Origin of the sequence: Mesorhizobium sp. M0598 (assembly GCF_040320865.1) — a bacterium.
Lineage (GTDB): Bacteria > Pseudomonadota > Alphaproteobacteria > Rhizobiales > Rhizobiaceae > Mesorhizobium.
This window is the reverse complement of sequence record NZ_JAMYQL010000008.1, coordinates 1-112,037: the sequence shown is the minus strand read 5'-3', so window position 1 is coordinate 112,037 and position 112,037 is coordinate 1. Positions and strand designations below refer to the sequence as shown.

The 112,037-nt window shown below is 63.0% G+C and carries 112 protein-coding genes, 3 pseudogenes and 1 riboswitch (1 of these 116 running past the window's edge); of the genes and pseudogenes, 63 read left to right on the top strand and 52 right to left on the bottom strand.

The window, feature by feature from the left end:
- From NKI59_RS13240 to dhaL, 8 genes are all read left to right on the top strand, one after another.
- Window positions 1–99, top strand: the 3' end of a protein-coding gene (locus NKI59_RS13240; RefSeq protein ID WP_031211585.1) for a helix-turn-helix domain-containing protein. It extends 786 nt beyond the left edge of the window; the window shows 99 of its 885 coding nt (coding positions 787–885); the start codon falls outside the window, past its left edge; it ends in the stop codon at window positions 97–99.
- A 130-nt stretch (window positions 100–229) separates the two neighbouring features.
- Window positions 230–889, top strand: a complete 660-nt coding sequence (locus NKI59_RS13235) for a 2Fe-2S iron-sulfur cluster-binding protein (protein WP_352704660.1) — start codon at window positions 230–232, stop codon at window positions 887–889.
- A gap of 3 nt (window positions 890–892) precedes the next feature.
- Window positions 893–1,879 (top strand): FAD binding domain-containing protein, encoded by a 987-nt coding sequence (locus NKI59_RS13230; protein WP_352704659.1) that lies wholly within the window; start codon window positions 893–895, stop codon window positions 1,877–1,879.
- Window positions 1,880–1,950: 71 nt separating this feature from the next.
- Window positions 1,951–2,421, top strand: a complete 471-nt coding sequence (locus NKI59_RS13225; protein ID WP_023676010.1) for a nuclear transport factor 2 family protein — start codon at window positions 1,951–1,953, stop codon at window positions 2,419–2,421.
- Between the two features lie 146 nt (window positions 2,422–2,567).
- On the top strand, window positions 2,568–4,829 hold the full coding sequence (locus tag NKI59_RS13220; RefSeq protein ID WP_352704725.1) for a xanthine dehydrogenase family protein molybdopterin-binding subunit: 2,262 nt from the start codon (window positions 2,568–2,570) through the stop codon (window positions 4,827–4,829).
- A 116-nt stretch (window positions 4,830–4,945) separates the two neighbouring features.
- Window positions 4,946–5,092: riboswitch (FMN riboswitch) on the top strand.
- 77 nt (window positions 5,093–5,169) lie between these two features.
- On the top strand, window positions 5,170–5,643 hold the full coding sequence (locus NKI59_RS13215; protein WP_352621099.1) for a 6,7-dimethyl-8-ribityllumazine synthase: 474 nt from the start codon (window positions 5,170–5,172) through the stop codon (window positions 5,641–5,643).
- Between the two features lie 66 nt (window positions 5,644–5,709).
- Window positions 5,710–6,717, top strand: a complete 1,008-nt coding sequence (locus tag NKI59_RS13210; protein ID WP_352704657.1) for a dihydroxyacetone kinase subunit DhaK — start codon at window positions 5,710–5,712, stop codon at window positions 6,715–6,717.
- Window positions 6,718–6,726: 9 nt separating this feature from the next.
- Window positions 6,727–7,365: a dihydroxyacetone kinase subunit DhaL gene (gene dhaL, locus NKI59_RS13205; protein ID WP_352704655.1), complete on the top strand. Its 639-nt coding sequence runs from the start codon at window positions 6,727–6,729 to the stop codon at window positions 7,363–7,365.
- Here dhaL and derI read toward each other — a convergent pair.
- Genes derI through NKI59_RS13190 form a run of 3 tightly spaced genes read right to left on the bottom strand, consistent with a single transcriptional unit; the run spans window position 7,362 to window position 9,365 of the window.
- The gene (gene derI, locus NKI59_RS13200; RefSeq protein ID WP_352704653.1) at window positions 7,362–7,805 is read right to left on the bottom strand and encodes a D-erythrulose-4-phosphate isomerase; all 444 of its coding nucleotides are present in this window, start codon (window positions 7,803–7,805) and stop codon (window positions 7,362–7,364) included. The genes dhaL and derI overlap by 4 nt on opposite strands.
- Before the next feature lie 26 nt (window positions 7,806–7,831).
- Entirely contained in the window at window positions 7,832–8,590 is a 759-nt protein-coding gene (locus tag NKI59_RS13195; RefSeq protein WP_023676016.1) for a triose-phosphate isomerase, read from the bottom strand.
- A 10-nt stretch (window positions 8,591–8,600) separates the two neighbouring features.
- On the bottom strand, window positions 8,601–9,365 hold the full coding sequence (locus NKI59_RS13190) for a DeoR/GlpR family DNA-binding transcription regulator (protein WP_023676017.1): 765 nt from the start codon (window positions 9,363–9,365) through the stop codon (window positions 8,601–8,603).
- Window positions 9,366–9,621: 256 nt separating this feature from the next.
- On the opposite strand from NKI59_RS13190, the gene fba reads away from it, so the two are divergent.
- The gene (gene fba / locus NKI59_RS13185) at window positions 9,622–10,686 is read left to right on the top strand and encodes a class II fructose-bisphosphate aldolase (RefSeq protein WP_023676018.1); all 1,065 of its coding nucleotides are present in this window, start codon (window positions 9,622–9,624) and stop codon (window positions 10,684–10,686) included.
- Window positions 10,687–10,733: 47 nt separating this feature from the next.
- Here the strand turns inward: fba and NKI59_RS13180 are convergent, their stop codons facing one another.
- The 10 genes from NKI59_RS13180 to NKI59_RS13135 all read right to left on the bottom strand — a co-directional run bounded on the left by NKI59_RS13180 (window position 10,734) and on the right by NKI59_RS13135 (window position 22,470).
- Window positions 10,734–11,672 carry a sugar phosphate isomerase/epimerase family protein gene (locus tag NKI59_RS13180; protein ID WP_023676019.1) on the bottom strand — a complete coding sequence of 313 codons (939 nt, stop codon included), beginning with the start codon at window positions 11,670–11,672 and terminating at the stop codon, window positions 10,734–10,736.
- Window positions 11,672–13,189: a glycerol-3-phosphate dehydrogenase gene (locus tag NKI59_RS13175; RefSeq protein WP_023676020.1), complete on the bottom strand. Its 1,518-nt coding sequence runs from the start codon at window positions 13,187–13,189 to the stop codon at window positions 11,672–11,674. Before NKI59_RS13175 ends, NKI59_RS13180 begins: the two co-directional genes overlap by 1 nt.
- Window positions 13,190–13,208: 19 nt before the next feature.
- Window positions 13,209–14,249, bottom strand: a complete 1,041-nt coding sequence (locus tag NKI59_RS13170; RefSeq protein WP_352704651.1) for a 2-hydroxyacid dehydrogenase — start codon at window positions 14,247–14,249, stop codon at window positions 13,209–13,211.
- Window positions 14,250–14,256: 7 nt separating this feature from the next.
- Window positions 14,257–15,819 (bottom strand): FGGY-family carbohydrate kinase, encoded by a 1,563-nt coding sequence (locus NKI59_RS13165; protein WP_352704649.1) that lies wholly within the window; start codon window positions 15,817–15,819, stop codon window positions 14,257–14,259.
- Complete coding sequence (locus NKI59_RS13160; protein ID WP_352455240.1) at window positions 15,819–16,943, bottom strand: ABC transporter ATP-binding protein; 1,125 nt, start codon at window positions 16,941–16,943, stop codon at window positions 15,819–15,821. Before NKI59_RS13160 ends, NKI59_RS13165 begins: the two co-directional genes overlap by 1 nt.
- Complete coding sequence (locus tag NKI59_RS13155; protein ID WP_023676024.1) at window positions 16,940–18,058, bottom strand: ABC transporter ATP-binding protein; 1,119 nt, start codon at window positions 18,056–18,058, stop codon at window positions 16,940–16,942. The genes NKI59_RS13160 and NKI59_RS13155 overlap by 4 nt, the downstream gene beginning before the upstream one ends.
- A 4-nt stretch (window positions 18,059–18,062) precedes the next feature.
- Window positions 18,063–18,920: a carbohydrate ABC transporter permease gene (locus NKI59_RS13150; RefSeq protein WP_023676025.1), complete on the bottom strand. Its 858-nt coding sequence runs from the start codon at window positions 18,918–18,920 to the stop codon at window positions 18,063–18,065.
- 9 nt (window positions 18,921–18,929) lie between these two features.
- Window positions 18,930–19,853, bottom strand: coding sequence for a carbohydrate ABC transporter permease (locus NKI59_RS13145; protein WP_352452414.1), 924 nt, complete (start codon window positions 19,851–19,853; stop codon window positions 18,930–18,932).
- 152 nt (window positions 19,854–20,005) lie between these two features.
- Window positions 20,006–21,451 (bottom strand): ABC transporter substrate-binding protein, encoded by a 1,446-nt coding sequence (locus NKI59_RS13140; protein WP_023676027.1) that lies wholly within the window; start codon window positions 21,449–21,451, stop codon window positions 20,006–20,008.
- A gap of 44 nt (window positions 21,452–21,495) precedes the next feature.
- Window positions 21,496–22,470, bottom strand: coding sequence for a sugar-binding transcriptional regulator (locus tag NKI59_RS13135; protein WP_352455242.1), 975 nt, complete (start codon window positions 22,468–22,470; stop codon window positions 21,496–21,498).
- A gap of 226 nt (window positions 22,471–22,696) precedes the next feature.
- Between NKI59_RS13135 and NKI59_RS13130 the strand changes: the two genes are divergently transcribed.
- The 12 genes from NKI59_RS13130 to NKI59_RS13075 all read left to right on the top strand — a co-directional run bounded on the left by NKI59_RS13130 (window position 22,697) and on the right by NKI59_RS13075 (window position 38,401).
- On the top strand, window positions 22,697–23,740 hold the full coding sequence (locus tag NKI59_RS13130) for a LacI family DNA-binding transcriptional regulator (protein ID WP_352569335.1): 1,044 nt from the start codon (window positions 22,697–22,699) through the stop codon (window positions 23,738–23,740).
- Between the two features lie 36 nt (window positions 23,741–23,776).
- Window positions 23,777–25,045 carry an ABC transporter substrate-binding protein gene (locus tag NKI59_RS13125; protein ID WP_352704647.1) on the top strand — a complete coding sequence of 423 codons (1,269 nt, stop codon included), beginning with the start codon at window positions 23,777–23,779 and terminating at the stop codon, window positions 25,043–25,045.
- A 77-nt stretch (window positions 25,046–25,122) separates the two neighbouring features.
- Entirely contained in the window at window positions 25,123–25,968 is an 846-nt protein-coding gene (locus NKI59_RS13120) for a carbohydrate ABC transporter permease (RefSeq protein ID WP_352704645.1), read from the top strand.
- Window positions 25,965–26,807, top strand: coding sequence for a carbohydrate ABC transporter permease (locus NKI59_RS13115; protein WP_023676032.1), 843 nt, complete (start codon window positions 25,965–25,967; stop codon window positions 26,805–26,807). Before NKI59_RS13120 ends, NKI59_RS13115 begins: the two co-directional genes overlap by 4 nt.
- Window positions 26,808–26,828: 21 nt before the next feature.
- Complete coding sequence (locus NKI59_RS13110) at window positions 26,829–27,869, top strand: ABC transporter ATP-binding protein (RefSeq protein WP_023676033.1); 1,041 nt, start codon at window positions 26,829–26,831, stop codon at window positions 27,867–27,869.
- A 32-nt stretch (window positions 27,870–27,901) separates the two neighbouring features.
- Window positions 27,902–29,182 (top strand): amylo-alpha-1,6-glucosidase, encoded by a 1,281-nt coding sequence (locus tag NKI59_RS13105; RefSeq protein WP_023676034.1) that lies wholly within the window; start codon window positions 27,902–27,904, stop codon window positions 29,180–29,182.
- Between the two features lie 192 nt (window positions 29,183–29,374).
- The gene (locus tag NKI59_RS13100) at window positions 29,375–30,775 is read left to right on the top strand and encodes an SWIM zinc finger family protein (RefSeq protein ID WP_023676035.1); all 1,401 of its coding nucleotides are present in this window, start codon (window positions 29,375–29,377) and stop codon (window positions 30,773–30,775) included.
- Window positions 30,776–31,080: 305 nt separating this feature from the next.
- Window positions 31,081–32,205, top strand: coding sequence for a DUF5691 domain-containing protein (locus NKI59_RS13095; RefSeq protein ID WP_352590284.1), 1,125 nt, complete (start codon window positions 31,081–31,083; stop codon window positions 32,203–32,205).
- A 20-nt stretch (window positions 32,206–32,225) separates the two neighbouring features.
- Window positions 32,226–33,305, top strand: a complete 1,080-nt coding sequence (locus tag NKI59_RS13090) for an ATP-binding protein (RefSeq protein WP_023676037.1) — start codon at window positions 32,226–32,228, stop codon at window positions 33,303–33,305.
- Window positions 33,306–33,309: 4 nt separating this feature from the next.
- Window positions 33,310–35,568, top strand: coding sequence for a DUF5682 family protein (locus NKI59_RS13085; RefSeq protein WP_352704643.1), 2,259 nt, complete (start codon window positions 33,310–33,312; stop codon window positions 35,566–35,568).
- The gene (locus NKI59_RS13080) at window positions 35,561–36,817 is read left to right on the top strand and encodes a VWA domain-containing protein (RefSeq protein ID WP_352704641.1); all 1,257 of its coding nucleotides are present in this window, start codon (window positions 35,561–35,563) and stop codon (window positions 36,815–36,817) included. The genes NKI59_RS13085 and NKI59_RS13080 overlap by 8 nt, the downstream gene beginning before the upstream one ends.
- 183 nt (window positions 36,818–37,000) lie before the next feature.
- A complete protein-coding gene (locus NKI59_RS13075) occupies window positions 37,001–38,401 on the top strand; it encodes an FAD-binding oxidoreductase (RefSeq protein ID WP_023676040.1) in 1,401 nt (466 codons plus the stop codon).
- A 35-nt stretch (window positions 38,402–38,436) separates the two neighbouring features.
- On the opposite strand, the gene NKI59_RS13070 is transcribed toward NKI59_RS13075, so the two are convergent.
- The 3 genes from NKI59_RS13070 to NKI59_RS13060 form a co-directional block, all read right to left on the bottom strand.
- Window positions 38,437–39,366 carry a pseudouridine-5'-phosphate glycosidase gene (locus NKI59_RS13070; protein ID WP_023676041.1) on the bottom strand — a complete coding sequence of 310 codons (930 nt, stop codon included), beginning with the start codon at window positions 39,364–39,366 and terminating at the stop codon, window positions 38,437–38,439.
- A gap of 12 nt (window positions 39,367–39,378) precedes the next feature.
- The gene (locus NKI59_RS13065; protein ID WP_023676042.1) at window positions 39,379–40,488 is read right to left on the bottom strand and encodes a carbohydrate kinase; all 1,110 of its coding nucleotides are present in this window, start codon (window positions 40,486–40,488) and stop codon (window positions 39,379–39,381) included.
- A 242-nt stretch (window positions 40,489–40,730) separates the two neighbouring features.
- Complete coding sequence (locus NKI59_RS13060; RefSeq protein WP_023676043.1) at window positions 40,731–41,579, bottom strand: MurR/RpiR family transcriptional regulator; 849 nt, start codon at window positions 41,577–41,579, stop codon at window positions 40,731–40,733.
- A 186-nt stretch (window positions 41,580–41,765) separates the two neighbouring features.
- On the opposite strand from NKI59_RS13060, the gene murA reads away from it, so the two are divergent.
- The 9 genes from murA to NKI59_RS13015 all read left to right on the top strand — a co-directional run bounded on the left by murA (window position 41,766) and on the right by NKI59_RS13015 (window position 52,423).
- Window positions 41,766–43,022, top strand: coding sequence for a UDP-N-acetylglucosamine 1-carboxyvinyltransferase (gene murA, locus NKI59_RS13055; RefSeq protein WP_352575540.1), 1,257 nt, complete (start codon window positions 41,766–41,768; stop codon window positions 43,020–43,022).
- Window positions 43,019–43,909: a glucosamine kinase nucleotide-binding domain-containing protein gene (locus NKI59_RS13050; protein WP_023676045.1), complete on the top strand. Its 891-nt coding sequence runs from the start codon at window positions 43,019–43,021 to the stop codon at window positions 43,907–43,909. Before murA ends, NKI59_RS13050 begins: the two co-directional genes overlap by 4 nt.
- 185 nt (window positions 43,910–44,094) lie before the next feature.
- The gene (murQ, locus tag NKI59_RS13045) at window positions 44,095–45,018 is read left to right on the top strand and encodes an N-acetylmuramic acid 6-phosphate etherase (protein ID WP_023676046.1); all 924 of its coding nucleotides are present in this window, start codon (window positions 44,095–44,097) and stop codon (window positions 45,016–45,018) included.
- Between the two features lie 99 nt (window positions 45,019–45,117).
- The gene (locus tag NKI59_RS13040; RefSeq protein WP_352704639.1) at window positions 45,118–46,638 is read left to right on the top strand and encodes an ABC transporter substrate-binding protein; all 1,521 of its coding nucleotides are present in this window, start codon (window positions 45,118–45,120) and stop codon (window positions 46,636–46,638) included.
- A 34-nt stretch (window positions 46,639–46,672) separates the two neighbouring features.
- A complete protein-coding gene (locus NKI59_RS13035) occupies window positions 46,673–47,632 on the top strand; it encodes an ABC transporter permease (protein WP_023676048.1) in 960 nt (319 codons plus the stop codon).
- Window positions 47,632–48,471, top strand: coding sequence for an ABC transporter permease (locus tag NKI59_RS13030; protein ID WP_352704637.1), 840 nt, complete (start codon window positions 47,632–47,634; stop codon window positions 48,469–48,471). The genes NKI59_RS13035 and NKI59_RS13030 overlap by 1 nt, the downstream gene beginning before the upstream one ends.
- Entirely contained in the window at window positions 48,468–50,216 is a 1,749-nt protein-coding gene (locus NKI59_RS13025) for an ABC transporter ATP-binding protein (protein WP_023676050.1), read from the top strand. Before NKI59_RS13030 ends, NKI59_RS13025 begins: the two co-directional genes overlap by 4 nt.
- A 69-nt stretch (window positions 50,217–50,285) precedes the next feature.
- A complete protein-coding gene (locus NKI59_RS13020; RefSeq protein WP_023676051.1) occupies window positions 50,286–51,287 on the top strand; it encodes a serine hydrolase domain-containing protein in 1,002 nt (333 codons plus the stop codon).
- 5 nt (window positions 51,288–51,292) lie between these two features.
- The gene (locus NKI59_RS13015) at window positions 51,293–52,423 is read left to right on the top strand and encodes an anhydro-N-acetylmuramic acid kinase (protein ID WP_031211590.1); all 1,131 of its coding nucleotides are present in this window, start codon (window positions 51,293–51,295) and stop codon (window positions 52,421–52,423) included.
- Here the strand turns inward: NKI59_RS13015 and NKI59_RS13010 are convergent, their stop codons facing one another.
- Both NKI59_RS13010 and NKI59_RS13005 read right to left on the bottom strand, forming a co-directional pair.
- Entirely contained in the window at window positions 52,424–52,852 is a 429-nt protein-coding gene (locus tag NKI59_RS13010; protein ID WP_023676053.1) for a GNAT family N-acetyltransferase, read from the bottom strand.
- A gap of 49 nt (window positions 52,853–52,901) precedes the next feature.
- Window positions 52,902–54,083, bottom strand: coding sequence for an MFS transporter (locus NKI59_RS13005; RefSeq protein ID WP_023676054.1), 1,182 nt, complete (start codon window positions 54,081–54,083; stop codon window positions 52,902–52,904).
- A gap of 48 nt (window positions 54,084–54,131) precedes the next feature.
- Between NKI59_RS13005 and NKI59_RS13000 the strand changes: the two genes are divergently transcribed.
- The 3 genes from NKI59_RS13000 (at window position 54,132) to NKI59_RS12990 (ending at window position 56,277) form a co-directional block, all read left to right on the top strand.
- The gene (locus NKI59_RS13000) at window positions 54,132–54,671 is read left to right on the top strand and encodes an Lrp/AsnC family transcriptional regulator (protein ID WP_023676055.1); all 540 of its coding nucleotides are present in this window, start codon (window positions 54,132–54,134) and stop codon (window positions 54,669–54,671) included.
- A gap of 201 nt (window positions 54,672–54,872) precedes the next feature.
- Window positions 54,873–55,349, top strand: a complete 477-nt coding sequence (locus tag NKI59_RS12995; RefSeq protein ID WP_352704635.1) for a dihydrofolate reductase family protein — start codon at window positions 54,873–54,875, stop codon at window positions 55,347–55,349.
- Window positions 55,350–55,359: 10 nt separating this feature from the next.
- Entirely contained in the window at window positions 55,360–56,277 is a 918-nt protein-coding gene (locus tag NKI59_RS12990) for a sigma-70 family RNA polymerase sigma factor (RefSeq protein ID WP_352704633.1), read from the top strand.
- A 75-nt stretch (window positions 56,278–56,352) separates the two neighbouring features.
- Here the strand turns inward: NKI59_RS12990 and NKI59_RS12985 are convergent, their stop codons facing one another.
- The 6 genes from NKI59_RS12985 to NKI59_RS12960 are packed head-to-tail and all read right to left on the bottom strand — an operon-like array spanning window position 56,353 to window position 60,732.
- Window positions 56,353–57,612, bottom strand: coding sequence for an ABC transporter substrate-binding protein (locus tag NKI59_RS12985; protein WP_352590317.1), 1,260 nt, complete (start codon window positions 57,610–57,612; stop codon window positions 56,353–56,355).
- Window positions 57,613–57,660: 48 nt separating this feature from the next.
- Window positions 57,661–58,089 (bottom strand): DUF4440 domain-containing protein, encoded by a 429-nt coding sequence (locus tag NKI59_RS12980; protein ID WP_023676059.1) that lies wholly within the window; start codon window positions 58,087–58,089, stop codon window positions 57,661–57,663.
- An 8-nt stretch (window positions 58,090–58,097) separates the two neighbouring features.
- Window positions 58,098–59,153: an aldo/keto reductase gene (locus NKI59_RS12975; RefSeq protein WP_352704631.1), complete on the bottom strand. Its 1,056-nt coding sequence runs from the start codon at window positions 59,151–59,153 to the stop codon at window positions 58,098–58,100.
- Window positions 59,150–59,509 carry a TIGR04076 family protein gene (locus tag NKI59_RS12970; RefSeq protein ID WP_352472221.1) on the bottom strand — a complete coding sequence of 120 codons (360 nt, stop codon included), beginning with the start codon at window positions 59,507–59,509 and terminating at the stop codon, window positions 59,150–59,152. The genes NKI59_RS12975 and NKI59_RS12970 overlap by 4 nt, the downstream gene beginning before the upstream one ends.
- Window positions 59,510–59,998, bottom strand: coding sequence for a DUF3830 family protein (locus NKI59_RS12965; protein ID WP_031211593.1), 489 nt, complete (start codon window positions 59,996–59,998; stop codon window positions 59,510–59,512).
- On the bottom strand, window positions 59,995–60,732 hold the full coding sequence (locus tag NKI59_RS12960) for a GntR family transcriptional regulator (RefSeq protein WP_352505374.1): 738 nt from the start codon (window positions 60,730–60,732) through the stop codon (window positions 59,995–59,997). The genes NKI59_RS12965 and NKI59_RS12960 overlap by 4 nt, the downstream gene beginning before the upstream one ends.
- A 125-nt stretch (window positions 60,733–60,857) precedes the next feature.
- On the opposite strand from NKI59_RS12960, the gene NKI59_RS12955 reads away from it, so the two are divergent.
- From NKI59_RS12955 to NKI59_RS12930, 6 genes are all read left to right on the top strand, one after another.
- A complete protein-coding gene (locus tag NKI59_RS12955) occupies window positions 60,858–61,655 on the top strand; it encodes an ABC transporter ATP-binding protein (RefSeq protein WP_352704629.1) in 798 nt (265 codons plus the stop codon).
- Window positions 61,652–62,401 (top strand): ABC transporter ATP-binding protein, encoded by a 750-nt coding sequence (locus tag NKI59_RS12950; protein WP_352452381.1) that lies wholly within the window; start codon window positions 61,652–61,654, stop codon window positions 62,399–62,401. Before NKI59_RS12955 ends, NKI59_RS12950 begins: the two co-directional genes overlap by 4 nt.
- Window positions 62,398–63,306, top strand: a complete 909-nt coding sequence (locus tag NKI59_RS12945; RefSeq protein ID WP_352704627.1) for a branched-chain amino acid ABC transporter permease — start codon at window positions 62,398–62,400, stop codon at window positions 63,304–63,306. Before NKI59_RS12950 ends, NKI59_RS12945 begins: the two co-directional genes overlap by 4 nt.
- Complete coding sequence (locus tag NKI59_RS12940; RefSeq protein WP_352569443.1) at window positions 63,303–64,280, top strand: branched-chain amino acid ABC transporter permease; 978 nt, start codon at window positions 63,303–63,305, stop codon at window positions 64,278–64,280. Before NKI59_RS12945 ends, NKI59_RS12940 begins: the two co-directional genes overlap by 4 nt.
- Entirely contained in the window at window positions 64,277–65,569 is a 1,293-nt protein-coding gene (locus NKI59_RS12935; RefSeq protein ID WP_352704625.1) for an NAD(P)/FAD-dependent oxidoreductase, read from the top strand. The genes NKI59_RS12940 and NKI59_RS12935 overlap by 4 nt, the downstream gene beginning before the upstream one ends.
- 76 nt (window positions 65,570–65,645) lie before the next feature.
- Window positions 65,646–65,792: a hypothetical protein gene (locus NKI59_RS12930; RefSeq protein WP_352452379.1), complete on the top strand. Its 147-nt coding sequence runs from the start codon at window positions 65,646–65,648 to the stop codon at window positions 65,790–65,792.
- Window positions 65,793–65,843: 51 nt separating this feature from the next.
- Here NKI59_RS12930 and NKI59_RS12925 read toward each other — a convergent pair whose 3' ends face one another.
- The 6 genes from NKI59_RS12925 to NKI59_RS12900 form a co-directional block, all read right to left on the bottom strand.
- Window positions 65,844–66,680 (bottom strand): GNAT family N-acetyltransferase, encoded by an 837-nt coding sequence (locus tag NKI59_RS12925; RefSeq protein ID WP_352691196.1) that lies wholly within the window; start codon window positions 66,678–66,680, stop codon window positions 65,844–65,846.
- Between the two features lie 5 nt (window positions 66,681–66,685).
- A complete protein-coding gene (locus NKI59_RS12920) occupies window positions 66,686–67,426 on the bottom strand; it encodes an aspartate/glutamate racemase family protein (RefSeq protein WP_352455278.1) in 741 nt (246 codons plus the stop codon).
- Between the two features lie 2 nt (window positions 67,427–67,428).
- Window positions 67,429–68,247: an ABC transporter permease gene (locus tag NKI59_RS12915; protein WP_352451583.1), complete on the bottom strand. Its 819-nt coding sequence runs from the start codon at window positions 68,245–68,247 to the stop codon at window positions 67,429–67,431.
- Window positions 68,248–68,251: 4 nt separating this feature from the next.
- The gene (locus NKI59_RS12910; protein WP_352612193.1) at window positions 68,252–69,163 is read right to left on the bottom strand and encodes an ABC transporter permease; all 912 of its coding nucleotides are present in this window, start codon (window positions 69,161–69,163) and stop codon (window positions 68,252–68,254) included.
- Between the two features lie 197 nt (window positions 69,164–69,360).
- Complete coding sequence (locus NKI59_RS12905) at window positions 69,361–70,650, bottom strand: ABC transporter substrate-binding protein (protein WP_352451581.1); 1,290 nt, start codon at window positions 70,648–70,650, stop codon at window positions 69,361–69,363.
- Window positions 70,651–70,686: 36 nt separating this feature from the next.
- On the bottom strand, window positions 70,687–71,775 hold the full coding sequence (locus tag NKI59_RS12900) for an ABC transporter ATP-binding protein (RefSeq protein WP_352704623.1): 1,089 nt from the start codon (window positions 71,773–71,775) through the stop codon (window positions 70,687–70,689).
- Window positions 71,776–72,033: 258 nt separating this feature from the next.
- On the opposite strand from NKI59_RS12900, the gene NKI59_RS12895 reads away from it, so the two are divergent.
- The gene (locus NKI59_RS12895; protein WP_023676076.1) at window positions 72,034–72,747 is read left to right on the top strand and encodes a GntR family transcriptional regulator; all 714 of its coding nucleotides are present in this window, start codon (window positions 72,034–72,036) and stop codon (window positions 72,745–72,747) included.
- Window positions 72,748–72,754: 7 nt separating this feature from the next.
- On the opposite strand, the gene NKI59_RS12890 is transcribed toward NKI59_RS12895, so the two are convergent.
- On the bottom strand, window positions 72,755–73,852 hold the full coding sequence (locus NKI59_RS12890; protein WP_352704621.1) for a lactonase family protein: 1,098 nt from the start codon (window positions 73,850–73,852) through the stop codon (window positions 72,755–72,757).
- Window positions 73,853–74,042: 190 nt separating this feature from the next.
- Between NKI59_RS12890 and NKI59_RS12885 the strand changes: the two genes are divergently transcribed.
- Genes NKI59_RS12885 through NKI59_RS12850 form a run of 8 tightly spaced genes read left to right on the top strand, consistent with a single transcriptional unit; the run spans window position 74,043 to window position 81,579 of the window.
- A complete protein-coding gene (locus NKI59_RS12885) occupies window positions 74,043–74,594 on the top strand; it encodes a MaoC family dehydratase (RefSeq protein ID WP_352455282.1) in 552 nt (183 codons plus the stop codon).
- Window positions 74,595–74,597: 3 nt separating this feature from the next.
- The gene (locus NKI59_RS12880) at window positions 74,598–75,758 is read left to right on the top strand and encodes a CaiB/BaiF CoA transferase family protein (protein ID WP_352621020.1); all 1,161 of its coding nucleotides are present in this window, start codon (window positions 74,598–74,600) and stop codon (window positions 75,756–75,758) included.
- Window positions 75,759–75,778: 20 nt separating this feature from the next.
- The gene (locus NKI59_RS12875; protein ID WP_352704723.1) at window positions 75,779–76,921 is read left to right on the top strand and encodes an extracellular solute-binding protein; all 1,143 of its coding nucleotides are present in this window, start codon (window positions 75,779–75,781) and stop codon (window positions 76,919–76,921) included.
- 21 nt (window positions 76,922–76,942) lie between these two features.
- Window positions 76,943–78,130, top strand: coding sequence for an ABC transporter substrate-binding protein (locus NKI59_RS12870; RefSeq protein WP_352621018.1), 1,188 nt, complete (start codon window positions 76,943–76,945; stop codon window positions 78,128–78,130).
- 57 nt (window positions 78,131–78,187) lie between these two features.
- Complete coding sequence (locus NKI59_RS12865) at window positions 78,188–78,925, top strand: ATP-binding cassette domain-containing protein (RefSeq protein ID WP_352621016.1); 738 nt, start codon at window positions 78,188–78,190, stop codon at window positions 78,923–78,925.
- Entirely contained in the window at window positions 78,918–79,661 is a 744-nt protein-coding gene (locus NKI59_RS12860) for an ATP-binding cassette domain-containing protein (RefSeq protein WP_352621014.1), read from the top strand. Before NKI59_RS12865 ends, NKI59_RS12860 begins: the two co-directional genes overlap by 8 nt.
- Window positions 79,658–80,608: an ABC transporter permease gene (locus tag NKI59_RS12855; protein WP_352621012.1), complete on the top strand. Its 951-nt coding sequence runs from the start codon at window positions 79,658–79,660 to the stop codon at window positions 80,606–80,608. Before NKI59_RS12860 ends, NKI59_RS12855 begins: the two co-directional genes overlap by 4 nt.
- A 5-nt stretch (window positions 80,609–80,613) precedes the next feature.
- Window positions 80,614–81,579 carry an ABC transporter permease gene (locus NKI59_RS12850; RefSeq protein ID WP_352621010.1) on the top strand — a complete coding sequence of 322 codons (966 nt, stop codon included), beginning with the start codon at window positions 80,614–80,616 and terminating at the stop codon, window positions 81,577–81,579.
- 62 nt (window positions 81,580–81,641) lie between these two features.
- Here NKI59_RS12850 and NKI59_RS12845 read toward each other — a convergent pair whose 3' ends face one another.
- Window positions 81,642–82,478, bottom strand: a complete 837-nt coding sequence (locus tag NKI59_RS12845) for an amidohydrolase family protein (protein WP_352621008.1) — start codon at window positions 82,476–82,478, stop codon at window positions 81,642–81,644.
- 67 nt (window positions 82,479–82,545) lie between these two features.
- A complete protein-coding gene (locus tag NKI59_RS12840; protein ID WP_352621006.1) occupies window positions 82,546–83,334 on the bottom strand; it encodes an IclR family transcriptional regulator in 789 nt (262 codons plus the stop codon).
- Window positions 83,335–83,492: 158 nt separating this feature from the next.
- On the opposite strand from NKI59_RS12840, the gene NKI59_RS12835 reads away from it, so the two are divergent.
- From NKI59_RS12835 to NKI59_RS12800, 8 genes are all read left to right on the top strand, one after another.
- Window positions 83,493–84,809: a type 2 periplasmic-binding domain-containing protein gene (locus tag NKI59_RS12835; protein WP_352590374.1), complete on the top strand. Its 1,317-nt coding sequence runs from the start codon at window positions 83,493–83,495 to the stop codon at window positions 84,807–84,809.
- 142 nt (window positions 84,810–84,951) lie between these two features.
- Complete coding sequence (locus NKI59_RS12830; RefSeq protein WP_023676089.1) at window positions 84,952–85,848, top strand: carbohydrate ABC transporter permease; 897 nt, start codon at window positions 84,952–84,954, stop codon at window positions 85,846–85,848.
- A 2-nt stretch (window positions 85,849–85,850) separates the two neighbouring features.
- Window positions 85,851–86,717 carry a carbohydrate ABC transporter permease gene (locus NKI59_RS12825; RefSeq protein ID WP_352451567.1) on the top strand — a complete coding sequence of 289 codons (867 nt, stop codon included), beginning with the start codon at window positions 85,851–85,853 and terminating at the stop codon, window positions 86,715–86,717.
- 1 nt (window position 86,718) lies between these two features.
- Window positions 86,719–87,816, top strand: coding sequence for an ABC transporter ATP-binding protein (locus NKI59_RS12820; RefSeq protein WP_352704619.1), 1,098 nt, complete (start codon window positions 86,719–86,721; stop codon window positions 87,814–87,816).
- Between the two features lie 4 nt (window positions 87,817–87,820).
- On the top strand, window positions 87,821–88,933 hold the full coding sequence (locus tag NKI59_RS12815) for a mandelate racemase/muconate lactonizing enzyme family protein (RefSeq protein ID WP_352704617.1): 1,113 nt from the start codon (window positions 87,821–87,823) through the stop codon (window positions 88,931–88,933).
- Window positions 88,934–88,942: 9 nt separating this feature from the next.
- On the top strand, window positions 88,943–89,272 hold the full coding sequence (locus tag NKI59_RS12810) for an L-rhamnose mutarotase (protein WP_023676093.1): 330 nt from the start codon (window positions 88,943–88,945) through the stop codon (window positions 89,270–89,272).
- Window positions 89,265–90,341 (top strand): Gfo/Idh/MocA family protein, encoded by a 1,077-nt coding sequence (locus NKI59_RS12805; RefSeq protein ID WP_352704615.1) that lies wholly within the window; start codon window positions 89,265–89,267, stop codon window positions 90,339–90,341. Before NKI59_RS12810 ends, NKI59_RS12805 begins: the two co-directional genes overlap by 8 nt.
- A 1-nt stretch (window position 90,342) precedes the next feature.
- On the top strand, window positions 90,343–90,795 hold the full coding sequence (locus NKI59_RS12800) for a MaoC/PaaZ C-terminal domain-containing protein (protein ID WP_352569274.1): 453 nt from the start codon (window positions 90,343–90,345) through the stop codon (window positions 90,793–90,795).
- Window positions 90,796–91,034: 239 nt separating this feature from the next.
- Here NKI59_RS12800 and NKI59_RS12795 read toward each other — a convergent pair whose 3' ends face one another.
- The 9 genes from NKI59_RS12795 to NKI59_RS12755 form a co-directional block, all read right to left on the bottom strand.
- Entirely contained in the window at window positions 91,035–91,991 is a 957-nt protein-coding gene (locus NKI59_RS12795) for a C-terminal binding protein (RefSeq protein ID WP_352704613.1), read from the bottom strand.
- 12 nt (window positions 91,992–92,003) lie between these two features.
- The gene (locus NKI59_RS12790; RefSeq protein WP_352590388.1) at window positions 92,004–92,762 is read right to left on the bottom strand and encodes an HpcH/HpaI aldolase family protein; all 759 of its coding nucleotides are present in this window, start codon (window positions 92,760–92,762) and stop codon (window positions 92,004–92,006) included.
- Window positions 92,763–92,804: 42 nt separating this feature from the next.
- Window positions 92,805–93,518 (bottom strand): hypothetical protein, encoded by a 714-nt coding sequence (locus NKI59_RS12785; RefSeq protein ID WP_352621000.1) that lies wholly within the window; start codon window positions 93,516–93,518, stop codon window positions 92,805–92,807.
- A 26-nt stretch (window positions 93,519–93,544) separates the two neighbouring features.
- The gene (locus tag NKI59_RS12780) at window positions 93,545–94,855 is read right to left on the bottom strand and encodes a TRAP transporter large permease (RefSeq protein ID WP_352620999.1); all 1,311 of its coding nucleotides are present in this window, start codon (window positions 94,853–94,855) and stop codon (window positions 93,545–93,547) included.
- 3 nt (window positions 94,856–94,858) lie between these two features.
- Window positions 94,859–95,371, bottom strand: a complete 513-nt coding sequence (locus tag NKI59_RS12775; protein ID WP_352620997.1) for a TRAP transporter small permease — start codon at window positions 95,369–95,371, stop codon at window positions 94,859–94,861.
- A gap of 57 nt (window positions 95,372–95,428) precedes the next feature.
- Window positions 95,429–96,406: a TRAP transporter substrate-binding protein DctP gene (gene dctP / locus NKI59_RS12770; RefSeq protein ID WP_352590397.1), complete on the bottom strand. Its 978-nt coding sequence runs from the start codon at window positions 96,404–96,406 to the stop codon at window positions 95,429–95,431.
- 91 nt (window positions 96,407–96,497) lie between these two features.
- Window positions 96,498–97,043, bottom strand: coding sequence for a flavin reductase family protein (locus tag NKI59_RS12765; protein ID WP_352590400.1), 546 nt, complete (start codon window positions 97,041–97,043; stop codon window positions 96,498–96,500).
- Window positions 97,043–98,137: an LLM class flavin-dependent oxidoreductase gene (locus NKI59_RS12760; protein WP_352451596.1), complete on the bottom strand. Its 1,095-nt coding sequence runs from the start codon at window positions 98,135–98,137 to the stop codon at window positions 97,043–97,045. Before NKI59_RS12760 ends, NKI59_RS12765 begins: the two co-directional genes overlap by 1 nt.
- Window positions 98,137–98,853 (bottom strand): GntR family transcriptional regulator, encoded by a 717-nt coding sequence (locus tag NKI59_RS12755; protein ID WP_352590403.1) that lies wholly within the window; start codon window positions 98,851–98,853, stop codon window positions 98,137–98,139. The genes NKI59_RS12760 and NKI59_RS12755 overlap by 1 nt, the downstream gene beginning before the upstream one ends.
- 447 nt (window positions 98,854–99,300) lie before the next feature.
- Here NKI59_RS12755 and NKI59_RS12750 point away from each other — a divergent pair, with 447 nt between their 5' ends.
- A complete protein-coding gene (locus NKI59_RS12750) occupies window positions 99,301–99,567 on the top strand; it encodes a hypothetical protein (RefSeq protein ID WP_352620994.1) in 267 nt (88 codons plus the stop codon).
- Between the two features lie 43 nt (window positions 99,568–99,610).
- Here the strand turns inward: NKI59_RS12750 and NKI59_RS12745 are convergent, their stop codons facing one another.
- The 5 genes from NKI59_RS12745 to NKI59_RS12725 all read right to left on the bottom strand — a co-directional run bounded on the left by NKI59_RS12745 (window position 99,611) and on the right by NKI59_RS12725 (window position 101,136).
- Window positions 99,611–99,829 carry a hypothetical protein gene (locus tag NKI59_RS12745; RefSeq protein ID WP_352704611.1) on the bottom strand — a complete coding sequence of 73 codons (219 nt, stop codon included), beginning with the start codon at window positions 99,827–99,829 and terminating at the stop codon, window positions 99,611–99,613.
- 3 nt (window positions 99,830–99,832) lie between these two features.
- Window positions 99,833–100,012 carry a hypothetical protein gene (locus NKI59_RS12740; RefSeq protein WP_031193315.1) on the bottom strand — a complete coding sequence of 60 codons (180 nt, stop codon included), beginning with the start codon at window positions 100,010–100,012 and terminating at the stop codon, window positions 99,833–99,835.
- Window positions 100,013–100,139: 127 nt separating this feature from the next.
- A complete protein-coding gene (locus NKI59_RS12735) occupies window positions 100,140–100,298 on the bottom strand; it encodes a hypothetical protein (protein WP_023676108.1) in 159 nt (52 codons plus the stop codon).
- A gap of 147 nt (window positions 100,299–100,445) precedes the next feature.
- Complete coding sequence (locus tag NKI59_RS12730; RefSeq protein ID WP_502897406.1) at window positions 100,446–100,904, bottom strand: GFA family protein; 459 nt, start codon at window positions 100,902–100,904, stop codon at window positions 100,446–100,448.
- 13 nt (window positions 100,905–100,917) lie between these two features.
- A complete protein-coding gene (locus tag NKI59_RS12725; protein WP_254818791.1) occupies window positions 100,918–101,136 on the bottom strand; it encodes a hypothetical protein in 219 nt (72 codons plus the stop codon).
- A 147-nt stretch (window positions 101,137–101,283) separates the two neighbouring features.
- Here NKI59_RS12725 and NKI59_RS12720 point away from each other — a divergent pair.
- Window positions 101,284–103,585: pseudogene (locus tag NKI59_RS12720) on the top strand (FdhF/YdeP family oxidoreductase).
- Window positions 103,586–103,652: 67 nt separating this feature from the next.
- On the opposite strand, the gene NKI59_RS12715 reads toward NKI59_RS12720, so the two are convergent.
- A complete protein-coding gene (locus tag NKI59_RS12715) occupies window positions 103,653–103,994 on the bottom strand; it encodes a response regulator (protein WP_352620992.1) in 342 nt (113 codons plus the stop codon).
- Between the two features lie 14 nt (window positions 103,995–104,008).
- Complete coding sequence (locus NKI59_RS12710) at window positions 104,009–105,787, bottom strand: chemotaxis protein CheB (protein WP_352704609.1); 1,779 nt, start codon at window positions 105,785–105,787, stop codon at window positions 104,009–104,011.
- A 251-nt stretch (window positions 105,788–106,038) separates the two neighbouring features.
- Between NKI59_RS12710 and NKI59_RS12705 the strand changes: the two genes are divergently transcribed.
- From NKI59_RS12705 to NKI59_RS12690, 4 genes and pseudogenes are all read left to right on the top strand, one after another.
- The gene (locus NKI59_RS12705; protein WP_156937318.1) at window positions 106,039–106,236 is read left to right on the top strand and encodes a hypothetical protein; all 198 of its coding nucleotides are present in this window, start codon (window positions 106,039–106,041) and stop codon (window positions 106,234–106,236) included.
- Between the two features lies 1 nt (window position 106,237).
- Window positions 106,238–106,834 (top strand): response regulator, encoded by a 597-nt coding sequence (locus tag NKI59_RS12700; protein WP_036238319.1) that lies wholly within the window; start codon window positions 106,238–106,240, stop codon window positions 106,832–106,834.
- A 134-nt stretch (window positions 106,835–106,968) separates the two neighbouring features.
- Window positions 106,969–107,573 (top strand): annotated as a pseudogene (locus NKI59_RS12695) (IS66 family transposase).
- Window positions 107,516–107,656, top strand: coding sequence for a transposase domain-containing protein (locus NKI59_RS12690; protein WP_352704721.1), 141 nt, complete (start codon window positions 107,516–107,518; stop codon window positions 107,654–107,656). Before NKI59_RS12695 ends, NKI59_RS12690 begins: the two are co-directional and overlap by 58 nt.
- 117 nt (window positions 107,657–107,773) lie before the next feature.
- On the opposite strand, the pseudogene NKI59_RS12685 reads toward NKI59_RS12690, so the two are convergent.
- The 3 genes and pseudogenes from NKI59_RS12685 to NKI59_RS12675 form a co-directional block, all read right to left on the bottom strand.
- Window positions 107,774–108,608: pseudogene (locus tag NKI59_RS12685) on the bottom strand (SDR family NAD(P)-dependent oxidoreductase).
- A 68-nt stretch (window positions 108,609–108,676) separates the two neighbouring features.
- Window positions 108,677–109,399, bottom strand: a complete 723-nt coding sequence (locus tag NKI59_RS12680) for an SDR family oxidoreductase (protein ID WP_352590419.1) — start codon at window positions 109,397–109,399, stop codon at window positions 108,677–108,679.
- A 142-nt stretch (window positions 109,400–109,541) separates the two neighbouring features.
- A complete protein-coding gene (locus NKI59_RS12675; protein WP_352704719.1) occupies window positions 109,542–110,567 on the bottom strand; it encodes an aldo/keto reductase in 1,026 nt (341 codons plus the stop codon).
- Window positions 110,568–110,895: 328 nt separating this feature from the next.
- Here NKI59_RS12675 and NKI59_RS12670 point away from each other — a divergent pair, with 328 nt between their 5' ends.
- Window positions 110,896–111,792, top strand: coding sequence for a LysR family transcriptional regulator (locus NKI59_RS12670; RefSeq protein ID WP_352704607.1), 897 nt, complete (start codon window positions 110,896–110,898; stop codon window positions 111,790–111,792).
- Window positions 111,793–112,037 lie beyond the last annotated feature (245 nt).

Below are 112,037 nucleotides of genomic sequence, written 5' to 3'. Positions count from 1 at the left end.
CTCGGCTTCTCAAGCCAGAGCCACTTCACCACGACCTTCCGACGTCTGAGGGGCATGACGCCTCGTGCCTATCGGGTGAATTCTTCTCCAGAATCCTGATAGTGCCGCCGGTTTCTTGAAAGAAAGCCGCCGCCCGCACTCCCACCTCCAGTGTCGTTGGGTGACAGAACCCGAGGGTTCGCTCGGGTCAAGTTGCCGTCTGCGCTTCATTGCGACTGGGAGATCATGCATGGCCAAAACGGACAACAGGAGCGGACCGACGCGTCGAATGGTATTGGAAGGCGGTGTTGCGACCGGGGTGCTCCTGGCTACCGGACTACCGGTTGACGCCGAGCCGGCCGAGATCGTCACGGCGGCTGCGTCGTCCTCACCACTACCGACGATGACGATGTCGTTACGGATCAACGCGAAGGATCTTGCCATCGAGCTCGACCCGCGGACGACGCTGCTCGACGCCCTGCGCAACCATCTCGGCCTCACCGGCTCGAAGAAGGGCTGCGACCACGGCCAGTGCGGCGCATGCACGGTGCTCGTCGATGGGCGCCGGATCAATTCCTGCCTGACGCTTGCCGCAATGCATCAAGGCGACGAGATCACCACGGTCGAGGGCCTTGCCGAGGGTGACCGGCTGCATCCGGTCCAGGCCGCCTTCGTCGCCCGCGACGGTTTCCAGTGCGGCTACTGTACGCCAGGCCAGATCTGCTCGGCGGTTGGCATGCTGGGCGAGGCGCGGGCCGGCTGGCCAAGCCATGCGAGCGCCGACGTGGCAGCGGCTTCCGTCGCTCTCACCGATGCCGAGATCCGCGAGCGGATGAGCGGCAACATCTGCCGTTGCGCCGCCTATCCGAACATTGTCGCTGCAATCCGCGACGCGGCAGAGGAGGCATGAGCAATGCAGTCCTTCACTTATGAACGTGCGACGAGTGCTGAGCAGGCGGCGGCCGCGGTTGCGGCCCGGCCGGACGCCAAGTTCATCAGCGGCGGTACCAACCTGCTCGACCTGATGAAGCTCGAGATCGAGCGCCCAGCGCATCTCGTCGACATCAGCCGGCTGCCGCTTGATCGGATCGAGGAGACGGCGGAAGGCGGGCTTCGGGTCGGCGCCCAGGTCCGCAATAGCAATCTCGCCGCCGACCCGCGGGTAAGGTCGCGCTACCCGATGCTCACGCAAGCGCTGCTGGCGGGAGCGTCCGGCCAGATACGCAACAAGGCCTCGACCAGCGGCAATCTCCTGCAGCGCACGCGCTGCCCCTATTTCTACGACCGCAACATGCCCTGCAACAAGCGCCAGCCGGGTTCGGGCTGCGCGGCACTTCAGGGCTTCAACCGCATGCACGCCGTACTCGGCGCGAGCGAAGCCTGCATCGCGGTCCATCCTTCTGACATGGCGGTCGCCATGTCCGGGCTCGACGCCAGGATCGAGACCGTCTCGCCCGGCGGCGAGACCCGTACGACCCCGATCGGCGATGTCCATCGATTGCCCGAGACGATGCCCCAGGTGGAGACCGTGCTCGGCCACGGCGAAATGGTCGTCGCGGTTGTCCTGCCGCCGCCGCCACCCGGCCGGCAGCTTTACCGCAAGGTGCGCGACCGTGCTTCCTACGCCTTCGCGCTGGTGTCCGTGGCAGCAATCGTCGAGAAAGGCGGCGACCGTATTCGAAGTGCTCGGATCGCCATGGGCGGCGTGGCAGCCAAGCCCTGGCGCGCGACGGAGGCGGAGCGCACGCTCGCAGGAGCGTCGGCGTCCGACGGTGCCTTTATCGACGCGGCCGAAGCCGCGCTCGCCGGAGCTGTCGGGCATGGCGCCAATGATTTCAAGATCCCGCTGGCGAAACGGACGATGCGGCACACGCTCGCTGCTGCCGTCGAGAGTGCGTGAGGTGACACGATGACAGACACGACGACCCCGAACAGCGGTTCCCAGATGCAGGCGACGAGCAGGAGATCGATATGAAACTCACGCGACGCGCCGTTGCCGCCGCGGGTGGCGGCCTTTTTGTTTCTGCCGCAGCAGCTTGGGGCGCCACATCCGACCCGGGAGCTCGTCACGGGCTCGAGGCCGCCGTCGACGCCTTCTTTGCCGGCTGGGCCTCTGGCGACTGGACGGCATTCCTTGATTGTTGCGATGAGACGATGACCTTCCAATTCCCTGTCGGCGAGCAACGAGGCCGACACGGACCACCGGAAGGCAAGCGGGCACTCGCAGCCTGGACCGCCGCGCATCAGGCGCAGGGAAACAGGATCACGAAATCGACCGTCGATCTCAAGCTCTTCGCCGCCGACTGGGTCATCGTCTGCGACCGCGGGAGCGGGACAATCGGTGGCGCGCCCTACACTGGCCTGCATGCGATCCTCATCCGGGCCGGCCCGACAGGGAGGCTGGTCGAATTTCGCGAGTATTTCGGCGAGATCGCCGCGTGAGCTCCGGCCGCCGCGCGACGAACATAAAGGTGCGAGGAAGCGGCGTCGTCGCGGCCTCGATGCTTCCGAACTCCAGATGAAAAATCTTTAGGTGACTTATGAACGAGACCATACCCGGACTGCCCGGCTCCGCCACCCATTCAAGGATGAAACCTCGTCCCGATGCTGGCATCATCGGGAGGCCGATCGACCGCATCGACGGTCCGCTCAAAGTGACGGGCGGCGCCACATACGCTTACGAGAATGAGCTGGATGGTACAGCCTATGGCTACATTCTCGGCGCCTCCGTCGCCAAGGGCCGCATCGCCGAGATCGACACGACCGAAGCCGAACGGGCGCCGGCAGTGCTGCTCGTCATCACGCACCGCAATGCGCCGGCCCAGCCGGATTTCGGCCCAACGGTCACGCCAACGGTGCCGGAGGTCTTCACGCGCCCCCGGCCCGCGCTCAACAGCGATCGAGTGCGGTATTACGACGAGCCGGTCGCGCTGGTCGTTGCGGAGACGTTCGAGGCGGCACGCGCTGCTGCGGGCCTCATCAGAGTACGCTATGACGAGGAGCCGGGCCTCTACGATCTACCGGGACATATCGCCGACGCCTACGCGCCAAAGCGGACCAATGCCGGCTTCGAGACCGACAGCGTGGTCGGCGACTTCGAGCGCGCCTTTGCGACGGCGCCGATCAAGATCGATTCCACCTACGGGACCCCCTTCGAACATCACAATCCGATGGAGCCGCATGCGACGCTTGCTGCCTGGTCAGGCAACGAGCTGACGATCCGTACATCGGCGCAGACCCTCGCGAACTTCCGGGCCGGGGTCGCCAGCACGCTTCGCATCCCGCTCGAGCGAGTGCGCATCGTCAGCCCCTTCATCGGCGGAGGCTTCGGTTCCAAGCTGATTGCCCATGCCGACACGATCCTGGCCGCACTTGCAGCGCAGGTGCTGCAGCGCCCCGTGAAGATCGCGCTGACGCGACAACAGATGTTCGCCAATGCCGGTCATCGCGCAGAGATGGTCCAACAGGTACGTCTCGGCGCGGACACTGACGGGCGGCTCACCGGGATCGCGCACGATGTCTGGTCCGCAACGTCCAGCTTCGAGGAGTACTGCGAACAAACGGCAGTTTTTGCGCGCTCGCTCTACGCCGCGCCGAACCGTCTCACCCGCCATCGCCTGGTTCCGCTGGACATCAACCGCGGCGAATGGATGCGCTCGCCCGGCGGAGCGCCCGGCATGCTGGCTTTCGAATGCGCCATGGATGAGCTCGCCGAGCGCGCCGGTCTGGACCCGATCGAACTCAGGATCCGCAACGAACCGGCACAGGATCCCGAGCGCGGCGTGCCGTTCTCCACCCGCAATCTCGTCGCCTGCATGGAGGAAGGCGCCCGCCGTTTCGGCTGGGAGCGGAGAAACCCGACACCGGGCCGAACTCGGGAGGGCCGCAAGCTTATCGGCCACGGCATGGCGGCGGCGATCCGTCCGAACTATATCGGCGCGGCGACGGCGCGGGTTGCGATCGACCGGGACTGTCGGGTGACGGCGCGGCTCGACATGACCGATATTGGGACCGGCACCTATACGATCCTGACCCAGATTGCCGCCGAGAGCCTCGGCCTGCCGATCTCGTCCGTCAAGGTGGAGCTCGGCGACAGCCGCTTCCCGCGTACCGCCGGCTCCGGCGGGTCCTGGGGCGCAGCAAGTGCGGGTTCGGCCTTGTATAATGCGTGCAACGTCCTCAAGGAACGGATCCTGGAGGCGGCGCAGTCGAACGAAGCCTCGCCGTTGCGCGGCGCGAACGCCACCGAGGCAAGCTTTGCCGACGGCGAGGTCAGGGTCGGCCAGCGATCGGCGAGCCTGGCCGATCTTATCCGAGGGATCTCTCCCGACAGGCTCGAAGCCGAAGGCTCCGTAGCCGCGGGCGCCACCACCCAGTCATACAAGACCTATTCGCAGCATTCCTATGGCGCGCATTTCGCAGAGGTCGCTGTCGATTGCGATACCGGTGAAATCCGGATGCGCCGGATGCTGGCTGTGATCGGCGCGGGCCGTATCCTCAACGCCAAGACCGCGCGCTCGCAAATCATCGGCGGCATGACCTGGGGGATCGGTGCAGCGCTGATGGAGCAGACGGTGCTCGACCCGCGCTACGGCCACTTCGTCAATCACGATCTTGCCGAGTATCATGTGCCGGTCAATGGCGATGTCCCCGATATGGAGGTCGCCTTCCTCGAGGAAGACGACGACAAGGCCAACCCGCTTGGCGCAAAGGGTCTCGGCGAGCTCGGCGTGTGCGGTGCGGGGGCTGCTGTCGCCAACGCCGTTTACAACGCGGCCGGCGTGCGAGTGCGTGAATTTCCCATCACCTTGGACAAGGTGCTGCCTGCCTTACCGGTGATCGCCATTTGACGCTCTCCTCCCTCGCCCTCAACGGTGACCAGGTCGAAACGAATCGCTATTTCTGCGCCATCGACGACGACGCCGGTGGTTGACAGCGCTTTCCGGCCCTTCCATACAAACGCCGTCAATGTTCTCAGGGCGGGGTGAAAGTCCCCACCGGCGGTAAGGGTCTCGGCCCAAGCCCGCGAGCGCTTTCCGGTTAGCCGGAGGGGTCAGCAGATCCGGTGTGATTCCGGAGCCGACGGTCACAGTCCGGATGGAAGAGAACGAAATGGAAGACGGTCCGCTTTCGCGGTTCGGACTCCGTATCGTGCGTCCTGATTCTGGTTCGAAACGGAAGGATGGACCCATGAATCAGCATTCCCACAACGACTATGAAACGATCCGCGTTGCCGTCATTCGCGCGCGTTGGCATGCCGATATCGTCGACCAATGCGTTGAAGCATTCGAGGCGGAACTGGCGGTTCTCGGAGAGAAACGCTTTGCCGTCGATGTCTTCGATGTGCCTGGCGCTTATGAGATTCCCCTGCATGCAAAGACGCTTGCCGTGACCGGCCGCTATGCCGCTATCCTCGGCGCCGCGTTCGTCGTCAATGGCGGCATCTACCGGCACGAGTTTGTTGCAAGCGCGGTCATCGACGGCATGATGAATGTGCAATTGTCGACTGGCGTGCCGGTGCTTTCGGCGGTGCTGACGCCGCACAACTACCATGACAGCGCGGACCATCACCGCTTCTTCTTCGAGCATTTCAAGGTCAAGGGCAAAGAGGCGGCCAGTGCCTGCATGCAACTGCTGGCAGCACGCGAACACATCGCGGCGTGAAACCTCCACCGCCGGGTGGAAATCCCGGTAAGGCGCTGTAGTATCTCACGAAGCAGGAGGATGCCGGTGCAGACCAAGAAGATCATCAATGACGGCAATCGCTCCGTCGACGAGATGCTGGAGGGCATCCTGGCTGCGCATCCGCGCCATCTCAAAAGCGCGGAGGGAAGTCCGCGCTCGATCATCGCCCGCGACGGGCCTCGCCAGGGCAAGGTCGGCCTCGTCATCGGCGGTGGCTCCGGCCACGAGCCGACATTCCTCGGCTTCGTCGGCAAGGGGCTGGTCGACGCGGCCGCGATCGGCAATGTCTTCGCCTCGCCGCCGCCGGACCCGATCCTCGAATGCGCCAAGGCGGCCAGCGGCGGCGCCGGCGTGCTGTTCATGTACGGCAATTATGCCGGCGACGTGATGAATTTCGACATGGCCGCCGAAATGGCGGCAATGGACGACATCGAGGTGCGTACCGTGCTGACCACCGACGATGTCGCCTCGGCGCCACGCGACCAGAGGCAGAAGCGACGCGGCGTCGCCGGCAATTTCTTCATCTTCAAGGCCGCCGGTGCCGCCTGCGACCGAATGCTCTCTTTCGACGAGTGCGAGCGCATCGCCAGGAAGGCCAACGATCACACCTTCACCATGGGCGTGGCGCTGTCGCCCTGCTCGTTGCCGCAGACCCGCCGGCCCAATTTCGAGATCGGACCGGACGAGATGGAGATCGGCATGGGCATCCATGGCGAGCCAGGCATCGCGCGCGGAAAATTGAAAACCGCCGACGAGATCACCGACGAGATGCTGGACAATATCCTCGACGAGATGGCGCCGGCGCGCGGCGACAAGGTCGCGGTGCTGGTCGATTCGCTCGGCTCGACGCCGCTGATGGAACTCTACATCATGAATCGGCGGGTCAAGCAGAGGCTCGACGACATCGGCGTTTCCGTCCACGCGACCTGGGTCGGCAATTACTGCACCTCTCTCGAAATGGCCGGCGCCTCGGTGACGCTGATGCATCTCGACGGCGAGTTGCAGGCGATGCTCGACCATCCTTGCGACTGCGCCATGTTCCGCGCCGGCTGAGAAAGCATCATGACCTCGATCGATTCAGTCGGCTTGAAAAGAATGTTCGATGAGATCGCGGCGGCGATCGATGCCGACAAGGACCGGCTCTGCCAACTCGACGGCGTCATCGGCGACGCCGACCATGGCATCGCCATGGCACTAGGCTTCACTGCTGCGCGCGATGCACTAGCGCAACTCGACCTCGCGGCGACCGAGCCGACGGCGCTGCTCAACACTGCGGCGAAATCCTTCCTCAACGCGGTCGGCGCCTCGTCAGGCCCGCTCTATGCGACCGCCTTCATGCGCGGTGCCGCCGCCGTCAAAGGCAAGGCAATTCTGGAGGACGCTGACATCATCGCCATGCTCCGGGCGATGGCGCAAGGCATCCAGGATCGCGGCAAGGCCGAGCTCGGCGAAAAGACCATGGTCGACGCCTGGCTGCCGGCGGCGCAAGCAGCGGGTGCCGCGCAGCAAGCCGGCAAGAGCCTGTGCGAGAGCCTGGAAGCCGCACTCGCCGCAGCCGAACAAGGCGCCGAGACGACCAAGGGCATGATCGCCGCCAAGGGCCGCTCATCGCGGCTCGGCGAGCGCTCGCTCGGGCATATGGACCCCGGCGCCGCGTCGGCCGTGACGATCATCAGGGCGATGCGGAACAGTCTGGCTTAGCCCCGCTTCGCCGCGTCGAGCCTTTCGATGGCCTGGACATTGCCGGCCGATGGTCCCTTCTCATCGAATTCCGATGCGAGCCAGGCGTCGACGATCGACTTGGCCAGTTCCGGGCCGATGACGCGCGCGCCCATGGTGATGATCTGGGCGTTGTTGGATTTCGCGGCGCGCTCTGCCGAATAGGTGTCGTGGGTGAGTGCGGCGCGAATGCCGGGCACCTTGTTGGCGGATATGGATACGCCGATGCCGGTGCCGCAAAACAGGATGCCGCGATCGTTTTCGCCGTCCAGGATGGTCTGCGCGAGCTTCTGTGACAGGTCGGCATAGTAGCCCGACTGGCTGAGGTCGCTAACCGTGAGGCCGGGCTTGGTAGCGAGGTGAGCGGCAATGACGTCGAGCAGCGGCTTGCCGGCGCTATCAGCTCCAATGGCAATTTTCATGTTCCGTTTCCTTCCTGTTTGATGATTCAGATCGCCGCCGAGGCGCGCTTGAGGATGTCGACATAGCCGTCCGCCTGCCAGGCCGAGCGGCCGATGAACAAGCCGTCGATGTTGGGCTGGCCGACCAGTTCGGCGGCATTTTGCGGATTGACGCTGCCGCCATAAAGCACCGGCGGCACCATCGGCAGCAGGTCGCGTGCGATTTTCTTGATTAGCGCCTGCTGCCTGTCGGCATAGTCCGAACTGGCCGGCACGCCCTTGTCGCCGATCGCCCAGACGGGCTCATAGGCAAACAGGATCGTCGCCGCCTTCGCCGCGCCTTCGAGAAACTGCAGCGCGCCGTGCACCTGCAAGGCCAGCACCGCAGCGGCCTGCCCGCTGTCGCGTTGAGCCAAGGTCTCGCCGACGCAGATGAGTGGCACGAGACCGTGCTTCACCGCCGCCGCAGTCTTCAGCCCGACAGCCTTGTCGGTCTCGCCGAAATGCTCGCGCCGTTCGCTGTGGCCGAGCTCGACCATGTCGAGCCCGCAGTCTTTCAGCATGACCGGCGAGATCTCGCCGGTCCAGGCGCCGGCGTCGGTCCAATGCATGTTCTGCGCGCCGACCTTGATGCGCGTCGGCGACAGCGCTTTCTTGACCTCGCGGATCGCCGTGAAGGGCGGGATGACGAAAGGCTGGATGCGCTCGTCGAAACCGGGGACGAACTCCGCCAGCGCCTCGGCGAAAGCCATCGCCTCGGCGAGCGTCTTGTTCATTTTCCAGCTGGTGCCGACCCAATAAACCATGCGTGCCCTCCTATTCTGCGATCACTGTCAGCGAAACGCCGGCACCATCCAGCGCGGCGCGCATCTGCGGCTGCGGCTCGCGGCCGGTGAAGACCGTGTCAAAGGCCTTGAGATCTGTCAGGAAGTGCAAGGCAGTGCGGCCGAATTTCCCATGATCGACCAGCAGATATTTGCGCGCTGCTGCGGCCATCATCAGCCGTTTGGTCTGGACCACTTCCTGATCCTGGTGAAAGGCAGAGGCACCATGGATGGCCGATGACGACAGGAACGCGACATCGGCGCGCAATGATTTCAGCGTGTCCTCGGCGAGCAGGCCGAAGAAGCCGTGAAACTTCTTGTTGTATTGGCCGCCGAGCGCAATCAGGTTGATGCCGGCAACGCCCGCCAAATCCTGGATGACAGCCAGATTGTTCGAGATCACCGTCAGCGGACGCAGATCGGCAAGATGCCGAGCAACGCCGCCCGCGGTTGAGCCGTCGTCGATGATCACCGTCTGACCCGGTTCGATCATCGTCACGGCAGCGGCGGCGATGCGCTTCTTTTCGTCGCCGGCCAGCCGCTGGCGGTAGCGGAAATCGCTCTCGAAAAGGCTGCTCGGCTGGATCGAGGCGCCGCCGCGCACCTTGCGCAGGAAGCCGCTTTCCTCGAGCTCGTCGAGGTCGCGGTGGACAGTCATCTTTGACACGCCGAAGCGTGAGGCAAGATCGTCGACACTGGCGGTGCCGATGTCCATCAGAAAATCCATGATGCCTTGCCGACGGCCGTCGCTCTTCATTTCCGCGGCTTCCTCGTGCAATCCGGTTCCGAGATATAACAGCAAACGTCGCACAAGCCACCAAATTTTTTGTGATAATGTTATATCTCCATGGGATATCATGACGCTTCTGCTCGCGTCCTGTAACAAGAATTGCTGCCGGCCGAGCGCCCAGCGGTTGCGGTGCCGCGGAAATCCGGCCAGAAGCATCAGGGGCTCGACGACAACCGAACGGCCCGCAAACACTGGCTCGAAACCGGATACGGGAGACTACTGAGTGGCTCGCATCACACTGAGACAATTGCTCGATCATGCCGCCGAATACGGCTACGGCGTGCCTGCCTTCAACATGAACAATATGGAACAGGGCCTCGCCATCATGGAGGCAGCCGAGGAGACCAAATCGCCGGTTATCCTGCAGGCGAGCCGCGGCGCGCGAGCCTACGCCAACGATGTGGTGCTGGCCAAGCTGATCGACGCGCTGGTCGAAATCCATCCCGATATCCCGGTCTGCATGCATCTCGACCATGGCAACAACGAAGCGACCTGCGTCACCGCGATCCAGCACGGCTTCACCTCCGTGATGATGGACGGATCGCTGAGGGAAGACGGCAAGACGCCGGCCGACTACGCCTATAATTCCGGCATCACCCGCCGCGTCGTCGACATGGCGCATTGGGGCGGCGTCTCGGTGGAAGGCGAGATCGGCGTCCTTGGATCGCTTGAGATGGGCGGCGGCGAGCAGGAAGACGGCCATGGCGTCGAGGGCGTCATCAGCCACGACCAGCTGCTGACCGACCCGGTGCAGGCCGAACAATTCGTGCGCGACACCCGTGTCGATGCGCTGGCCGTCGCCATGGGCACCAGCCACGGCGCCTACAAGTTCAGCCGCAAGCCGGACGGCGCTGTGCTGGCCATGAACGTCATCGAGGAAATCCACCGCCGTCTGCCGAGCATGCATCTCGTCATGCACGGCTCGTCCTCGGTGCCAGAGGAGTTGCAGGAGATCATCAACAAATATGGCGGCCAGATGAAGCCGACATGGGGCGTGCCGGTCGAAGAGATCCAGCGCGGCATCAAGCACGGGGTGCGCAAGATCAATATCGATACCGACAACCGCATGGCGCTGACCGGCGCAATCCGCAAGGTGCTGACCGAGAACCCGAGCGAATTCGATCCGCGCAAATATCTGACGCCGGCAATGGCCGCGATGCGGAAGCTGTGCAAGGAGCGCTTCGAGCAGTTCGGCACCGCCGGCAACGCACCGAAGATCAAGCCGCTGCCGCTGTCGGAAATGGCCAAGCGGTACAAGTCCGGAAGCCTCGATCCGAAATTTGGCTGACGTATTCCGGTTCTGAGCAGGAGCTGCCTCAGCTCCTGCTCATCCGATCATGCTCGCGGCAAGAGATCGGCCCTGCCGGTCTCGATAAATGGTGCCCAGTAGTCGACCGACTCGCGGATCATGGCGATGACCTCGTGGTCGACGGGCTCGCGCTCGCGGAACGACAATTCCAGGCAGATCTCGTTGTCGACGCCGCCGCCGCGACGCACTGTCTGAAGGAGCTTTTCCGGCGTGATACGGCCGTCGTTGTTGTAGGTCGCAGTGAACGGCCAATGGCCGCCCTTGTTCATCGACGACTGCTTGACGTGGATGATCGGCGATTGCCTGGGAAAGGCTTCGGCCCAGGCATAAGGGTCGGTGTCCGCCGGATTGCTCGAGGTCACGTCGCCATGGTCGATGTCGACCATCATCTTGAGCGGGACGGCCATGCCGGCCGCTTCGATCTCGCGCTGCAGTGCCCGGCAGCTTTCGATCGTATGGCCGAATTCGCGGCCGACCGACATCGGCTCCCAGAACAGGTAGGTCAAGCCGGCTGCTTTGGCATGCTCGGCGACCTCGCGCCAGCATTCCAGCGCGATGTCGAAAAGCCGCGCGCGACGTTCAGGATTGTCGTAATCCCGGTGGGTGAAGATCGCGAATTGCGTGCCCATGCCCGCGGCGCCGAGCTCGGCCGAAACTTCTGAAAAGGTCTTGAACCAGTCGACGTAGTAGCGCCGCACGTCGGCATCGGGATGGCCGAAATGATTGAGCCGGCCGTAAGGGCCGGTCATCGCGGAGGTCACGCGCACACCGGTGCGGTTGAGCGCGGAGCGGAACAGGCGGACGAATTTGGCGATCGTCGCCGCCGGCCAGCCGGGATTGACGAATTCATGGGTGAGTTGGACGTCCCTGATACCGATCTGATAGGCGATCGCGTCGATCAGGTCGTCCGGCTCCGCAAAGCGGTTGACCAGCGGATTGGTGTTGAGCGAAAGCGTAAAGGCCATCAGCCGGCCTTTGCCAGCCGGCTCGAGCACCAGTCCTCGAAGGCGGTTCTTTCCGCGGCGGACAGATGCAGGCCGTGCTTGGTGCGCCTTTCGAGAATATCGGCGGCGGTCTCGGCCCATTCATGCTCGAACAGGTAATTGGCTTCGCGCTCGAAAAAATCCTTGCCGAAGCGCCGGCCCAGTTCGGCGAGCGAGGTGGCCGCGCCGACCAGATCGCGCGTCCTTGTGCCGTAGAGCCTGCCGTAATGCTTGACCAGCGATGCCGGCATCCAGGGAAATTCATGGCCGAGGTCGCCCAGAAACTGCTCGAAATCGGCATTGGCGATATCGCCGCCCGGCAGGTGCCCTTTCGAGGTCCACGGCTTGCCCATTTTCGGAAAGAACGGGGCGATACGGTCGAGCGCGTGCTCGGCCAATTTGCGGAAGGTGGTGATCTTGCCGCCGAAGACCGAAAGCAGCGGCGCCTGCCCAGCCGGTGCGTCGAGTTCGAATATGTAATCGCGGGTCACCGCGCTCGGATTGTCGGCATTGTCGTCATAGAGCGGCCTGACGCCGGAAAACGAGTAGACGACGTCGCTTCGTGCGAGCTGGCGCTTGAAGTAGCGATTGACTGCCTTGATCAGGTAATCGATCTCGCTCGCATCGGCGGTCACGTCCTCCGGCCGCCCGTCATAGGGAATGTCAGTGGTGCCGATCAGCGCCAGATCGTTCTGATAGGGATTGATGAAGATCACCCGCTTGTCGCTGTTCTGAACGAGATAGGCCTGCCGCCCTTCCCAGAATTTTGGCACGACGATGTGGCTGCCCTTGACCAGGCGCACGTTGCGCCTGGAATTCTGGCCGGCGACGCGGTTGATGACGTCGTCGACCCAGGGTCCGGCGGCGTTGATCAGCGCCCGTGCCCGGACTGTGGTCCTGACGCCGGTTCGACCGTCGCGCATCTCGATCGACCACAGGCCGTTTTCGCGACGGGCGGCTATGCAGGCGGTGCGGGTGAATATCCTGGCTCCGCGCTCAGCGGCGTCGAGCGCGTCGATGACGACCAGGCGAGCGTCATCGACCCAGCAGTCAGAATATTCGAAGCCGCGCTTGAAGGCGTCCTTGATCGGCGCGCCTTCGGGCGCGGTGCGCAGGTCGAGCGTACGCGTGGCCGGCAGCCGCTTGCGGCCGCCAAGATGGTCGTAGAGGAACAGGCCGAGCCGGACCAGCCAGGCCGGCCGGTCATCGGGGCTGTGCGGCAGCACGAAGCGCATCGGCCAGATGATGTGCGGCGCGGATTCGAGCAGCACCTCGCGTTCGATCAGCGCCTCCCGCACCAAGCGGAACTCGTAATATTCGAGATAGCGCAAACCGCCATGAACGAGCTTTCCCGATCGCGAACTGGTGCCCTCGGCGAGATCGTCTTTTTCGCAAAGAATGACCGACAGCCCCCGGCCTGCCGCATCGCGCGCGATACCGGCGCCATTGACGCCGCCGCCGATGACGAAGAGGTCGACGATTTCGGTTTCACCGCTCATCTCGCTCTATGCCCTGTCGTCAGCATGGATTGACCGGAGGCAGACCGGCGATGAAGCGGCGCACTTCCTCGGCCGCCTGCTCGGCCGCGTAGGTCACGGTGCGTACCGACGCGCCGGCGATATGCGGCGTCAGCGTCACGTTCGGCAGTTGCAACAGCGGCCAGTCGGCAGGCACTGGCTCGACGGCGAACGTCTCCAGCATAGCACTGCCGATGTGTCCCGAGACGAGCGCCTCGTAGAGCGCATCGTAGTCGACCAGCGGTCCGCGCGCGGTATTGACGAAGATCACGCCGGGCTTCATCCGGGCGATGGCGTCCTTGCCGATCAGGCCGCGCGTCTCCTCGGTGACCCGGGAATGCAGCGTGACCACATCGGAGCGCGATAGGAGATCGTCCAGCGCAACCAGTTCGACCCCGGCATTGCGGTCCTCGGCGTTCAATTGCACATAGGGATCGCAGACCAGGATGCGGCAGCCGAAGGCGCGCAGCAGCCGTACCAGCCTGGTGCCGATATTGCCGTAGCCGATGACGCCGACGGTCATTTCGTTGAGCTCGCGGCCGGTACGGTCGGCGCGGTAGAGATCGCCGCGCCACTCGCCCTTGCGCAAGGCTTCGTGGCCGACGCGGATCAGCCGCGTTTCGGCGAGAATGGCGCCGATGGTGAACTCGGCTACGGCGCTGGCATTGCGGCCGGGCACATTGACAACGGTAATGCCGTGGGCCTTGGCGGCGGCCATGTCGATGTTGATCGGTCCGCCGCGCGAGACCGCAACCAGCTTGAGCGTGGGCAGGCGCTGCATCATGCTTTCGGAGAGCGGCGCAAGCTGGGTGACGAAGATTTCGGCGTCGCCGATGAAATCCACCACCTCGTCGGGATCGCCGAAATACTCCTTGACTTTGTCCAGACCAAGCGCGGCATTGCCGAATTGCATCGGCTCGTCGGGCCAAGCGGTCTCAATGCTGCGGATGTCGAGGTTGCCGCCGCAGGCCGCCTCGATTTTCTCGCGAAACACTTCCGGAAGCATGAAGCGGTCGCCGATGATCGCAATTTTCTTGAGCATGCTCTTCTCAATTCACGTCGGTTTGCCTGGACGCGGCCATCGAACGCCAGACCGGCCGCAGCGCCTCATGCGCCAATGTGTAGGACGGAGCCATCGCCTCATAGGCACCGGCAAGTTCCCGGTCGCTGGGCTCAGCCGCACGGAGCAAAGGCGTGACCCATTCACTGACGCAATCGTCCATCGATCCGTATTGGCCGACGCAGACAGCAGCAATCATCGCAGCGCCCGCAGCACCGGCCTCCTCGCGCTCGCTGGTGCGAATGTCGGCGCCGACCGCAGCACCCAGGATCTTGCGCAGAGCCGGGCTCCTGGCCGCTCCGCCGGTCAGGCGGATTTCCTTGGGCAGTGGCCCCATGGCGGCGTAGCAATCGCGTGCCGCGAAAGCCAGCCCCTCGAACACCGCGCGGACCATGTCGGCATAGCCGTGCCTGGACGAAATGCCGATGAAGCCGGCCCTGGCATTGGCATCGACGAACGGCCCGCGCTCGCCGGCCTCCGAGACATAGGGCTGGTAGAGCAGCGAGCCTGGCTCGGACGACGATATCCACTGGTCGACCAGCGCGATCATCTCGCCATTGGTCCGCGTAATACCTTGCGAGGCGAGAATCCCGGAGGCGAGGCCAAGGACCCAGTCGATATTGAGCGTTGCCGCCATGTTCGACTGCATCTGCGCAAAGACGCCGGGTGCCGGCATCGTCATCGTGTAGCCGGTTGCAGCCTCGTTGAGCAGAACCTCGTCCGGCGTTTCGGCAAGCCGCATATGCATTCCGGTGGAGCCGATGATCGAGCATCCCGGCTTGCGTTCGCGATCGAACAGGCCGGCGCCGAGCGCCGTGCAGGCGACATCGACATAGGCCAGAACGACCGGTGTGCCGGCGAGCAGGCCGGTCGCATCGGCTGCTGCCACCGACAGCGAGGTGCTTTGCCTGGTGCCATCGACGATGGGCGGCAGTAGATGCCGGAGATCGGTGACGCCGAGTACCTCGAGCACATCATCGCAATAGCCGCGCGTGCGGAAGTCGCCGAAGGTGAAGGTGCCCTCGGACGGGTCGGTGGCGCGGTGGCCGGTCAACTTGAAATAGAGCCAGTCCTTGCAGTGGAACGCCGTCGCTGCATTGGCAAGCATCGCGGGCATGTGGCGCTTCATGAACACGAACTGCGATCCCTGCTGGCAGGCAGCGAGCCCGCTGCCGGTCTTTTCGAAGCGCAGCCGGTCCTCCGGCCGCGCGCGGATCTCCTCGACGACCGCGGCAGCGCGCGCGTCGAGCCACAGCCAGCCCTTGGCAACCGGCTCGCCATCCTTGTCGATCAGCCAGGTACCGTCGCCCTGCCCGGTCACGGCGATGGCAATGGTCCGGCTGGCGAGATCCGGCACCTTGTCGGCAAGCTCGCGCAAGGTCGTCGCGGTATCGGCCCAGGTGCGTGTCAGGTCCTGCTCGGCACCGCCGCCCGGCAGTGTCTCGTATTTATTGGGCAGCGCGGCGGACGCGATCTGCCTGCCCGCCGTGTCAAAGGCGACGGATTTTATGACAGACGTGCCGGCGTCGATGCCGATCAGCACATCCTGCATCAAGCAAGCTCCGTGCCGTGCGAAATGGCGTCGCCGCTCGCCTGATCGAAGACGTGCAGGTTTTTCGGATCGATGCTGATCTTGATCGGTGCGCCGAGCTCCAGGCGCGTCCGGTCATGTTCGACCAGAACCAGCGAACCGCCGGCGAAATCGGCGGCAATATGGGTCTGGTCGCCAAGCCATTGATTGGCCGAAACCATGGCCGGGACGCCATCCTTCGAGCGGCGCACGGCATAGGGCCTGACGCCGATGACGACGCGTTGGCGGTTGAGCAATTCGTCGCGAACCGGGCCGCTGAACGCATCCTTGTCGTAGTCGAGCGAAAGCCCGTCGGGCAGCTTGAGACTGATCTTGCCGGCAGCCGTGCCGACATAGGCCTCGAAGACATTCATCGGCGGCTCGCCGACGAAGGTGCCGGTGAACAGGTTTGCCGGCCGCTCCTTGAGCCTGTCAGGCGTATCGAACTGCTGCAGCACGCCGCCCTCCATAACGGCGATGCGGTCGGCCAGCGCATTGGCCTCGGTCTGGTCGTGGGTGACCAGAATCGCGGTCAGGCCGCGCTCCTTGATGAAGTGCTTGATGCGGCCGCGCAGCACGGCGCGAAGCTGCGGCTCGAGCTGGCCCATCGGCTCGTCCAGCAGATGCAGGTCGGCCTCGCGGATCAGCGCCCGGCCGAGGCTGGCGCGCTGCTGCTGGCCGCCGGAGATCGAGCTCGGATAGCGCTCGAGAATGTCCTCGATCTCGAGCAGCTTGGCGATGTTGGCAACCTTTGCATCGACCGCACTCTTCGCCAGCCTGGCCGCCTTGAGGGCGAAGGCCATGTTCTCGCGCACGGTCAGCGGCGGGTAGAGCGAATAGCCCTCGAAGGCCATTGCGACGTTGCGCCTGACCGGCGGCAACGTGTGCACCTTGCGGCCGGCAACCGCGATGGTGCCGCGCGAGACCTCTTCGAAGCCTGCGATCATGCGCAATGTCGAGGTCTTGCCGCAGCCGGACGAGCCGAGCAGCGCCACGATCTCGCCCTTGGCGATTTCCATCGTCAGGTTCTTGACGGCGTGTACGCCGCGGTCGATCGGACCGTAGAACTTGTCGACGCCCGAAATGGTGATTGCGGTCGGGCTCATGCCGCTTCTCCGCTGCGCAAATTGACGACGTTTTTCGAGCCGATGCGCTCGCCGCTTGTGCGATCGAACAAAAGGGCGCTTTTACTGTCGACGGCAATGTAGACCTTGCCCTCGGATTGGCCCGGTGTCCCGGAAGGACGCGAAACCAGGATTTCACGGCCGCGCACGGTGCGCACCAGCGTGACGATCTTCTCGTTGAGCGGCGTCTCGGCCTCGACCGTCACCGGGATGGCGCCGGGCGTGCGTTCATCGACAAACGCCAGCGCCTCCGGCCGCAAACCGATCACGCAGTCGCGGCCGACCGCCGCCTCATGAGCGCCGGCAAGATGGACCTGGACGTTGGACAGGCCGACATAGATGCCCTTGGCGTCCCGCGCCGGCTTGACGTCCAGAAGGTTGATGGTCGGATCGCCGAACAGCCGGGCGATCTCGACATTGGCCGGCTCGCGATAGATCTGCTCGGGCGTGCCGAGCTGTTTGACGACGCCCTGCGACATCACCGCGATGCGGTCGCCGAGCGCCATCGCTTCCTTGTAGTCCTGGGTGACGTAGATGACGGTCGCGCCACGATCCGCCAGCAGTCTTGGCAATTCCAGCCGCATTTCGAAGCGCAATTTGGCATCGACGTTGCGCAAGGGATCATCGAGCAGCAGCAGCGGCGGCGAGCCGACCAGGGCGCGGGCAAGTGCGGTGCGTTGCTTCTGGCCGTTGGACAGCGCCCGTGGCTTGTGGCTGAGCACATGGCCGATTTTCAACAGCTTGGCGACGCTCTCGACGCCGGTCTTTATCGTGCCTTGCGATGAGTGCTTCGCCTGCAGCGGCGTCGCAATGTTATCGAACGCCGTCATATGCGGGAACAGCGCGAAGTTCTGAAATGCCATGCCGACGCCGCGGAACTCGGCGTCGAGATCGGTCATGTCCTCGCCGCCGATGAGTATCTTTCCCTCGTCGGGGTCGATGACGCCGGCCACCAGCCGCAGCAGCACGGTCTTGCCGGCGCCGGACGGCCCGAACAGGACCAGCGTTTCGCCGTCGGCGACGGTCAGCGACAGATTGTCGAGAACAGTCTGGCTTTTATAGCGCTTGACGATGTTTCGCAGTTCGAGGCTTGCCATCGGACTATCCTTTCACCGCGCCAAGCGACAGGCCTTCGACGAGATAGCGTTGTGCATAGAGCGCGAGCGCCAGCGTTGGCGTGATCGACAGCACGATCGCCGCCGAGATCTGGCCGTACTGGATGCCCGAGGAGGTGATGAAGGCGAGCGCGCCGACCGTCACCGGCTGCTTGTCGGCCGAGGCGAGCACCAGCGCAAAAACGAAATTGTTCCAGGCAAAGATGAAGGCGAGCAGACCGGCAGCGGCAATGCCTGGGCCGGCGAGCGGCAGCGCGATCTTGCGGAAGGTGGCAAACCAGGAATGTCCGGCAATGCGGTAGGCGTATTCGATGTCGGCGGGAATGTCCTCGAAATAGCCGCGCACGATCCACAGGATCAACGGCAGGCAGATCAGCTGATAGACCCAGATCAGCCCGATATAGGTGTTGGCCAGCCCGAGCTTCTGGAAATAGAGGGTGAGCGGCAGGAGCACCAGCAGCGCCGGCGCAAACCGGAACGACAGCAGCGTAAAGGCAATGTCCTCCGAGCCGCGGAATTTGTGCCGCGCAAAGGCGTAGGCCGCCGGAACGCCGAGCAGCAACGCGACGGCAACCGAGGTGACCGACAGGAAGACGGAATTCCAGAGGTTGCGCATGAAGGCGATATCGAGCGTGCCGGCCGCCGTCATCAGCTTGCCGGTGATCAAGGCAGTGTAGTTGGCGAGCGTCGGCTCGAAGACAAGCTGCGGCGGAATCCGCAGGATTGTCTCGTTGGTCTGGAACGACATCATCAGGATCCAGACGATCGGGAACATGAAGAAGATCACGACCAGCGCCAGGGCAATGCCGCGCAGGATGCGTTCGAGAAGCGAGGTGTGTTCCACGCCAGCCTCCTATGCCTGGCCGCGGGCGCGTTCGCGCAGCCGCAGCCAGTTCTTGATGAAAATGTTCGAGAGGAAATAGGTGATCGCCCACAGGATGATCATCAGTGCCGCCGAGCGGCCGACATTGGTCGACTGGAAGAAATTGAGATAGGCCTCGACCTGGAACACGGTCAGCGTGTCGCCCGGACCGCCCTGGGTCATAGCGTAGATGATGTCGAATTGCTGGATCGAATCGAGCAGGCGGAACAAGGTCGCCGTCAAGATGTAGGGGGTCAGCATCGGCAGTGTGATGCGGAAGAAGACGAAGCTGCGTGGCACGCCGTCGAGTGCTGCCGCCTCGAAGGGCTGCGTCGGCAGGCTGCGCAGGCCGGCAAGCAGCAGGATCATGATAAAGGGCGTGTAGACCCAGATGTCGACAAGAACGACGGTGAGCAGTGCCGTCGACGGAGACGAGGCCCAGCGGAAATCCTGCAACCCGATCAGGCTGGCGAGATAGCTGAGCACGCCGAAACCGGGATTGGTCATCAGCTTCCACATCAGCGCGGCGAGCGCCGGCGCCGTCATCAGCGGCATCAGCAGCATGATCGAGATGAAGTTGTTCAGCGTCGAGCGCTTTTGCAGCAGCATGGCGATGCCGAGACCGAGAAGCAGTTCAAGCACAACGGTGATGCCGGCGTAGAGCAGCGAGATCTCCAGCGTGTTCCAGAACTTCGGGTCGGTGAAGAAGGAGATATAGTTGTCGCCCCAGTTGAACTGCCGCGCCCAGGGTTGGCTCAACCGGTAGCGCTGGAACGAATAGACCACCGACGTCAGGAACGGGATCAGGATGCCGATGCAGACCAGCAGAGCCGGCAGGCTGAGGAGATAGGGCAGCACCCGCTTGCTGATCCTGAAGCCCGACGGCCTGTTTCTTTGTATTGTCGCCGCAGTCATCGGCTGCTCCGTCATCCTGTTGCTTCGCCGTCCCGGCCGCCCAAGGGAGCAAGGCGGCCGGTCGGGCGAGCAGGCGGCACCTTTCGGGACCGCGTCGCAAACGTATCACATCTCAAAGGCTGGCCCGCGGACGGGTCAGCCTTGGCCGCGGCTTAGCCGAGCCCGGCTTCCTTGAGCTGGCTGTTGATGCTCTCGGCCAGCTTGTCGAGGCCCTCGTCGACCGGCACTTCCTTGGCCACCATCTTCTGCAGCGTCGCCGCCCATTCGGTGGTGAGATCGAAGAACAGCGGCTGCGGGGTGAACTTGATGCTGGCGCCTGGCGCCGAGACGTCGAACATCTCGACATAACCCGGATAGCTCTTGTTCAGCTTCTCGCGGAACATCTCGTCGTTCCAGACCGACTGACGAACCGGATTGACGAAGTCCATCTTGGTCGCACCGAACAATGCATGCTCGGGTCCGGATGCCCATTGCATGAAGTACCAGGTGGCGTCCTTGTCCTTGGAGAAGTTGGACATCGACAGCGACCAGATCCAAATATTGGGCGTCGGCGCCTTGGCGGCAGGATTGGCCTTGAATGCCGAAAAGGCGAGCTTGCCGGCCATCTTGTTGTCGCCGCCATTCATGAAGTAGCCAAGGATGTCGGCGTCGTAAATCATCGCCGAAGCACCTGCACCGAGATCGGTGCCGACCTGATACCAGGTGTAGGTCGACCAGTCCTTCGGACCGCTCTCCTGGATCATCTGGACCCACTGCTTGTGGAAAGCCTTGGATTCGGCGGTGTTCATAGCAGCCGACAGCTTGCCGTCAGCCGAGACGTTCAGGTCCTTCTGGTCGAAATTGGCGTAGGCCGACAGGAAGCCCGGGTGGATCGTTGCCCAGGAGCGCGAGCCGCGCACGCCGATGCCGTAGACGCCACCGCCGACGTCCTTGGTGAGCTTCGCCGCCGTAGCGACCATCTCATCCATATTGCCGGGAACGCTGACGCCGACCTTGTCGAACATGCCCTTGTTGTAGGTGATGTTGTTCTGCTCGAAGCCCCACGGAATGCACCATTGCTTGGCGTCCGCCGAACCGAGCGCGCCGCCCGGCTGGCCGTTCCAGGCGCAGGAGTTCTTGACGCCTGGCAGGAAGTCGTCCCAGGCATATTTCGGGTTGGTCTTGGCCGGATCCTTGATCCATTCGTTGAGGTCGGTGATCCAGCCGGCCGGGCCGTAGGTCCAGGTCATGTAGGCGCCGGTCATGAAGGCATCGTATTCGGGCGAGCTGGCCGACAGCGCGGCGGTAACCTTGTCGAAATAGACGTCTTCCGGGAATACGTCATAGACGACTTCCATGCCGGTCAGCTTCTTGAAATTGTCGAGGTTGGCGATCATCGCATCGGCGTAAGGATGCTTGTTGAGCAACAGCTTGATGGTTTTGCCCTTATGCGCCTGCCAGTCGAAATCAGCCGCCAGGGCGCGGGTCTGCCCGAAATTGAGCAGTGTGCCGGCGGTGCTGGCGGCAAGGCCCATTGCACCGAGGCCCTTGATCAGCCCACGGCGGTCGACTTGTCCACGCAGGAATGCGTCGATGAGGTCTTTCTCTTTCTCATGCATTTCTCTTCTCCTCCACAGGGTAGTTTCAACGAAATGGTTGCCGGCTACCCGACCGGCGTCTGTTCCACGAGCGATCGCGCCGTCCGCTCGTCGGTTATCAGGCCCTTGAGATAGCGGCCCTCCAGCACTGACTTGATGGCGCGAACCTTCACCTTGCCGCCGGCGACGGCGACAATCCTGCGGTTGCTGATGTCTTCGCGCGCCAGTGCCAGCGCCCGGTTGGAAAGGGTCGTCGCAACGGCCTTTCCGGCATCGTCGAAGAAATGGCCGAGCAGTTCGCCGACGCCGCCGTTGCGGCGAATCTCCTCCATCTCGCCCTTCTCGATCATGCCGGTGGCGACAAGCGAGGCCTCACGCTCGGCGGTGCCGATGCCGGCAATGAGCAGGTCGGCGGTCTTGGCGAGGTCGAAGACATCGCTGACGCCCTTCTGCCCGAGCAACACCGTTCGATCCTCGACCGTGTTGGCGAACATCGGTACGGGCATCACATAGGCCTCCGCACCAGTCCGCTCGGCGACGCGGTGGATGACGTCATGCGGATTGGCCGAGAACTTGCGCGTCAGGCCGCCAAGCAGCGAGACGAAACGGATCCTGCCGGCCGATATGCGCGGCAGATATTCCACGCAGGCGGCAAGCGTGCGGCCGTGGCCGACGCCGATCAGCGCCTCTTCGCCGCGTTCGATCTCGCGCTTGAGAAACTGCGCGCCAGCAATGCCGAGCGCCTTGAGCGGTAGGTCTTCGGCATCGAAGTCCGGAACCACCTCGCAGTAGTCGAGGCCGTACCGGCCGGACAACTCATCCTCAAGCTCCACGCATTCTGAGACTTCGCCGTCGATGTAGACTTTGACCAGGCCTTCCTGATTGGCCTTGGTGATCAGGCGATGCGCCTTGAGACTGGTCAGGCCAAGCCGTTTGGCGACCTCCGACTGGGTCAGGCCGCCGGCATAGTGAAGCCAGGCGGCACGGGCTGCCATGCCGGTCTCATCGTCGCGCAGCAGGCCGTTGCCAAAACCAACCATTTCCGCCCTTTGATATTTTTATCAGTTGCTGCAAAATTTTTCACAAGGCGTCGCCCGAGTCAAGCAACCGCTGCGTTTAAATCTCCGGCCAGGAGTTTGCCGGCCGGGGCCGAATAGGGCCGCGCTAACCAATGGGCAAGAAACAACACTACCGCGCGTCGTTTAAAACGTTTGCAATTTCGCTTGAAGTGATTACAAACGTTTCAAACTTCGTTCGGGAGGAACGATGCCGGCCCGCGTTACCACCCTCAAGGAACTTGCTGCGCAGCTCGGCCTGTCGATTACCACCGTTTCGCGCGCCCTTGCCGGTCACGAGCAAATTGCCTTGAAAACGCGCCAACGTGTCGCCGAGGCTGCGCATCAGGCCGGCTATGTGCCGAACACCGCAGCCCGCACGCTGGTCTCCGGCCGCAGCGGCTTTGTCGGCATGGTGCTTCCGATCCGCGGCCCCAATCTGGTCGATTCCTTCCTCGGCGAATTCGTCACCGGTCTCGGCGAAGGGTTGGTTTCGCACGGCTCCGACCTGATCCTGGCCGCAGCGGCGCAGGGCCAGTCGGAACTTTCCGTGCTTCGCCATGTCGTCGAATCCGGACGCGCCGATGGGGTCGTCGTCACCCGCATCGCCGAGGTCGACGAGCGGCTTGCCTATCTGCGTCACCGCAATTTCCCGTTCGTCGCGCATGGCCGGCTGCTCGACGGCGACTTTGCCTACCATTGGCTCGATACCGATGGCGCGCACGCATTCGGCGAGGCCTTCGACATGCTCTACGATCTCGGACACCGCCATTTCGGCCTGGTGACGATTTCCGAGCCGATGACATTTCGCCATCTCAGACAGGACGGGCTCGCCGCCGCGATCGCCCGCCGGGGCGATCCGTCCGTCAGGCTCGATGTGGCGACGGCGCCGCGTTTCGATCGCGGTGCCCGCATCCAGGCAATCAACCGGCTTCTGCACGCCACCGAGCGGCCGACGGCGATTGTCGCGCTGTTCGACGAGCTGGCGCTGACTGTGATGGAAGAGGCGGGGCGCGCCGGACTTGCCATTCCTCGCGACCTTTCGGTGATCGGCTTCGACAACATAGCCGCCTCCGCCTATGCGCCGCCGGGGCTGACCACTTTCGACGCCTCGATCCGCCGGTGCGCGCGCGAGATCGGCGAGATGCTGCTGACCGTAATCGGCGACAGGCCGGACGCGCCACTGACGCGGCTGGTCCGGCCGACACTTGTCTCGCGGGCAAGCCATGGCCCGGCACCCACAGGACGGAACTGACGCCTTAGCGGCGCACAACCAGGGAGGAAGACGACGATGAATGCGTTGAGGACATTGGCAGGTGCGGTGCTGGCGTTGTCGCTTGCTGCCGGCGCAGCACAAGCCCAGCAGGTGTTGTTCTGGTCGACACAGGCGCGACCAGTGGAAGAGACACAGAAGATGCGCAGCGAAGTGCTGAAGGGGTTTGACGGCCAGGTCGACTATCAGGTCGCCGAGGACGGGCCCTGGCTCACCCGCCTTCAGGCCGAACTGCAGGCCGGCTCCGGCACCATAGGCGTGCTCGGCGGCCTGCACGGAGACTTCTCCACCGTCGGCGCGAACCTTGTCGATCTCTCTGGCGTCGATCTCGGTGGCGTCAAGGTCAACGAGACCTACAAGAAGCTCGGCATGCTCGGCACCGGCGAGCAGAAGTACCTGCCATGGATGCAGGCCACCTTTCTGATGGCGGCCAACAAACAGGCGCTGCAATATCTGCCGGCCGGCACCGATCTCAACACCATCACTTATGACCAACTGATCGAGTGGGCGAAAAACATCGCTGAAAAGACCGGTTCGCCCAAATTCGGTTTTCCGGCCGGCCCGAAAGGGCTGAAGCACCGTTTCTTCGAGGGTTTTCTCCTTCCATCGTATACCGGCTCGATGGTGACGAAGTTCCGCTCGGCGGAGGCCGAGACGGCGTGGAATAAGTTCAAGGAATTGTGGCAATACACCAACCCGAATTCGACCAACTATGCCTTCATGCAGGAGCCGCTGCTGACCGGCGAAGTCTGGGTGGCATTCGATCACGTGGCGCGCCTCGCCGACGCCTTCAACCAAAAACCCGACGAGTTTGTCGCCTTCCCGGCGCCGGCTGGCCCGGCAGGCCGCGGCTACATGTCGGTGGTGGCCGGTGTCGCTATCCCGAAGACCTCGCCTGACATGGACAAGGCCAAGGCGCTGGTCGCCTATATGCTGAAGCGGGAAACCCAGATCGCGACGGTGAAGGCGACAAACTTCTTCCCCATCGTCGACGTCAAGCTGCCCGACGACATGCCGGCCTCGGTGAAGGCCTTCAGCCCAGTGATCGCCACCATGACCGGAGCTCCCGATGCGTTGCCGGCGCTGCTGCCGATGGGACTTGGCGGCCTCGGCGGCAAGTTCAACCAGGTCTACACCGACAGCTTCGAGCGCATCGTGCTCGGCGGCGAGGATGTGCACGGCGTGCTCGACGAACAGGCGACGGCGCTGAAGGCGATCATCGACCAGGCGAAGGCGCCATGCTGGGCGCCCGACAAGCCCTCGCAAGGCGCCTGCCCGGTCGATTAAGAATCCTCCCGGGCGTCCGGATTTCCAGCGCGCCGGGCGCCCACCCCTTTTGAAGCTTCGAATAGAGAGAGCGCTCCATGCACAGCAAGGCCCTGCCCTATCTGCTGCTGACGCCGGCGACGCTGTTCCTCTGTGTCTTTTTCCTTTACCCGTTCGTGTTGGTCGCCTTCGAGGCGTTCACCCGCGACGGCGGCTTTACGCTCGACAATTTCCGTACCATGGCGGGCAGCTGGAAGTTTCCGGTCACTGTCCGCAATACGCTGCTGCTGAGCGCCATCGTCGTGCCGATCCAACTGGTGATGGCGCTGCTGATGGCAACGGTGGTGTCGCGGCTTGAAACCGGGCGCAGCGCTGCGCTTTACATCTTCGCTATTCCGCTCGGCATCTCCGATCTCGCCGCCGGGCTGATCTGGCTCGCCATCTTCGACCAGTCCGGCTTCCTGAACACCTTGCTCTCCAATCTCGGCGTCATCGACAGGCCGGTTATGTTCCTCGGCTACCAGAGCAAGCTGACGATCTTCATCGCCGTGGCGCTGGCTGAGATCTGGCGCGCGACCGCCATCATGATGGTCATTCTGGTCGCCGGCATGGGGCTGATCCCCCGGGAATACTACGAGGCGGCGGAGGTCTTTGGCGCTAGCCCGTGGAAGCGCTTCATCAAGATCACGCTGCCTCTGCTGCGCCCAAGCCTGCAGACCTCGATCATCCTGCGCGTCATCCTTGCCTTTGAGGTCTTTGCCGTGGTTGCAGCACTCGGCGGCACCAATCTGCCGGTGCTGATGGGCGAGACCTACAATTGGCAGTTCGCGCTGCAGGACCACAATGTCGCCGCCGCCATGGCGCTGTTCATCCTCGCCATCTCGATCGGCTTCACGCTGTTCTTCCTGCGGGTGCTGCGTGTGCCGAAGGAGACTCGCATATGAGCACTGTCGCGGAGCTCTCGATCGCCGCGCCTGAGGCCCGCAAAGCCGGCAACTGGTTGCTGGTCGCAACGGTCATCCTGCTTTGCGTCTGGGTGCTGCTGCCGATCTATCTGTTGATCGTCAACGCGCTGTCGTCGCCGGAAGAGGTGACCGCCTTTCCCAAGCGCTTCTTCCCGTCATTCGATTTCGGCAGCCTTTCTTTCTTCATCAATTTCGCCGGCGTCGCCAAGGCGCTGTGGAACTCCGTTCTCGTCGCCACGCTGACGATGCTCCTCTCGATCGGCTTCGGCGCACCCGCGGGCTACGCGCTGTCGCGCTTCGAATTCCCGGGCAAGGAAACGTTCCGTTTCCTTGTGCTGATGACCCGCGCCTTCCCGCTGCCGCTGCTGGCGCTGCCGCTGGCGGTGATGTTCATCCGCACCGGCCTCGACGACACCGCGATCGGGCTGGCGCTGGTCCACACCACGCTGGCGCTGCCGTTTGCGGTGCTGATCACCTTCTCGCTGTTCTCCGGCATTCCCGTCGAGCTGGAGGAGGCGGCCTGGACGCTCGGCTGCACGAGATTGCAGGCATTCCGAAAAGTCATTCTGCCGCTGGCGCTGCCGGGCATCGCGGCGTCGGCGGTGTTTGCCTTCACCATCTCCTGGAACGAGGTGTTTGCTGCCGCAGTGCTCACCATAGAGAACCGGACGCTGACTGCCTTCCTGTTGCAGAGCCTCGGCGAATCGCCGCTCTACCTCAAATTTGCCGGTGGCGCGGCACTGGTCATTCCGGCGCTGATCTTCATCTTCGCCGTTCGCAAATATCTGTTCGCCATGTGGGGGATCGCCAACCGATGACGCGCACAAAAGAGAACGCCGATGGCTGAGATCGTCATCAAGCAGGTGGCAAAACGTTTCGGCGGCTTCACAGCGCTGCATTCGATCGACCTGACCATCGCCGACCAGGAATTCATGGTGCTGCTTGGCGCCTCGGGTTGCGGCAAGACCACGCTGCTGAGGATCGTCGCCGGGCTGGAAACGCCAAGCCAGGGCGAGGTCTGGATCGGCGGCCGTCGCGTCGACCATCTGCCGCCGCGCGAACGCGGCATCGCTATGGTGTTCCAGAATTACGCCGTGTTTCCGCACCTGACGGTATTCGAGAATATCGCCTTCGGCCTGCGCATGAAGAAGCTGCCGCAGCAGGAGGTCGACGGGCGCGTCAACCGCACCGCCGAGCTCATGCATATCGAACAGCTTTTGAAGCGCTATTCGGGCCAGCTTTCCGGCGGTCAGCGCCAACGCGTGGCTGTGGCCCGGGCCCTGGCGATGGAGCCTGACGTGATCTTGATGGACGAGCCGCTGTCCAACCTAGACGCGCTGCTGCGGCTCGAAATGCGCGCCGAGCTCAAAGGTGTGCTCGCGGCGTCCAAGACCACCACCATCTACGTTACCCACGACCAGGTCGAGGCGATGAGCCTCGCCGACCGCATCGCCGTCATGCATCAGGGCCGTATCGTCCAGGCCGCCTCGCCGGTAGAGGTCTACCGCAATCCGGCGGCCCGCTTCGTCGGCTCCTTCATCGGCAACCCGCCGATGAATTTCATCCCGGCGACGAAGACGGCCGACGGCAGTTGGACCGTCGCCGGGCTGACGCTGCCCGGCCCCAAATCGGACAAGCAGACGATAGAATTCGCCATTCGCCCCGAGGATGTGGACGCCGGCAACGAAGGTATTAACGCCACCGTGCGCGTTGTCGAGCCGCTCGGACCGCACACGCTGGTCACCTGCGACGTCGAGGGCGGCCTGTTCCGCGCCATCCTCGAATCGAATGCCACGGTCGCCGTCGGCGATCACTTGCGGCTTTCGCCCAAACCCGATCGCGTCCGCTGGTTCGATCCCGAAACCACCAACGCCCTTTGATCCCCTTCGATTCTGAAAGTACGAACGCCCCGATGATATCTCTTGCTGTCGACGAAACCATCGCCCGCGCCGTCGAGGTGCTCAGGGAAAATGACCAAGGCACCTATACCATACCGACCAAGGGGCTCTACCCGTTTCAGTGGAACTGGGATTCCTGCCTGACCGCGCTCGGCCTTGCCCACTATGACGAGGCGCGCGCCTGGACCGAGATCGACACGCTGTTCGCCCACCAATGGCCAGACGGCATGGTGCCGCACATCGTCTTCCATGTCTGGAGCGACGGCTATTTCCCCGGGCCGGAGGTCTGGCGAACCAACCGCCCGACTGCCACCTCCGGCATCACCCAGCCGGCGGTCGCCGGCTTTGCCGTGCGCCGCTTGTTCGACCAGGCCAAGGACAAGGCCCTGGCGGCCGATCGCGCCCGCGCGCTGTTGCCGAAAATCGATGCCTGGCACCGCTGGTTCTACGAAAATCGCGACCCGGACGGCGAAGGGCTGGTCGCCATAATCCACCCATGGGAGTCCGGCCGCGACAACTCGATCGACTGGGACGAGGCGTTCGAGCGCGTGCCGACCGAAGGCGTCGAGCCCTACACCCGCCGCGACATCCTGCACGCCGATCCGGCGCATCGTCCAACCAAGGCACAGTATGACCGCTATGTCTGGCTGTTGCAGCATTTCCGCGGGCTTGGCTGGGATAATGCCCGGCTGCACGATGCCTCGCCATTCCAGGTCGTCGATCCCGGCTTCAACGCCATCCTGATCCGTTCCGCCGCCGACCTTGCCGATCTCGCCGAGGCACTTGGCGAAACCGAAATCGCAGAAGCCAATCGCGCCCGTGCCGAAAAGGGGCTTTCGGCAATGGAACGGCTGTGGAGCGACGCGCATGGCCAGTACATTTGTTTCGACCGAGTGGCCGGAAAGCATGTTGACAGCGCGTCGGTCGGCGGCATTCTGTCGGTATTTTCGGCCATCCCGGAAAGCCGGGCAGCGACCATCGCTGCAACGATCGAGCGCATCGCCGGCAAAGCGCGTTACATCGTCCCGTCGCACGATCCTGAGGATGGGCGCTTCGACCCAAAGCGCTACTGGCGCGGCCCGGTCTGGCTGGTGGTCAACTACATGATCGCCGACGGCCTTGCCGCCGCCGGCCACAGCCAAATCGCACAACGGATCACGCAATCCAGTCTCGAGCTGATCGCCGAGAGCGGTTTTGCCGAATATTACGATCCCCTCAGCGGCGAGCCGCTCGGCGGCAATCGCTTCACCTGGACCGCGGCAATGGTGATCGAGTTCCTGAAGGGCAGAGCCTGAACGCTTCCGCCTAGGCCGCCGGCTACCAAAGCCCGTTCTGTCTGCCGAATAACAGTCGACCCCATTTGCGTCTGAGGCATGTCCCGGCCCATCAAAACAGGGCCAAGGCATGCCAATCTTCACCATGCCAGAGCTATAATAATTCTTCACAAACCGCTATCTATACTGCGTCGGGGCGGGGAGAAGCGCGGCTTGGAATTCGATCTGAAAACCATTGAGGCGCTTGCTCCCGATCAGGCGTCGCTGAGCGCCGCCTCCAAGCTCACCAAACGAACGAACTGGCCGCGGCTCGAAAAGCATGAGCAGCAGGCGCTCATCTGGGGCGAATGCCAGGGCTCCGGCTCCAATCCTTATCGAGTGGTGGTCGACACGGGTGATCACGGCTACAAATGCACCTGCCCTTCGCGCAAATTCCCATGCAAGCACACTCTGGCCCTGATGTGGATTGCCGCCACCGCGCCAGCCAGTTTTGCCGCTGCCAATACCACGCCGGAATGGGTGAATGACTGGCTTGGCCGACGCAGGAAGACAACGCCACAGCCGGCGCAACCGGTACCCGGTGCGGAAGCCAAGCGCATCGGCGAAGCCTCACAAGCCGACGAGAGCACCGCCATTGAAGACATCGCGGCGCTGGAGCGTCGCGAGGCGGCGCAGCGCAAGCGGGCGGAAAGCACACGAGAAGCAGTGTCGGCTGGGCTCGATGAGCTTGACCAGTGGATTGCCGACCAGTTACGGCTCGGTCTGTCCGGGTTTGTCGACGCCAGCAGCGACCGTTGCCGGCGGATTGCTGCGCGGCTGGTCGATATGAAGGCAGCCGCGCTCGCCGGCCGTATCGACGAGATTCCGTCGCGGCTGATGGCGCTGCGCAGCGAGGAACGGTCTGATGCGGCAATCCGCGAGCTCGGCAAGCTCGTGCTGCTGGCCAAGGCGTGGCGGTCGGAGCCCGACGACCCCGAGCTGAAGCGCCTCGTATCAACGTCGGAACCCCGCGAACAGGTTCTCAGCAGTCCGGATGCAAGACAGGTTGAAAGCCTCTGGGAAGTTCTCGGCGAGAAGATCGAGAGCCGCCGCGATGGTCTGGTCAGCCATTCGACCTGGCTGCTCGATTTGAAAAGCGCCACCCCGCAATTTGCCGTGCTGCTCGACTTTTTCCCGGCTTCGGCCGGGCGCCGGTCCAACGCTTTTGCACCAGGCGACCGTTTCAATGCCCGACTGGTGTTTTATCCATCACGCCTGCCGCTCCGCGCCCTCGTGGTGGAGCGCATGGGGGAGGTTGTGCCCGGCGCGTGGCCCGATTTTGCTTTTGGCACCGCGAAGGATCCGCTCGCCACGCATGCTTCCCATCAGGACGCCGCGCCCTGGATCGCCGATTGTCCCCTCATGCTGCCGCCCGGTGCTATCCTGCTCGATGATCGGGGCACGGCATGGTGGCAGGCGGAGGATGAACCGCAGGGGATCGCCTTGCCGATCGCCGGCGCGGTAGATCAAACCTTGCTCGGCCTCGACCTTGCAGCCACGGCAGCGCTCTGGAACGGCGCCCGGCTTGAGCTTCTGGCGGCGCAAAGCGAGTTCGGGAGGCTTGATCTGGCGTGAACGAAAGCGAGCAAACAGGCCTGGCGGCAATGCGCGATTGCTGGATCACCGGCGGTGCTACGTTCGATCTGGCTCCGGCCGGATGGAAGGCAATCGCCGGCGGTGCAAGTCCCGACGAACAGGAGCGCCGGCTCCTGGCAATCGCAGCACAAGCGCTCGACGTCGCGCTGCGGCCGGCCGCGCCGACGACACTCAAGCGTCGTCCGCCGCTGCCCAGACTTGCCCTGCCCATTCTGCCGGCACGATTTCGGCCGTTGTTGAGAGCCGCTCTGAAGCACGCCGCCGACGCGAGGCGAAAGGCACGCGTGGCGGCGCTCGTCGCCAGCCGCGGCTTTGTGCTCCATCCCATGGACTGGATGCCCTCGGATCAGAACAGCCCGGACGTCTACGCACCATGGGTAGACTGGCAAGCAAGCATGAACGGGGAAAGGCTTGCCCCACAAGAGAAACTGACTGCGGAAAACTGGGATGAGTTCTATCCCGCCGCGCGACGCTTGGTCCTTGCCGATATGCGCCGTACCGACCCGACATCGGCTCGAATGTTGATCGAAGCCAAGGCGTCGGGCGAACCGGCGGAAGTCAGGCTTGCGCTGGTCGAGCTTATGCGCTTCGGCCTGAGTGCCGAGGACGTGCCTTTCCTGAAAAGCCTTTCCGCCGACAGGTCCGGCAAGGTGCGCGAACTGGCTGGCCGGCTGCTGGCAAGATTAGGAGAGCACGTTCGCCCGAGCGACGGTGGACCGGACGATCCCGTAGCCGAACTCGCCGCCTTTATCACTGAAGGCAGATCGGGCTTCATCCGCCGCCGGACGATCTATACTCCAGCAAAACTAAAATCCCAAGTGCAGGAGCAACGCCGCGCCGAACTGTTCGAGATATGCAACCTCGTCGACCTTACCGAACGGTTCAACACTACGGAAGCCGAATTCATAGGAGGCTGGCAATTTGGTGCCGACAATAAAGCCGACATCCTGATCGCACGAATGGTCGCCGCCTCAGGGAGCGAAGCCGCCCTTACGCAGATGGCGGATACGCTTATCGCCGAAGGCGGCAAACCGGCGCTGTTCGTGCTTCACCTCATGCCGCGCCTGGACAGCCGCAGAAAGCGTGTCCTCATCAGGCTGATCCTCAAGGAGACAACTTATCTTGGCATGATCAACCTGGCGGAAGGCATCGATGTCGACTGGCTGGAATGGGACGACCTGACGAATGGACAGGCGCTCGCCGCACTGCGTTCCGCCGCCGGCGGAAAAGACGACGCCGCGCGGCGGGGTCTCGACGATGTACTGGAGACGATCGGCTTCCTTGCCACCGCGACCACGGCAGCGAAATTGATCGACGACATGGTCGCGGCGGGCGTGCCGCCCGCGGCTCCTTCACTCGGGCTTCTACGTCTCAATGCATCACTGGCGGGGCCTGGAAGCAACACATGACCAATCCGGAGAACAGCAAAATGAACGCAGCCATCCGCCTCCCGGTCGAGCAGGCCTACGCTTCGGAATTGCAGGCGCTGGCGCGCGATGACGACCGGCAGAGGCCTGCCGGCTGGAGCCTGTCGCCACAGGCTGTGCTGACCTATTTGCTAGGCGGGAAGGCCGGTGACGGCACCTTGGTAACGCCAAAATATGTCGGTCGCCGCCGGTTGATGGAAACCGCGGTAGCGACGCTCGCCACCGACCGTGCACTCTTGCTGCTCGGCGTTCCCGGAACCGCCAAGTCCTGGGTGTCTGAACATCTTGCCGCCGCCATCATGGGCGACTCGACGCTGATCGTGCAGTGCACGGCCGGCACCGACGAGAACCAGATCCGCTATGGCTGGAACTATGCGCAGCTACTGGCAAAGGGCCCGAGCCAGGAAGCGTTGGTGCCGACGCCGCTCTACCGAGCCATGCAGAACGGCAAGCTCTGCCGGCTGGAGGAACTGACCCGCATGGGCTCAGACGTGCAGGACACGCTGATCACCGTGCTTTCCGAAAAGATGATGCCTATCCCGGAATTGAACACCTCGATCTACGCCCAGCGCGGCTTCAACATTATCGCCACGGCAAACAACCGCGACAAAGGTGTCAACGAGCTCTCCTCGGCGCTCAAGCGTCGCTTCAATGTCGTGGTGCTGCCATTGCCGGAAGACATGGCCGAAGAGGTGGCGATCGTCTCCAAACGGGTCGACGAGATGGCTGGCGGACTCGACCTGCCGGTGCCGAAAAATGTCGGCGAGGAGATCGCCCGTGTGCTGACCATTTTCCGCGAATTGCGCTCCGGCGCGACTGCCGACGGCAAGGTGACGCTGAAGACGCCTTCCGGCTCGCTGTCGACCGCAGAAGCGATCGCCACGATGGTTGGCGGGCTCAGCCAGGCGGCGTGGTTCGACAGTGGCAAGCTCGGCGCCGAAGGTCTCGCCGCCAGCCTTGTCGGCGCGATCGTGAAGGATCCGGTACAGGACAAGGTGGTGCTGGAGGAATATCTGGAAACCGTGCTCAAGAAGCGGGCCGACTATGCCGGCTATTACGCGGCGCTGAACGCAGCGATCTGACGCCATGGGCCACGGCGACATTGCCTATTTCGGGATACGCCATCACGGGCCGGGTTCCGCCGACAGCCTGGTGCAGGCACTGAAGGATTTGAACCGGGTCGCCGTGCTGATCGAGGGGCCGATCGACGCCTCTGAGCTTCTGCCCATGCTGGCCCGCCCCGAAATGCAGCCGCCTGTGGCGCTCCTTTGCTATCCGGAGGACGATCCGGCTTCGACAAGCTTCTGGCCTTTTGCCGAGTTCTCGCCCGAATACCAGGCGGCGCTTTGGGCTGTGGGCAATAAGGCGACGTTGCAGTTTATCGACCTGCCGTCATCGGCACGGTTCACCACTGCTGCGATCGGTGGCGCGGAGGACACCGATGCGACCGAAGCTACCCAAGCCCCCGAGGATGGTGACGCGGCTCCGCTTCCGCGTGATCCGATAGCCATGCTGGCACACGCCGCCGGTTATGAGGACGGCGAAAGCTGGTGGTCGGACATCATTGAACAGAACCCGGAACCCGGCCCCATATTTGCGGCCATCGCCGATGCGATGACGACACTGCGGAATGGTGAGGGTCCGATCGCGCAGTTCGAAGCCAAGCGCGAGGCGCATATGCGGCTCGAAATCGCCAAGGCGCGTAAGCAGTTCGACGGGCCGATCGCCGTCGTCTGCGGGGCATGGCATGTGCCGGCGCTGCAGGCCACCCACACTCAGAAAAACGATCAGGTCCTGATCAAGGGAATTGCCCGGCGCAAGAGCACAATGACATGGGCACCGTGGACGGGACCGCGCCTGGCGCGGGGATACGGCTATGGCGCGGGCGTCGTCGCACCGGGCTGGTGCAAGCATCTCTGGCGCACGCGCGGCCGGCGCGATGCGGCGACCCTGTGGCTTGCGACGATCGCCGCCGTGCTGCGGGCGAAGGGTCACCTGATCTCGACCGCTTCGTTGATCGAAGCGGAGCGGCTCGCCCGGACGCTAGCCGCGATTCGCGAACGACCGAAACCCGGATTTGAGGAATTGCGCGACGCCGCGATCGCCGCCCTCTTCAACGGCGAAGCGTTGCTGTGGGGGCTGGTCGAGGCCGAGCTGCTTCTGGGTTCGGACGTCGGCGAAATTCCGCCCGACACACCGCTGGCGCCACTGATCGAGGATCTGCAGCGTAGCCAAAAGGCGGCGCGCCTAAAACCCGAGGCGCTGGAGCGGGAACTGTCGGTCGACCTGCGAAGCGAGAGCGGGCTGTTTCGCTCGACATTGCTGCATCGGCTGCACGTGCTTGGTGTGCATTGGGGCAGACTGACCGATGCCGGTCGCAGCCGTGGCACCTTCCGCGAGCGGTGGACCCTAGCGTGGGAACCGGAATATGCCGTTCGTCTGGTCGAGAACCTGATCTACGGGCCGACCATCGAAAAGGCTGCCAATGGCCGCCTGATCCAGATGATCGAAACGGCGGCGACGCTCGATACGCTTGCGGCACTGGTCCAGAGCGCCATCACTGCAGGCCTGTCGGAAGCATCGACTGCCGGCCTCACGGCGTTGGAGGCACGCGCGGCGCGCAGCAGTGAATGCCTGGAGATCCTGGCGTCGGTGCCGCCGCTCGCCGACATTGTCCGCTACGGCGAGGCCCGCAAAACGCAAACGGACCGGCTGTCCGGCCTCATGGAGCGGCTGATCGTCGAAGGTGCGATCGCGCTTCCCTACGCTGCGCGCGATCTGGATGAGCAGGCCGCCGCGACACTGGTTGGTGCGATGCGCAAGGCCGATGAGGCGATCAGGCTGGTCGAACCCGGCCAAGACGTGCTGGACGGATGGCGCAACGGGCTGGCGGCCGTACTGGAGGCGTCACGGTCGACGGCGCTGCTGGCCGGGTGCGCCGCACACCTGCTGTATGAAGCTGGTCGCCTGTCCGCCGAAGCCGCTGCCGGGCTGCTCGGGCGACGCCTGTCACCGGGGACGCCTGTCACTGACGCGGCCGGGTTCTTCGAAGGCTTCTTCAGCACAGCCGGTCAACGGCTGATTTATGACGAGGGTCTGCGCGGTGCGGTCGATGGGTGGCTCAGATCCCTGGACGAAGATGCTTTCATCGCGCACCTGCCGTTGCTGCGCCGCGTCTTTTCCAATCTGGATCGCATGGAACGCCGCCGGCTGATCGAAGCGGTCCTCGGCCGCGCCGCGCGCTTGCCGGCTGGCCTGACGCCGACGCCGGATGGCGGCGAGGCATGGCGCCGGCACCTGGGGCTGCTTGGACCATTGCTCAACGGAGAAACCGGCAATGGATGACGAGGCCGAAATGAACGAACCCGGCCCGCTCACTGCCGATGGCGGAAGGGAGCGCCGCTGGCGACTGGCGATCGGCGCCGATGACGAAACGTCTGGGGCACTTTCCAGCGACGACAAACGGCTTTCGGCGGCACTCGACGCTCTCTACGGCGACGGCATTAGCGCCGCTTCTGCCGACCCACGCAAGCGGCGTGGCGGCCTTGGCCGGTCGGCGCCGCGCGTTGCACAATGGATGAGCGACATCCGCTCCTTCTTTCCGGCGCAGGTCGTCCAGATCGTCCAGAAGGACGCCTTCGAACGGCTGGACCTGAAGCAGATGCTGATGGAACCGGAATTCCTCAAGGCGATCGAGGCGGACGTCAATCTCGTCGCCGACCTGATTTCGCTGCGCTCGGTCATGCCGGCCAAGACCAAGGACATTGCCCGGACGATCATTGCCGATATCGTCGGCAAGCTGATGCAGAAGCTGGAGCAGAAGACCGCCGAGGCGATACGCGGCGCTCTCGATCGATCGAGACGCACCAACCGCCCGCGTGCACGCGATATCGACTGGCAGCGCACTATTTCGGCGAACCTTCGCCACTATCAACCCGAGCATAGGACCATCGTGCCGGAGAAACTGGTCGGCTTCATGCGCAAGCAGCGCCGGCTTGTCGATCTGGATGAGGTCGTTCTCTGCGTCGACCAGTCCGGCTCGATGGCAAGCTCGGTGGTCTACGCCTCGATCTTCGCGGCTGTGATGGCCTCGCTGCCGGTTGTGCGCACCAAGCTTGTCTGCTTCGATACGGTGATCGTCGACCTGACCGAAGAGCTCAGCGATCCCGTCGAGGTGCTGTTCGGCGTGCAGCTTGGCGGCGGCACCGACATCAATCAGGCGGTCGCCTATTGCGCCGACCGTATCGAACGGCCCACCAAGTCGCATCTGGTGCTGATCACCGATCTCTATGAAGGCGGTAATGGCCAGGAACTGCTGCGGCGACTGGCAGCGCTGGTTCGATCCGGCGTAAATGTCGTCGTGCTTCTGGCGCTGACCGATCAAGGCCGGCCCGGCTACGATCCAACAATGGCAGGCTCGGCAGCAGCCCTTGGTATTCCCGTCTTCGCCTGCACGCCGGATCTGTTTCCGGACATGATGGCTGCGGCCTTACGCCGCGACGATATCGGAGCATGGGCGGCAGGCGCCGACATCAAGGTGGTCCGCGCCGAAACGCAGGCGTCGAGCCACCCATCACCAACTGCCACAGTTTGACAAAACGCGGTCCGCGCCTATGGTCGACCTGTTACAGGAGCGGTGCATGGCGACAGCAACCGACTGCATTTTTGGCGGGTTTTCCGCATGTTTTCTTTCCAGCGAAATTCCCGTCAAGCCGCTCCTGCAATCCTCAGCGGTCTTCGCGTGCGTTGCATCGATATCTGCGCGCCAATAGCATCCGTGAGCGCCCTCTCCTCGCGAACCGCCGAACTTCTGTCGCGACTTGAGGGTCGGCTGGATCGGTCGGCGATCGTCTCGGCAGATGAGGCCGGGCCGCGTTACAGGGAAGACCCCGACGGCAAGACGGGTGCGCGGCCGGAGGTCGTGCTGCGACCGCGCACTGCCGGCGAGGTGTCGGACATACTGCGCCTGTGCAATGAGGCGGGGCAGAGGCTTGTGGTCCAGGGGGGCCGGACCGGGCTTGCCAGCGGCGCTCGCATCCAACCCGGCGAAGCTGTGCTGTCGCTGGAGCGCATGACTTCCGTTGAAGCTCTCGACCGCGAGGCGGCGACCATCATCGCCGAGGCCGGCGCGCCGCTGCAAGCGGTGCAGGAAGCCGCCGATGCGGCCGGCTTGCTGTTCGGCGTCGACATCGGAGCGCGCGGCACGGCCACCGTCGGTGGCAATGTCGCCACCAATGCCGGCGGCATCCGTGTGCTGCGCTACGGCATGTACCGGGCGCAGGTGCTTGGGCTGGAAGCGGTGCTTGCCGACGGCAGTATTCTGACCTCGCTCAAGGGTTTGGCGAAGGACAACTCCGGCTACGATCTCAGCCAATTGTTCATCGGCAGCGAAGGCACGCTCGGCGTGGTCACACGCGCATGCCTGCGGCTGCATCCGAAGCCGGCCACCGAGATCAACGCCTTCTGCGCGCTTGCTTCGCTCGACGCGGCGATCACGTTGCTTGCGCTGCTCAGGCGGAAGCTCGGGCCCTTGCTGTCGGCCTATGAGGTGAATTTCGCACCGCTCTATGGCGCCATGATCGCCGGCATGGAGGCGCCGGCGCCGCTGCCCGCCGGCTCGCCCGTCTATGTGCTTGCCGAGATACAGGGCAGCGAGCCCGACCGCGACGGCGAACGTTTTGCCGCGGTGCTGATGCAGGCGGTTGAAGATGGCGTGATCGACGACGTGGTCGTCTCGCAATCGCCGCGCGAATTCCGGGCGCTCTGGGCGGTGCGAGAAGAGGCCAACCGTTTCCTGTTTTCGATGGCAGGCCTGATCGGCGTCGATATCAGCATCCCACTGGCGAGAATGGCGACTTTCCTGGGCGAAACAGAAGCCGCCATCAGGGCCGTCGACCCTGGCGCCGACATCTACGTCTTCGGCCATCTCGGCGATGGCAATCTGCATTATCAGGTCCGCACCGCGGATCCGGCGGCCGCATACGGCATCGTGTACCGCGGTGTTGCCACCGCCGGCGGTGGCGTTTCGGCCGAACATGGCATCGGCCTCGACAAGAAGGAATGGCTGCACCTTGTGCGCAGCGACGCCGAGATCGCGGCCATGCGCCGCCTGAAAGCAGCCTTCGACCCGAACAACATCCTCAATGCCGGGCGCATCTTCGACCTGGCGCCGGGCTGAAATCGAAGGCCGGTAGCGCTGGCCGGATACTGTCTCTATCTGGTCGCGCTCTTCAATTCCGCATGCGCAACCGCAATGCGGGCAGCAAGCGCGGCGTTGTTGCGGACCAGCGCGATGTTGGCCTTCAGGCTGCGGCCTTGCGAAAGCTCATTGATGCGTGCGAGCAGAAATGGCGTTAGTTCCTTGCGCCCGATGCCGCGCTTCTCGGCCTCAGCCACGGCCGCTGCGATCGTGCCGTCGATGAACGCCGGATCGAGCGCGTCCGCTTCGGGGATAGGGTTGGCGACGAGAATGCCGGTGCCGGATTCCATCTCGTCATGCAGCAGCATGGCTCGCGCGATCTCGTCGGGCGTGTCGAGGCGATGATCGGCCTTGAGCCCGCTGGAGCGGGTGTAGAAAGCCGGAAAATCATCGCTCCCATAGGCGATCACCGGCACGCGCTGAGTTTCCAGATATTCCAGCGTCTTCGCAATATCGAGGATCGACTTAACTCCGGCGCAGACGACGGTCGTGCCGGTTTGGCCGAGTTCGGTCAGGTCGGCGGAGATATCGAAAGTGGCTTCGGCGCCGCGATGCACGCCGCCGACACCGCCGGTCGCAAAAATGCCGATCCCGGCTAAAGCGGCGATCCGCATCGTCGCCGAGACGGTGGTTCCGGCCGAGCCGCCGCGCACCATGATGGCGGCGAGATCGCGCCCGGAAGCCTTGACCACGCCCTTTGCCGCTGCCAGCTCTTCCAGTTCACGGTCGTCGAGGCCAACCTTGATCTTGCCGGCGACCACTGCGATCGTGGCGGGCACGGCGCCGTTTTCACGCACTACGGTCTCGACACCACGGGCAGTTTCCAGATTGGCCGGATATGGCATGCCGTGGGTGATAATCGTCGATTCCAATGCCACCACCGCGCGGCCTTCATCAAGCGCAGCAGCGACTTCATCGTTCAGGTGGACAAGGAAAGGTTTCATATCATCTCGCTTTCAGGCAGGAATGCGGTACATGCCGGCGGCAAGGAAGCGCGGCGACAGATCGGGATGGACGCTGGATTCGCTCTCGGTGGTCAGTGTGGCAAGCAGTGCGCCGGTGCGCACGGCATGAGCGACCGGCTCACCCGAAAGCACCTTGTACAGAGTGCCGGCGATCATCGCGTCACCGGCGCCGGTGATGTCGACGGGCTGGGCCGGGACGGAGTGCATGTTCGTCACACCGCTCTCGGTCGCAACGGCAAATCCATGCGCGCCTACGGTCACGATCACCTCTCCGGCGCCGGCCGCGCGCAGCGCTGCCGCTGCTTCCTCCGGCGTCAGCCGCTTGTCGGCATCCGTCATGCCGAGCATCATATTGGCCTCGTCATGATTGGTGAATAGAAGATCGATGCCGGTCAGGTCCTTCGGCAGGCGCGCTGATTTCGGCGACGAGACCGCGTCGACGGCGAGCTTGAAGCGCGCGGCCTGCTTGCGCGAGATCAGTGCTGCGAGGGTCGCAGCCGGCAGATTGCAGTCGATGAACACCCATGTCGCCGAAGCCAGATGCGGCCAGAAGCGGTCGAGATAGGACGACGAAAACAGATCGAAGATCTCCATGTCGGCAATGCCGAGCACGAGGTCGTTGTTGCGGTCGAGGATGGCCGCGTATTCCGCCGTCGGCCGTTCCGCGGTGGTGATGACCTGGCTGACATCGGCGCCGAGGTCGCGCAGATGCCGCACCATTGAGCGGCCGGTTTCATCGTCGCCGACGATCGAGACGAAGCTTATGTCGACGCCGAGGCGGGCAAGGTTTTCGGCGACGTTGCGGGCAACCCCGCCGAAGCTGCGATAGCCGTCGACCGGGTTCGACGTCTCGAAAATCAGATCCTTCTTGGCGTGGTATTTGCGGTCGAGCACCGCGCCGCCGACGCAGACCATGCGCTTGGACGTCGGCAAGACGTAACCACGGCCGAGAATGTATCCCTTGTTGACGAGTTGCACGATGTGAGCCGCGACCGTCGAGCGGGCGATGCCGAGCACCGTTGCTATGTCCTGCTGGCCGGCGAATGGGTTCGCCGCAATGAGGTCGAGAACCGCTTGTTCCTGTGCTCCAAGGTCGTCCATTGTCTCACCCGGCCGTCAAATTCGAGGCTGAACGCTTTCGCAACAACAGATGACATTGTCAACATTTGTTTCGACCGGCGGCATTTGACCAATCGGCGCTCCCGCGACTCTCTGCCAGCCGGACGAAGAAAGCGGGTGAGCACATTGAAGAAAGCTATTTCACCAAGGAGGACGAAAGTTGCTCTTGTCGGCGTGCAGCGCCAGGGAGGAACTGAGGCCTTAACGCGAGACGGCGAAGAGCGCTAAGCCTTCAGCACCGAGACGGCCAATTCGCTGTTGTGGACGTATTCGTTGGCGTCAGGCTGCTTCTGCACGAGCAGGATGAACAGCAGGTCGGTCAGCGTCAGTTGTGCATCACGCGCAGTTATCGATGACGAGCGCGCGCGCTCTTCATCGGCGATCGTGTGGAGGCGAATGTCGGCAACCCGGCTCAGCGGATTGTCGCGAAGTCCGGTGACGGCGATAACGGTGGTGCCACGTTTGCGGGCAAGTTCAGCTATCCGCAGGGTTTCGATGCTCGCCCCGGAATAGGAGAGCGCGAACAGCACGTCACCTCGTCCAAGCGTCGAGACATTGGCCATTTGCACATGGCTGTCGCTGTCGTGCAGCACGTTGCGGCCAAGCTTCATCAGCTTGTAGGAAAAATCGCGCGCCACCAGCGAGGATGCGCCGACGCCGGCCAAATGAATGCGGCACGCACCGTTCAACGCTTCGAGGGCCTTGCCGATTTCCTGCTCGGTGTTGGCCGCGACGGTCTGTTGCATCGACAAGAGCTTGCTGCCGATCAGCTTGCGCAAGATGACCAGATAGCTGTCGTCGACCTCGATCGAACCGTGGATCATGCCGGCCGGCACGTGCCATTCCTGCGACTTGGCCTCACTGACGGCGAGCTTAAGCTCCTGATAGCTGGAATAGCCGAGCTTCTGGCTGAACTTGACGACGCTCGACTGGCTCCGGCCGATCTCGGCGGCAAGCGCCGCCGTCGACAGGCGGAGCATCTGGTCGGGATTATCGACGATATACCGACCGATCTCGCGGTCGCCGGGCGCCATGACTTCGAGCTTGGCCTCGATCTTCTTCAGGACGGACATGCGTTCCTCCATTGCCTGTCATCGACAATGCCAAGCCAAGGAATAAATTATTCCGTCTCTGATTGACAGCCAAGAATGAACCATCAAATCTCGACTGGTGCGGTTGCGGCCCAGCCTTCGGGCATGTCGACGATTCGGACATGAAAGATCGTAGACTCGCCGACAGCTCGGGATTAGGTCAGAGCCATGGACAAATTGCGGATCGTCGGCGGGCACAGGCTTGAGGGCGCGGTGACGATCTCCGGCGCCAAGAACGCGGCCTTGCCGCAAATAGCGGCGGCGTTGCTCAGCCCCTATCCGCTGCAGCTGACCAACCTGCCTGAGGTGACGGATGTCGACAACATGCTTGGCGTCGTCGGCCTTCATGGGGCCGAAGTCACCAGATCGGCGCATGCCGCCACAATCGATACCAGTGCTGCCGCTTCCAGGGAGACAAGCTACGATACCGTCAGGCGCATGCGCGCGACGGTGCTGGTTCTCGGTCCACTGCTTGCCCGCTTCGGCCATGCCCGGGTCTCGCTGCCTGGCGGCTGCGCGATCGGCGCACGGCCGGTCGACATGCATGTCGCCGCACTTGCCGCACTTGGCGCCGATATCGCGATCGAAAACGGACTGATCGTCGCGTCTGCGCCGGGCGGACTGAAAGGCGCGCGCATCGTTTTGAGCTCGCCGTCGGTCGGCGCGACCGAAACGGCGATGATGGCGGCGACGACGGCAAACGGCGAGACCGAGATCCTCAACGCGGCCCGCGAGCCGGAGGTGGCCGATCTTGCCGCCTGCCTGAACGACATGGGCGCGCGGATCGAGGGCGCCGGCACGCACCGCATCCTGATCGGGGGCAGCACAGACTGGCGCGCCGCCACGCACGACATCATCCCGGACCGGATAGAGGCCGGCACCTATGCCGTCGCAGCGGCCATCACCGGCGGTCAGCTCGAGCTGACCCACGCGCGGCTCGAGCACATGGCATCCGTCGTCCAGCTGCTCGAAGCAGCCGGTGTGAAGATATGGCCGGGCGACCGCGGGCTGATCGTATCGAGAGACGGGCCGCTCAAGGCGGTCGACGTGACGACGGAGCCCTATCCGGGCTTTCCGACCGATCTTCAGGCGCAGTTCATGGCGTTGATGTGCTGTGCCGAGGGCGCTTCGCTGTTGCGCGAGACGATCTTCGAGAACCGCTTCATGCATGTGCCTGAACTGATGCGGCTCGGCGCCAATATCAAGCTGCAAGGCACCATGGCGCTGGTGCGCGGAGGCGAGAAGCTGAAGGGCGCGCAAGTGATGGCGACCGACTTGCGCGCCTCCGTCTCGCTGGTGCTGGCAGCGCTGGTGTCGGAGGGCGAGACGACGATCAATCGCGTCTATCATCTCGACCGCGGGTACGAGCAGTTGGACCGCAAGCTCCGGCTGTGCGGCGCCCAGATCGAACGAATAAGGCAATGAGTGCCGGTGGGGCGTCTCCGCATTATTTCCTGGGCGTCGATGGCGGCGGAACCGGCTGCCGGGCGCGTATCGAAGACGAAGCAGGAACCGTGCTCGGGCAAGGCCTGTCGGGCCCGGCGACAACGCGACTCGGTATAGAGGTGGCCTGGGCCTCGATTGCCAAAGCCTTTGGCGCGGCGATCGAAGAGGCAGGGTTCGCGGCGGCGGAAATCGCCAGGATCCGCGCGGGTATCGGTGTTGCCGGCATCGGCCGTAAGGGTGCGCTCGAGGCGTTTCATGCCATCGAACAACCCTTTGCGAGCATCGACTTCGTCAGCGACGGCGTCGCGGCTTGCCTTGGCGCGCATTCCGGCCAGGACGGCGCCATCGTCATAGCCGGGACCGGTTCGATCGGGCTCGGCTTTGTCGAAGGGCGCGACCTGCGCGTCGGCGGCTACGGTTTTCCGATTTCCGACGAGGGCAGCGGCGCCGATCTCGGACTGAAGGCAGTGCAGTTCGCCTTGCGAGCCCATGACGGCCGGCATGAGCGGACGGCGCTGCTGGCCGAGGTGATGCAGCGCTTCAAGGACGATCCGTTCGAGGCGGTGGCCTGGATGGACCGCGCCAGCGCGACGGACTATGCCGCCATGGCGCCGATGGTGATCCGCCATGCCGACCAGGGCGATCCGGCCGGTCGGCGGATCGTGCAAGGCGCTGCCGAGCAGATCGACACCTTCGTGCGGGTGCTGTTCGAAAAAGGCGCGCCGCGGATTACGTTGCTCGGTGGGTTGTCCAGCCCGCTTGAGCCATGGCTCGCTCCCGACGTCCGCCGACGGCTGAAGCCGGCCGACGGCGATGCGGTTTCGGGAGCCATAATCCTGGCCAGACAATCCCTCTGCCGCCAGTGATGCCTTGCTCGGCAAGGAATATAATATTCCTACTTTCCGTTGACAGAGGGAATATCGAATTCTAAAAAGTTAACGAAACAGAACCGGCGCAGCCGGTACGGAGCCGACGGCCAGGTGCAGGCACTGGACGCCGCTTGCCGCGGGCATCACAGTCCTGCTCGCAGTCGCACTTGAAAGTAAGCGAAGTGGTCGAACAAGGGTTGATGTCGGAGCTGGAGCGGCTGATTTCCGAGGACCGGAACCCGAAAACCATGGACATCGATCTGTTGCCGACCCTCGAGGTGCTGCGCAAGATCAATGACGAGGACAAAGGCGTTGCGGCAGCCGTCGAGAAGGTCATCCCCGATATTGCTGCGGCCGTGGACCGGATCGTGAGCGCGTTCCAGAACGGTGCACGCCTTGTCTATATGGGGGCTGGCACCAGCGGCCGGCTCGGCGTCCTCGACGCCTCGGAATGTCCGCCGACCTTCGGCGTACCCGAGGACATGGTGGTGGGCCTGATCGCCGGTGGCGTCGACGCGCTGATGCACTCTGCGGAAGGCGCCGAGGACGATCCGAAACAGGGAATAAAGGCGCTGCAGGACATCAAGCTGACCGCTGGCGACGTGGTGGTCGGCATCGCTGTCAGCGGACGCACACCTTATGTGATCGGTGGCCTGACCTATGCCAAGGAAGTGGGAGCCACCACCGTGGCGTTGTCCTGCAATCCTCGATCGACCATTGCCGGCATTGCCGATATTGGCATCTCTCCGGTGGTTGGCCCGGAGGTCCTCACCGGCTCGACCCGGCTGAAATCGGGAACCGCGCAAAAGCTGGTGCTCAATATGCTGTCTACCGCCAGCATGATCCGCATCGGCAAGAGCTATCAGAACCTGATGGTTGACCTCAATCCAAGCAACAAGAAGCTTGTCGCAAGGGCGGTTAGGATCGTGATGCAGACGACCGGCTGCGCGGCACAGCAGGCACGACAGGCACTCGACCAGACCGGCAATGATGTAAAACTGGCAATCCTGGTGACGATCACCGGCATGGGTGTCGAAGAAGCACGTAAGGCGCTTGCCAACGCGGGAGGTTTCCTGCGCAAGGCGATAGGCGAAAAGACGGTGTAAGACCGCATGGATACTGGGCCGATGTTCCGGGGCGTGTGTCCCTTTGAAGCGGTCCGGGGAACTGCAAGGCATCTGGTTTAACAATAATGGGAGACGACAATGGTACGGCACATTGGCAAGAAACTGCTTACCGGCATGACGCTCGCGGCAATGGTTGCCATCGCCGCGCTACCGGTGCAGGCGAGTGCGGCGACGCTGCATATGGCGTGGTCGCAGGACGCCACCGGGCTTGATCCGCACAAGCAGACCGCATTCTCCTCACTGCGGCTGCTGGAGCTGATCTACGAACCGCTGGTGCGGCTCGACGCAAACCTGCAAATCACGCCCGCGATTGCCGATTCATGGCAGTTCTCGCCGGACGGCAAGGAGCTGAGCTTCAGGCTCAATCCGAAAGCAAAATTCCAGAACGGCGCCGCCGTGACCTCGGCCGACGTCAAGGCATCGTTCGAGCGCATACTCGACGAGAAGACGGGTGCTGCGGCGCGCGCGAACTTTCTCTCGATCGCCAGCATCGACACGCCCGATCCCGCCACCGTCGTGTTCCACCTCTCCCAGCCGGACGTGCCGATCCTGACGGCGATGAGCGACGTCAACGCGGCGATCGTCCCGGCAAGCGAAATCGCGGCCGGCTCGATCGGCACGACAACGATCGGCTCGGGTCCGTTCAAGCTCGAAAAATGGGATCCGAATTCCAAGGAAGTGCTTGTCGCCAACAAGGACTGGGCAGGCGGCGCGACCGGCGTCGACGGCATCGAAATCAGCGTGCTGCCGGACGAGACGGCGATCCTGGCGGCGATGCGCACCAAGCAGATCGATTTTGCCCTGCTCAACGATCCGCTTGTCGCCACGCTGGTGCCCAAGGAAGCCAGCCTGCAGTTGAACCGCGTGCCGGTGCTTGCCTATCACGTGCTGCAGCTCAATCCCTCCCGCAAGCCGATGACCGAACTCAAGGTGCGTCAGGCGATTTCCTGCGCCATCGACCGGCAGGAAGTGCTGGACACCGCCTCGCTCGGCGAAGGCAAGGTCACCGGCCCGCTGACCATCCCGGCACTGGCGACCGATCCGAAGCAGTTGTTCTGCTATAAGCGCGACATTGAGAAGGCCAAGCAGTTGATGGCCCAAGCCGGCTATGCCGACGGCTTTTCGGCGACCGTGATCGGCGCCACCGGCGAGCCGCCGACGGCAGCGGCGGAAGCCCAGGTCATCCAGTCGCAACTCGCAGAAATCGGCGTCAAGCTCGACATCAAGATGATGGAGCTCAACGTCTATGTCGACGCCTGGCTGAAGGGCGATTTCGACATGGCCGTCGCGCTGAACGGCGGCAGGGCCGATCCCTACACTATGTACAACCGCTACTGGACCAAGACGGGCAATCTGCAGAAGGTGGCGAACTATATCGACGACACGCTGGACAGTCTTATGCAGAAGGGCCGCACCGAGACCGACCCGGCAGCGCGCAAAGCGATCTTCGCCGACTTCGAGAAGCACATCACTGAGATGTCGCCCTGGATCTGGCTCTACACGTCCTACAGCTACACGGCCCAGCAGAAGAATATCGCAGGATTCGAACCGGTGCCGACAGGTTCGCTGTTCAGCCTCGCCAAGGTGACGATCCAGTAGCTGCTTTGATGCCGGACGAGAGGATATTCTTCGCGTGAACTATCTGATGCGGCGACTGGCGACCTTCCCTCTCGTCCTGCTTGGCGTGTCCATCGTGGTGTTCCTGGCGATCCGGATGGTTCCGGGCGATTCGATCACGGCAATGCTGGGGACCGAAGCCGGCCTGCTGACGCCGCAGCAGCGCGATGCGCTTGCAGCTTATTTCGGCATCGACCAGCCCTGGTTCATCCAATACTGGCGCTGGCTGCTTGGTCTTTTCCAAGGTAATCTCGGCATTTCGTCCACCTATGGCAGGCCGGTGCTCGACGTCATCCTCGAGCATTTCCCGCTAACGTTGGAACTCGCCCTGCTGTCGATGGTCATCGCCCTGCTTGTCGGCATGCCGGCGGGGATCTTTGCCGCCACCCATAACGAAAAGCTGTCCGACCTCGGCGTGCGCGTTGTCGCAATGATCGGGCAGTCGACGCCGAACTTCGTCCTTGCCCTGCTGATCATCTACACGCTGTCGGCGGGGTTTGGCGTTTTGCCGGCGATGGGCGAGTTTTCGCCGCTGTGGCAGGATCCGCTGCGCAATCTCGGCCAGCTGTTGCTTCCTGCGATCACGCTTGGATTTGCCTTCGCGGCTTCGGTGACCCGCATATCGCGTTCGGCGATGCTCGATGTGCTCAGCGACGACTATGTCAGGACGGCGCGCAGCAAGGGCGTTTCGGCGCGCGGCGTCATCTGGCGGCATGCTTTGCCCAACGCGCTCATCCCGGTCGTGACGCTGAGCGGCATAGAGTTCGGCTACCTCCTGGGCGGAGCTGTCATCGTCGAGCAGATCTATGCGCTGCCCGGTCTCGGCCGCATGGTGCTGGATGCCATCCTGCAGCGCGACTACGCGCTGGTGCAGGGAAGCGTGCTGTTCATCGCCTTCAACTTCATGATCGTCAATCTCCTCGTCGACCTCGCCTATGTCGCGCTCGACCCGCGTATCCGGCTAAGCGAGCACTGATGGCGACATTGCGGGCTATATTTGCGCATCCCAGCGGCCGCATCGGCGGTGCGATCGTTGCGCTTTATCTGCTGCTTGCCGTGCTTGGCATGCTGGGGCTGACGCCGCACAATCCGCTGACGCAGCACCGGGTCGAACGGCTGCATGCGCCTGATAGCACCTACTGGATGGGCACGGACCTATTCGGCCGCGATGTCGCAAGCCGGCTGATGACCGGGATCGGCCGGTCCTTCATCGTGGCCTTCTTTTCGGTCGCCGTCGCGACACTGGCCGGCACCGTGCTCGGGCTGGCGGCAGCCTGGTTCGGGCGCCGCTGGGACGGCCTAGTGATGCGCATCATGGACGTTGTGCTGGCGTTCCCGGCGATCCTGCTGGCGCTGCTGATCGTCGCGGTTGCGGGACCGGGAACCTCGACCAGCGTCATTGCCATCGCCATCGTCTACACACCGATCTTCACGCGCGTCGTACGAGGTCCGGCTCTGTCGCTCAAGGCGCGCGAGTTCGTCGACGCGGCCCGCACGTTCGGCAGCAGTGCGGGCTATATCGTAACACGGCATCTGCTGCTCAATCTGGTGGCGCCACTGACGGTTCAGGTGACGCTGGCGCTGGCCTGGGCACTGCTGACCGAAGCCGGCTTAAGCTTCCTCGGGCTCGGCACGCAGCCGCCCGCCGCGTCGCTCGGCCTGATGCTGAGCGACAGCCGCAATCTGATGGAGACAGCTCCCTGGCTGATGATCTTCCCGGGCGTGGCGATCATGATCGGCATCCTCGGTTTCAACCTGCTCGGCGATGCGTTGCGCGATGTCCTCGACCCGAAGATGCGGAGATCGATCGCATGATCTCGCTGCTGTCCGTCAGCGGATTGCGCGTCGGCTTCGGTCGCAACCCGCAAGCCAATGAGGTCGTGCGCGGCGTCAGCTTCGATCTCGCCGACGGCGAAACGCTGGCCATCGTCGGCGAAAGCGGTTCGGGCAAATCGGTTACGGCGCTGTCGATCAATCGCCTTGTCGATTATGGCGGCGGCCGCATCACCGGCGGGTCGATCAAGCTGAGGCGGGCCGACGGCAGCACCTTCGACCTGACAGCCGCAGCCGAGCCGCAATTGACGAAGATCCGCGGGGGCGAAATCGGCATGATCTTCCAGGAGCCGATGACCTCGCTCAATCCGGTGCTGACCATTGGCTGGCAGATCGAGGAATCATTTCGCCTGCATCGCGGCCTGACCGGCCGGCGAGCGACGGCGGCGGCCAAGGACGCGCTCGACCGCGTCCGTATTCCGGACGCAGCGAGGCGGTTGAAATATACGCCCAACCAGCTGTCGGGCGGCATGCTGCAGCGGGTGATGATCGCCATGGCGATTGCGTGCAACCCGCGCCTGCTCATTGCCGACGAGCCAACGACGGCGCTGGATGTTACGGTGCAGGCGCAGATCATGGCGCTGCTCGCCGAGTTGAAGCAGGAAACCGGGATGTCGATGATCTTCATCACCCACGACATCGGTCTGGTTGCAGGCATCGCCGACAAGGTGATGGTGATGCAAGGCGGAGAAGCTGTCGAGCAGGGCGCATTGAACCAGATATTGGACGATCCGCAGCATCCCTATACGCGGCATCTGCTGCATGCGGTGCCGCATTTCGCCGGCGGCGGTGCGACACGCAGGGACGCGCAACGCGAAAAGCAAAAAGCTGCCGAGCCGGCGCTGAAGGTCGATGGCCTCGTGGTGCGATTTCCGGTCAAGGGTGGTTTTCTCAGCCGTACCAGCGGTGCCGTCCATGCCGTGGACGGTGTGGATTTCGAGCTAATGCCGGGCGAGACATTGGCGGTCGTCGGCGAGAGCGGTTCCGGAAAGTCCACCACCGCCCGCGCGATTCTGGGGCTGGTGCGCTCGACGCGCGGCACAATCTCGGCCAGCGCGCGCAAGGCCGCCGCCGGGCAGAGCGCCCTTCCCGTGCAGATGGTGTTCCAGAATCCCTATGGCTCGCTCAATCCCAGACTCACCGTCGAAAACCTCCTCGCAGAGCCGGTGATCGCTACCGGCGGACGGATAACTGCTGAAACGCGGGCGAAAATGGCAGCGCTGCTGAAACGCGTCGGCCTTCCGGAAAACAGCCTGCAGCGCTATCCGCACGAATTCTCCGGCGGCCAGCGGCAACGCCTGTGCATCGCTCGCGCGCTGATGCTCAATCCTTCGGTTATCGTCCTCGACGAAGCGGTTTCGGCGCTCGATGTGTCGGTGCAGGCCAGGGTGTTGAAGCTTTTGATCGAGCTGCAGCGTGAATTCGGGCTGGCCTATCTGTTCATCTCGCATGACATGGCTGTCGTCGAGCGGATCGCCCATCGCATCGCGGTCATCTATGCCGGCCAGATTGTCGAGATCGGCGATGCCAGATCGGTGCTCTCGGAGCCGAAGCACTCCTATACCAAACAGCTTATCGCGGCCGTTCCTACTATAGACCGGCGGCATGAACGTTTCGAGCTGGACACGCGCCAGGTCCCCTCGCTCGTGCGTCCGCTGGGGTTTGAGCCGGGCCCGGCCAATTGGCAGCAATTCGGGCCGGATCATAGAGCACGGGTGGAAGTGTGATGATTGTCGCCCAAGGATATGAAAGGCCGGAGGGACAGCCCCATCGCTGCCTTCCAAACGGAGGCGTAGTTGATCGACCATGATCTCTTCTCCCGCGCATTCGCCCCGCTCGAAGCGGCCGTGACCGCATCGCGCATTCCGGGCGGCGTGCTCGGCATAGTTGACGGGGACGGCGAACGCATCGTCCGGGCAATCGGCTCAGCCCAAGTCGTGCCCAAGATACGGCCGATGCATGTCGGGACATGGTTCGACCTGGCATCCCTGACCAAAGTCATCTTCACCACGTCGCGTATCCTGGCGCTGGCGGAAGAAGGCGTCGTCGACCTCGACGCGCCGCTGATTTCCGTCCTGCCCGACCTTCGCCAATATGACGAAAAAGCCTGGGAACGGAACGTAACGTTTCGCCAGTGTCTCGGCCATCAGACACCGTTTCCCGCCGTCGCGCCAATCTACACCTATGGGCGTGACCCCGAGCTGCTGCGCGCCTTCATCCTGCAGCGCGAATGGCAGGCTGGCGAGCCGGTCTATTCCGATATCAACTTCATCCTGCTCGGCTTCGTCCTGGAGCGCCTGTCTGGCAAGACCATTCGCGACATAGATCCCGGTCCGGGCTTCGCGTTCTCCGCCGAACCGGATCAAGCGGCGGCGACCGAAGACTGCACATGGCGCCATCGCGTGCTCTGCGGCGAAGTCCACGACGACAATTGCTCGGCCTTGCAAGGTGCCGGTCACGCCGGCCTGTTCGGAACGGCGGCTTCGGTCCTCGACTTTGCGCAAGGGCTGCTGGACGGGACCGGCGCGTCGCAGCGTTCGATCGCGCTAATGCGCACGCCCTTGTCGGCAACCCGCACCCATGGCTGGGAGCGACCCTACGAAGGCTGGTCCGGCGGCCGGTTATGCAGCCCCGAAACCATCGGGCATACCGGCTTTACCGGTGTCGGGCTGTGGGTCGACTTCGACAAAGGCAGAGCCTGGACCTTGCTCACCAACCGGATCCATCCGACACGTCATTTCAACAGCGGGATCGCAGCGCTTCGCCAAGCGGTCGGCGATCTCGTCAACGGAGCCTGACAACCATGAATCCGAAAAATGGCGAACCCATGTGGGCCGTCGGCCTGATGACCGGCACCGTGCTGGACGGCAATATCGATGTCGCGCTGATCAAGACCGACGGCGAACGGATTGACGACTTCGGGATCTACACGCTGGCCCCCTACCCGCAGTCGATCCGGACCTTGCTGGAAGAGACGCTGCGGCAGGCAAGGAGCTGGAATTTCACAGGGCCGGAACCGGCAATCTTCCACGAGGCAGAGGAAGCGCTGACGCGCGCCCAGTCCGCGGCGGTCAAGGATCTGGTCGAAAGCCACGGGCTGACGATGGCCGATATAGGGGTCGTCGGCTTCCACGGCCAGACCGTGCTGCACCGTGCCCCGCAAGTGGGCCGACTGGGCCAGACCCGCCAGCTTGGCGACGGCGAGCTGATGCATGCCATCCTTGGCACCAGGGTCGCCTATGACTTCCGCTCGGCCGACATGCGCGCCGGCGGCCAGGGCGCGCCGCTGTCGGCCGCCTATCACGCCGCGCTGCTGCGCGAAGCCGACGCCACCGGCGACACGGCGGTGCTCAATCTCGGCGGCGTCGCCAACATCACCTGGTGGGACGGCACGGACAATGTTGTTGCCTTCGACACCGGGCCCGCCAACGCACCGCTGAACGATTTCATCAAATCGAAGGGGCTCGGCGAAATGGACCGCGACGGCGCCCTTGCCCGCGCCGGCACGGTCGACGAGGCACGGCTGGCCAAGCTCCTGCAGCATCCGTATTTGACCAAACCCTATCCGAAATCGCTGGACCGTTTCGATTTCGGCGCCTCGATGGCGGACGGAATGAACGCCGAGGATGGCGCAGCCCTGCTGACGGCCTTCACCGCGGCCGCCGTCGGCAAGGCGCTCGATCTTCTGCCGCGCCGGCCGAAGCGGCTGGTGGTCAGCGGTGGCGGTCGACACAACCCAACGATCATGGCCATGCTTGCCAGCCGCGCTGGCGTCGAAGCGGTTCCGGCCGAGGCGCTTGGCTGGAAGGGCGATGCGGTGGAGGCGGAGTGTTTTGCGTTCCTGGCAGTGCGCGTGCTCAGAGGCTTGCCGATCAGCTTCCCCAGTACGACCGGCGTGCCCCAGCCGATGCGCGGCGGACGCCTTGCCAGCTAACTAAGCCAACAATTTCTTCTGCAGGAAGATACGGCTGCGGCCAATGGGGAAATCGGCAAGCACGCCGAAGGGCAAATAGCCCTGGCGCTCATAGGCCTTGGCGGCCTTGGGATTGAACGTGTCGATCCAGGCGCCGTGACAGTCGCGCGCGATCGCCTCCCTCTCGGCCGCTTCGAGCATCCTGCCAGCCATGCGGTGACCGCGCAGTTTTTCATCGACCCAGAGCCATTGCACATAGAGCCAGCCCCAGGCTGTATATCCCGAGATGCCGGCGACAATAGCGCCGTGCTCATCGCGCACGAACACGGCCAATGCCTTCCTGCAGGAGGCGCCGACATCACTGTCGTTGAACGCCGCAAGCCGCTCTCCGAGAAAAGCCAGCTCGTGCGGCAAGGGATCGGCGGTTGTCTCAAGCGTTGTATTGTCCATCCACCAAGCATCTATCGAAGGACGGGACCGAGAAGCAAGCCTTGCTGCGCTATAGCTTCGGCGAACGCCACGCCGCTGCCGCAGCAGCGATTAGCATGAGCAAAGCTGCAATCACCGCCGATGCTGCAAAACCGAACGTGGAATAGAGCGGTCCGAACGCCGTGGTGCCGACGAACACCGCAAGATAGGTCACCGCGCTGTTCAAACCCATGATCGTGCCGCGACGCGCAGGGTCGAGCGCCGACAGGCGCATCACCAGGACGTTCAGCCCGAAATGATTGGCAAGGCCCCAGACGGCTATCACCGCTATGGTCAGATGAAAACTACTGCTTGCCGCGGCAATCACGACATAGACGACCGCGACAAGCAGATAGGCAAATGGCATGACACGCCGCGCGCCCAGGCGGTCGATAACGCCGTCAAGAAGTGCCGCCGCACCAAATCCGGCGCCATAAGCGAGCGCGGCCAGCCCGTTGGCGCTGACCGGCCGTCCCAAGCCATTGTGAAGGTGATCGCCAAGATAGCCATAGACACCGTAGAACGCGGTCATGAATGCGGCGCAGGCAACCAGAAGCGGCACTATGCCAGGGACGCTCAAGGCGCCCAGCGGCGTCGGCGCCGGGCCGCTCTTCCTGACATCGCTCAGCGACGTCAGCGCCAGGCTTGCCAATGCGAGTGCTGCGAGCACCGCGACCGCCGCGAAAACGGCGCGCCAATGCACCAGGTCGGCAAGTACGGCCGACAGCGAAACCCCGGCGACCATGCTCAGCGTCCAGCCGGTCAGCACGACGCCTATGGTGCCGCTTTCGCGGCCGGGCGGTGCAATCGCGGCTGAGCTGGCGTAGATTGCCGGCATGGCGACACCTGCAGCGATGCCGGCGAGAAGCTGGGCCGCGACCAGCGCCGTCACCGTCGGCGCAGCAGCGCTGGCGACGAGCGCTATCGCCAGCAGCAGCAACGCTCCTTGCAGCATGCGGCGGGCACCAAGCCGGTCGATATAGCGCGCCAGGAACAAGGCGCTTGCCGACGTCCCGAGCCCGAACGCGGCCGACGCGATCATAACCGCCGGCACGCTTGTGCCGAAGGACGCGGCCACCGCCGGCGCGATCGGACCGAGCACCAGCGAGTTCGAGCCGATCACGGCAATGCACCCCGTCAGCAGGTAAGCGAGTGCCGGGATTGGCGGCTTGGGGGCCGCTGCGAATGTAGCGACTTGATCAGTGTTCGACATATGGCAATAATGGCCGTATTAAATTCTGCATCAATCGGGAATTTTAATATGGATGAAGAAACAGATGGCATTCCGCAGAACAGGCCTGCCGCCCGCGATATCGATGCAACCGACCGAAAAATATTAGGCGTTCTGGTCGACGACGCCACGATCAGCTATGCCGAGCTCGGCGACCGCGTCGGCCTTTCACCGCCGGCAGCCCATGAACGCGTCAAGCGCCTCCGGCGCAGCGGCACCATCCGCAACACCGCGGCCATCATCGACCCCAAGGCGGTGCGCAAGCCGCTGCTCGCCTTCGTCCATATCGATACCAAGGGGTGGGGAAAGACGCCGGAGCTGATGGCGATCTCCGAGCACCCCGAAGTCGAGGAGATCCATTCGGTGGCCGGCGACACATGCATGCTGATCAAGGTCCGCACCGAGGACACGCGGGCACTCGAAGGCCTGCTGTCGCGCCTCTACGAAACGCCTGGCGTCACCTCGACCCGAAGCTATGTGGTCCTGTCGACCTATCTCGAGCGGCCAGTGCAGCCCGGGATAACGACGGAATGGCCGACCCCCCGGCATATGGCCAAGCCGCTTTATTAGCTCAAACGATTCTCACGCGTATCCAAAGTCGAACCGGAAACGTCTTAGGCACTGCATCCTGTGGTCATCCGTCGGGCCGGTTCGTTTGCGCCGGTTCTTGGATCCGACGGGATGCCTGTTGCGCAACCGGAGACACGCGATGAGAAAATTAATCGTAGGCAGCTTCATTTCGCTGGACGGCGTCATCGAAGCACCAATGGAATGGGCGTCACCGTTCTTCGACGAAGAGATGAAGAACACTCCTATGAAAAGGCCGGCGAGGCGGATTTTTTCCTGCTCGGCCGCGTCACCTACGAAATGTTTTCGGCGCGTTGGCCGCAGGTCAAAGGCAGCAAGTACATGGATCGCATGAACGGGCTGAAGAAGCTCGTCGCGTCGCGCAGCCTCAAGGAAGTGAGCTGGAACGCGTCGCTGATCGAAGGCGACATCGCTGCCGAAATTGCCAGGATCAAGCAGCAGGCCGGCGGCAACATTTTGAAGTACGGAGTGAGCAATCTCGACCAGACGCTGCTCGCCAACAGGCTTGTCGACGAGTATCAGCTCTCGATCGTGCCGACCCGCGTCGGACATGGCAAACGCGCTTTCCAGGATGTCGACCCGTCCCTGGTCAGACTGGAGCTTATAGATACCCACCGTTTCAAGAACGGCGTCATTACGTTGACCTATGTCCCGCTATGATCCGTATGCCATGAAGATGCAGCCAAGACTTGACCCGACCGGGCTTTTCGACGTCCGCTACGCCGGTTTTCTGGAGACAGTCGCGCATTTGCGTGGACGGCTGCACCGCTACTGTGCACGCATGACCGGTTCAACGCTCGACGCCGAAGACGTGATGCAAGAGGCGCTGTTCGAGGCCTATCGGAAGATCGAGAAGCTGGACGATGCGAGTGCTCTTCGCCCCTGGCTTTTTCGCATTGCACATAATCGCTGCATCGATTTTCTGCGAAGCCGGCAGGTGCGTCAGCATGCGGAGGCCAATTTCGCCGAAGACGAGATCATCCTGCCGGTCGAGCCGGCGGGCCAGGGCGCGGATCGCGCGATCGAACGGCTGGTGATCCACCTGCCGCCCAAAGAACGCGCCTGCGTCCTGCTCAAGGACGTCTTCGACTATTCGCTGGAAGAGATCGCCGACCTCGTCGGCTCGACCGTGGGCGGCGTCAAGGCTGCGTTGAGCCGTGGCCGTTCGAAATTGGCCGCCTTGTCAGGCGACCCAATCGTCCGTTCGGAGCCCCAACGCGATCCGGAATTCCTGGAATTGCTCAGCCGCTATGTCGAACTGTTCAACCGCCGCGATTGGGATGCGGTACGGGCGTTGACCAGCGCCGACGCACAATTGCGTGTCGCGGATTGCTTCAAGGGCAGGCTGTCGGAATCACCTTACTTCGTTGAATATGAAAGAGCCTCGACGACCTGGAAAATGGCGGTTGGCGAGATCGATGGCCAGGCGGTGCTGCTAGTGCTCCACCATGGCGAAAACGGTTGGAAGCCGGCCCATCCGGTTCGGATCGAAGCCGCCGGCGGGACCATAAATCGCATCGCCGATTACTATGCCTGCCCTTGGATCATGCCGGCGGCAGGTGCGGTGGTCGTTTCCAGGCCGGCCTAACCAGCGGCAGGACATGCAAGTGGCCGGCATCAACCTCATTGAAATGGGATCGACGCCGGACAAGACATAGGCGGCTTACTGAAGCTTCGCCTGCAGGGCGTTGACGTCATCCGTCGTCATTTCGCCGTCGGTCGTCACCTTGCCATCGACGATCTTCCAGAGGCGGAACGGGCCGGTGATGTCGCCGTATTTGTCGAAGGCGACCGGGCCGATGACGCCTTCGTAGCGGATCGGCTTGCCATCCTTGATCAGGCCGAGCGCCTTGGCGAACTCGTCCTTGCCGGCATAGATCGGCGTGCCGGCCGGGTCGACCGCCTTGTACATCGCGTCCTTGATCTTGGCCGGATCCTCGGAGCCGGCAATGGCGATGGCCAAGCCGACGATGGCGCCGGCATCATACGACCGGTCGGCCGCCGGGTTCGACGGTTCGATGCCCGAAAATTCCTTGTAGTTCTTGGTGAAATACTCGGTCGATGCGGTCGGACTGGTGCCGGAGGAAGTGCCGTACGCATCCTTCAGGTAATCCGCGCCAACGGATTCGATGAAGTCCGGGCTGTTCATGCCGTCATTGAGCAGGAATTTCTGGACACCGCCCTGCGAAATCCAGGTGCGGGCGATGGTTGCGCCGTCGACAGGCGTGCTGACGAGATAAAGCCCGTCGGGCTCGCCAGCCATCGCCGCCGTCACTTCCGAGGCATAGCTCGACTGCTTTTCATTGTAGGGCGTGTCGGAGACAATGGTGCCGCCGAGTGCCTTATAGGCGCGCGAAAATTCCGCCACCATGTTGACGCCGAAGTCGTTGTTGACGTGGATGACCGACAGCTTCTTGAAGCCTTTGTCGATGGCATATTTGGCGGCAGCGACGCCCTGCAGCGCATCAGATGTGATGGTGCGGAAGAAGATGCCGTTGGTCTTGCCGTCGCGCCCGAGCGCCGTCAGCGTCGGCGACGAGGAAGCAGGCGACACCTGGACTATCTTGGCCGGAGCGGTGACCGAGGTCAGGATCGGGATCGACACCGAGGAGATGATGCCGCCGATGATCACCGGCACCTTCTTGACCTGCACGAGCTGCGTCGCGGCGTCGACCGCAATGTTGCCCTGGCTCTGGCTGTCGCGCGTGTCGGTCGCGAGATCGCAGCCGCGGACGCCGCCCGCATCGTTGATGTCGCGGAAGGCCATCTCGACCGATTTGGCGCCGGCCTGGCCGTACTCGCCGGCCGGGCCTGTCAGTTCCATGACGAGGCCGACGGTGATCTTGCAATCGGCGGCTTGCGCTGCGCCGGCCGCTGTCAGCAGTGCGAGCGCGGTGGTGATCTGAAGTATGGTCTTTTTCATTGTTGTTCCCCTTTCGTTACACGACTCTCATTGATGTCTTGAGCCTGTTCAGCCTTCCGGCATCTGCAGCCAGGTTTCATGCAGATGTCGCCATTCGACGCCGTTGGGCGCCGATGAACTGGTGGTGAAAACGGCACTCGAGCGGCGGCGGCTATGTTTGCCGGCGCGCTGCTGCGCTTCGATGTAGCTGACGACGATCGTGTCGCCTTGTTGCCAGCCGGCCCGGATTTCCTCGATCGAGATGGTGAAATCGCCGTCACAAGTGGCGCGGCTTGCCCTGACATGGTCGAGCACCGCGTCACGATCGAGGACCTGGCCATCCGGCACAACCATGCAGAAGCCTTCGCCCATGACGCGTTCGAAGCGCCTGAAATCTGCATTGTCCGCACTCGCCGCATTGAACCAGTCGACGAAGAAGCGGTGGAGATCGACCACCTCGGCGCTGGCGCGGGAAAGCAAGGAGGGCTTTTCGTCCATGGCCGCGTTCATTTCCTGCCTGCATTCAAATTGTAATGCATGATCGAGCCGTGGCGGCCGTGACGGTCGCGTTCCAATGTGTAGACGTCGCCCAGCGGCCCACGGCTTTGCGCGATCACGGCAGCGATCCTCGCCCGGTCGTCGGCATCGAGCGCGACGTCCATGATTCTGGCATTGGCAAGGGCGTGCGCCTGGTTGCGGGCGCCGACGATGACGGCCGCCACTTGCGGCTGCTCCAGCACCCAGGCGCTGGCGATGGTGGCGATATCGACGCCGTGGCGGTCGGCGACGGCCTTCAGTGTGCGAAGCAACTCCTGGAAAAGCTCCCAGCCACCAAAGTCGTCAATGATCAGCTTGTATTTGACCAGCGATCGGTTTTCGAGCGGCGTCTGCGGCTCGGCAGCGCTAAGCCATTTTTCGCTGAGGAAGCCGCCCGCCACCGAACCGTAGCAGAGGAAACTGACGCCATGCCGGCTGGCGAGCGCTGCAAGGCTGTTGGCTGGCCGCTGGTCGAGCACCGAGTATTGCAATTGCTGGCTGACCAGCGGCACACCGGCGGCCAGGATCTCGGCCAACCGCGGCGTGTCGAAGTTCGTGGTGCCGATGTTGCGCACCTTGCCTTCCCTGCGGATTTCGTTGAGCCAGCCCATCGCTTCGACGTAGCCGGGCAGCGCATAGTCCCACCAGTGGAACTGCACGAGATCGAGCCGCTCGGTCTTCAGCCGCCGCAGCGACTGCTCGACGATGCCTCTGATGTAGTCGCGGCTGATATTGGAAAGCCTTTCCAGGTCAGGCACCAGCTTGGTGTGCACCTTCATTTTGGTGGCAGCGTCGAGGCCACGCTCATTGGCAAGGCGCAGGCGCGCCGCGCCGATCAGCTCTTCGACACCGGTATAGATATCGGCGCAATCATAGGTCCTGATGCCGGCGTCGAAGGTGGCGATCAGGTCAGTTACCGCCTGTTGGCGGTCGATCGCGCCGTGCCCACCGGCAAGCTGCCAGCCGCCGCGAATAACGCGCGAGATCGTATAGCCGGGGCTGAGCTCGAAAGCCTTGGCGGTCATCTCCGGTCATTCTCCTTCGGCAGCGGCACCGCCGTCGTTTCGGCATGGCTGAACCGCCGCTTGCCGGTCCTGACGATCCGGAGCCGGCTGGCACAATTGGGATCCGGACAAGCGATCTCGGCGTCCGACGTCATCCAATCGTTCCTGTGGGTCGGGCGCTGCTTTGCGGCCAGAAGCGGCAACACCGCCGCAATGGAATAGATCGAGAAACCTTGCCCCGCCGGCATCGACAGCATCTCGCCCTTCAACTCGAAATAGTCGCCGGGCTTGGCGCCGCAATAGATCGGCTTGCCCTCGGGGATAACCGCCTCGACGCGAAGGTCGAAGAGTTCGAAACTGTCGTCGGTCTCAGCCATTCAGATCTCCACCCGGGTGAAGGTGATGTCGCAGGCACCGTTGCGGCGGATCACGCCACAAGCGGCTGCGAATTTATCGCGATCCTCAGGCACCACCTGCGCGACGACGCTTCCGGCAAGCCAGCCGATCGGGAACAGCAGGCGTGCACCCGCTCCGTAGAACAGGCCGACGTCAAAGATGGCATTCGGGTTGCCGCCCCACATGCGCGGCGGCACGTAGGACAACACGATGTCGCCCGGCTGCGGCGTCAGCGTTGCGTTCTCCGCCGGCAAGGGCCTGGCATAGGTTTGGCCCTCAAGTTCGGCTGATGGAACCGGGCAGGAGATTTCCGGCCCCGTCCACATAGCATGGATGCCGGCAACGACGCGCGGCTGCTCGAGATACGCCAGCAGGAAGGCAGCGTTGTCGGGCGCCTTTTCAGGCAACAGCAGCGCGGTCACGGAAAGCATCGAGTGTGGCTCGGTGATGTTGATGCCAGGCACCGTCATGCCCTCAATCCTTCCTTGCTTGTGGATTGGAGCTTGTCGCGCAGAAAGGCGAAGGGCCGGCTGATGTCGGCCACCAGCGCCTCGCGCGCCGCTTGCGCATCCTGCCTGGAAAGCGCTGCGACGATGCTGCGGTGGTAGTGGGCCGTATCGACCTCGCCGGCGTCGGAGAAGGCGTAAATGGCAACGCGGATGCAAGGCCCGGATTGCAACCACAGGCTCTCGATCATCGGGATCAGCACGGCGGAACCGCAGCAACGGTAGATCTCGAAATGGAAGCTCTGGTTGAGCGTGGCCTCGCGGTCGATATCCTTCTTGTGCTTCAGCGCCCGCATCTCGTCCCACTCGCCGAGCATGGCTTCGACCGAAGCGATCTGGCGCGGGTTCATGCGCGTGGCGGCCAGCGCGATCGCTTCGCCCTCGATCAGAGAACGGGCGCGCAAGAGGTCGTCGATGCGCTCCAGCGTGATCGGCGGCACGCGCACCGAACGGTTGGGAAGCGCCTCCAGTGCCTTCTCGGTGATCAGCCGTCCGAGCGCCTCGCGCACCGGCATGGTGCTGGTGACCAGCGCGTCGGCGAGGCCGCGGATGGTCAGAACCTGGCTCGGCTCGAAAAGGCCGCCGATCAAGGCGCGGCGCAGCTCCGAATAGACGCGATCCTGCACGGTCTCGCGGCCGACCGGCGTAAGCTGGGCTGCGATCATCTCATTGTTCTTTTCGATGGCGGCCTTCTGCATAGGCAATCCCGGTCTTGGCCATTTTCGGCTTGCGGAAGAAATTAAAGCCGAATAGCGTGATCAAAGCAAGCGTGATCACAAATCAAATCATAGGCGACGAAGATCGCTTTCGGCCAGAGGAATTGATGAGCGACACGACGGAACGGCAGGAGGAGATCCGTACGCCGGTCCTCACGGCCAGGAACGTCCTCAGACGCTTCGGCGGCCTGGTCGCGGTCAACAATGTCTCCTTCGACATCCGGCCGGGCGAAATACTTGGCCTTATCGGCCCGAACGGCGCCGGCAAGACCACGATGTTCGACCTGCTCGCCGGCAGCATTCTGCCGACCAGCGGCGAAATCCTCCTCAACGGCGTATCGGTGTCGGGGGAAGCTGCCCATCGCCGCATTGGCCGCGGCCTGGGCCGCACGTTCCAGATCCCCCGGCCCTTGCCTAACCTGACGCTGATCGAAAACGTCATGCTGGCCGCGCAAGGGCAGGTCGGAGAAAAACTGCTCGCCAATTTCCTGACGCCCCGGCGGGTCGCTGCCGAAGAAAGGGCTGCCGAGACAAGAGCCGTCGAACTGCTCGAGCTCGTCACGATCGCTCACCTCGCGTACGAACCTGCGCGCGTGCTTTCAGGCGGCCAGCGCAAGCTGCTCGAGTTGGCCCGCGTGATGATGGCCGACCCGGCGATCATCCTGCTCGACGAGCCGGCGGCCGGGGTCAACGCAACCCTGCTCGAGATCATTATAGACCGCATCCGCGACATCAATGCGCGCGGCATCACCTTCCTGCTGATCGAGCACAATATCGACATGGTGACGCGGCTTTGCCACCGCGTGCTGGTCATGGCGAGCGGCCAGCTTCTGTGCGAAGGCACCCCGGAGGAGGTGGCGCGCGATCCGCGCGTCATCGAGGCCTACCTCGGAGGCACGGCATGAGCCAAAAGGTACTCGATGTCCGCGATCTCGAAGCCGGCTACGAGCCTGGCGTTCCGATCGTGCGCGGCGCTTCGATCACCGTCGACCAGGGCGAGATCGTCGTCGTTCTCGGTCCCAACGGCGCCGGCAAGTCGAGCCTTATCAAGGCCATAGCCGGCCTTGTCCCGATCACCGGCGGCACGGTGCTGCTGGACGGCAAGGATATCACGGCGTCGCCCGCTCACATCATGGTCCGCCTTGGCCTTGCCTTCGTGCCACAGACAGAGAACATCTTCCCGCTGATGTCGGTCGAGGACAATCTCAGGGTCGCCTGCGGCATCCTGAGGCCGCGCGAGGTCCCAGCCCGCATCGAGGAAATGTATGCGGCCTTTCCCGATCTCGCCCGTCAGCGCAGAACGGCCGCGGGCAATCTGTCGGGTGGACAGCGGCAGATGCTGGCCGTCGCCCGGGCGTTGATCGTCCATCCCAAGGTGCTGGTGCTCGACGAGCCGTCGGCCGGCCTGTCGCCGAAATTCGTGGCGATGGTGTTCGAGATGCTGGCCGGCATCCGAAAGTCCGGCGTCACCATTCTGCTGGTCGAACAGAACGCCAAGGCAGCGCTTGCCATTGGAGACCGCGCCTACGTGCTGGTCGAGGGCAAGGAGCGGCACCAGGGCGTCGCCTCCGAGCTCTGGAACGACCCGGTCGTCGCTGAACTCTATCTTGGCCAGCGCCGCCTCGACCTTGGACAAGGAAGCGCGGCATGAACCTGCAATTCGTCGTCGACGGACTGCTGGCAGGGTCGATGATCGGCCTCGGCGCCATCGGCGTGACACTCACCTATTCGATCCTGCGCTTCTCGAACTTCGCCCATGGCGACTTCATGGCCTGGGGCACCTATGCGACGCTCGCCGTGGTTGGCGCCATTGGCGCGATTTTCGGCAAGATCGCGCCGATCGCGCCCCTCTCCTTCGGTTGGCCGCTGATCGTCGCGCTCATCATCGGCATGGCGGCCACCGGCCTGCTGGCGCTGGCGCTCGACATCGTGCTGTTCGCGCGGCTACGGGCCAAGGGTCAGGCGATCATCGTGGTGATGGCGAGCTTCGGCGCCTCGATGGCGCTGAGAAGCCTGCTCGAATTCATCTTCACCTCGCGTCCGACCTATTTCAGCCGGGCGATCCAGATCGCCATGCCGATAGGTTTCGGCATCCGCATCACCCCGGACCAGATCGCGCTGCTGTTGCTGACCGCCGTGCTGGTGCTCGGCGTGCATCTCCTGATGACGCGGACCCAGACCGGCCGCTCGATGCAGGCATTGAGCCAGAATGCGGCACTTGCCCGCATCGTCGGCATCGACGTCGCCAGGGTGGTGCGCGTCACCTGGATCATCGGTGGCGCGCTGGCCTGCGTCGCCGGCGTCATGATCGGCATTCTCATCCAGATCCGCCCGTTCATGGGTTTCGAGATGCTGCTGCCGATGTTCGCGGCCGCCATCCTCGGCGGCATCGGCAGCGTGCCCGGCGCCGTTCTCGGCGGCCTGATCATCGGCATGGCCGAAGCCGGCGCGGTGCAGCTGATCGGCGCCGAATGGCGGGCAGCCGTCTCGTTCATCATCCTGATGGCGGTGCTGTTCGTGCGGCCCATCGGCCTTTTCGGAGTGAGGGAACGCTGATGGATCTGCTCGGCTACGGCGCCTTCTTCCTGACCACCGCGCTGATTTTTTCGCTCATCACGCTCGGGCTCAATCTGCAATGGGGGCTGACCGGGCTTTTCAATGTCGGGGTCGCCGGCTTCGTTGCCATCGGCGCCTACACCTCGGCGCTGCTGACCACGCCCGACGATGCCGCGCGCCTGGGCGGCTTCGACCTGCCGATCCTTATCGGCTGGCTTGGCGCCATGCTGTTGGGCGGCGTCGCCGCCGCCATCACCGGCATTGCCACGCTACGTCTGAGATCGGACTATCTGGCGATCACTACTTTCGGCGTCGCCGTCGTCGTGCAACTGGTAGCGCTCAATGCCCAGAAGCTGACCGGCGGGCCGTTCGGCATCGGCTTCATTCCGCGTCCGTTCGGCGGTCTTGCCGAAACGCCGTTGCTGTTCAACCTTTCGAACCTTGCGATCGTCTCGGTGGTGACGCTGATCGTCTATCTCGCGCTGGAGCATCTGTCGCGCAGCCCGTGGGGGCGCGTGTTGAAGGCGCTTCGCGAGGATGAGCGGGCCGCGATATCCCTAGGCAAAAGCGCACGGTTCTACCGCGTCCAGGCCTTTGCCGTCGGCGGCGCCATCATGGCGCTTGCCGGTGCGCTGCAGGCGCATTTCACCGGCTTCATCGCGCCGGACAATTATTTGCCGGCGCTGACTTTCCAGGTCTGGGTGATGCTGATCGTCGGTGGCTCGGGCAGCAACATCGGCGCCGTCATCGGCAGCATCCTGGTCTGGGCGATATGGGCCGGATCGGGAGCCTTGACCAGTATGTTGTTCTCGCCCGAACAACAGGCCCGCGCCGCTTCGCTGCAGATCGTCGCCATCGGCGTGATGCTGTGCGTCATCCTTCTGGTCAGGCCGAACGGCCTGTTTGGCGACAGGCCGCGGCGTCCAAGGTTCGGCAAGCGTGCACGCGTGGCCTCGAGCGAGAGCGGCTCATGAACGCTGTGACCCGGCCGCACGGCGTTTCCCTTTGGCATGCCGTCAGCCGCAGTCGCCGCGACCGGCCCACCCTCGAAGGCGCACTCGATGTCGATCTGGCAATTGTCGGCGGCGGGTTTTCAGGCCTTTCCACCGCGCTGCACAGTGCCGAGAAAGGCATCTCGGTTGCCGTCCTCGAGGCGGAAATCATCGCCTGGGGGGCAACCGGCAGGAATGCCGGCTTCGTCGTGCCGAATTTCGCGAAAAGAGACCCCGACGATATCATTGCCCAGCTCGGGCCCGAACGCGGCGAACGCCTTGTCGATTTCGCCGCCGGCAGCGCCGACCTCGTCTTCGACCTGATCAGGCGGCATGCCATCGAATGCGATGCCGTCCAGAGCGGCTGGATACAACCAGCCCATTCACCGGCCGCTTTGCAAAAGACCAGATCGCGCGCCGAACAATGGGCACCACGCGCAAGGCCGGCTGTTGCGCTGGATAGACAGGCGGTCGAAGAGCTGACCGGCGTTCGCGGTTATCTCGGCGGCTGGATCGACAGATCGGGTGGCGTCCTCAATCCGGTCGAATATGCGCGCGGATTGGCCGACGCGGCGGAAAAGGCCGGAGCGCGCATTTTCGAGCATACGCGTGTCGCGTCGATCGATCACATAGGCGATGGTTGGGCTTTGAAGACGGCCTCCGGTTCGGTACGCGCAGGAAAGGTGCTGGTCGCCACCAACGCCTATGGCGGAGCGCTGGATCGCGCGTTGCAGCGAACCTATTTCCCGCTGAAAATCTTCCAGATCGCGACAGCGCCGCTGCCGCGCGAAATACGCACTCGCCTGCTTCCTGGCGGGCAAGGCGTCGGCGACACAAGACGCAATCTCTTCACCTTCCGCTTCGACAGCGAAAACAGGCTGATAACCGGCGGCATGCATATTTTTGGTCCCGGCGCCGACGCCCGCGTGCCGCGGGCGATCTGGCGGCGACTGGCCAAGCATCTCGATCTTCCGGAAATCCCGCCGCTTGAATATAGCTGGTCCGGGATGGCTGCCGTCGCGCCCGATTTCCTGCCGCATCTCGTCGACCTCGGGCCCGGCCTGATCGCCGGCTTTGCCTGCAACGGGCGCGGTATCGCCATGACGACAAGCATGGGCAAGGTGCTTGCAGATTGGGCTGATGGAACAAAGCCTCAGGATTTGCCGCTGCCGTTTGCGCCGCCGTCGCCGATCCCGTTCCATAGCCTGATGCGGCATGCACCAAACATGGTGCTCCCCTGGAGCATGCTGCGCGACCGGCTGGATGGCTGATCGACGTGCGTCTCCGGCCGCCGTCCTGATACCCGAACTGCTAGACTCGCCCACATCATGTTGTTAACGACAGCGGATGAAGCAGAACTATCTTTATCTCATCATCGGCGCTTTGGCCGTCGCCGTTATTGCGTTGGGGATTTACGTTTATCGCGAGGAGACTAGGCCGAAAGGCGTGGAACTTCGCATCGACGATTCCGGCATTTCAGTTCAGGAAAAATAGACCGCGTAGTCCTGTTGCCCGACTTTGCACTGGAAGTCGGCTTGTACCGCCTCACCCCAACTCCAACGTCGTTATCGCAAAAACTCCGGACTGCATGAGCTGCGGCGCCTTTCCCTTGTACATCCGAGCCGTCTCGAAGCCCGGTTGAAGGCCTGCGGACGACAGCAAGTCTGCAAATTGCCGGCTGGTTTCGGGAACGTCGAGATGGACGTTTCCGGGACCGGACATGTGCGCGAGCGCGGCGAAGAGATGGCTTGCCGCGTCCAGGCTGTCGGCAAAGAGCGGGCCGATCTTGCAGCCGTCCCGGCATTGGCGCGCGACGCCGTATCCCGCAATGGCGCCGTGCTTGAGGATCGCAAGCGCCATATGCGGCGGGCGCAGCCAGTGTTCCAGGAAGGATCGCCTCGGGCCGGGAAAGAAGCGGCGGTCATAGTCCAGTATGTCCGGCACGAGTTCCGGCCCTATGGCGCGAATGTCGTTGCCGACGGCTGCCGGGACATTCGGTGACCCCATGAACCGGATCGTCCGGTAGGCCGGTGCAAAACCCATGCTGCGGTAGTTGGCCTGCTGTTCGACGACACCGTCGAGGCCGATCGTGCGCTTGCCGAGCCGCGCCGTGCCGGCATCCCAAACGACCTTGCCATGGCCTTGGCCACGCTTGTCCGGCCGGCAGATGTAGAGTCCGATGAAGCCGAAACCGTCGCCATAGGCAACGGCCGAAATGCCGGCCGCCATCTCGCCATCGATAAAGGCGCCGATGAAGCCCTGCGGGTCGGCTGCCTGAAACAGCGCGGCATCGTTAAGGCCGGGATTCCAGCCTTCCGCCGCCGCCCAATCGACAAGGGTTTGCACTTCTTCACGTGCGAGCGTTCGGATCGTTCGGGGCATTGCGATCACTCGGCGGCGCCAGGCGCGAAGGATTTCAACGCGCCATGATAGGACTTTGCCAACGGGCTTGCATAGGCGCCGCGCTTGGATGTCGTCAGGCCAAGGGCGATCAATGCCTCGGCCTGTTTCACGGCAGCGCCCACGCCGTCGATGACCGGAAGCCCGAATTCCCGCTGCAGCGCCGCCGCCAGATCGGCCATGCCGGCACAGCCGAGCACGATCGCCTCGGCGCGATCCTCGTCGATGGCGCGCGCAATCTCGTTGCGCAGCCTGAGCAGTGCGTCGGACGCCGGATCTTCGAGGGCAAGAACCGGGATGTCGGCGGCACGCACACGCGCGCGCCCTGCCATGCCATAGCGCTGCACCAACCCTTCGACCGGCACGCGCGAACGTCCGGTGGTGGTGACGACGGTGAAGCGCTGGGCGATGAACGAGGCCGTGCTGAGCGATGCCTCGCAAATGCCGATGACCGGAATGTTGGCCATGGCGCGCGCGGCATCGAGGCCGGTGTCGTCGAAACAGGCAATGATCGCGGCTTGCGCGCCCGAGCGTTCGCCGGCGGCGATCTCGACCAGCAGGCCGGGCACGGCAAGCGCTTCATCGTAATAGCCTTCGATCGACACCGGGCCCATCGTAGAGGTGACGGCAACGATCTTCGTCGATTGAGCAGCGACCGATCGGGCGGCGACCGCGATAGTCTCGGTCATGCTGGCGGTGGTGTTCGGATTGACGACGAGGATCTGCACGGTCAGGCACGCTCGCGGCGGCGGCCGACATAGACGATTGCGCCGAGCGTCAGCAAGATCACCAGGAAGGAAAACACGGTCGTCACGGTGCCCAGCGCATAGAGCACCGGCGTCGTGACATTCGTCGTCATGCCGTAGATTTCGAGCGGCAGCGTGTTGAACGTGCCCGATGTCATCAGCGTGCGGGCGAACTCGTCATATGACAGAGTGAAGCCGAACAGGCCGACGCCGATCAGGCTGGGCGCGATCATCGGCAGCACGACATGCGCAAAGGTCTGCCACGACGATGCTCCGAGATCGCGCGCGGCTTCCTCATAGGCTGGCGAGAACCGGTTGAAGACAGCAAACATAATCAGCACGCCGAAAGGCAAGGTCCAGGTCAGATGGGCGCCGAAAGCGGAGGTGTACCAGGCGGGGCGGAAGCCGATCTGCTGGAAGACGACGCCGATGCCGAGACTGATGATGATCGACGGCACGACCAGGCTGGCGACGGCCAGATAGAACAGTGCGGTTGCGCCGCGAAATTTCTGCCGGAAGGCCAGGCCGGCGAGCAGCGACACGGCGACAGTGACGACCATCACCATCAGGCCAAGGACGAGCGAGCGTTTGAAGCTGCCGCCGAAGTCGCCGACCGCCTGGCGCTCGAACAAATTGGCGAACCAGTGCAGCGACACGCCGTTCAGCGGAAATGTCAGACCGCCGTTCTCGCCCTGGAAAGAGAGGATCAGGATCGCCGAAAGCGGGCCGTAGAGGAACAACACGAAAAGACCGAAGAACGCCGCCAACACATAGAATTCGAGGGTGCGCTTGTCCTGGCTCATCGCCTCACAGCTCCTTGCGGATGTCGACGATGCGCAGGATGCCCGCGACCATCAGCAGCACCAGCACCAAGAGCACGACGGCGTTGGCGGCGGCTGCCGGATATTGCAGCAGCGACATCTGGTTCTTCATCATCAGCGCGACGGAGGCGCTCTGCCCGCCGGACATCACCTGCACCGTCGAGAAGTCGGCCATCACCAGGGTGACGACGAAAATGGTGCCGATCGCCATGCCGGGCTTGGCGAGCGGAATGACGACGTTCCACAGAACCTGCCAGCCGGAAGCGCCGGCGTCGCGCGCGGCTTCTATCAACGACTTGTCGATGCGCATCAGCGTGTTGAAGATCGGCGTCACCATGAACAGCGTATAGAGATGCACCATGGCCAGCACCACGGCGAATTCGGAATAGAGCAGCCATTCGATCGGCTTCGGGATCAGCCCCATTTGCACCAGCGTCGAGTTGACCAGGCCATTGCGGCCAAGCACCGGAATCCACGAGATCATGCGGATGATGTTGGAGGTCAGGAACGGCACCGTGCAGACAAGGAACAGCACCATCTGCATGGCCGTGGTCCTGATATGGAAGGCAAGGAAATAGGCGACCCAGAAACCGATGAACAGCGTCAGCGCCCAGACGATGGCGGCGTATTTCAGCGTATTCAGGTAGGTTTTCCAGGTGACCCAGGAGCCGAGCGTGTCGGAATAATTGGTGGTCAGGAAATCCGGATACATCGCCGCGAAATCGTAATCCCAGAATGAGACCACGGCGATCATCAGGATCGGCAGCAGGAGGAACGCGCCGAGGATCAGCGCCAGCGGTGCCGCCTGGAGATAGGGTGCGACTCCGGCAAAGGAGCGCCTACGTCTGGCAGGCTTTGCAGACGTAACGTGCGTGGATTGTTCGAGCGCTACTGCCATCTATATCTCGGTCGAAGTCGGCGATGCGACTGAGGGGTGTTCCCTTCTCCCCCTGTGGGAGAAGGTGGCCGAGCGAAGCTCGGTCGGATGAGGGGTGTTCCAGCTTGGCACCAACAGTGCTCCGTCCAGCACCCCTCAACCGTCTTGGCGCTGCGCGCCAATCCACCTTCTCCCACAAGGGGAGAAGGCAGAGGGCATCAAGCAGCGATGAACTCGTTCCAGCGCTTCACCATGTAGCGGTCCTCGTCCATGACCGAGTTCCAGCAGGCGACCTTGCCCATGCGCTCTTCGAACGAGCCGCCGTCACGCACGGCGCCAGCCTTTTCCATGACCTTGCCGTCCGGCGACAGGATATCGCCCTTTGCCGGCTTGCCTTCGATCCAGTAGCCCCACTCGTCCTCGGACATGAACTTCTTGGCCGACACCATGTTGGCCGAGTAATAGCCCTGGCGGTTGAGATAGCCGCCAACCCAGCCGGACGTGTACCAGTTGATGTATTCATAGGCGGCATCGAGTTCGGCGCCGGAGAGATGGGCTGCCAGGCCAAGCCCGCCACCCCAGGACCGGTAGCCTTCCTTGAGCGGCTGGAACCGGCACGCGATGCCCTTGGAGCGGACCGCGGCCACGGCCGGCGACCACATTGACTGGATCACCACTTCGCCTGAAGCCATCAGGTTGACGCTCTCGTCGAAGGATTTCCAGAAGGCGCGGAACTGGCCGGCTTGCTTGGCCTTGATCAGGAAGTCGATCGTCTTGTCGATCTCCTCCTTGGTCATGTTGCCCTTGTCGGCGTATTTGATGTTGCCGGTCGCTTCCATGATCATCGCCGCATCCATGATGCCGATCGACGGGATGTTGAGGATGGCGGTCTTGCCCTTGAAGGCCGGATCCATGATGTCGGCCCAGGTGGTGATGTCACGACCGACGAGGTCGGGGCGGATGCCGAGCGTATCGGCATTGTAGATCGTCGGCACCATGGTGAACCAATTGGTCGGCGCCTTGGCGAAAACCTTGCTGTCCTGCGCCTCGACGTAACCGACGGTATGCGGTGCGGTGCCCTGGGCAATAACGCTGTCCGGCGTCAGCTTGCCGGTTTTGAACAGCGGCACCAGCTCGTCGTAATATTTCAGCTTGGTGACATCCATCGGCTGCAGGACGCCTGTCGGGAACACCTTCTTGCAGATCCAGTATTCGATGTCGGCGATGTCGTAGCTGTCGGGCTGCGTCACGGCGCGCTGCGCGGCGGCGTCGGAATCGGTTGCTGTCATCTCCAGCGTGATGCCGAGGTCGGCCTTGCACTTGTCGGCGATGGCATTGAGGTTGGATACGCCGGTGCCGAACTGGCGCAGCGTGATGTTCGATTGCGCCCAGATGGTCGGAAAGCCTGATATGGCGCCGGAACCGGCGGCGAAACCGACGGCGGCGGCACCTGTCTTGAGCAGCGAACGTCGCGATATTCCAGTCTTCTTGTCGGTGGTGTTGGTCATGTTCAGTTCCCCTGTTGTGGTTGGTTATGCTGGATTTCAGGAATCGAGACGGCCAAGGACGATCGCGTCCTCGGCGTCCCAGGCGATCGGCACTGCGTCGCCGACGGCAACCGGCTTGGCGAAGAAGCTGGTGTCGTCGACGATTACGGTGAAATCCTCGACGCCGGCGCCATTGACCGAGAGCTTCACGGTCGAACCGCGGTACTCGACGTTTGAAACGATGCCGGTGAAGCCGAGCCCGGCTGCCGGCGGCTCGCCGATGCGCACGTGGTCGGTGCGAATGGCGGTGTCGATGGGTTCCCCGGTCTCCCTGCCCTGCCCGCTGGCGGCGAGCGTGACGCCGCCGGGCACATCGAAAACGACCATGCCGTCGCGACTGCCGGCGACGCGCCCGGAGATGACATTGTGGTCGCCCATGAAACGAGCGACGAAGGCCGTGGCCGGCCGCTCGAACACCGTGCGAGGGTGCGCCGCCTGCTCGATACGGCCGTCGTTCATCACCACGATCAGGTCGGCCAGCGCCATCGCCTCTTCCTGGCTGTGGGTGACGTGGACGAAAGTGATGCCGAGCGACGTCTGCAGCTTCTTCAGTTCGGCTCGCATGCGGATCTTCAGGAAAGGATCGAGCGCCGAAAGCGGTTCGTCGAGCAACAGCGCCTCGGGATCGGTGATCAATGCGCGCGCAAGAGCAACGCGCTGCTGCTGCCCGCCGGAAAGCTGCGCCGGGCGGCGGCTGGCATAGGCCTCCATCTGCATCAGCTTCAGCATGTCGAGTGCCTTGGCGCGGCGCTCCTCCTTGCCGACGCCTTTCATCTTCAGGCTGAAGGCGACATTGTCGATCAGGTCGAGATGCGGAAACAGTGCGTAGGACTGGAACATCATGGCAGTGCCGCGCCTGGCCGGCGGCAGGTCGGTGACCACTGTGTTGCCGAGACGCACGTCGCCACTCGATATGCTCTCGTGCCCGGCGATCATGCGCAGCGTCGAGGTCTTGCCACAGCCGGACGGACCGAGCAGGCAGCAATAGGTTCCCGCAGGGATTTTCAGGCTGATGCCTTCGACGGCAGTCGTCGCGCCATAGACTTTCGAAACGGACACAATGTCGATTTCGGCGGCTTTGGACATCCAGCTTCCCCTTTGGTCGGATTAGCCAAAGCATCATGCGTGCCAGTTGCGCGCCGCCGCTCCAACCGACTGAATCCTCGAAGAAATCAGGGCCGCCTCTATATAGCTGCCGATACGTCGCCCTTGTGCAATGCACAAATTATAGGCGATTGCCGCCGATCTTCGCAAAGATCGTATGCAATCTTTTTCATCTCTGTATTCACTTTGTCTCTCGTCCAAGCGATGCGATTCAGGGTAGAAGAACACAGGACCGCTGCCATGAACATTGCCGACCAGACCTTCCCTGCTATCGAGGCCGCCAACGAGGATCGCGCGCAGGCGATCCGCGACCAGTTGCGCGACGCGATCGTCGATCGCCGGCTGGCGCCGGGAACAAAGCTTTCCGAAGGCGAAGTCGGCACGCTGTTCGATGTCAGCCGCACCGTGGCGCGTGCGGCACTGCAGATGCTTTCCTTCGAGGGATTGGTGCGCACCGAGCGCAATCGCGGCGCCTTCGTCGCCAATCCGTCGCCGGAGGAAGCGCGGCAGGTTTTTGCTTCGCGCCGGCTCATCGAACCAGGCATCGCGATTGCCGCCGCCGGACGGATGACGCCGGCGCATGTCGCCGCGTTCAAGGCCCAGCTCGACGAAGAAGGCCGTTTCATCGCCGAACGCGGACCGAACGCAAGGCGATCGGAGATCAAGGCGTCGGGGGATTTTCACCTGCTTCTGGCGTCGGTCGCGGGAAACGTCATCCTGCAGCGCTTCATGGAGGAATTGGTCGCTCGTTCATCGCTGGTGATCGCACTCTATGGCCGCTCGGGCATCTCGAGCTGCGGCCACAACGAACACACGCAGATCCTCGAGGCGCTGGAAAATGGCAATGCCGAACGCGCCAGCGCGCTGATGCTGCACCACATCGACCATATCGAGGCCGACCTCGATCTGCGCGTCAGGAGCGGCCCGGCACTCAGGCAGGCGCTCGAGTTCTGAGATCGCGTCAACGCACGATCCTCACGCACATCGGCGTGCCAATTTCGATGGATCGGCCGGTGTCGGTCAGCCGGCCGGTTGCGGCATCACGGGCGAAAATAGAGATGCGGTCGGCATTCTGGTTGGCCGAGAACAGATGGCCGCCCGAGGGCGTCAGTGCCAGATTGCGCGGCGTGGCACCGCCGCAAGGCGTATAGTCGACAAGGGCAATCCTGCCGGTTTGCTGGTCGACCGAAAACACGGCGATGCTGTCATGACCGCGGTTGGAGCCGTAGAGAAAGCGGCCGTCAGGCGAGATCTGGATGTCGGCGCAGTGATTGCCGTCGCGCGCCTCGGGCGGCACGGCCGGCTTGCTGTCGATCACCGTAAGCTTGCCTGATGCTTCGTCCAGCGCCAGCGAGACAACCGTCGAATCCAGCTCGTTCATGACGAACACGAAGCGACCGCCCGGATGCAGTGCGAGATGGCGCGGACCCGCGCCTGGCGCAAGCGCCGACTCGGCGAGCTTCGTCAGGCTGCCGTCTGAGCCGATGCGATAGGACACCAGCCGGTCGATGCCGAGGTCAGCGACGATCGCCATGCCGCCGGCAACCGTCTCGGTTACGCTATGGGCATGCGGCCGCTCCTGGCGGGCAGGATCTGGTCCGGTCCCGCTATGGGCAACGCTCGACAACGGCGCTGTCAGGCCGCCATTCTCACCCAACCCATAGACCACGACCGAGCGATCGGGGCCGCCCTCGCCCATGCGGTAATTGGCGACCAGCAGCTTCGTCCGGTCGCGCGTGATGGTGTTGTGCGCCGTGATGCTGCCCAGCGTCGGCTGCTTGTTGATGTAGGACAACGTGGCGGTCTGTCTGTCGAAACGGTAGGCCGAGACCACCCCTTCGCGCCAGGTGAACACTTCTGAGTTGGCATAGATGTGGGAGCCGTCCGGCGTCACCGACAGGAAGGTGGGATTGTCGATGTCTCCCGTCTCGGCCAGTTTCTTCGTCTGCAGCCTCCCTTCGTCGAAACTGTAGACACCCAGCCCGATGCCGCGCGCGCCCTGAAAATACGGGGCGTCGCGATTGAGGCTGCCGACGAAAACCAGACAGGCATTCTGCATCACTTCCTCCCTTGTTCCGCCGGCATTGGCCCCGACGGAGCAGGCAAAATTTCGCCTGTTCACGCTTGCAACACAACCCCATATGTGAAAATACTATTCACAAAAGAAGATTGACGGGAGGATCGATCATGCATTTCGCTGGTCTGCGGCGCGCCCTGATGGACGATTCCCGCTCCCAGAGGAAGTCGTCATGAGCGGTTTCGCGCCAACCGTGGGCGTGGCATCGACACACCCCGCCAACATGCCTAGGGATCACGCCGACCTTCCCGTCTGGAACGCCGAGAACTGGTTCTACGAAGACTGGCCGGTCGGCCAGAAGATCCGCTCCCTGCGCCGGACCATTGCCGAGGGCGACAGCCATCTCTTCAACACGCTGGTGCTCGACATCCATCCATACGTGCAGGACCAGATGTTCGCCGAAACGCAAGGCATTTTCGGCAAGCGGCTGGTCGCCGGCGCTTTCGTGTTCTCGGCCGGGCTCGGGCTGGTCGCCACCAACTGCATCAACGCCTTTTCGTATGGCTACGACAAATTGCGCTTTATCAAGCCGGTGTTCATAGGCGACACGATCTATTCGATCCGCTCCAACCTCGACAAGAAGCCAAAATACAAGGAAATGGGGCTGATCCGCGCCAGCTATGAAGTCTTCAAGGGTGAAGGCGAGCTCGTGCTTTATTGCGAGCACCTGCAGACGGTGAAGTACCGCAATCCGGCCGATTTCGCCGGCAAGACGGAGAAATAGGCAATGGCTGCCATTGCCGAACTGCCGCTGACCGGGCTCATCGTTGTCGATATGAGCCAGTTCTTGTCCGGGCCTTACTGCTCGCTCAGACTGCTCGACCTCGGCGCTCGCGTCATCAAGATCGAACGGCCGGATGGCGGCGACCTGTCGCGCCGGCTTTATCTCAGCGACACCGAGATCGGCGGCGATTCCACCATTTTCCATGCGATCAACCGCGCCAAGGAAAGCCTTGCCATCGACTTGAAGGACGAGGCCGACCTTGCGGCGCTGCGCGGCCTGCTGGCCAAGGCCGACGTGCTGATCCAGAATTTCAGGCCCGGCGTCATCGAACGCCTGGGCTTCGATTACGAGGCGGTGCGCAAGATCAATCCGCGCCTGGTCTATGCCTCGATCAGCGGCTATGGCGAGGAAGGCCCGTGGGTCAAGCGGCCCGGGCAGGATCTGCTGGCGCAGGCCCGCTCCGGCGTGATGTGGCTGAACGGCGACGAGGACCAAGGGCCGGTGCCCTTCGGCCTGGCGATCGCCGACATGCTGGCGGGCTCCGCCGCCGCGCAAGGCATCCTCGCCGCACTGGTGCGGCGCGGCGTGACCGGCAAGGGCAGCCATGTCGAGACCAGCCTGCTCGAAGCGCTGGTCGACTTCCAGTTCGAGGTGCTGACCACGCATCTCAATGACGGGCGCCGGCTGCCGCGGCGGTCGAGCTTCCGCAGCGCGCACGCCTATCTCTCGGCGCCCTACGGCGTCTATCCGGCCAAGGGCGGCTATCTGGCGATCGCCATGACGCCGATCTCGAAACTCGCCGATCTCCTCGGGCTCGAGGAGCTTGCGCCCTATCGCGACCAGCCGTCGACCTGGTTCACCGCCCGCGACGAGATCAAGGCGATCATCGCGCAAAAGATCGCAACGAAGACGGTCGACGAATGGCTTGCCATTCTCGAGCCTGCCGACATCTGGTGCGCCAAGGTTTTGAGCTGGCCGGAAATGATGGCCAGCGAAGGCTTCCAGGTCCTCGACATGCTGCAGACGGTGACGCGCGAGGATGACGTTTCGATCCTCACCACGCGCTCGCCGCTCAGGATCGACGGCATCCGCGCGAAGGTCGAGCGGGCCGCGCCACGCATCGGCGAGCACAGCGCAAAAATCCGCGCGGAGTTCGGGCTGTGAGCGACGTCACGCTCAAAGGCATGACCTGGAGCCATCCGCGCGGCTATGACCCGATGGTCGCCTGTTCGAGACTGTGGAAGCAACAAACTGGCATCGCCGTTGAATGGGACAAGCGCTCGCTGCAGGATTTCGAATCCTTCCCGGTCGAGGAACTGGCCCGTGCCTACGACCTGATCGTCGTCGACCATCCGCATGTCGGCCAGATCACCGCCGAGAATTGCCTGGCGCCGCTCGATGTCACCGGCCGGGAAGCCGAACGTGCGGCACTTGCGGCGGGCAGTGTCGGCCGGTCCTATCCGAGCTACAACTGGCAAGGCCGGCAGTGGGCGTTTCCGATCGACGCGGCCAGCCAGGTGCAGGCATGGCGGCCCGACATGCTTTCGGCTGCGCCGGCGAACTGGGCCGATGCCCTCGATCTGGCGCGGCAAGGCCACGTGCTGTTGCCGCTCAGGCCGCCGCATTCGCTGATGGTGTTCTACACGCTTGCCGGCAATCTCGGCCGGCCCGCCGGTGAAGGCCCTGGCGACCATGTGGACCCGGCAGCGGGCAAGCAGGCCTTCGAGATGATGTGCGAGATCGCAGCCCTCGTCGACCCGGCCTGTCTTGGCATGGATCCGATCGCGGTTCTGGAGCAAATGGCCGGATCCGGCTCGCGGATCGCCTGCGCGCCGCTGATCTATGGCTATGTCTCCTATGCCATCGCCGGGTTTCGACCCAACCGCCTGGCTTTCGCGGATATCCCGGCCGCTGGCAATGCCGGCCCCAAAGGCTCGGCGCTCGGCGGGACCGGCATCGCCGTGTCGGCCGTCTCGAAGGCCGGACAGGAAGCAATCGACTTAGCCTACTGGATCACCAGCGGCGCCGTGCGGCGTGGCCCCGACGCCGCGGCCGGCGGCCAGCCCGGCCACGCCGCGGCCTGGGCGGATGCCGCCGTCAATGCCGCCGCCGGCAATTTCTACAAGGACACCCGGGCCACGCTCGAAGGTGCCTGGGTGAGGCCGCGGCATGATGGCTACATGGCCTTCCAGCAGGCGGCGTCCGATCGCATCAATCTCGGCCTGAGCGAAAGGCACAATGCCGCTCGCGTCGTTGCCGGTCTCAATCGCCTGTTTCGGGAGAGCCTTTCGACGCAGGTGTCCGGCGTTGCCGGCGGAGGAGCCTGAAACAACCGAACGGAGGAGAACATGAACAGCCTGATCCGCGGCCTTATGGCCGCAACCGCACTTGCATCGGTCACGACCATAGCCTGCGCTCAAGACGTTTCGGGCGTGATTGCTGGATTGCCGACCGAACTGAAGGCACAATATGACGGTGCGCCGCAAAAGGTGCTGCCGTCGGCCTGGGATAATTTCACGCCGCCGTCAAAGCCGTGGAAATGGTGCCACTCAGAGTCCTACCAGGGCAATCCGTGGCGCGTCACCGTCACCAAGGAGTTGAAGCGGCTGGTCGACGGCCTGATCGCCGACGGCACCGTGGCGAGCTTCGAGGTGTCGGATTCCAACAATGATGCCAGTCAGCAGATCAACCAGATCCGCGCCTTCATCGACAAAAAATGCTCGATCATCACCTCGATCCCCGGCTCGGCGACGGCGCTGGACGATGCCATCGATGCCGCAGCCAAAGCCGGCATCCCCTTCATCACGGCAGCTGGGTCGGTGACCAGCGCGAATGCGATCAATGTCGATTCCAACTATGCCCGCTGGGGCTACGACATGATGACCGCAATCGGCAAAGCAATGCCGGACGGCGGCAGCGTGCTTCTGGTCGAAGGCATTGCCGGTCACCCGATCGTCGTGCAGGAGCGCCAGGGTGCCGACAAGGCGCTGGCCGAAAATTCAAAGCTCAAGGTCTCGCGCAGCGTCAACGGCAATTGGACGGCGAACGTTACCAAGACGGCGGTGCTGCAGGCAATCGCCACCAATCCGGCGCCGATCGATGCGGTGTGGACGACGGGCAGCGAAAGCCGCGTCGTTGCCGAGGCCTTTGCCGAGGCCGGCCGCCCTGCCCCGCTGATCACCGGCTCGATCACCGGCGATGCGCTCGGCTACTGGAAGGCCAATCCCGACAAATACCGCTTCGAAGGCCATGCGGTTCTGCCGCACTGGACGGCCGAGACGCTGTTTCGTGTCGGCGTGCGCATGCTCGACGGACAGAAGCCGAAGCTCAATACGCTGCTGATCCCGATTCCGCCGGTCCACAATGCCGACCTCGGCGCCTGGTACAAGGACTGCATGACGCCGGACGCCGTCTCGATCTTCCCGGTCCCGCCGAAGGATCCGATGCCGGAGGAATGGCTCGATGCCTATTTCACCAATCCGGCACCGACCAAGGGCTGGGATTATTCGAAGGTGCCGGACGCCTGCGCCAAGTAGCATTTACGAGGGCCGGCTCCGCACCAGCGGTGCCGGCTTTCTCCATCAGGATTGCTCATGCTGGAAGTCCAGGCCATCTCGAAACGCTACGGCGAAACGATTGCGCTGGCCAATGCCTCCATCGCATTCCGCGCCGGCACGATCCACACCATCCTGGGCGAGAACGGTTCGGGCAAGAGCACCCTGGTCAAGCTGCTGTCGGGGATCGTGCAGCAGGACAGCGGCGCGATCCTGCTCGACGGAGCGCCCTTTACCGGCCTCTCGCCGGCGGCGTTCCAGACCGCCGGGTTGGCCACCGTGTTCCAGGAAGTGCTGATCGCGCCTGACCGTTCGGTGACCGACAACATCCTGCTCGGCCTCGACGGCTTGCTGACGCGCACCGTGCCGCGCGCCGAGCGGCGGCAGCGCGCGCAAGCGGTGCTGAAGCGCTTCGCGGTGACCGAGATCCCGCTCGACCAGTTGGCCGGGCAATTGCCGCTGGCGGTTCAGCAATTGGTAGTGCTTGCCCGCGCCGTGGTGCGCAGCCCGCGCATTCTCATCCTTGATGAGGTTACGGCGGCGCTCGACTTTGCCGATCGCGAGGCGGTCTTTGCCATGATGCGCAAGCTTGCCTCCGAAGGCTGCCTGATCCTGTTCATCACCCATCGCATGGACGAAGTGATGTCGCTTTCCGACCGGATTTCCGTGCTGCGCGGCGGCAGCGTGGTGACGACTGAGGAACGCGGCACGTCCACCGCATCCGAACTTCTCAGAGCGATGGCGCCACGCACGGCGGCGGAGCTGGCGCATGGCTGATCGCGCCAGCCTTTCGGTGCGTGGCCTGGTGATCGCGCCGGGCGCAAGCCCCGTGACGCAAACCATTGCGCCGGGCGAGATCGTCGGCCTTGCCGGCCTCGACGGCCACGGACAGGAGCGGTTCCTGAAAGTGCTGGCCGGCCTGGAACGCCCGGCCGGCGGCGAGGTGACCGTCGAGGCGCCAACCGGAGCGCGCGCGATCACCAATTTCCGCAAGGCGGTCGCCGGCGGCATCGCCTATTTGCCGCGCGACCGGCGCACCACCGGCATTTTTCCGACCCAATCGGTGCTCGACAATTTTGCCGTCTCGACGCTGTCGCGCGATATGCGTTTCGGCCTGCTCAGCTTGGCCGCGCGGCGGCAGCGCTATGAACGCTATCGGGACAGACTGTCGATCATCGCGCCACGGCCGGACGCCCCGATCACCACGCTTTCCGGCGGCAACCAGCAGAAGGTGCTGCTGGCCCGTGCACTGGCACTGGAGCCGGCGATCCTGCTCCTCAATGATCCGACGCGCGGTGTCGACGTGGCGACGCGACATGTCCTCTACGATGTGTTTCGTGGACTGGCGGCGGACGGCATGGCTCTCGTCATCCTGTCGAGCGAGATCGAGGAGATCCTGCTGCTTTGCCATCGCGTGCTGGTATTTCGCGAACAGCAGGTGGCGGCTGAAATCACCGGAGACGCGATGAAAAGCGATACGGTGATCGCCGCCATGTTCGGGCGCGCGGCATGAGCGGGTTGCGGGGCATGGCGGCGCGATGGCGCGGCGCTGGCTTTGCGGCAGTGCTGTTGGTCATCCTGATCGCGGTCAATCTGCTGCTCAATCCGGCGCGCTTCCATCCTGCCGCCTGGGGCGCGCTGATCGGGCTCGCCGCGCCGCTGATCGGCGCAGCGGTCGCCTCGGCTCCGGTGATCCTCGCCGGGCGCGGCGGCATCGACATTTCCGTCGGGCCATTGATGGGCTTCGTCAATGCGATGGTGATCCAGCTGCTGTTTCTCAGGCTTGGCATGTCTTCGCCGCTGGTCATCGTGCCGGCGGCGCTTCTGATCGGCGCGATCGTCGGCGCTGCCAACGGCTTCTTGGCGACCATCGTCCGCATCCAGCCGATCGTTGCGACGCTCGGCACCTATCTGATCCTCACCGGCATGACGCTGACCGTCCTGCCGGCGCCGATCGGGCCGGCGCCGGGCTGGCTGAAGGCAATGGCCGGAACCTGGTCGGCACTGCCGCTGGCGCTGATCTTCCTGTTCTGGTGGCTGGTGCGACAGACGCCTTACTACGACCAGCTGATGGCGGTGGGCAGCGACGATCGCGCCGCCTACACGGCCGGCGTTCCAGTCACCAAAGTGCGTTTCATCGCCTATGTCATGACCGGCATACTTGCCGCCTGCGCGGGCCTGATGCTGACCGCGCTGATCGGTTCGGCCGACCCCAATATCGGGCCAACCTACACGCTGATCGCGATTGCCGCGGTGGCGCTCGGCGGCGTCAGCCTTGCCGGCGGGCGCGGCGGGCTCGCCGGCGCCGCCATCGGCGCTATCGACATCTTCCTGCTGCAGAGCGTGCTGACCGCCTTCAACGTCTCCACCTATGTGCTGCAGATCGCCTATGGCGCGATCCTGGTTGTGGCCGTCATCATGACGGCGCTGCAGGAACGGCTCTCGGGAGGGAAAGGCTGAGAAGCATGCGCCAGACCTGGTTCCAATCCACCAATGCCCGCGTCGCCGGTGCCTTTGCCGTCGCTGTCGCCTTGCATCTCCTTGGCACCTTGCTCATCCCGGGCTACTCCCAGCCGTTCGCCATCCGGGCGCTGCTGGTGATTGCCTCGCTGCTGGCGGTGGCATCGATCGGCCAGACGCTAGTCGTCATTCTCGGCGGTATCGATCTGTCGATCCCCTTCATCATCGGCTTTGCCAATGTCGTTGCCGCACAGCTCTACGGCGGCGGCTGGAATTTTGCTCTTGTCTGCGCAGTCGTCGTCGCGCTCGCCATACTGATCGGGGCGCTGAACGGCCTGATCTCACGTGGGCTCGATATCCACCCGCTGATCGTCACGCTCGGCACTGGCATGATCGTGCAAGGTGCCGTCCTGTTGTGGACCGGTGGCTTTCCATCCGGATCGGCGCCTGCCGCGGTTTCCGCCTTCGTTTCGATCGGCGGTTCGGTCGGACCGCTGCCGGTGCCGGGGCTGGTGCCATGCGTCGCGGTGTTGACCTTGCTGGTGGCGCTGGTGCTGGCGCGCACGCCATACGGCCGCCGTCTCTACGCCCTAGGCAGCAATCCAGGTGCTGCGCCGCTGGCGCTGATCGATCCAGTCCGCATGTGGACCGTGACCTATGCCGCGAGCGCCTTCTTCGCCGCCGCAGCCGGCGTGCTGCTGCTCGGCTTCACCGGCTCTGCCTATGGCGATGTCGGCCAGCCCTATCTGTTCCAGACGATCGCGGCAGTGGTGGTCGGCGGCGCCGCCCTTGTCGGCGGCCGCGGCAGCTATTTCGGCACCATTGCCGGCGTGCTGGTGCTGACGGAAATCAACACGCTGCTGATCGGCCTGGGCTTCCGGCCCTCGACCGTGCAGGCGGCACTTGGCCTGGTCATCGTGCTCCTGGTTTCGCTCTACGGTCGCGAGCGGCACGTGTCGGCGACGATCTGAGGCCACCTATTCGTTATAGCCGCATTTGTGCGACGCCCGATTCCACTTGGCTGCAAAATGCTCTACAAACTCCACAGCCGCTTGGCGTTGCCGGACAGCAGTTGCTGCCGTTCATCGGTGCTGGTGCCGGCAAGCAGCGCATGCGTTGCCGCAATCCAGGTCGCAAGCCCACCGCCAAGCGTGCACACCGGCCAATCGCTGCCCCAGACGACGCGATCCCAGCCGAAGCATTCGATGGTGTGCTCGACATAGGAACGAAGCGTTTCGACAGTCCAGGATCCGGCATCCGCATAGGCGACCACACCGGAAATTTTGCCGACGACGTTCGGGCGCCGCGCGATCTCCGCCATGTGCTCGCGCCAGGGGTGCTCGGCACCGCCCTTGATGTCGGGCACGCCGCAATGGTCGAGCACGAACTGCACATTCGGCGCGAGATCGGCGAGTGCGATCGCCTTGGGGATCTGGTGCGGCAGAACGACGAGGTCGAAAGTCAGGCCGCTGCCGGCTAGCCGCTTGATGTTTTCGCGAAACAGCGCACCTTCCGACAGTTCATCCGGCACGACGTGGAGCACGCGGCGAAAGCCCTTGACGAAACGATCGGCGCGCTGGCGCTCGAGATAGGCGGCAAAGCCGGGCTCTTCCGGACGGCAGGAGGCAATTGCCCCCCGCAGCAAGCTGGCCTTTTCCCGCGACAGCGCTTTGACACGGCTGGTTTCAGCCTCGATGTCGGCAGGATCGACATCGACCTCCATATGCAATGCGCCCTCGATGCCGGCGCGGCGGCCCTGGACTGCATATTCGTCATAGGAGAAATCGCGGTTGAGTGCCGGCACGCCGGCCAGCCAGGGATAGCGCAGCGCGGACTGGTCGATCAGGTGCAGATGGGTGTCGAAGATCATGGTGGCGCGCTCCTCCTTGGCGACTTCGAGATCATCTCACGGAGAAATTCTTCATTCAAATAAGAATTCATCGCGATTGCTTGACGGTCGATCCCGCCAGTTGCGACAGCTTTTCGGTCGCTGCCAGCAGCAGCTCAATCGTCCTCGTAATGTCGGGCGCCTTGGGTGCGTTGACCAGGGTTATGTAGGGGATCGACAGCGCGGCGATCGCCCTGCCGTCCGAACCAAGAACCGGTGTCGACAGGTTGAAGACACCGGCGGTCTGCATCGATGCCATCATCTCGTAGCCGCGTTCCCGGATCTGGTCGAGGCGGGCGAAGAATTCCGGCGATTGCGGTGGCTTGTCGGTGCTGCGCAGATGTTCTGAGATCATCATCTGCCGCTCTTCCGGCGGGCGGAACGCCAGCAGCACATGGCCGGAGCCGGTGTCGAACAGGCTGATATGCGAGCCGACGCGGATGGAGATGCCCCAGTAATCCGGCGCCTCCTGCTGTGCGATCACCACGGCGGAGCCGCGATCGAAGACGACGAGCTGGTTTGCCTGCTGCGAGGTTTCTGCCAGCTCGCGCATCAGCGGCGTCGCATAGGAAACCAGCCGGCGCACCGGCGCGTGCAGCTGCGCCAGGCCAAACAGCTTGAGCGTCAGCGAATAACGGTCGCCATCCGGCCGCGTGACGTAGCCGCGCCGCACCAGCCGGTCCAGCATGCGGTAGAACTCGTTCGGGCTGCGGTCGAGCTTCTTGGCGATTTCCGCCTGCGTCAGGCCGCCATCGACACCGGCCAGCAGCTCGAGAATGTCGAGCCCCTTGTCCAGCGCCGGGGCTCGATAGCGGTCGTCTTCCTCGTCCTCTGCCATTCCGCTTCTCCAGTGAATTGCATTTTTCATATACGCATAACGGCATTGCTTCCGGAAGAACTTTCGGCTTGACGATCCTATAAATGTTTTGTTTGTATATGAATGAAGCTGCCGATCCGCCCTCGCTATGGATCGACGCAGACTCTTGGGAGGATACCATGACGAAACTGTTTTGCGGCCTGTCGGCCGGCGTAACGCTGCTCGCACTGGGTGCGACTGCCCTTGCTGCCGACCTGCCCGGCGAATTCGACGGCGTCACCATCGACGCCAAGCTGATCGGCGGCCAGCAATATGAAGGGCTGTACGCGCGCATCGGCGAATGGGAAAAACTGACCGGCGCCAAGGTCAACGTGATCTCGAAGAAAAACCACTTCGAGCTCGATAAGGAAATCAAGTCGGACATCGCCTCCGGCAGCATCAACTGGTGCGTTGGGTCGAATCACTCGTCCTTCGCGCCGCAATATCCTGATATCTACACCGACCTCAACAAGCTGCTGCCGAAGGAGGAGATCGACGCCTTCGTGCCGTCGACGATCAAGGCCTCGACGCTCGACGGCAAGCTGGTGATGCTGCCGCGCGCGCAGTTCGACGTCTCGGCGCTCTATTACCAGAAGAGCCTCTATCAGGACGAAGCCAAGAAGGCCGCCTACAAGGCCAAGTACGGCAAGGAGCTGACACCGCCCGACACCTGGGACGAGGTCGCCCAGCAGGCGGAATTCTTCGCCAGCCCGCCCGATTTCTACGGCACCCAGTTCGCCGGCAAGGAAGAGGCGATCAACGGCCGCTTTTACGAGATGCTCATCGCCGACGGCGGCGAATACCTCGACAAGGATGGCAAGCCGGCCTTCAACTCGGAAGCCGGCGTGCACGCGCTCGACTGGTTCGTCAATCTCTACAAGGCTAAGGCGGTGCCGGCCGGCACCACCAACTATCTGTGGGACGATCTCGGCCAGGGCTTTGCCTCCGGCACCGTCGCCATCAACCTCGACTGGCCGGGCTGGGCAGGCTTCTTCAACGATCCGAAGTCGTCGAAGGTCGCCGGCAATGTCGGGGTGAAGGTGGCGCCGAAGGGATCGGCAGGCATTCGCACGGGCTGGTCGGGGCACCACGGATTTTCGGTCACCGAAAACTGCGCCAGCAAGGAAGCCGCGGCGTCGCTGGTCTGGTTCCTGACCAATGAGGACAGCCAGAAGCTCGAGGCGGCAAGCGGCCCACTGCCGACCCGCACGGCGGTGTGGGACTGGGATATCCAGCAGGCGGCCAGCGATCCTTACAAGAAGGAAGTGCTGGCGGCTTTCCAGGAAGAGGCAAAGCACGCTTTTGCCGTGCCGCAGACACCTGAATGGATCGAAATCTCCAACGCCGTCTATCCCGAATTGCAGGCCGCCATCCTTGGCGACAAGACCTCCAAGCAGGCACTGGACGACGCTGCCGCCAAGGCCATGCAAATCCTCGAGGACGCCGGCAAGCTTTGACCATTCTCCCAAGGGGGCGCCGCGCTCATCGAAGGGCGGCGCCCCCGAACTTTTTGCGAACCATGCGCAACACGCTTTGTCTTGATCCCAGCTCGCCGATGGCGGCCTTCGGTGTCCGGGCACCAACCAGAACCGGATAGCCATGAAAGGCTGGAGACCTTCGCCGCCATTGCTGCTCCTGCTGCCGGCGGTGATCGTTCTGGCGGCCGTGGTGGTGGTGCCGCTGCTGCTTTCGCTCTATTCCAGCTTCACGCCGTTCCGGCTGACCAGGCCGGAGACGTTCTGGGTCTTCATCGGCGCGCGCAACTACGTCACCATTCTGACCAGCCGCGCTTTCTGGGTCGCCTTTGCCCGCACCGTGGTGCTGCTGACGGTGGCGCTCAACCTGGAAATGCTGATCGGGCTCGGGCTGGCGCTGCTGGTGGAGAAGGCATCGCGCGGCCAGCGGATCCTGCGCACCATCATGATGTTTCCGATGATGTTTTCGCCGATCCTCGTCGGCTTCCAGTTCAAATTCATGTTCAACGACAATATCGGCCTGGTGAACAACGCCCTGCAGGGGCTCGGCCTGACCGATCGCGCCATCCCGTGGCTGATCGACGGCAATCTCGCCTTCATCGCCATCCTGATCGCCGAGATCTGGTCGTCGACTTCGGTGTTCGCGATCCTGATCCTGGCCGGGCTGCTGGCGATGCCGCGCGAACCGGTCGAGGCGGCCCGCGTCGACGGCTGCACGCCGTGGCAGACATTCCGCTATGTCACCTGGCCGTTCATCATGCCGTTTGCCTTTATCGCCATGACCATCCGCTCGCTTGACGTCGCGCGCGCCTACGACATCGTCAAGATCATGACCGACGGCGGCCCCGCCGGCCGCACCGAACTGGTCTGGACGCTGGTCGCCCGCACCGCCTACAGCGATGCCAGGATGGGAATGGCCAATGCCATGGCCTATTTCTCGATCCTGCTGTCGATCCTGTTCACCGTCTATTTCTACCGCAAGCTCGCCGCAGCGCGCACGCAGATCGCGGCGGAGTGGTGAGGATGGACCAGAACAGCCTGCATCGCGTCGGCAACAAAGCGCTCGGAATCGTTCACGGCATCGGACTGTTCCTGGCCATGCTGGTCATCTGCCTGCCCGGCATCTGGATCGTGCTGTCGTCGCTGCGGCCGACCGTCGAAATCATGGCCAAGCCGCCGGTGTGGATCCCGCAGCAACTCTCGCTCGACGCCTACATCGCCATGTTCAGCGGCGTCGGCCAGGGCGGCATTCCGGTGCTCGACTACTTCCGCAATTCGCTGATCATCTCGGTGACCTCGACGGTGATCGCCATCGTCATCGGCATGGCCGGCGGCTACGCCTTTGCGCGCTACCGCTTTCGCGCCAAATCGGCGATGTTCCTCGGCCTGATGCTGACGCGCACGGTGCCCGGCATCGCACTGTCGCTGCCGCTGTTCTTCGTCTTTGCGCGGCTCGGCATCATCGACACGCATTTCGGGCTGATCCTGGTCTATGTCGCGCTCAACGTGCCGTTCACCGTCTGGCTGATCGACGGCTTTTTCCGCCAGGTGCCGAAAGATCTCGCCGAAGCCGCGCAGATCGACGGCTGCACGCGCTGGCAGGCCTTCTGGCAGGTCGAGTTTCCGTTGGCCGGGCCGGGCATCGCCTCGGCCGGCATCTTTGCCTTCCTCACCTCCTGGAACGAGTTCGCGCTCGCCTCGCAGCTGACGCGCTCGATCAACTCCAAGACCCTGCCGGTGGGCCTGCTCGACTATACAGCCGAATTCACCATCGACTGGCGCGGCATGTGCGCGCTCGCCGTGGTCATGGTCATACCGGCGCTCACGCTTACCTTCATCGTCCAGAAACACCTCGTCGGCGGCCTCACTTCCGGCGCGGTGAAAGGCTGACATGGCAACTGTATCGCTCAAGAACCTCACCAAAAGCTACGGCCCGGTGGCGGTGGTGCACGGCATCGACCTCGAGGTCGCCGACCGCGAGTTCATCGCGCTGGTCGGGCCGTCCGGCTGCGGCAAGTCGACAACCCTGCGCATGATCGCCGGCCTCGAGGCGATCAGCGACGGCGTCATCGAGATCGGCGGCCGCATGGTCAACGACCTGCCGCCGCGCTCGCGCAACATCTCGATGGTGTTCCAGTCCTACGCGCTCTACCCGCATATGACGGTCCGCGAAAACCTCGGCTTCTCGCTCAAGATAGCCGGCGCCGCGAAGGAAGAAATGGACCGTCGCGTCGCCGAAGCGTCCGGCATTCTCGGCCTCGACCAATTGCTCGACCGCCGGCCGTCGCAGCTGTCCGGCGGACAGCGCCAGCGCGTCGCCATGGGCCGCGCCATCGTGCGCGATCCCGACGTCTTCCTGTTCGACGAGCCGCTTTCCAATCTCGACGCCAAGCTTCGGACGCAGATGCGCACCGAGATCAAGAAGCTGCATGCCAAGGTCCGGTCGACGGTGATCTACGTCACCCATGACCAGGTCGAAGCGATGACATTGGCGGACCGTATCGTCATCATGCGTGACGGTTTCATCGAGCAGGTCGGCACACCCGACGAGGTCTTCCGCCGGCCGCAGACACGCTTCGTCGCCGGCTTCATCGGCTCGCCGCCGATGAATCTGCATGAGGCGGTTGTCGACGACGGACAGTTGCTGTTCGCCAGCGGCGAGAGGCTGCCTTTGCCCAGCCAGTTCAAGGCCAATATCGAGGCCGGCGACAAAGTGGTGTTCGGCCTCAGGCCCGACGACATCTATCCGACCGGGCATGGCATCAGCTCCGGCGAAGACGTCGACGTCCACCAGGTAGAACTACCGGTGACCGTCACCGAGCCGCTCGGCAACGAGACGCTGGTGTTCGCCGAATTCAACGGCAGCGACTGGGTATCGCGGATGCTCAATCCAAAGCCGCTGAAAGCCGGCGACCGGGTCAAGATGAGCCTGGACCTGTCGCAGGCCCATCTGTTTTCCGCCGAAACAGGCAGGACATTGCGAGGTTAAAATCATGGCAAAGATCGAGAAAATCGAACTGCGGATGGTCGACCTGGTGCCGAAGGTCAAGCGCACCGATGCCATCCAGAGTTTTGTCAGCCAGGAAACACCGATCGTCACCATCACCGACGCCGACGGCGCGGTCGGCACCGGCTACAGCTACACGATCGGCACCGGCGGCTCCTCAGTGATGCGGCTGCTGGCCGACCACCTTGCGCCGCGGCTGATCGGCCGCGACGCCGACATGATCGAGGCGATCTGGCACGAGCTGGAGTTCGCCACCCATGCCACGACGATCGGCGCGATCACGGCAATCGCGCTGGCGGCCATCGACACTGCGCTTTGGGATCTGCGGGCCAAGAAACAGAGGCTGCCGCTGTGGAAGCTGGCCGGCGGCGCCAAGGACCGCTGCCCGCTCTACACGACCGAAGGCGGCTGGCTGCATATCGAAACCGAGGCGCTGGTCGCGGATGCGCTGGCCGCCAAGGGCAAGGGCTTTCGCGGCTCGAAGGTCAAGATCGGCAAGCCGCACGGCTCCGAGGATCTTGTCCGGCTGACGGCGGTGCGCCGGGCGGTTGGAGACTCCTACGAAATCATGACCGACTGCAACCAGGGCTTCTCGGTCGACGAGGCAGTCCGCCGGGCAGAGCGCTTGCGTGAACTCGATCTCGCCTGGATCGAGGAACCGTTGCCGGCCGACGACATAGACGGCCATATCCGCCTGTCGAATGCGACTTCGACGCCGATCGCCGTCGGCGAGTCGCTCTACTCGATCCGGCATTTCCGCGAATATATGCAGAAGGGCGCGTGCTCGATCGTGCAGGTCGATGTCGGCCGCATCGGCGGCATCACGCCGTGGCTGAAGGTGGCGCATGCAGCCGAGGCGTTCGACATACCGGTCTGCCCGCATTTCCTGATGGAATTGCATGTCAGCCTGACATGCGCCGTTCAGAACGGCAGATATGTCGAGTATATTCCCCAGCTCGACGAGCTGACCGGCAAGAAAATGCGTATCGAGGACGGGCACGCATTGGCACCGGACGAACCCGGCATCGGCATCGACTGGGACTGGGATGCGATCAAGGCGAAGAGCATCGCGGAATTCACCATGGCGATAGAAAAATAGGAGGCGGACATGCAGCGAATGGGAATGGTGCTCGGCCTCAAGCCGGAGAAAGTCGCCGAGTATGTGCGGCTTCACGCTGCCGTCTGGCCGGACGTCCTCAAGATGATTTCCGCCTGCAACATCAAGAATTATTCGATCTATCTGAGGGAACCGGAGCACCTTTTGTTCAGCACCTTCGAGTACCACGGCACCGACTATGCCGCCGACATGGCGAAGATGGCCGCCGATCCCACGACGCAGGAATGGTGGGCGCTCTGCATGCCGTGCCAGGAGCCGCTGCCGACCCGCAAGGAGGGCGAGTGGTGGGCGTCGATGGACGAAGTCTTCCATTATGACTGATGACATTTTCGATCCTGCCTCGCTCTCCCAGGCCTGGGCACAGCCGTCAAAGCCCAGGCCGATCGTGATTTTCGGCGCCGGCTCGATCGTCGGCGATGCGCATTTCCCGGCCTATGGGAAAGCCGGATTCCCGATTGCCGGGCTTTTCGACCTCGACCTGGCCAAGGCGGAAAAACTGGCGCAGAAATGGGGCGTCACCGCTTACCGGTCGGTCGAGGAAGCTGCGTCAATCAAGGACGCCGTCTTCGATCTGGCGACGCCCCCGGCTCACCACGCCGGCGTGCTCAGGGCGCTGCCCGATGGTGCCGTGGCCTTGATCCAGAAGCCGATGGGCAGCAATCTCACCGAGGCGACCCAGATCCTCGAAATCTGCCGCGCCAAAGATCTGAAGGCGGCGGTGAATTTCCAGCTGCGCTTCGCGCCGATGATGCTGGCGCTCAGGGATGCGATCGCCAAGGGCTGGTTGGGCGACGTGGTCGATTTCGACGCATGGCTGGCGCTGGCGACACCCTGGCAGCTCTGGGAATTCCTGTTGCAGGCGCCGCGCGTCGAGATCGCCATGCATTCCATCCATTATCTCGACCTGATCCGGCAATTGCTCGGCGACCCCAAGGGGGTTCACGCCAAGACGCTCGGCCATCCCGGCCACAAGGTTGCGCAAACGCGCACCAGCGCGATTCTCGACTATGGCGACACGGTGCGCTGTGCGCTGTCGATCAACCACGATCACAAATTCGGTCGAAAACACCAGGCCTGCGAATTCCGCATCTGCGGCACCAAAGGCGCCGCTTACCTCAAACTGGGCGTCAACCTCGACTATCCGCGCGGCGAGCCGGACATTCTCGAAATCTACCCCAAAGGCGGCACGGACTGGATTGCGGTTCCACTCGTCGGCGCATGGTTTCCGGACGCCTTTGCCGGCCGCATGGCCAATGTCCAGCGCTACGCGTCGGGCGAGGACGCCGAGCTTGTCAGTTCCGTCGAGGACGGCTGGATCACCATGGCGCTGGTCGAAGCCGCCTACCGATCGAGCGCGGCGCCGGCAACACCGATCGCGGCGAGGCCCTGACATGGAGCAGACTGTCTATTTCGAGGACTACCGGATCGGCTCGTCGCGCATGACCAGCGGGCGCACCATCACCGAGACCGACTTCGTCGTCCATGCCGGCCATACCGGCGATTTCTTTCCCCACCACATGGACGCCGAGTTCATGAAGACGACGCCGTTCGGGCAGCGCATCGCCCACGGCACGCTGGTGTTTTCGGTCGGCGTCGGGCTGACGGCCAGCGTCGTCAACCCGGTTGCCTTCTCCTATGGCTACGACCGGCTGCGCTTCATCAAGCCGGTGTTCATCGGCGATACGATCAGGACCCGCACCACCATCTCGGCCAAGGAAGACGACCCGAAGCGACCCGATTCAGGCCGGGTCGTCGAGCGCTGCGAGGTGATCAACCAGCATGGCGACGTGGTGCTGGTCGCCGATCACATCTACATCGTCGAGCGTCGCGACAAGCCGAGTTGAGCCTCGACGGGTGGCGCTGAAACCTAAAGACAAAAAACCGCCTTGCGGCGATCCTCGGTCCGAATCAGCACCATACGCAAATTACTAGCATAGCTGCCGGCACAAAGCAAGAACAAAATGTGGCAACCGGACAAATCGCGACAGGTTGCGCTGCCCATTATCGCCCTGCGAACCCCGACTTGCAGGACTTGGGTTCCACGGAGCAGGCGGATAGAGGTGGTGCCGACATCGGGAATTGGTCATATCCGGTTGACCGGATATACCGGCTTGCCGCCGCGCAGGACCGATGCGACATCGGCAAACACCTTGTTGCGAACCTCCGCGTAAGACTGGGTCGAGTAGTGCGCCGCGTGTGGACTGACCAGGACAGTGTCCAGCGCCAGCAGCGGATTGTCGGGCGAAGGCGGCTCCCGCTCGAAGGTGTCGATGCCGGCGCCTGCCAGATGGCCGCGCCGGATCGCGTCCGCCAATGCGACCTCGTTGACCAGGCCGCCGCGGGCCACGTTGATGAGTATCGCCCCTTCCTTCATCCGCGACAGGGCTTGCGCCGACATGATGTTTCTGGTCTCCGGTGTCGCTGGAATGTGCAGCGAGACGATGTCGGCCCTGGCCAGCAGCTCGTCGAAGCCGACCGGTTCGGCACCACCGGCCGCGATGCGCTCGGCCGGCATATGCGGGTCGTAGGCGATGATGTGGTAGCCGAAGACCCGCGCCCGCTCGGCAGTCAGCCGCCCGATCTGGCCGAAGCCGATCAGGCCGAGGATCTGCCTGTCGGGCCGTGTGATGCCGGCGCCGTCGGTCATTGCAGCCCAGCGGCCGGCGCGCACCGCGCTGTCGAACTGCTTCAGCCTGCGCGTCAAGGCCAGGATCAGGGCCATGGCGTGGGTGCTGACTTCAACCAGATTGGCGTCCGGCACGTAGGTTACCTGAACACCGGCACGGCTGGCGGCCTCGACGTCGATCGAATCGAGCCCTACGCCGAACCGTCCAATGACCTTGAGCCCCTTCAGTTCCGCCAAAACGCGAGCCGTGATCGGCTCTCGCAATACCATCAATGCGTCGGCGTCGCGGCAGTGTTCGATCAGGGCATCTTCCGTGAGCAGCGTCTTTTCGACAAACTCGGCGCTCAAGCCGTCGAGGTAGCGCAACTGCTCCTCCTCGACTGACAGCACACCGTCGGTCTTGATGATCTTCATGGCAAACTCTTGCTATGAGGCGCTGCGCGCCGAGGCGACGCCGGCGGCAAGGCCGGCCCCGAGAAACATCGTGTCGCTGGCCAGCATGTAGAAGCTGATGCCGTGCCGCGACCATTTGCCGACATCATCCGCCGAAGGGCGAAAGATACCGACGGCCTTGCGGGCCGCGCGCGCCGCGGCCGCGATCCTCATAATCGCTGCATTGAGCTTGTCCTGGCCGGCGGGCCCCATCGCGTCGATCGAGACCGACAGGTCGCCGGGGCCAATGAAGACCACGTCGACGCCGTCGACCTGGACGATGTCGTCGATGTTGGCGAGGCCTTCGGCCGTCTCGACCTGGATGGCGACCGTCAGGACCTCGTTGGCCGATTTGAGGTAGTCCGGAATCCTGTAGCCATAACCGGCGGCGCGGCCCGGGCCGACACCGCGGGCGCCGACCGGCGGGTACCGGCAGGCCATGACCGCCATGCGCGCTTGCTCGGCCGTGGAGACGCGGGGTACCAGGACACCCGACGCGCCGGCGTCGAGCGCGGCCGCCATCCACTCCGGCGTGTGGCCGGGAACGCGCACCATCGCGGGAATCCTGTGGACATCGGCGGCGCGGATCAGATCCTCGAGCCGTTCGCGGCCGATCTGCGAATGCTCCCAGTCGATGCACAGGAAATCGACCCCGCTGGCGGCGGCCACTTCGACCGCCACAGGGTGCGGGATGGCACAGAAGGTACCGATGAGGCGATCGAGAGAGATACATTTCTTGCGAAAGTCGTACATGAAATCTCCAGAAATTTTCGGCGTCGGCAAAACCTGTGTGCGCTATGTGGCCCGCGCCAAAGGATGCACGGCTTCCGTCGACATCGGGAAATGCCGGCTGCCGCCTGAAAACGGCGGGAAGGTCTTGTAGTCGGCGCGCATCTCCAGCCGCGCCGGCGATTGCAGCGCGTGCGTCAATGCCGCGGGACTGTCGAACATGACCCGATTGCGCTGCATATGGTCGATCCGCGGCCAGGGAAGCGAACCGCACCAATCCAGTCGCGACAGAACCTCGATGTGGCGAATGCCGGGGAAGCCCCGCATCAATTGCGGATGATGCGTCACATAGTGGTAGAGCCAGGCATTCATGTCTTCGGCCGGCCCGGGATAGTGGACAAGATAGCTGCAGGGGAGCCCGGACGTCTTGACGCCAGCGTCATCGACGGGAAACGGACGCATGCACATTGCCTGTTGCGTCGGCCCCGAAGCGGCGATGCTCGACAGCATACCAGGTGCGGCAAGCGCCTGCAGATGGCCGGACGGCGCCAGCGCCGCCTCCATGTCCGCCAGTTCGTCGAAATAGAGCTGGAAGCCAAAGACCGGCGGTGGACCATCGTTGTTGAACATGTCCGTCGCCACTTCGGGCAGATAGATGTTGGCAAGCGCAAGGCCCGGCGTCGATGCAATCACACGCCGCACAGCGTCAACATCTTCGCCGGCGATGGCCAAATTTGCCTCGCGGTCATCATGGAAGAAAGCAAGATAGGCAAAGCGCATGTGGACACCTGCTGGATCGAGTTCGACTAGATCAAATTCGGAAGAAAGAGAGCGATCTGCGGAAAGAGGACAATCAGCAGGATCAGCAGAAGCGTCAGCGCGATGTAAGGCGCCGCAGCCATGGCAACCGTCTTGAGCGATGTGCCTTTCGGCGCAACGCCGATCATGATGAACAGCAGCAGACCAAACGGCGGCGTGGTGAAGCCGACCTCATAGGCGAGCAGCAGGATCAGCCCGAACCATACCGGCTCGTAGCCGAATTGCTGGGCGATCGGCAGGAAGATCGGCAGCGTGATCAGCATCATCGAGACCTGATCCATGAACATGCCGAGCAGCAGGATGACGAGCACCATCATGAGCAGCATGGGATACGGTCCAAGATCGTAGCCCACGATGAACTGGATAAAGCCGTTGGAGGCGCCGGAGAAGGCGAATATCTGCGAGAACGTCGTCGAAGCCGAGATGATCAGGAAGGTCATGCCGGTGACCTTCATCGCATCATCCAGCGACTTCCAGACAACCGACCAGCTGAACCGTCGGTAGACAAACAACAAGGCGAAGACGGCGGCACAGCCGAGTCCGGCCGATTCCGTCGGCGTCGCTATCCCAAGGATGATCGTGCCGACCACCATGAACACGATGACGCTCATCGGAATGATGTTGACGGCAACCGCCCTCACCTTCTCGGCCGCGGGAACGGCGGGTACCGGATAGTGCGGAGCGGCGTCCGGATCGATCTTTGTCTGCGCGAAGATCAGCGCCGCGTACATGACAACGAGCAGCAGTCCGGGCAGAGCCCCCGCTATGAGCAGCGCGCCGACGTCGATCTGGGCAAGCGAGCCGAGCAAGACGGCCAGCGAGGATGGCGGGATGATGACGGCAAGGCTTCCGGCGCCAAGCACCGGGCCGTAGGCCATATGCGGCTTGTAGCCTCGCTTCAGCATCTCGGGCACCATCAGCGAGCCCATCATGCCGGTATTGGCAAGGCTGGAACCTGACAGCGCCGAAAAGATCGTGCCGGCGGCGAGGACGACATAGGCGAGGCGTCCGCGCAGATTGCCGACGCACAGGTCGAGCGCGTAGATGACTTTCTCGCCGAGGCCGGAGCGGAAGAACAGGCTGCCCATGACGAGAAACATCGGCAGCGGAGCAAGCGCATAGGTCGAGACAGCGTCGGAGAAGTTGGCGACCATCTGCGTCACGCCGATCGAACCGCCGAAGAACAGGTACAGCCCGATCACATTGGTGACGAAGAACGCGAAGGCGACCGGCAGCCCAAGCCCCATCAACACCAGGATGGTGCCAACGAGCACGGCGAATGGAAACAGCCAGGCCACCGGTCAGAGCCCTTCCATTTCCAGCGGATCGAGCGTGTACAGCGTGTCACGGCCGAGCAGATATCTGAGCCATTCCAGCGCCGAGAGATAGAAGGCGAGCATGATGGGCAGAAAGACCAGCCATTTCGGCATATCGAAACTGCGCGTTTCGTATTCGCCGCCCGCAACGGCACTTGTCAGCGAAGACAGAGCGACGCTGCCGAGGTAGAGGCTGACGGCAATGCAGGCGAGATAGACCAGCTTTTCAAGCACCGCCCGTGCCCGCACCGGCAGCGCCTGGCGCAGGAACTCGACGAAGACATGGCCCTTGCTGTGGACCAGCCAGGGCATCGGCAGAAATGCCGCATAGAGCAGACCGTATTCCGTTGCGGACACCGCCCAGGCAAGCGGCCTCAGGCCGAGATTGCGGACGCACACATCAGCAACCACCGCGACGATGATGAGGCCAAGCACCACTTTTGCCGCCGCCGCCAACGCAAGGTTCAGCTTCCCGATCGCTGCAAACAATCCGTCCATTTCCGACGACCCTCATGTCCACCTTGATGAAGGGCGCACCAGCACCCTCGGCTCGGGCTACTGGAAGAATTTCTTCAACTGATCGATGTTGGTGGGATCGCGTTTGGCCATTCTCGCCCAGCTCGCCTGCGTGGCAGCCGCCAGGAATTTGTCGCGGCCGGCGCCGGTCAAGCTGATCACCTTCTGCCCGCCGCCGATCATTGCCTGTGCCTGCTTTTCGGACTCGGCGAGATTGGCGTCATAGCTCACGCGCTCGTATTCGACGGCCGTGTCGGCAAGCAGCTTCTGCGCCTCGGGTGACAGCGTGTCCCATTTCGCCTTGTTGATCGAGATCAGCACATCGGTTTTGAAGAATTGCGGGTCGACACGGTATTTGGTGAATTTGTCCCAGCCGAACGACGCATAACCAAATACCGTGTAGGCGTTGGCATTGACGACGCCGCGCTCGAGCGAGGTGTAGACATCCCCCGGCGCCTGCACGATCACCGTCGCGCCTAGCGATTCGAGGAAATCGCGGTAGAGCGGCGAGGAACGGATTTTCAGGCCACCCCAGTCGATGCTGCCTTCGCTATTGAGCTTGGGTTCGTCGACGGTGAAGACGTTGAAGCCCGAACCCGCGTCGACATGCGCCAGCAGATGGGCATTGGCCTTCTTCTCGAAAATTCCGTTGATGAAATCCCAGCCGCCATTGTCGCGGACCTCCCACGGCGTCTTCGACGATGCGGAGAAAACCTCGCCTTCGGGCACGAGCTCCAGGAACTGCCCTGCCGGTGTGTCGATCACATCGATCAGGCCCCTCCTGAGCGCCGCGCCCTGCTGGATCGGCGGAATGACCTCCGGCCCGCCACGGACGTTGATCTGGACCACGCCCTTGCCCTTTTCGTTTACTTTCTGAACGAATTTCAGGAAGCTCTGGGCGTAGCCGTTCTGCGTCGGCGTAAAATGCACGGCGTTGAGGACGACCTCTTCGGCCGTGGCGATACCCGCTACACCCGACATGAGTGCAGCCAAAACAAGGGATTTCCAAATGCGCATTGCCGTACTCCCTCTGATAGTTCGCCCATGATCCGGCCCATGATCGGGCCGATCTGAAATTGCAATCGCTGCGCCGCCGCGTGAACGGCGGTTAGTTGGCATCATCTCCTACTGTCAGGAACCGTCCATGCGCGTAGAAGACCGGCGATCGGTCAGCGCGGTCCAGCGCGACGCCTGAGACGATGCCGATGACGATCATGTGCGACGCCCGCACAATGATTTCGGCCACCCGGCATTCGAATATTGCCCGTGCGCCGACAAGCAAGGGCGCGCCGGTTTCGCCACGCACCCATGATCCGGTCGAGAACCGCGCGGCGCCCTTGGCTTTGGTCATGCCGCCAAAGGCACGTACAACGTTCTCCTGGTCGCCGGCGGGAAGATTGACCGAAAACGGCAAACCTTCGCGAATGGCCGAGGCAAAGGTGCTGCCGCGGTTGACGCAGGCCAGCAGCGACGGCGGCTCGGCGCTGAACGAGCAGAGAGCCGTCGCCGTGATGCCGCAAAAACCGATCTCGTCATGTTCCGATGCGAGGATGGCGACCGAGCCCGCCACGGCCCGCATCGCCTGCTTGAAGGCGCGCGGATTGATGGCGTCGTGCCCATGCACCCACGGGGTCGGAATGGCGGCCGCCGGCATCAATTGACTCGAAGCCCGGCCTGGCGCATCAGCGGCAGCACGCGGTCGCAGAAGAAGGGCAATTCGTAGGTGTAGTTGACGAATGTGAGGGCGGCGCCGGAATAACCCTGGTCCATGATCTCGGTGAGATCGTCGACGATCTTTTCCGGCGTTCCGATGAGCGGGAACGTTCCGGCACCACCGGCGAACCTTTGCCGATATTCGGTGAAAGCCTTCGCATCGTGCGAGTTCGCGAATTCCTTCTTCTTGCGCATGTGCTCGTCGACCGCACCCTCGTCCGCGCATTCCAGCGCGTAGTGCCGGTAGTAGTCCTCGGCTTCCTGCTGGGTCTCCCGGCAGACGACGTGACAGACCGTATAGACGCCGACTTCGCGCCCGACTTCGGCCGCGCGGTTGGTAATGTCGACCACATGCGCACGGCCGTCGGCAATTTCGGAAAAAGTCGAAAACAAATAGTCGCAGTGGCGCGCCGCATAGTTGCGCCCCGGCGCGCCGAAGGCGGCGTTCATGGTCACCGGTCGTGGCGCCTGCAGACTTGGCGGGCGGCTGACCACCCCCTTCAGATCATAGAACTCGCCGCCGAAGTCGAACGGCTCCCTCGATTGATAGGCACGCACGATGATGTTGATCCATTCCTCCGCTTGATCGTAGGTTCGATCGCCGACCGTCTGCCCGAACATCGCGAACTCGTCGGGGTTCCAGCCGCAGACAATGTTCAAGCCAGCCCGCCCGTTGGAGATGTGGTCGACCGTCGCCAGCGCTTTTGCAGCCTGCAGCGGATGTACCAGCGGCACATGCACGGTCATGAACAGGCCGATGTTCTCGGTGGCGACAGCAAGTCCCGCCGCCCAGGTGAAAGTCTCGAACGACCATTCCCGCACATGCGTCAGACCGCCGAAGCCGCGCCATCGGGCGATCGGCAGCAGAAACTCGAGGCCGGCGCGATCGGCGATACAGGCGGAGTTGAGGTTGTCTTCCCAGCGGGCACGCCAGCGCTCGGGAACGGTGGTCATTGCCAGGCCGCCATCGGCATTCATTGAAAAGACGCCGAGCTTGAACCTGTTCGGCCCTTTCAGCGGGTGCTGCTTCCTGATCATGCTTTCCCCCGACGCGACATGCCCTCACCTTCACCGTTGGAGTTTTGAAACGGCGGGCTCAGCTTCATGAAACGCTCCTCGGCGTTCTGAATGAAGTGGGTCATGCGGTCGTAAGCGGCGACGGCGTCGCGCTTGACGAATGCCTCATAGATTGCGCGCATGCCGGCAACGATAACGGCCTGCGTCGGCTGGTGCGACAGCGTCCTTAAGCGGACGACGAGCACGTGATCGGCGAACCTTGCAATCGTTTGTGAAAGGCGCTCGTTCGCGACGGCGCCGAGCCAACAATTCCTGAATGCCGAATTGGCCTGGAAAAAGCGGTCGGCATCGCCGGCGGCGGCCGCAGCCTCGGCCTCCCGAAGCGCGGCTGCCAGCGTCTTGAGGCCAGCGGCGTCAAGTGTCCGTGCGGCGTGCGCGGCGGCACGCGGCTCGAGCAAGCGGCGGACCTCGAAGATGTCGGCGACATCCGTCGCGGTAAGCGTGGGCAGGGTGAAGCCGCGTGTGGTGCCGACGAGATAGCCCTCATGCACCAACTGCATCAAGGCGTCGCGAACAGGCATTCTGGAAATACCGAGCTGGGCGGCAATATCGACGTCGACGAGCTTCTGGCCAGGCGCCAATTCGCCATGCTGTATCGTCAACCGGATTTGTTGATAGACCTGGGCACGCAGATTGCCATCGCCAACCCGTTTGAGCTCTATCGTTTCCGTCATCCACGCCTTCCCATGCGAAGATTTCGTATATCGTTTGAGGCTGTGTTCTCGTAGTCGTGCCGTTTGAAATGCAGCCACGTGTCGGCAGAAATCGACCTATCAGCCATGTTCCCGGCTCAAGTGGAGCATAGGCTGGATCACCTGGCAAGATGTTTTAAGTTTATAATGTATACTGTTTGAGTTCGCTGTCCGGAGGGCAATGGATCGCGCCATCTGTGCTGCCGCGCCGCGCGACGGCGGGGACAGCTAACGATCCGTGCGGTTCGGTAAAAAACGTACAGACGTTTTTCCGTGACACATCGAAGTTGACGGATTTAACTAAAATTACTTGCGATCTGCGCGCGCCGGCACGCCCACCCCGATCCCCTCGCCGGGACGCATTACTGGATCGCCCGCCGTGTCGAAAGGTGCGACGGGCTTTTCGTTTCGTTTGGCGGGGAGGCGCTTATGCGAGACTTGCCCAGGAATATCGACGCCGACGTCGTGATCGAAATCAGCAAGCTGCTCGACGACCGGGCGAAGTCCGTGCCGGTGCCGGTGCACAAGCTGGCGGCGATGATCCGGCTGGGCGTCGAGACCCGTCTGACCGATCACTCCATCGAGGAGCTGATCGTGGAAATGGCCGCGACGCGCGGGCTTCCGATGCTGTTCGACTTGCCGGTGGCAATTGTCGACAATGTCGTGCCGTTCGCCTCGGCGCGGCGTCCCCGCTGACACTTCGCTCGAACCACACCGATCATCGCGTCGCCGCCCGACTTCACTTGCCCTGATGCGCGGGCCGAGTGTCGCCTTTCTTTTCGGGGTCGTGGGTATGGTGGCTGTCGCGTTCGCCGCCGCCGCCGGAGACCTTGCTGTGGCTGCGACGGTCGGAGTCGGCCGGCGGCTTTTCGACGCTCAGCGGCTTCTTGGCGTTTTCGTGCGCGGCGCCGGGACCGCCCTGGAGGATGCTGGCAGGAGTCTTCTTCGACGTGGACATGACCTAGCGATCCTGGACGTTGCCTTGATGGGTGGTGTTGACCTTCGTATTGCCTTGCTGGCCCTGCTTGTCGGGATCCGGCACGGTCGATTGCGGCGCCTGGTCGGCTGCTACCGATTTTTTGTCACCGGCGCCCTTTGGGCTCAGATTCTTCGGCGGCACAGGCGGAGGTTTTGTGCTCATGGCGTTTCTCCTTCCGCCACCCAAACAAGCGGCTCGGGAGAAAGGTTCCCGAGGGTCCGATACTAACGGTGATTGCCGCAACGAGCCGGGTCCACAGGCCGTGGCTTGGGGCCGGCGGGATCCAGGATTATTTCTTGATGATGTTTCCGTTGTTCAGATCGAAGGCCTGGGCACCGAACGCCTGCCTGAAGAAATCCTCCTGCAGATCGCCCCATTCGCCGAGATAGGCGCCGCAATTGCTGCAATGGATCGGCGTCGAATCCTTCGGGTTGTCGGGAATCTCCATCAGGATCGTCCCGCACGCCTTGCAATCGAGCTTGTCATCCAAACGGCGGCCCATTGGCACATGATCGCGCGTTTTCGGCCGCGCGCCAATTGTCGTTTTCGTACGAGGCTGCGAACGGTACTTTTCCACCTGCAGGCGGGCAGTAGGCTATCGGTCTGCCGGATTTCCGAACGCCGGATCTCGCCGCCTCGAATACGTCCCCACCCGCGGCAGCTCGTCTGGAAAGTCGACCCAGGGAAGCCTCATGTCCCAATATGCGTGAGCCTGCGGCGGAAACCGTTCGGGATGATCGAGGAAGCCGATCGCCAGATAGAGTTCGTCGGGCAGGCCCTGGTCGACATAGCCGATCGATGTTCCGCAATCCGCACAGAAGGACCGAAGCACGCCTGGGGTTTTCGAAAAGGTCTTCGGCGTGCCGGTGAGCAACGAGAATTCGGAAGGCCGATAACCGACCCACACCGTTAGTGGGCTTCCTATCGCCTTGCGGCAGTCGTCATCGTGATCGGAGCAAATCCAGAAAGGCTCGCCGCGCATCTCCGCCGTTATGGCGCCGCAAAAACAGGACCCCGTTTCAGTTCGTGGTATTGCCTTGCTGCTGGATTTCATTGCTGGCCTTACGTCATTGCTGGCCTGGCATTTCGGTATTTTCCTTGGGGTTCTTTTTGATGCCGGCGGCAGGCGAGGTGTCGGCTGGAGCATTGCCACCCTGGTTCTGCTCAGGGGCTCTTTTGAGCGGCGAGGTTTGCCAGCCCATATCGCCGTACAAAAAGCCTATGAGAAAGCCGACGATAATAATGGCCGAAATCACCATCGCAATTAACGCGTTACGTCGCTCCATTTCGCGCGGCTCCTTTCTTCGAGCCGAACAAACGATGGCGGAAATGGTTCCGGCGAGACGGACCGGCGTGACGGTACGGACCCAGCCCGGAACATTCAGCCTCACCGCGGGGTTCGTATGAGTGCTCTTCTACAGGGAGTGGCTTGCATGAAACCCGCCGTAACCGATCGCATCGAAACCAAGAAATACGACCACCCGACAGGCGGCTGGGGATCGCTCAAATCCCTGGTCCGCAAGGCGCGCGGCGAAGGCCTGCTATTGCCCGGGATATGGAGCACGCTGCTCAAGCAGAACAAGGCCGACGGCTATATGTGCGTGTCTTGCTCATGGGCAAAGCCAGCCCAGCCGAGGCCGTTCGAATTCTGTGAAAACGGTGCCAAGGCGACGATGTGGGACCAGACCAAGCTGCGCTGCGAAACCGCTTTCTTCGCCGAGCATTCGGTGACGGAACTGCTCGATTGGCCGGACCACGATCTGGAGAAGCAGGGCAGGCTTACCGAGCCCATGCGCTACAATGCCGCCACCGACCGTTACGAGCCGGTCTCCTGGGACGATGCGTTCCGCGACATAGCTGCCGAACTGCGGCGGCTCGATCCCAAATCGGTAGTGTTCTACACGTCTGGCCGCGCCTCGCTCGAGGCCTCGTTCATGTACCAGCTTTTTGCACGAATCTATGGGTCTTCGAACCTGCCCGATTCGTCCAACATGTGTCATGAATCGACCTCGGTCGGCTTGCCGGAATCGATCGGCTCCCCGGTCGGGACCGTGCAGCTCGAAGACTTTGCGAAATGCGACATGATGTTCTTCTTCGGGCACAACACCGGGGTGACGGCGCCGCGCCTGCTGCATCCGCTGCAAGAGGCACGTCAACGCAACGTGCCCGTCTTTACCTTCAATCCCTTGCCAGAGCGGGGACTGAAACGCTTCAAGAACCCGCAAAACCCTGTCGACATGCTGTCGCCCGGGCCTGGCACCAAAATGTCCAGCGACTTCTTCCAGGTTCGTTCGGGCGGCGATATCGCCGCGATGACGGGTATCGCCAAGGCCTTGCTGGCGCTCGACGATGCCGCCCGCGAAAGCGGCAGGACGCGTGTCCTCGACCCGGCTTTCATCGCCGAGCACACGCATGGCTTCGCCGAATTCGAAGCCTTCCTGCGCAAAACCCAGTGGAGCGATATCGTCGCGCGATCCGGCATTGCGCAGACCGACCTGGAGCATGTCGCCGAGGTCTACAGCCATGCCAACGCGGTGATCGGCAATTACGGCATGGGCTTGACCCAGCATCGGCACGGCACCGAGAACGTCCAGATGCTGTGCAACCTTTTGATGCTGCGCGGCAATATCGGAAAACCCGGCGCCGGCATTTCGCCGCTGCGCGGCCATTCCAATGTCCAGGGGCAGCGCACCGTCGGCATATCGGAAAAGCCCGAGCTCGTCCCGCTCGACAAGTTCGCCGAATTCTACGCCTTTGAACCGCCGCGCGAGAAAGGTCTCGATACGGTCGAGACGTGCGAAGGCGTCATCGACGGATCGGTCAAGGGCTTCGTCGGGCTCGGCGGCAATTTCGTGCGGGCCGTGCCGGAAACCGGCCTGGTCGAGAAAGCCTGGCGTGGGCTCGACCTGCATGTCGAGATCGCGACCAAGCTCAACCGGAGTCACCTGATCGCCGGGCGGACAACCTATTTGCTGCCTTGCCTGTCACGGCTGGAAAGAGATCATCAGGCAAGCGGCGACCAAAGAGTGTCGATCGAGGATTCCACCGCCTGTATCCACGGCTCGTTCGGATCGCGACCTCCGGCTTCGCCGAATCTGCTTTCCGAACCCAGGATCGTTGCCGAGCTTGCCAAGGCGACAGTGCCGGGCAGGAGTTCGATCCCATGGGACGAGTGGGTTGGGGATTATTCCCGCATCCGCGACGAAATCGAGCGCTGCTACCCCCAACACTTCCGCGACTTCAACGAGCGTTTCCTGACGCCCGGCGGCTTCCATCGCGACATCAAGGCGAGCAAGCGGGTGTGGGAGACGCCGAACAAGAAGGCCAACTTCAAGCTGCCAAGTGGCCTTGAAACCGATCCCGACATCGATGTCGCCGGCGATGATGTGCTGACACTGATCACGGTCCGCTCCAACGATCAGTTCAACACGACCGTCTACGGCTACAACGACCGGCTGCGCGGCATCAGCGGCACACGCATGGTGCTGTTGATGAGCGAGAAAGATATCCAGCGCCTCGGTTTGAGCGTGGGACAGGAGGTCGATCTCGAAGCCAACGCGCAGGACGGTGTGGAGCGCCGCGTGCACGGACTGCGCATCACGCCTTACTCGGTGCCGGAGGGAAATTGTGCCGGTTATTTATCCCGAGCTCAACCCGCTGGTTCCTTTGTGGCACAGAGCCGAAAAGGCTCATGTTCCGGCGGTCAAATCGGTACCGGTGCGGATAATGCCATAGGCGTTTGTCGTTCGCGGCAGGCACGCACCACGCCGATGTGACCTGGCGCGACTTTCAAATCGCGACCTCAGCCGGCTCGTGCGAGTTCATCCACGGCATTCAGGATCGCACTCTGGCTCGCCGGCTTCTGCACGATCCTGCAAGCGCGGAACCCGGCCGGAATTTCGCGTTCGCCAAAGCCGGAGAGGAAGGCGAACGGAACACCACGCGTCCGCAACGCTTCCGCAACGGGATAGCTGGTTTCGTCGTTCAACTGGATATCCAGTAACGCCGCGTCGACGCCGCCTTCGCCAATGAGCCGGAGTGCCGCCGTCACCGACGAAACAGGTCCAGCCACCTGATGGCCGGCTTTGCGCAGGTAAGCCGCCGCATCGTCGGCGATCAGCCATTCATCCTCGACGATCAGCACACGCACCTTTCCGGTCACGACGATTCCTCGCGGGTCAGAGGGAATGCGATTTCCGCCTCCAAACCATTTGAGCGGAAACTTGTTTCAACTTTTCCGCCCAGCCTATAGCCGATTTCTCCGCGCAGAAGGGTAAGGCCGAAGCCGCTGTCGGTTGGCTCCTTGATGCGGGGGCCGCCCTTCTCGCGCCAGACGAGCTTGAAGGTTCCATCCACCACCGACCATTTCACAATTATCCGCCCGGCAGGCTTCGACAGTGCGCCATATTTGGCGGCATTGGTCGCCAGTTCATGGATTGCCATGCCGAACGAAAGCCCCTGTACAGGCTTGAGGCTTACCCGCTTGCCATCGAGCTCGAACCGTTCGGCCCCGAAGGCGTCGAGTTCCTGGTGCAGCAGTTCCTCGACGGAGGCTTCCGTCCAGCTCTCGCGCGAGAGCAGACTATAGGCTCGTGACATTGCATGCAGGCGCCCGATCAAGGCTTCGGCGAACTCCTCTTTCGACGCCGAGTATTCGCGCGTCCGGTTGGTGATGCTGGCGACGACCGCCAGCATGTTCTTGACGCGATGGTTCAGCTCCGAGATGAGCACCTGCTGACGCTCTTCCGCCTGCGCCAGCGTCGTCACGTCGATCATGGTCACGACCACGCCTTGGATGCTGCCGCCTTTGTCCCGGTAAGGGTTGATGCGAACCAGATAGAACCGGCCCTTGTCGTCGCGCGCAAGGTGATGGTTCAGGGTCTCTCCCGTCTCGAACACCGCCTGGATGTGCCGCTTCAACTCGGGGTAGTCGAGCTGGCTCGAAAGATCGGTCAGCGGTCGGCCGACATCGGACGGACGCAAGTTGAAGAACGATGACGCGGCGGGAGTAAAGGTCCGCACCACAAGGTTGCGGTCGAGGAAGATGGTGGCGATTTCCGTGCTTTCGAACAAGTTTCTGAGATCGCTGTTGGCGCGATCGAGTTCCTCTATCTTGCCGGTCAGCTCCGCGTTGATGGTGTTTAGCTCTTCGTTGAGCGACTGCATTTCCTCCTTCGAGGCCTCAAGCTCATTGGTCGACTCTGCCTCTTCATTGACGGAGAACGTCTTCGTCTTTAAGCTGGAAAAGTCGTGACCGGAATGGCCGCGCAGAGTGGGGTCGATTTCATCGGCGGCCCGATCCACGTCAGCTTTGTGCTCGCCACCCCCCTCGGCCAGCCCGTTCAGCACATTGAAGCCGCGGCCAAACGCCTGAAGCTTTGCGCCGATCTCCTCGGCGGGCGCTGCGATATCGATCAGGCCGCTCGAAATCGCGCTTTGCGGCATGTCCGGGTTGCGCGCGCCGGAACCGTTGGAGGCTTGGGCAATCGTCAACCCGCCATGTTCCTTGATCGCCCGGGCGCCCAGCGTGCCGTCCGAATCGCCCCCCGACAGGATGATGCCTACGGCGTACTCCCCTTGGTCCTCGGCCAGTGCACGGAAGAAGATGTCGATCGGTTTGCGCTCGCGGTTAAGCGTGTTCGGCCGGCGTAGCGAAAGCGCGCCCTTACGGATGGTGAGGACGACGTTTTGCGGCATCACATAGACTTGGTCGGGTTGGACCGCCATGCCCTCCTCGGCGACGATGACCGGCATTCCGGTGTAACGTGCGATAACGTCATGCAGCAGGCTTTCGCGTTCTGGGCTCAGATTAGTGACGACGACGAACGCCATGCCGGTGCCGCCGGTCAGTCCTTTGAACAGGCCGTCCATCGCGGGAATGCCGCCGGCCGATGCGCCGACGCCGACAATGGGAAATCTTCCGTTCTGGAATACCATGCCACGCCTCGGTAACAGCCGCGGCTGCGAAACCGCCAAATCGGACCTCAGACTAATGCATGTCGCGCAAAAGTGTGCAGCGGTTTTGCGATAACGAGATGAATAAAAACAACAGCCTAAAGCGCGTCGCATGAGGCCGGCAAAACGCGACGTGCTTTAGGACCGGACCGAGCCTCAGGCCAGTAAATGGTCCTCGAACGGAACAAAGCACCGCCGGTGGGCATTAACATCCGGTTTTCGAGGCGGTTCCAATGGCAAAACGACCACCTGAGATAAAGCCGGCAAAACAAATCTCGTTACGTTCGCCGGATCTGGCCAAGGTCCCGGTATCCGAAGAAATCCCGCCTCGTCTGCTCGCGCGCGCGGAACGGTTGCAAGAGGCCTTGTCCCGTCATTTTGTACAAGTCCGCGCCGACAGCCGTGACTCCCGCAGAAAGAAGGAACAATGAGGTGCGCGACCTGCAAGGCTTGCATATCCTGATCGTCGAGGACGAATGGATGCTGGCGGGCGATCTTGCACGTTATTTCAGCAAGATGGGCGCCGTCGTGCTTGGCCCCGTGGCGACAGTCGAACAGGCGTCGAAGCATACCGATGAGGCGGAAGCCGCAATCCTGGACGTCAATCTCAACGGAAGACGGGTATTCCCGATCGCGGACGAACTGATGCGCCGCGGCGTGCCGTTCGTGTTTTTCAGCGGCGACGAAGACATCGTTATTCCTGAGCGCCTTCGGTATGCCAGCAGCCTCAGAAAATCCTCGGACGGCCAGGCTGTTTTCGATGCTCTCTTCCCCTCCGAGCCCAAAGCATCAAGCGGAAATCTGGCGACCGAGCCGTCAGACGACGTATTTTCCCTGCTGCCTAAGCTCAGGCTCGCAGCGCGTCTGCTGCTGGGAGACGTTGACGCTTCCGACCGGCTGGTCGAGCGGACGCTCGAGCAGGCGATCGGCGAGATCGACAGGAGACGATCCGGTTCCTCCACTGAGGACTGGCTTAACGGCATCATGCGAAACATCGTCAAGGCACGCGGAGCAAACCTGCTGCACTGACCATGCCCGCCGGCAACTAGTATCTCTGCACATGGATTATGACTCTTTGGCGGTTGGCTTTGGATAGGCCTTGGCCAATTTGAGGCGCGCCTGTTCGGTTGAGAACATCCAGTTGCGGCGGTGCTCCGCCTGGTGTGGCCTTCACCTACGCTCGGGGCATTCATGCCGAACGGATATTGCAGGGCTTCTCCGGCATCCTGCAGGTCGATGGCTATGCCGGATACAACAGACTGATCGCACCTGACCGTGTCGGCTCGGACATCCGGCTTGCCTATTGTTGGGCACACGCTCGCCGCAAGCTGGTGGAGATAACCCGCAACGGAGCAGCACCTATCGCCGAAGAGGGCGTCAAGCGGATCAGCGAACTGGATCGGATCGAGGCCGAACTGCGTGCCTTGATCCGGAGGCTCGCCTCGCCTGACGACAGGAACGATCAACGCCACTGGTCACCGACATGCAGACCTGGCTCGTCCATCACCGCGCCCGTGTCGCGACCAAGTCTCCACTCGGCGAGGCCTTGGCGTACATCGCCAAATATTGGGATGGTTTGAAGCTCTTCCTGACCGACGGCCGCATCGAGATCGACAACAACAGCGTCGAGCGAACCATCCGGCCGATGCCCTCAATCGCAAGAATGCACTCTTTGCGGGGCACGACGCTGGAGCCGAGAACTGGGCCACCATCGCATCGCTCATCGAGACCTGCAAACTCAACGCCGTCGATCCGCAGGCCTACCTGACCAATACGCTCACCGCCATCGTCAACGGTCACAAGCAGAGCCGGATCGATGAGCTGCTGCCTTGGGCTTACAAGGGGAAGTAATGTGGCCCCGAAGACTACAGTCGGCCCAAAGCGGACTTCGGAAGGTACGCAGATAGAGGATCGGCGAATGCCCCAAAGCCCGCACGCAGGGTGTGGACTCAGGGCGTTCCAGCGTCCTCAGTCTATGGCGAGAGAACTCGACAGTTCTCGGTACGCTTCGATCTGCTGCTGCAAGAGAGCAATCTTCTGCTCCGCCACCTGGATAGCGTCAGAGCCAGCGAGGAAGCGCCGTGGCAGTTCGTCCTGCTCAGCGAGCGTGATTAGAGCGCGTGCCAGCTTAGCGGGGTCACCGCCCTGCATGCCGTGCTGGGACGTCCAGAAGGCAATCTGTGCCGTGCGTCGCTCGTGATAATCTTCGATCGCGATTTCCGCGTAACTAGTGGACTCCTCGGTCAGAAGCTCCGTGCGGAAAAAGCCTGGGTTGACGATCATCGTCTCGACGCCGAACGGACCGACTTCAGTCTGCAGCGCTTCCATCCAGCCATCGAGGCCAAACTTCGAAGCAGAGTAGGCTGTGCAGAATTTCAAAGCCCATCAGACCTGCCGTCGAGGAGATCGAGACGATCTGGCCGGAGCGCTGCTTGCGCATGACCGGAAGGAACGCCCGCGTCACTATCATCGGACGGTCAAGGCTCGTGCTTAGCTGCAACTGCATCTGCTTGGGAGACAGTTCCTCGAAATACCCGGCGTAGAAGCTGGCCGCGTTGTTGACCAGCACGTCGATCCGTCCGAACCGCTCAAGGGTCGCCTGCGCGGCGGCGTCGGCGTCAGCGGCCTTGGTGACATCGAGTTTCACGACAAGAAGGTCGTCGGAAGCACCTAGAGCGTTCGCCACCTTGTCTGGATTACGGCCAGTCGCGACCACCTTGTGGCCGGCTGCCAGGGCCGCCTTGGCAATGTCCAGGCCGAGGCCACGTCCTGCCCCGGTGATGAACCACACTTTGTTACTCATCTCATGTGTCCTTTCATGTTGTCAGCCCTTCACCGATCTTGCGGCGCATGGGGCTGCAAGACAGTTGTTCACATCGCCTGCACGGTCGGGCGGACCAGGATCCCGTTGAGGGACGTCCGCTTCGGCCGGCTGAGAGCAAAGGCTATGATTTCGGCGATGTCTTGAGCCGGAATTGCAACGTTGTCGCGGTAGTCCTGAGCAGACTTTTTGCTTTCCTCGTGTGTGATGTGGTCGGATAATTCTGTCGCCACCGCACCAGGCTCGATGACTATCACGCGGATGTCTGGCTGGAGTTCGACGCGAAGCGCCTCGGACCAGCCGTTGATCCCCCATTTGGTTGCCGAATAGGCAGCGAACCCGGCTGGAGCTACGCGACCTGCCACAGAAGAGATGTTCACCAGATCTCCCTTCTTGGCGCGGAGTTGGTCAAGGAAAACCTCAGTCACAGTCATGGCACCCAGGAGATTGGTTTCGACCATCTGCCGATGCTCGGATCGCTTGTCCGATCCAAACGGCGCTGTGAGCATCACGCCTGCGTTGTTGACTAGAACATCGGCGCCGCCGAACTCCTGGACGCGCGCGGCGGCTCCAGCGATGGAGTCCCGGTCGGTCACGTCAGCCTGGATCGCGATAGCGCCTTCGCCGAGTTCGTCTGCGAGTGCCGCGACACGCTCGAGGCGCCGCCCTAGAAGGGCTACGCGATATCCTTCTGAAAGAAGCTCACGTGCCAGCGCCTCACCGATTCCGGAGGATGCACCAGTGATTACAGCGACCCGATTGTTGTTATTCATGGCAGTCTCCTTCGTTGTGCTCTCTGGCTGGCCCTACCGATCCGGAAAGACCGGAGCGAGGACCACAGAGGTGGCAGCGCCTCGGACAAGAAGCGCCGCAGGTACCCGGCTAGACTTCAGCCCGTCGGTTCTTGTGGGTTGGTCACCTGACCGGTGACATGCCGGTTCCGCCCTTGGAACTCGTTCCAAGTTTTGCGCCGGTATCGATCATCGCGAGCATTGGTGGGCTGAGACGCGCGCCCTGGACCGTGATCCGGGCAAAGCCGTCATCGATCTCCTTGACATCGGCCGCACTCAACTGGACCTGCAGCGCGTCCATGTTCTGGTCCATCTGGTCCTCCGTTGTCGGGCCGGGAATGGGCACGATCCACGGCTTACGGGCGAGCAACCAGGCAAGGGCGACCTGGCCGGGCGCAGCCTGATGACGTGCGCCTACGCGCTGTAGCAGTTCGACCACCGGCCAGTTGGCGCGGCGGGCTTCAGGCGTGAAGCGCGGCAGGTTGGCCCGTAGGTCGGCAGGGCCATGCACGAACATGGGGGTGACTGTACCGGTCAGGTATCCCATGCCGAGCGGGCTCCATGGCACGAACCCGATGCCAAGCTCCTCGCAGGTCGCCAGAACCTCCACCTCCGGATCGCGGGTCCAGACAGAGTATTCATTCTGCACCGCCGTGACTGGCTGCACTTTGTGGGCGCGGCGGATGGTCGCTTCGCCTGCAGCGGACAGGCCGAAGTGGCGGACCTTGCCTTCACGGACCAATTCCTGCACCGCTCCGGCCACGTCTTCGACGGGCACGGTCGGATCGACACGGTGTTGGTATTGAAGATCAATGTAGTCCGTCTTCAAGCGGCGGAGCTGTTGCTCGGTCACCCGCTTGATATTGTCAGGGCGGCTGTTGACGCCTGTGACCTGGCCTTCGGGCGTGATGTCGAAGCCGAACTTGGTCGCGATGATCACCTGGTCGCGGATCGGCGAAAGCGCCTCGCCAACAATATCCTCGCCCAGGAAGGGTCCATAGACTTCAGCGACGTCGAAAAAGGTCACGCCCCGGTCATGCGCCGCCCGGATGATCCGCACGGCCTCCTGCCTGTTCGTGGGCGGGCTGTACATCCCGGCAAAGTTTTGGCAGCCCATCCCCATGGCAGAGACTTCCAGCGAGCCGAGCATGCGACGCTGAAGGTTCGATGACCTTGCACCTGTGGCTGCGGCACCCGATGTTGCCGTTTGAGCTCTCGACTCGGAAAGAGGCAGCAGCGACGCTGCGGCGATGCCTAGCCCAGCGGCGAACAATTTACGGCGGCTTGGCATCTCGGGAGCGCCTGTTTCGAAATCGTCTGCATAGTTCTTCATGGTGCTGCACCTCCACCGGGTTTGATCAACCTCCGAAACACATCAGCGTTTGCGGCTGTGTCTTCGTAAGTGAGCGCAGAATACGATGGCCGTTCCTTTCAAAAAATGGCATTCGGGTTGATGCGACATTAACCAGAGGTTCATAATGGACAAGGATCAGCTTGATGGGCTTGTGGCGTTTGCGCTTGTCGCCGAGAAGCGGAACTTCACGGCGGCGGCAGAAGCACTCAGGGTTTCGCCGCCTGCGATAAGCAAGATGATCAGACACCTCGAAACTCGCCTGGGCGTCACCCTGCTTACAAGAACGACACGAGCTACGAGCTTGACCGAAGCCGGGGAGAAATTCCTGCAACAGGCGGGACCGGCGCTGGATGCGATCCTTTCCGCTATGAAGGACGCGGGAAGCGCAGCGGACAAGCCTGCCGGTCGTCTGCGCTTGAATGTCCCGCAGACCGTCTATCCGAACTTCCTTAGGCCGCTGATCGCGACCTTTATCGAAAAGTACCCGGATGTGACGGTTGAGATCTTCTTCGAGAACGCGGCCACCAACATATTCGAGCGCGGGTTTGATGCAGGAATACGGGTGTCAGACATCCTTGCCAAAGATGTCGTGGCGCTCAAACTCTTCGGTCCCATCCGATGGGTTGTGGCTGCTGCACCGGCCTACCTTGACAAGCATGGGCACCCTGAACATCCAAAAGACCTGTTGGCCCATCCTTGCATCTGCGCGGGAGCTGGCAATCGTGTGTACGATCGATGGGAGTTCGAGACCGACGGCAAGGGATTTGAGGTTCAGGTAAAGGGGCCGCTGATCCTCAATGATGTTCTGCTGGCGATCGATGCGGCCGTCGACGGCTTGGGGGTCGTTTACAGCCCTGAAGAAGCGATCAGCGACAAGTTGACGAGCGGCAAGCTCGAAGTCGTTCTGGACCACTTCACCGGGACAAGCTCGGGTGTGTACCTCTACTACCCGCAGCGGTCTCAAGTTCACCCCAAACTGCGGGCCTTCATCGAACATCTCAAAGGCCTGGAGAAGAGGTAGCGCGAGCTTCCTATTGGACGCAGCTTTCGCTTCCCACAGAACCGCTGTCAACGCGAAGAATATTGACGGCCTTCGTCACCTTGGTGCTGCGGATCGCAATCCAACAACGTCCGCTGTTGTGATGGGTTTCGGATGCCGGCCGTCTACTGAGATGGCGTGGCTCGAGGCCGGCGTCCGGAAGCCTCCAGGGAAGGAACCCGCGGGGTGGAGATTTCGGTTTTGCGGCTATGGGGATTTGACGGTTC

What these genes read in the sequence shown, in the direction of transcription:
- NKI59_RS13235 (WP_352704660.1), top strand. Translation starts at nt 230, where the DNA reads ATGGCCAAAACGGACAACAGGAGCGGACCGACGCGTCGAATGGTATTG.
- NKI59_RS13230 (WP_352704659.1), top strand. Translation starts at nt 893, where the DNA reads ATGCAGTCCTTCACTTATGAACGTGCGACGAGTGCTGAGCAGGCGGCG.
- NKI59_RS13225 (WP_023676010.1), top strand. Translation starts at nt 1,951, where the DNA reads ATGAAACTCACGCGACGCGCCGTTGCCGCCGCGGGTGGCGGCCTTTTT.
- NKI59_RS13220 (WP_352704725.1), top strand. Translation starts at nt 2,568, where the DNA reads ATGAAACCTCGTCCCGATGCTGGCATCATCGGGAGGCCGATCGACCGC.
- NKI59_RS13215 (WP_352621099.1), top strand. Translation starts at nt 5,170, where the DNA reads ATGAATCAGCATTCCCACAACGACTATGAAACGATCCGCGTTGCCGTC.
- dhaL (WP_352704655.1), top strand. Translation starts at nt 6,727, where the DNA reads ATGACCTCGATCGATTCAGTCGGCTTGAAAAGAATGTTCGATGAGATC.
- derI (WP_352704653.1), bottom strand. Translation starts at nt 7,805, where the DNA reads ATGAAAATTGCCATTGGAGCTGATAGCGCCGGCAAGCCGCTGCTCGAC.
- NKI59_RS13195 (WP_023676016.1), bottom strand. Translation starts at nt 8,590, where the DNA reads ATGGTTTATTGGGTCGGCACCAGCTGGAAAATGAACAAGACGCTCGCC.
- NKI59_RS13190 (WP_023676017.1), bottom strand. Translation starts at nt 9,365, where the DNA reads ATGAAGAGCGACGGCCGTCGGCAAGGCATCATGGATTTTCTGATGGAC.
- NKI59_RS13180 (WP_023676019.1), bottom strand. Translation starts at nt 11,672, where the DNA reads ATGGCCTTTACGCTTTCGCTCAACACCAATCCGCTGGTCAACCGCTTT.
- NKI59_RS13175 (WP_023676020.1), bottom strand. Translation starts at nt 13,189, where the DNA reads ATGAGCGGTGAAACCGAAATCGTCGACCTCTTCGTCATCGGCGGCGGC.
- NKI59_RS13170 (WP_352704651.1), bottom strand. Translation starts at nt 14,249, where the DNA reads ATGCTCAAGAAAATTGCGATCATCGGCGACCGCTTCATGCTTCCGGAA.
- NKI59_RS13165 (WP_352704649.1), bottom strand. Translation starts at nt 15,819, where the DNA reads ATGCAGGATGTGCTGATCGGCATCGACGCCGGCACGTCTGTCATAAAA.
- NKI59_RS13160 (WP_352455240.1), bottom strand. Translation starts at nt 16,943, where the DNA reads ATGAGCCCGACCGCAATCACCATTTCGGGCGTCGACAAGTTCTACGGT.
- NKI59_RS13155 (WP_023676024.1), bottom strand. Translation starts at nt 18,058, where the DNA reads ATGGCAAGCCTCGAACTGCGAAACATCGTCAAGCGCTATAAAAGCCAG.
- NKI59_RS13145 (WP_352452414.1), bottom strand. Translation starts at nt 19,853, where the DNA reads ATGACTGCGGCGACAATACAAAGAAACAGGCCGTCGGGCTTCAGGATC.
- NKI59_RS13140 (WP_023676027.1), bottom strand. Translation starts at nt 21,451, where the DNA reads ATGCATGAGAAAGAGAAAGACCTCATCGACGCATTCCTGCGTGGACAA.
- NKI59_RS13135 (WP_352455242.1), bottom strand. Translation starts at nt 22,470, where the DNA reads ATGGTTGGTTTTGGCAACGGCCTGCTGCGCGACGATGAGACCGGCATG.
- NKI59_RS13130 (WP_352569335.1), top strand. Translation starts at nt 22,697, where the DNA reads ATGCCGGCCCGCGTTACCACCCTCAAGGAACTTGCTGCGCAGCTCGGC.
- NKI59_RS13125 (WP_352704647.1), top strand. Translation starts at nt 23,777, where the DNA reads ATGAATGCGTTGAGGACATTGGCAGGTGCGGTGCTGGCGTTGTCGCTT.
- NKI59_RS13120 (WP_352704645.1), top strand. Translation starts at nt 25,123, where the DNA reads ATGCACAGCAAGGCCCTGCCCTATCTGCTGCTGACGCCGGCGACGCTG.
- NKI59_RS13115 (WP_023676032.1), top strand. Translation starts at nt 25,965, where the DNA reads ATGAGCACTGTCGCGGAGCTCTCGATCGCCGCGCCTGAGGCCCGCAAA.
- NKI59_RS13110 (WP_023676033.1), top strand. Translation starts at nt 26,829, where the DNA reads ATGGCTGAGATCGTCATCAAGCAGGTGGCAAAACGTTTCGGCGGCTTC.
- NKI59_RS13105 (WP_023676034.1), top strand. Translation starts at nt 27,902, where the DNA reads ATGATATCTCTTGCTGTCGACGAAACCATCGCCCGCGCCGTCGAGGTG.
- NKI59_RS13090 (WP_023676037.1), top strand. Translation starts at nt 32,226, where the DNA reads ATGAACGCAGCCATCCGCCTCCCGGTCGAGCAGGCCTACGCTTCGGAA.
- NKI59_RS13085 (WP_352704643.1), top strand. Translation starts at nt 33,310, where the DNA reads ATGGGCCACGGCGACATTGCCTATTTCGGGATACGCCATCACGGGCCG.
- NKI59_RS13080 (WP_352704641.1), top strand. Translation starts at nt 35,561, where the DNA reads ATGGATGACGAGGCCGAAATGAACGAACCCGGCCCGCTCACTGCCGAT.
- NKI59_RS13070 (WP_023676041.1), bottom strand. Translation starts at nt 39,366, where the DNA reads ATGAAACCTTTCCTTGTCCACCTGAACGATGAAGTCGCTGCTGCGCTT.
- NKI59_RS13065 (WP_023676042.1), bottom strand. Translation starts at nt 40,488, where the DNA reads ATGGACGACCTTGGAGCACAGGAACAAGCGGTTCTCGACCTCATTGCG.
- NKI59_RS13060 (WP_023676043.1), bottom strand. Translation starts at nt 41,579, where the DNA reads ATGTCCGTCCTGAAGAAGATCGAGGCCAAGCTCGAAGTCATGGCGCCC.
- murA (WP_352575540.1), top strand. Translation starts at nt 41,766, where the DNA reads ATGGACAAATTGCGGATCGTCGGCGGGCACAGGCTTGAGGGCGCGGTG.
- NKI59_RS13050 (WP_023676045.1), top strand. Translation starts at nt 43,019, where the DNA reads ATGAGTGCCGGTGGGGCGTCTCCGCATTATTTCCTGGGCGTCGATGGC.
- NKI59_RS13040 (WP_352704639.1), top strand. Translation starts at nt 45,118, where the DNA reads ATGGTACGGCACATTGGCAAGAAACTGCTTACCGGCATGACGCTCGCG.
- NKI59_RS13030 (WP_352704637.1), top strand. Translation starts at nt 47,632, where the DNA reads ATGGCGACATTGCGGGCTATATTTGCGCATCCCAGCGGCCGCATCGGC.
- NKI59_RS13025 (WP_023676050.1), top strand. Translation starts at nt 48,468, where the DNA reads ATGATCTCGCTGCTGTCCGTCAGCGGATTGCGCGTCGGCTTCGGTCGC.
- NKI59_RS13015 (WP_031211590.1), top strand. Translation starts at nt 51,293, where the DNA reads ATGAATCCGAAAAATGGCGAACCCATGTGGGCCGTCGGCCTGATGACC.
- NKI59_RS13010 (WP_023676053.1), bottom strand. Translation starts at nt 52,852, where the DNA reads ATGGACAATACAACGCTTGAGACAACCGCCGATCCCTTGCCGCACGAG.
- NKI59_RS13005 (WP_023676054.1), bottom strand. Translation starts at nt 54,083, where the DNA reads ATGTCGAACACTGATCAAGTCGCTACATTCGCAGCGGCCCCCAAGCCG.
- NKI59_RS13000 (WP_023676055.1), top strand. Translation starts at nt 54,132, where the DNA reads ATGGATGAAGAAACAGATGGCATTCCGCAGAACAGGCCTGCCGCCCGC.
- NKI59_RS12995 (WP_352704635.1), top strand. Translation starts at nt 54,873, where the DNA reads ATGGGCGTCACCGTTCTTCGACGAAGAGATGAAGAACACTCCTATGAA.
- NKI59_RS12990 (WP_352704633.1), top strand. Translation starts at nt 55,360, where the DNA reads ATGAAGATGCAGCCAAGACTTGACCCGACCGGGCTTTTCGACGTCCGC.
- NKI59_RS12985 (WP_352590317.1), bottom strand. Translation starts at nt 57,612, where the DNA reads ATGAAAAAGACCATACTTCAGATCACCACCGCGCTCGCACTGCTGACA.
- NKI59_RS12980 (WP_023676059.1), bottom strand. Translation starts at nt 58,089, where the DNA reads ATGGACGAAAAGCCCTCCTTGCTTTCCCGCGCCAGCGCCGAGGTGGTC.
- NKI59_RS12975 (WP_352704631.1), bottom strand. Translation starts at nt 59,153, where the DNA reads ATGACCGCCAAGGCTTTCGAGCTCAGCCCCGGCTATACGATCTCGCGC.
- NKI59_RS12970 (WP_352472221.1), bottom strand. Translation starts at nt 59,509, where the DNA reads ATGGCTGAGACCGACGACAGTTTCGAACTCTTCGACCTTCGCGTCGAG.
- NKI59_RS12965 (WP_031211593.1), bottom strand. Translation starts at nt 59,998, where the DNA reads ATGACGGTGCCTGGCATCAACATCACCGAGCCACACTCGATGCTTTCC.
- NKI59_RS12960 (WP_352505374.1), bottom strand. Translation starts at nt 60,732, where the DNA reads ATGCAGAAGGCCGCCATCGAAAAGAACAATGAGATGATCGCAGCCCAG.
- NKI59_RS12955 (WP_352704629.1), top strand. Translation starts at nt 60,858, where the DNA reads ATGAGCGACACGACGGAACGGCAGGAGGAGATCCGTACGCCGGTCCTC.
- NKI59_RS12950 (WP_352452381.1), top strand. Translation starts at nt 61,652, where the DNA reads ATGAGCCAAAAGGTACTCGATGTCCGCGATCTCGAAGCCGGCTACGAG.
- NKI59_RS12945 (WP_352704627.1), top strand. Translation starts at nt 62,398, where the DNA reads ATGAACCTGCAATTCGTCGTCGACGGACTGCTGGCAGGGTCGATGATC.
- NKI59_RS12935 (WP_352704625.1), top strand. Translation starts at nt 64,277, where the DNA reads ATGAACGCTGTGACCCGGCCGCACGGCGTTTCCCTTTGGCATGCCGTC.
- NKI59_RS12930 (WP_352452379.1), top strand. Translation starts at nt 65,646, where the DNA reads ATGAAGCAGAACTATCTTTATCTCATCATCGGCGCTTTGGCCGTCGCC.
- NKI59_RS12925 (WP_352691196.1), bottom strand. Translation starts at nt 66,680, where the DNA reads ATGCCCCGAACGATCCGAACGCTCGCACGTGAAGAAGTGCAAACCCTT.
- NKI59_RS12915 (WP_352451583.1), bottom strand. Translation starts at nt 68,247, where the DNA reads ATGAGCCAGGACAAGCGCACCCTCGAATTCTATGTGTTGGCGGCGTTC.
- NKI59_RS12910 (WP_352612193.1), bottom strand. Translation starts at nt 69,163, where the DNA reads ATGGCAGTAGCGCTCGAACAATCCACGCACGTTACGTCTGCAAAGCCT.
- NKI59_RS12905 (WP_352451581.1), bottom strand. Translation starts at nt 70,650, where the DNA reads ATGACCAACACCACCGACAAGAAGACTGGAATATCGCGACGTTCGCTG.
- NKI59_RS12900 (WP_352704623.1), bottom strand. Translation starts at nt 71,775, where the DNA reads ATGTCCAAAGCCGCCGAAATCGACATTGTGTCCGTTTCGAAAGTCTAT.
- NKI59_RS12895 (WP_023676076.1), top strand. Translation starts at nt 72,034, where the DNA reads ATGAACATTGCCGACCAGACCTTCCCTGCTATCGAGGCCGCCAACGAG.
- NKI59_RS12890 (WP_352704621.1), bottom strand. Translation starts at nt 73,852, where the DNA reads ATGCAGAATGCCTGTCTGGTTTTCGTCGGCAGCCTCAATCGCGACGCC.
- NKI59_RS12885 (WP_352455282.1), top strand. Translation starts at nt 74,043, where the DNA reads ATGAGCGGTTTCGCGCCAACCGTGGGCGTGGCATCGACACACCCCGCC.
- NKI59_RS12880 (WP_352621020.1), top strand. Translation starts at nt 74,598, where the DNA reads ATGGCTGCCATTGCCGAACTGCCGCTGACCGGGCTCATCGTTGTCGAT.
- NKI59_RS12875 (WP_352704723.1), top strand. Translation starts at nt 75,779, where the DNA reads ATGACCTGGAGCCATCCGCGCGGCTATGACCCGATGGTCGCCTGTTCG.
- NKI59_RS12870 (WP_352621018.1), top strand. Translation starts at nt 76,943, where the DNA reads ATGAACAGCCTGATCCGCGGCCTTATGGCCGCAACCGCACTTGCATCG.
- NKI59_RS12865 (WP_352621016.1), top strand. Translation starts at nt 78,188, where the DNA reads ATGCTGGAAGTCCAGGCCATCTCGAAACGCTACGGCGAAACGATTGCG.
- NKI59_RS12860 (WP_352621014.1), top strand. Translation starts at nt 78,918, where the DNA reads ATGGCTGATCGCGCCAGCCTTTCGGTGCGTGGCCTGGTGATCGCGCCG.
- NKI59_RS12855 (WP_352621012.1), top strand. Translation starts at nt 79,658, where the DNA reads ATGAGCGGGTTGCGGGGCATGGCGGCGCGATGGCGCGGCGCTGGCTTT.
- NKI59_RS12850 (WP_352621010.1), top strand. Translation starts at nt 80,614, where the DNA reads ATGCGCCAGACCTGGTTCCAATCCACCAATGCCCGCGTCGCCGGTGCC.
- NKI59_RS12845 (WP_352621008.1), bottom strand. Translation starts at nt 82,478, where the DNA reads ATGATCTTCGACACCCATCTGCACCTGATCGACCAGTCCGCGCTGCGC.
- NKI59_RS12840 (WP_352621006.1), bottom strand. Translation starts at nt 83,334, where the DNA reads ATGGCAGAGGACGAGGAAGACGACCGCTATCGAGCCCCGGCGCTGGAC.
- NKI59_RS12835 (WP_352590374.1), top strand. Translation starts at nt 83,493, where the DNA reads ATGACGAAACTGTTTTGCGGCCTGTCGGCCGGCGTAACGCTGCTCGCA.
- NKI59_RS12830 (WP_023676089.1), top strand. Translation starts at nt 84,952, where the DNA reads ATGAAAGGCTGGAGACCTTCGCCGCCATTGCTGCTCCTGCTGCCGGCG.
- NKI59_RS12825 (WP_352451567.1), top strand. Translation starts at nt 85,851, where the DNA reads ATGGACCAGAACAGCCTGCATCGCGTCGGCAACAAAGCGCTCGGAATC.
- NKI59_RS12820 (WP_352704619.1), top strand. Translation starts at nt 86,719, where the DNA reads ATGGCAACTGTATCGCTCAAGAACCTCACCAAAAGCTACGGCCCGGTG.
- NKI59_RS12815 (WP_352704617.1), top strand. Translation starts at nt 87,821, where the DNA reads ATGGCAAAGATCGAGAAAATCGAACTGCGGATGGTCGACCTGGTGCCG.
- NKI59_RS12810 (WP_023676093.1), top strand. Translation starts at nt 88,943, where the DNA reads ATGCAGCGAATGGGAATGGTGCTCGGCCTCAAGCCGGAGAAAGTCGCC.
- NKI59_RS12805 (WP_352704615.1), top strand. Translation starts at nt 89,265, where the DNA reads ATGACTGATGACATTTTCGATCCTGCCTCGCTCTCCCAGGCCTGGGCA.
- NKI59_RS12800 (WP_352569274.1), top strand. Translation starts at nt 90,343, where the DNA reads ATGGAGCAGACTGTCTATTTCGAGGACTACCGGATCGGCTCGTCGCGC.
- NKI59_RS12795 (WP_352704613.1), bottom strand. Translation starts at nt 91,991, where the DNA reads ATGAAGATCATCAAGACCGACGGTGTGCTGTCAGTCGAGGAGGAGCAG.
- NKI59_RS12790 (WP_352590388.1), bottom strand. Translation starts at nt 92,762, where the DNA reads ATGTACGACTTTCGCAAGAAATGTATCTCTCTCGATCGCCTCATCGGT.
- NKI59_RS12785 (WP_352621000.1), bottom strand. Translation starts at nt 93,518, where the DNA reads ATGCGCTTTGCCTATCTTGCTTTCTTCCATGATGACCGCGAGGCAAAT.
- NKI59_RS12775 (WP_352620997.1), bottom strand. Translation starts at nt 95,371, where the DNA reads ATGGACGGATTGTTTGCAGCGATCGGGAAGCTGAACCTTGCGTTGGCG.
- dctP (WP_352590397.1), bottom strand. Translation starts at nt 96,406, where the DNA reads ATGCGCATTTGGAAATCCCTTGTTTTGGCTGCACTCATGTCGGGTGTA.
- NKI59_RS12765 (WP_352590400.1), bottom strand. Translation starts at nt 97,043, where the DNA reads ATGCCGGCGGCCGCCATTCCGACCCCGTGGGTGCATGGGCACGACGCC.
- NKI59_RS12755 (WP_352590403.1), bottom strand. Translation starts at nt 98,853, where the DNA reads ATGACGGAAACGATAGAGCTCAAACGGGTTGGCGATGGCAATCTGCGT.
- NKI59_RS12750 (WP_352620994.1), top strand. Translation starts at nt 99,301, where the DNA reads ATGCGAGACTTGCCCAGGAATATCGACGCCGACGTCGTGATCGAAATC.
- NKI59_RS12745 (WP_352704611.1), bottom strand. Translation starts at nt 99,829, where the DNA reads ATGTCCACGTCGAAGAAGACTCCTGCCAGCATCCTCCAGGGCGGTCCC.
- NKI59_RS12740 (WP_031193315.1), bottom strand. Translation starts at nt 100,012, where the DNA reads ATGAGCACAAAACCTCCGCCTGTGCCGCCGAAGAATCTGAGCCCAAAG.
- NKI59_RS12735 (WP_023676108.1), bottom strand. Translation starts at nt 100,298, where the DNA reads ATGGAGATTCCCGACAACCCGAAGGATTCGACGCCGATCCATTGCAGC.
- NKI59_RS12730 (WP_502897406.1), bottom strand. Translation starts at nt 100,904, where the DNA reads ATGAAATCCAGCAGCAAGGCAATACCACGAACTGAAACGGGGTCCTGT.
- NKI59_RS12725 (WP_254818791.1), bottom strand. Translation starts at nt 101,136, where the DNA reads ATGGAGCGACGTAACGCGTTAATTGCGATGGTGATTTCGGCCATTATT.
- NKI59_RS12710 (WP_352704609.1), bottom strand. Translation starts at nt 105,787, where the DNA reads ATGGTATTCCAGAACGGAAGATTTCCCATTGTCGGCGTCGGCGCATCG.
- NKI59_RS12705 (WP_156937318.1), top strand. Translation starts at nt 106,039, where the DNA reads ATGGCAAAACGACCACCTGAGATAAAGCCGGCAAAACAAATCTCGTTA.
- NKI59_RS12680 (WP_352590419.1), bottom strand. Translation starts at nt 109,399, where the DNA reads ATGAATAACAACAATCGGGTCGCTGTAATCACTGGTGCATCCTCCGGA.
- NKI59_RS12675 (WP_352704719.1), bottom strand. Translation starts at nt 110,567, where the DNA reads ATGCTCGGCTCGCTGGAAGTCTCTGCCATGGGGATGGGCTGCCAAAAC.
- NKI59_RS12670 (WP_352704607.1), top strand. Translation starts at nt 110,896, where the DNA reads ATGGACAAGGATCAGCTTGATGGGCTTGTGGCGTTTGCGCTTGTCGCC.